Source organism: Streptomyces canus, assembly GCF_030816965.1.
GTDB classification, from domain to species: domain Bacteria; phylum Actinomycetota; class Actinomycetes; order Streptomycetales; family Streptomycetaceae; genus Streptomyces; species Streptomyces canus_E.
The window spans coordinates 6,621,083-6,734,052 of the sequence record NZ_JAUSYQ010000002.1 but is presented as its reverse complement, the minus strand read 5'-3'; the positions used below and the strand labels follow the sequence as shown (position 1 = coordinate 6,734,052).

Sequence of the window (112,970 nt, the reverse complement as noted above, 5' to 3'; positions counted from 1 at the left end):
GTACGCCGTGGTGTGGTTCCTGCTGCTCGGCGGGGTGCGTCCGGCCTTCGAGCTTCAGGCGAAGCGGGCGCGTGGCGGTGCCGGCGACTCGGACGCGGACCAGCTCTCCCGCCTCACGAACGTCCCGGCGGGGCTGTGGCTGTTCCTGTTCCACGCGGTGTCGCTGTGCTCGCTGATCGGCGGGGGCCGTTGGTTGCTGGAGGTGTGACCAGCCGGCTCAGGGGCGCGGGGCCGTGACACCGGCGGCTCCGCCGCGATGGGGGTCCCCCCGCTCGAGCGAAGCCGAGAGTGGGGGAGCGACCAGCCACGACGGCGCCGCCTCCCACGGACGACCCCCACTAAAGTGGACCCCATGGCCTCGAACCCCGCAGACACCGCCCTCTGGCCCGCCCCCCACGCAAGCGGAGCCGTCGACGCAACGGTCCATGTGCCCGGGTCCAAGTCGGTCACCAACCGCGCGCTGGTGCTGGCCGCCCTCGCCTCCGAGCCCGGCTGGCTGCGCCGCCCGCTGCGTTCCCGGGACACCCTGCTGATGGCGGGCGCCCTGCGGGCGATGGGCGTGGCGATCGAGGAGGGCGTGGGCCCGGACGGCTCGGGCGAGGCCTGGCGGGTGCTTCCGACGGGCCTCGCCGGCCCGGCCACGATCGATGTCGGCAACGCCGGCACGGTGATGCGCTTCCTGCCACCGGTCGCCGCGCTCGCCGACGGCCCGATCCACTTCGACGGCGACCCGAGGTCGTACGAACGCCCCCTGAACGGTGTGATCGACGCCCTGCGCGTCCTCGGTGCCCGGATCGACGACGACGGCCGCGGCGCGCTGCCGCTCACGGTGCACGGCGGGGGCGCCCTGGACGGCGGCCCGGTCGAGATCGACGCGTCCTCGTCGTCCCAGTTCGTGTCGGCGCTCCTGCTGTCCGGTCCGCGCTTCAACCAGGGCGTCGAGGTCCGCCACGTCGGCTCCGCCCTGCCGTCGATGCCGCACATCCGGATGACCGTGGACATGCTGCGCGCGGTGGGCGCCCAGGTGGACACCCCGGAGTCGGGCGGCGAGCCGAACGTCTGGCGGGTCACGCCGGGTGCCCTGCTGGGCCGGGACCTCACCGTCGAGCCCGACCTCTCCAACGCCCAGCCGTTCCTGGCGGCGGCGCTGGTGACCGGCGGCAAGGTCGTCGTACCGGACTGGCCGCGCCACACCACCCAGCCCGGTGACCGGCTGCGCGAGATCTTCACCGAGATGGGTGGTTCCTGCGAACTCACCGAGTACGGCCTGGTGTTCACCGGTTCGGGTGCGATCCACGGCATCGATGTCGACCTCGGCGAGGTCGGCGAGCTGACCCCCGGCATCGCGGCGCTGGCGGCCCTCGCGGACTCCCCCTCCAGCCTGCGCGGGGTGGCCCATCTGCGCCTGCACGAGACGGACCGGCTGGCCGCGCTCACCAAGGAGATCAACGAGCTCGGCGGTGACGTCACCGAGACGGCCGACGGTCTGCACATCCGCCCGCGCCGGCTGCACGGCGGGATCTTCCACACCTACGAGGACCACCGCATGGCCACGGCCGGCGCGATCATCGGCCTCGCGGTCGAGGGCGTACAGATCGAGAACGTCGCGACGACGGCCAAGACCCTGCCGGACTTCCCCGACATGTGGAGCGGGATGCTCGGGAGCGAGAAGGCGTAGGGGACTCACGCCATGCGCCGCTACGGCAAGCACACCGACGAGGACGACATCCGCAGCCGCCCGAACCGCAAGGGCAACCGTCCACGTACGAACATCCGCCCCAAGCACGAGGAAGCGGTCGAGGGCATGGTCCTCACCGTCGACCGGGGCCGTCTGACCTGTCTGGTCGACGACAGGGTCGTCATGGCGATGAAGGCCCGCGAACTGGGCCGCAAGGCCGCGGTCGTCGGGGACCGGGTGGACATCGTCGGCGACCTCTCCGGCGAGAAGGACACCCTGGCCCGCATCGTCCGCATCTCGCCGCGCACCTCGGTCCTGCGCCGCACAGCCGACGACGACGATCCCTACGAGCGCGTGGTCGTCGCCAACGCCGACCAGCTCGCCATCGTCACGGCCCTCGCCGATCCGGAACCCCGCCCCCGTCTGATCGACCGCTGCCTGGTGGCTGCCTTCGACGGCGGTCTGACCCCCCTGCTGGTCCTGACGAAGTCGGACCTGGCCCAGCCCGACAAGCTGCTGGAGCTGTACGGCCACCTGGACATCCCGTACGTCGTCACCAGCCGCGAGGAGTTGGAGAGCGGCAGCGCGGCGGACGTGGTGCGCGACCACCTCGACGGCAAGATCACGGCCTTCGTCGGTCACTCGGGCGTGGGCAAGACGACTCTGGTCAACACGCTGGTCCCGGTGGAGCAGCGCCGGGTGACGGGTCATGTGAACGCGGTGACCGGCCGCGGCCGCCACACCACGACCTCGGCGCTGGCGCTTCCCCTGGCGGGCGACGCCGGCTGGGTGATCGACACACCGGGCGTACGGTCGTTCGGCCTCCACCACGTGGACCCCTCCCGCGTGATCCTCGCGTTCCCCGACCTGGTGCCGGGAACCGAGGGCTGCCCGCGCGCGTGCAGTCATGATGAGCCGGACTGCGCGCTGGACGCGTGGGTGGCCGAGGGGCACGCCGATCCGGCCCGGCTGTACTCCCTGCGGCGGCTGCTCTCGACGCGGGAGCGGACGGAGGGGGACTGAGGGAGCGGGCCGGGGGACTGACCTCCGCATGGTTTGGCCATACGCGAGTTCGGTAAGTGCATAATCGCACCGAGCCGGACATACGGGAGGACAGCACATGGCGTGGCTGCTGGTGGTGGTGGCCGGGTTGCTCGAGACCGGTTTCGCCGTGTGTCTGAAGCTCTCTCACGGTTTCACCCGACTGTGGCCGACGATCGCGTTCTGCATCTTCGCCCTCGGCAGCTTCGGCCTGCTGACCCTGTCCCTGAAGAAGCTGGACGTCGGCCCCGCGTACGCGGTGTGGACCGGCATCGGCGCGGCGGGCACCGCGATCTACGGAATGATCTTCTTCGACGACCTCGTCTCGACACTGAAGATCGTCTCGATCAGCCTGGTGATCATCGGCGTGATCGGACTCCAGCTGTCGGGGTCCTCGCACTAGATCACACCGGCTGCCGGTGCAGAGCGCTCCGCACCAGGTCCCCGACCCCGCCCTCGCCCGGCGGGGCCGCGACACAGGACAGGGCGAGCCGGACGGCCAGTTCGCAGGAGCGGGTGAGGTCGGGGACGTCCGACTTGTGCACACCGGGTCCGGCGAGGACGGACACGGCACGGTCGCGCACCAGTGCCACGAAGTCGCCGGGCGACGGCAACGCTCCGTCGGCCCGGCGCTGCGCCGGCACCGCGGAGGAGGACGGCACCGCGGAGAGGGTCGGCGAGGGCAGCCGCTCACTCCAGCAGCCGGTGAGCATGGCCCGTACCAGCGCGTTCTCCCGGGCGGAGGCGGTGGTCCACTCGGCGGTCGCGGTCAGCCGCTCCCGGGCGTCGCCGTGCGCGGTGAGCGCCCGGTCGACGCCGACGAGATACCCGTCGGCCTCTCGTCTGACCAGCGCGCGGGCCAGCCCTTCCTTGCTCCCGAACTCGTTGTACAACGTCTGCCGGGACACTCCGGCCGTCGCCGCGACATCCACCATCCTCACGGCGGACCACGGCCGACGCGCCAATGCCGTATAAGCGGCATCCAGCAGCGATTCCCGCGCAGCAGGCATCATCGCCTCCCAGGGAGCAAGCAGCTCTGCGCCCAGATTTGACGCGCACGGGAGCACTGTCAAGGGTTCGCGGGGACATGAAGGGGCGTGCGCGGCGGCGCCTCACGAGCGTGGGCGAGTGAAACCGGGCCCTGTCTGCACGAACCCCCGCACCGTCCACACACCGGGCCCGCTGGCCTCGTACCGACACCGACAGATACCGTTCGCCACATGCCCGACTACCTCGACGACCTCAGTCTCGCCCATGTCCTCGCGGACGCGGCCGACGCGACCACCATGGCGCGCTTCAAGGCACTGGACCTCAAGGTCGAGACAAAGCCGGACATGACCCCGGTCAGCGAGGCGGACAAGGCGGCGGAAGAACTCATCCGCGGCCACCTCAAGCGCGCCCGTCCCCGCGACGCCATCCTCGGCGAGGAGTTCGGCATCGAGGGCACCGGCCCTCGCCGCTGGGTCATCGATCCCATCGACGGCACCAAGAACTACGTGCGGGGCGTTCCCGTCTGGGCCACGCTGATCTCCCTGATGGAGGCGGCGGAGGGCGGCTACCAGCCCGTCGTCGGTGTGGTCTCCGCCCCCGCCCTCGGCCGCCGCTGGTGGGCCGCGAAGGGCCACGGCGCCTACACCGGCCGCAGCCTCTCCGCGGCGTCCCGCCTGCGCGTCTCCAAGGTCGGCAAGCTCTCGGACGCCTCGTTCGCGTACTCCTCCCTCACCGGCTGGGAGGACCAGGGGCGCCTCGGCGGCTTCCTGGACCTGACCCGTGAGGTGTGGCGCACGCGCGCGTACGGCGACTTCTGGCCGTACATGATGGTCGCCGAGGGCTCGATCGACCTCTGCGCGGAGCCGGAGCTCTCCCTCTGGGACATGGCCGCGAACGCGATCGTCGTCACGGAGGCCGGCGGCACCTTCACCGGCCTCGACGGCCGCCCCGGCCCACACAGCGGCAACGCGGCCGCCTCCAACGGCCTGCTCCACGACGAGTTCCTGGGTTACCTCAACGAGCGCTACTAGAGACCCGCTGCCAGAGACGCCGCCGGCGATCCGCCGCCAGGGACCGAGGAGCGCTTCCGGGGAGCACATCTGAGCACGCACGCCCTCAATTGGCGGCGTGCGCCCTCTTGTTGACCCTCGCTTTACCTGCGACTCTGGGGGGACCCTCATTTGTGAACTTGTGAACCGGTGAACTGACACACCGGCTCCCAGGAGGTGACTGCGAACCCATGCTCGTCCGCGACGCCATGAGCACGGTGGTCCTCACCATCGGCCCCGCCCACACTCTCCGCCAGGCCGCCGCCCTGATGTCCACCCGTCGGGTGGGCGCGGCCGTGGTCCTCGATCCCGACGGCACCGGTATCGGCATACTGACCGAGCGCGACCTTCTCAACTCCGTGGGCCTCGGCCAGAGCCCGGACGCGGAGTACGCCCACGCCCACACCACCACCGACGTCGTCTTCGCCGCCCCGACCTGGACCCTGGAGGAGGCGGCGCACGCGATGACCCACGGCGGCTTCCGGCACCTCATCGTCCTGGACCGCGGCGAGCCCGCGGGCATCGTCTCGGTCCGCGACATCATCCGCTGCTGGGCACCCGTCCGACAGCGTGTACCGGCCCGCTCCTGATCTGGACTCGATCCAAATCCAGCAGGCATCCAAAATCACACCCATTCGGATTCTGGTCCCTTGCTGTTAGGCTGGGACGCATGAGCGACCTTTTGGAACGACTGCGCGGCCGCGGCTGGCGGATGACCGCGCAGCGGCGCGTCGTGGCCGAGGTCCTCGACGGCGAACACGTCCACCTGACGGCCGACGAGGTCCACGCGCGCGCCGTGGCCAAGCTGCCCGAGATCTCCCGGGCGACCGTCTACAACACGCTGGGCGAGCTGGTCAGCCTCGGCGAAGTGCTCGAGGTCGCCACCGACAAGCGCGCCAAGAGGTACGACCCGAACGCCCACCGACCGCACCACCACCTGGTCTGCGCCCAGTGCGGCGCCATCCGGGACGTCCACCCCACGGGTGACCCGCTGACCGAGCTTCCCGACTCGGAGCGCTTCGGCTTCACCGTCTCGGGCGTCGAGGTGACGTACCGGGGCGTCTGCCCGAACTGCGCGGCGGCGTAACAGCTTCACCCAAGCGCGAAGCGCCAAGCACAAAGCCCCGGCATCCCTCGCGGACGCCGGGGCTTTGTGCTGCCCACGGGGTTCCTGAATCTGACGGACCGTCATATCGTCGTGCGGCCACCCCCTCTCCGTACCGAACTCCGCAAGGAGCAACCGTGGGAGATCCGCACCCCGAACCCACCGTGGGAGAACCGCCACCGCAGTCCGCCCCGGACCATCCGCGCCCCAAACTCCACGCCACCGCCCTGACCCGCACCTTCGGCCGCCCGCCCCGTTCCGTCGAAGCCCTCGGCCCGCTCGACCTCACCGTCGACCCGGGCGAGTTCGTCTGTCTGGTCGGCCCCTCGGGCTGCGGCAAGTCGACGCTGCTGCGTATCGCCGCGGGCCTGCTCCGCCCGAGCACGGGCACCCTGGAGATCCGCACGACCGCATCGCGCCCGGCAGCCATGATCTTCCAGGACTACGGCATCTACGACTGGAAGTCCGTCCGGGCCAACGTCCGCTTCGGCCTGGACATCCAGCGCGTCCCACGCCGCGAGGCGAACACCCGTGCCGACGAGTGGCTGGCCCGCATGGGCCTGTCGGACTTCGCCGACGCGTACCCGGCGACCCTCTCGGGAGGCATGCGCCAGCGTGTCGCGATAGCGCGCGCCCTCGCCGTGGAACCCGAACTGCTCCTGATGGACGAGCCGTTCGCCGCCCTGGACGCCCAACTCCGCATGATCCTCCAGGACGAGTTGCTGGAGATCACGCAGACCCTGCGCACCACCACCCTCTTCATCACCCACAGCCTGGAGGAGGCGATCGTTCTCGGTGACCGCGTCCTGGTGATGTCCGCCCGCCCGGGCCGTCTGATCGCCGAACACCGCCCGCCCTTCCCCCGCCCGCGCACCGGCGACATTCGCTCGGCACCCGAATTCACGTCCCTGAAGAGCGAGTTGTGGGACCTGCTGCGCAAGGAGGCGATACCGGCATGACGACCGTGGCTCCCGAGAAGGTCTCCGTACTCGTACGCCGCCCGGGCCCGGAAGAGCTGCACCCGGTACGCACCCACCGCCGCAGACGAGCCCTGGAACTGACCCTGGCGACAGCGGTCCCCCTGCTCCTGGTCCTCCTGTGGCAGCTGGCCGCCACCCAGGCCTGGCTGGACGACCGCGTCTACCCCGCCCCCTCCACGATCCTCGCCGACGGCTGGGACCGCGCGGCGGCCGGCGACCTGTGGCCGGACGTGTGGGCGACCACGAAACGCGTCCTGGCGGGCTACGCGATCGGCACGGCCACGGGCTACGCGCTGGGCCTTGTGATGGGCTCGCTGCCCCTGGTGAGGGCAGCTCTGGAACCCCTGCTGGACGCCCTGTACGTCGTCCCGAAACTGGCCCTGCTGCCCGTCTTTCTGAACATGTTCGGCCTGGGCGAGGGCCCCCAGATAGCCCTGGTGGCGGCGACGGTCTTCTTCTTCGTATGGATCCAGACGATGTCGGCGGTGATCTCGATCCCCTCCGGCCACCGCGACGCGGGCCAGGTCTTCGGCGCCTCCCCGTGGCAGATGTTCCGCCACGTCCTGCTCCCCGCCTCCCTCCCGGCCGTCCTGGTCGGCGCCCGGATCGCGGCGGGCGTGGCGGTCCTGGTGATCGTCGCCTCGGAACAGATCGCCGCGACGAACGGCCTGGGCCACCTGATCTTCGACTCGCGCGCACTGTTCCAGAACGACGTGATGTTCGTCGGCATCGTCTGCGTGGCCGCCCTGGGAGTCCTCTTCTCCGAACTGGTCCGCATCGTGGGCCGCTTGCTCACCCCATGGGCACCCAGGGACCGCGGAAGGGGCCAGTCGTGAAACCACGGTTCTACGGCGCACTACTGACCGCAGCCCTCCTGCTGACGTCGACAGCATGCACGGCGTCACAAGATCCGACGAGCTCGGAGTCGAAGGCGGGCGGGGGTGGGACGCGGACCGTCCGCCCGGTGGCAGGCTGCGGCGCGGACTCCTGGACGGACCCCGCCGACCTCTCCCCGGCCCGCACCCCGGCCCGCTGCGCGCCCGGCTCCCCCGCCCCTGCCCCTCTCTCCGAGCCCCGCAAGCTCACGATCGCGACGGGCACACTGAACGCGGAGTACGTGGCACCACTCCAAGTGGCGCTCGACAAGGGCGAGTTCAAGAAGGAGGGTCTGGATGTCACCCTGAAGGTGCTGCCGACCCCCGACTCGCTGCCCCTCCTCGCCAAGGGCGACATCGACGCGCTGTGGGCGGCCCCCGAGGCGGCGGTCATGAACGGCGTCCGGGGCGGTTTCGACATCCGCTGGGTCGCCGCGAACTTCTCGCCCGACCCGAAGTCGAAGAGCGGCCTGTGGGTACGGCTGAAGGACGGCGAGACCGGCGACCAGGCGAAGATGGCCGGCCGCAGGATGGGCACGATGATCGGCAAGGGCTCGGTGATCGCGTACCCCATGGAGAAGGCCCTCGAGAGGCACGGCGGCGGCCTCGACGAGATCCAGTACCAGCAGCTCGGTTCGGCCGACGTCCTCACGGCCCTGCAGAACGGCGGTGTCGACTCGGCCTGGCTCCTGGACCCGGTCTGGCGCAGGGTCGACGGCGAGCCCGGCTACGCCTTCCTCGGCGGCCAGCCGGTCGGCGAGCCCCTGGGCGGCATGCTCTACGGCCCCGGGCTGCTGAACGACGACGTGGACGCCGGGGTCGCCCTGCTGCGGGCGTACATCCGCACGGTGAACACCTACTTCGCGGCCGACTACAAGTCGGATGCGACCTTCGTCACCTACCTGGCGAAACTCCTGAAGACCGACGAGGCGGTCCTCAGGTCCACCCCGTCCCTGCGCATGGACTGGGAGATCAGGTCCGGCACGACGGACCGGCTGCAGGCGGCGTACGCGTCCCAGGGCGTGGCGGAGGGCGAGCCGCTGCCGGAATCGAAGACGGTGAACAGAACCCTGTACGAGGAGGCGGTGGGCCACCGCCCCTGAGAAACACCGAGGGCCGGAACCCTTTCGGATTCCGGCCCTCGGCCTTCAGTAGCGGGGACAGGATTTGAACCTGCGACCTCTGGGTTATGAGCCCAGCGAGCTACCGAGCTGCTCCACCCCGCGGCGATGAATGCAACGTTACGTGAAGGAGGAGGCCAGAGGCAAATCGCTTCCAGCGCTCCGCCGCGCATCGCTACGCCGACAGCTCCTCACGCAACGCGTCCCGCAGCCGAGCAGCCCGCTCGGACACCTCGGCCGGCCCCAGAGCCACCGCCCGATCAGCCCACCGCTGCCCTTCGGCCAGCTCCCCCCGACGCGCGTAGACGAGGGCCAATCGCAACGCCGCCCGCCCGTGCCCCGCGTCGGCCGCCCGGGTCCACCACACGGCGGCCTCCGGGTCACTGCCCTCCCTGGCGAGCAGCAGCCCCAGATTGAAGGCTCCGTTCCGGGACCCCGCCTCCGCGGCCTCCCGGTACCACCGGGCCGCCTCCACGACATCACCCCGAGCGGCGGCGAGCATGCCCACCCGCACCTGAGCGCGCCGGTGCCCCTGGGAGGCCGCCCGCTCGTACCACTCCTCGCACTCGCTCTTCCCCGCGTGCACCGGCTCACCGAGCGAGTGCGCGGGCACCGGCGGCCGCCGGGCGTCCAGCACGGTCGCCAGCCGGTACGCGGCCTCCGCGCTGCCGCCCCCCGCCGCACACCGCAGGTGCCGCTCGGCCTCGGTCTCGTCCCCGTCCCGCAGCCGGGCGATGCCGACCTGCAGCGCGGCCTCGGTGTGTCCGGCGGCAGCCGCCCGCTCGTACCACCGCAGAGCGACAGCTTCCTCGCCCCGCCCGGCGAACAGGATCCCGAGGTTGAACGCGGCGTCGACGCTCCCGGCCTCCGCGGCCTTGGAGAACCAGGGCTCCGCCCCGGCTGTGTCCCCGCCCTGGAGCAGCAGAATGGCGAGCGCGTTGGCCGCCTCCCGGTGCCCCGCGTACGCGGCCCGCCGGTACCACTGTTCGGCCTGCGCGGTCCGCGCCTGTTCGGCGCAGAGCAGCCCCAGGTTGTACGCGCCGTTGTCGTCACCGGCGTCCATCGCCGCCCGGTACCAGCGCTCGGCGGTCTGCGACTCGCCGCGCTCGGCGTGCAGGGCGCCCAGCGCGTTGGCCGCGTTGCCGTCCCCGTCCTGGGCGGCGCGCAGCCACCACACGGCGGCGCTCTCGGTGTCACCGGCGTCCCTCAGCAGGAACCCGAGGGCGCAGGCGGCCCGCGCCTCCCCGTCCTTGGCGGACGTCAGATACCAGCGCCCGGCCTCCTTGAGTGCACCGCGCCGCTCCAGTATCGCCCCGAGATGCAGCGCCGCCCGGCGGTGCCCCCGCGCGGCGGCCTGCCGGTACCACTGCTCGGCCTCGGCCCCCGCACCGTGGTCGTCCCCGACGTCCCCCTCGGGACCCAGCCGGCGGTCGAGCGCGCGGGCCAGCCGGTAGGCAGCCTCCCGGTGCCCCCGCTCGGCGGCGATCCGCATCCACTGCTCGGCGCCCGTGTCCCCGCGGTGCTCCAGCAGGTCGGCGAGCGCGTAGGCACCCAGCGCGTGCCCCTGCTCGGCGGACTGGCGCAGCCAGTACTCGGCGGCGGGCTCGTCGCCCCGCTCACGGTGGTGGCGTCCCAGCGCGTGCGCGGCCGCGGCGGATCCGGCGACGGCGGCGATCCGCCACCAGCCGGCGGCGTCCTCGGCGTAACCGCGCTGGTGCAGCAGGACACCCAGGTTGTTGGCGGCGGCCCGGTCGCCCGCGGCGGTGGCGGCACGCAGATGGGGCTCGGCTCCGTCGAGGTCGCCGCGGCGCAGCAGGAGGGCGCCGAGGACGCTCATCGCCTCGACGTCACCGGTCTGCGCGGCAAGGCGCTGACGTGCCTCCTCGGCAGCCTCCCCGGTCTCGTCCCGGTCCATGGGCTGCGACAAGTCGCCCGTCGACTCCGAAAAATCGGCAGGCTGCACAAAACGCCCTGTCTCCAACAGAGTTGCCTTGTCCCCCATAACGTCCATCGTCGCACCACCTGCAACCTGGGTACACCTGGTATACCGCAGCCAGTGAGGTCACTTCAGCGTTTTGTCGACATGCCCACAGAACGACAAGTGAAACACAGTTCCCGCCAACTGCCCCCGGCGGCACGGCCGTCGATTCCTCGGCACATGCGTTCGCACATCACGAAGGCCCGGATCCTTTTCAGGATCCGGGCCTTCGTTTCCAGTAGCGGGGACAGGATTTGAACCTGCGACCTCTGGGTTATGAGCCCAGCGAGCTACCGAGCTGCTCCACCCCGCGCCGTTGTGTTGCAACCGTATCACGGCGCGGGGTGAGCATCTGACCAGCTGCTGATCAGCCGCTCGGACTGGCGCTCGGACTACTGCTGGGACTGCTCCTGGGGCTCGGACTGCCGCTGGGACTCGGGCTGCCACTGGGCTTCGCGCTGCTGCCGCCGCTCTTGTCCGCCGCGGCCTGCGCGTCCTCGGCCCGCTTGAGCGCGTCCTCCAGATCCTTCTGGGCCCGGCCGTACGCCTCCCAGTCGCCCTTCTTCAGGGCTTCCTGGCCGGCGTCGAAGGCCTTCTGGGCGTCGTCCAGCGCCTGTTGGACCGTCGGGTTGCCGGAGGCCGGCGGCGGCTTGGTGGTCCCGCCGTCGTCATCCGGTGGCTGGGTCGTCGAACCGTCCGCGCCGAAGACCTTGTTCAGGGCTTCGTCGAGGGTGTCCTCGAAGGCCGTGTTGCCGCCGTAGGTCACCAACACCTTCCGCAGCAGCGGGTACTTGAGTCCACCACCGCGTACGTAGACCGGCTCCACATAGAGCAGTCCTCCGTCGAGCGGCACCGTCAGGAGATTGCCGTACTCCACATTGGAGTCGCCTCTGTTGAGGAGGCTGATGGTCTCGGCGATGTCCTGTTCGGAGTTGAACTGGCTCTGCACCTGTTTGGGCCCGTTGACCGTGGTGTTGGTCGGCAGTTTCAGGATTCTGATCTTGCCGTAGTCGCTGGTGCCCGCCTCGGCGTCGACCGACATGAACGCGCTGAGGTTGTCCCGGCCGTTGGGCGTGAACGTCGTCGTGAGCGAGAACGCCTGTGCCGGCTGGTCGGGCATCTTCATGCTCAGGTAGTACGGCGGTACCGCGTCGCCCGACTTGTTGGTCGGGTCGTCCGGCACCTGCCACACCTCGCTGCCGCTGAGGAAGGTGTCCGCGTCCTCGACGTGATAGCGCGCCAGCAGCTCACGCTGGACCTTGAACAGGTCCTGTGGGTACCGCAGATGAGCCATCAGGTCGGTGGAGATGTCCTTCTTCGGCTCCACCGTGCCCGGGAACGCCTTCATCCAGGTCTTGAGGACCGGGTCCTTGGTGTCCCACTGGTAGAGCTTGACCTCGCCGGTGTACGCGTCGACGGTCGCCTTCACCGAGTTGCGGATGTAGTTGACCTGGTTCTGCTGGGCCACCACCGCGCGAGAGTTGTTGGTCGCGGTCAGCGAGTCGGCCGTCGTGTCACCGAGGGTCGTGCGGGAGGAGTACGGGTAGCCGTTCGTCGTCGTGTACGCGTCGACGATCCACTGGATCTTGCCGTTCACCACCGCCGGATAGGCGTCGCCGTCGATGGTCAGCCAGGGGGCGACCGCCTCGACGCGCTGCTTGGGCGTGCGGTTGTACAGGATCCTCGAGCCCTCGCCGATCGCTCCGGAGTAGAGGATCTGCGGCTCGCTGAACGCCACCGCGTACGCGGCCCGGTTGACCGGGTTGGAGAGGTTGACCCCGCTCTTGGCCTTGTAGCTGTAGGTCTTCTCACCGTCGTCGTCGGAGTAGTCGATCTCCTTCTGGGGGCCGCCGACGATCGAGTACTCGGTGGTCTTCTCGCCGTAGTAGACGCGCTGCTGGTACGTCCCGAGGTCGCCCTTGGACGGCAGGTTGGACTCGGTGAAGACCGGGCGGCCCTCGGCGTCGGCCTCGGTGCCCTTCGCGGCGACCACGCCGTAACCGTGGGTGTAGCGGAAGTGGTCGTTGATCCAGTTGTTCTTCGGGATGCCGGCGAGGTTCAGCTCGCGCAGACCGATGACCGTGTCCTGATCTCCGGCGTTCTTGCCGTCCTTGCTGTAGCGGTCGACGTCCAGGTTCGTCGGGAACGCGTAGTAGTTCCGCATCTGCTGGAGCTGCTGGAACGTCGGCGAGACCACGTTGGGGTCCACGACCCGGATGCTCGCCGTGGCGTCGATGTCGTCGCGCAGCTTGGTCTTGTCGGTGGTGGTGGGCTTGCCGTCGTACTCGGTGACCTGGGTGTCATCGATGCCGTACGCCTCACGCGTCGCCTTGAGGTTCTTCGTGACGTACGGCGCTTCCTTGGCCTGCTCGTTCGGCTGGACCTGGAACTTCTGGACGATCGCGGGATAGAGCCCGCCGATCAGGATCGCCGAGAGCACCATCAGACCGAAGCCGATCACGGGCAGCTGCCAGGTGCGCCGCCACAGGGTGGCGAAGAACAGCAGGGCGCAGATGACGGCGATGCAGAACAGGATCGTCTTGGCCGGCAGATAGGCGTTCGCGTCGACGTACCTGAGGCCCGTCCAGCTGTCGGTCGCCTTGAAGTCGCTGGACTTGACCGCGAGGCCGTACCGGTCGAGCCAGTACGCGACCGCCTTCAGGGCGACGAAGACGCCGAGCAGCACCGACAGGTGCCCGGTCGCGGCGGCCGTGGCCCGCGCGCCCGGGGAGGTGATCCTGAGACCGCCGTACAGGTAGTGAGTGAGCGCGGCGGCGATCACCGAGAGGATCGCTGCCGCGAAGCCGAAGCCGAGCAGGAACCGGTACCAGGGCAGGTCGAAGGTGTAGAAGGAGATGTCGAGGTGGAACTGCGGGTCCTTCTGGCCGAAGGAGACGCCGTTGACCCACATCAGCCAGGTCCGCCACTGACTGGAGGCGGAGGCGCCGGCGATCAGGCCCACCAGGGAGACGATCCCCAGCAGCAGCCACCTCTTGTAGGGCGCGATGCCCATCCGGTAGCGATCGAGGTTCTGCTGCTCCATGGACATGGCGCTCAGCGGCGGGCGCAGCCGGTGGGCCAGCCAGATGTTGAAGCCGACCGCGAGGGCCATCAGCACACCGAAGACGAAGAACAGCCCGATCTTGGTCCACAGCGTGGTGGTGAACACGGACGAGTAGTTCACCGACCGGTACCAGAGCCAGTCCGTCCAGAAACCCGCGAACATGGTGAACGCCATGCCGAGAACGGCAAGGACGCCCAGCGTCATGAGCAGGGTCCGGGCGCGCCGGGACGGGCGGCCCACTCTCATCCGCGGCCCCGTCGGGCCTCCGCCGCGGTCCGGCATCTGGAAAGCCAAGGTGCGCACCTCGAAGTTCGCTGTCGATCCGTCAGGCCCCCGTGTTCGCGAGCCCCTCCGTGGCCCCCGTGATCGCGGGCCCACACCTATGCAACTTACTCACCGTTTACTCGGTTCCCGATTCCGGTGACGAACGAGGCAGGATTGTGACCATGTCCAACACTCCCATGGCGGCGAGCCCGCTCACCCGGGCCGTACTCGAGATCGACGAGTACGCCTCCGGCCTCGGCTGGGACCAGCCCGCTCGCCTCTTCGCCCTCGTAGACACCGCACAGCTGCGCGCTCAGGAACCCGCTCTCGCGAGCCAGCTCGGTCTGGAGGACGCGCAGGAGTCCTCGGGTCTGACCCCCATCGAGCAGGACGAGATTCCCGCGGGCAAGCCGCTCGACGAGTTCCTCGGCACCATCGCGTGGCCCGACGCGGTCGTCGGCTGCGCGCTCACCGTGGAGCGCCTGATGCTGCCGCCGTCCGCCGAGGCGTCCGTCCCGCAGGGGCTGAGCGAGGACGGGTTGGCGAAGTGGGTCGCCGAGCACCCGGCGCGCCAGGAGGTCCGTATGACGGTCGCGGTCCTGCGCGACGGCACCCGCGACTCGGCCCTGCGCCTGCGCGAGAAGGACTCCCCGACGGAGGTCCTCACGGGCCGCGACCTGGTTCCCGGCCTGGCGGAGGCCCTGTCGGCGACGTTCGCGGACTGAGATCTTCCAGGTCTTCCAGCTTTTCCAGGTCTTCCAGCTTTTCCAGGTCTTCCAGGTCTTCCAGGTCTTCCGGTACGACGACGGGGGCGCCCTCGGTGTGAGGGGCGCCCCCGTCGTCGTACACGCGCGTGCCGGTCAGCTCTTGGTCGTGCACTTCGGCAGGTCGGACGTCCTGCCCTCGCGGATGTCCTTGAGCGCGCCGAGGGCGTCGTCGATGGTGTTCACCTTGACCAGGGTGAGCCCGCCGGGGGTGTCCTTGGCGGCGGCCGCGCAGTTGTCGGCGGGCGTCAGGAAGTACTGGGCGCCCTTGTCGCGCGCGCCGACCGTCTTCATCTCGATGCCGCCGATCGGGCCGACCTTGCCGTCGTCGTCGATCGTCCCGGTGCCGGCGACGAACGTGCCGCCGGTCAGGCTGCCCGGGGTGAGCTTGTCGTAGATGCCGAGCGCGAACATCAGACCGGCGCTCGGGCCGCCGACGTCGGCGAGCTTGATGTCGACGGTGAACGGGAAGGTGTGGTCGGTCCCGGCGGCGATCCCGACGATGGCGCGCTTCTCGCCCTCGTCGTCGGACGTCCTGGTCGTGATCGTGATCTTCTGGGTCTTCGACGCCGTCCGGTGCGCCTTCTCCGCGGCGGCCTGCTCCTTCGCGGGCACGATCGTGAACACGACGTCCTCGCCGGGCTTGTGCTTGGTGACCAGCTTGGCGACGTCGTCCGGCGCCTTCACCGTCGTACCGTCGACGGCCTTGATCACGTCACCTGCGTGCAGTCTGCCCTCTGCCGGGGAGTCCTTCACGACGGTGGAGACGATCACCCAGGCCTGCACCGGGACGTCCAGTTCCTTCAGGGCGGCGACCTTGGCGCTCTCCTGGGACTGGCTGAACTCCTCGGCGTTCTCCTGAGTGGACTGCTCCTCGGTCTTGCCGTCCGGATAGAGGGTGTCGTGCGGTACGACCTTGTTGTCGTGCGCGAGCCAGCCGTACACGGCCTCGACGAGGTTCATCTTGTAGTCGGCGCTGGTGACCCGGACCGTGGTCATGTTCAGGTGACCGCTCGTCGGATACGTCTTGCGCCCGGAGATCTGCAGCACCGGCTCGCCGCCGTGGTCCCCGAGGGTGTTCACCGTGGGGCCCGGTGACATCTCGGCATAGGGCACTTTGATGAAGACTCCCGCGCACAGGAGTGCGATCAGCATCAGGGTGGAGGCGAGCATCGTCGCGGTGCGGCGTGGCATGGCACGACAGTACGGGACGCTCCTGTCGGACCATTGTCAGGGCGCCGTCGTCACCCGGTCGTCAGGTACCGGAGTGCGACTTCTCCATCGCGGCGCGGAAACGGGCGTAACCGTCGAGCTCGGGGCCGTCACTGCGCATCCGCCGGGTCCGGTTGGCCCAGCTGCCCCACAACCCGGCGGCGACCGCGGCCACGAACGGAATCAACAACCAGATGAGCGCCCCCATGCCGACCTCCCGACCCCGCGCTGAACGACCGCCAAAACTGACTGATCAGCAGATTAACCATCCGCACTGACAACGCTCACGCCAGGGGGACAGTTACGCAACCGGAGGGGCGAAGGAAGGGCTCAGCAGGCGCCGACCCATTCCTCCGAACCGTCAGAAAACGTCTGGTGCTTCCAGATCGGCACTTCGTGCTTGAGATCGTCGATCAGCTTCCGGCAGGCCTCGAAGGCCTCTCCCCTGTGAGGGCAGGAAACGGCGACGACGACGGCGAGATCCCCGACCCCGAGATCCCCGACCCGATGCACGGCGGCGAGGGCCCGCACCGGAAACTCGGCGACGACCTTTTCGGCGACCCGCCGCATCTCGGCCTCGGCACTGGGGTGACACGAATACCCGAGCTTGTCGACGTCGGCTCCCCCGTCGTGATTCCTGACGGTCCCGACGAACAGGGCGGTCCCCCCGGCGGAGTCGTCCCCGACGGCCCGGAAGACCTCGTCGAGGGAGAGCGCGGTCTCACGGACGGCGATCAGCTTGATGGGGTCCTGCGCGGCCTGCTCGCCGGGATGGTCGTAAGTCGGTGCCATGCGTCCATCGTGCCGCACGCCGGAGACAACGGGGAACAGCGTGATCGTCCGGCACGCGTGCGTGGAGCTTTGGAGCGACCTACAGCCGCTCCGGCGTTCGAGGAGCGGGGATCCAGTGGGCGGAGCCCCCTGAGAACGGGACGGGTAGGGGCGGCGGGGGCGAGAGGAACCCGGCGCCGACCCCGGCACCCTCAGATCCGCCGCCGCGCCTTCCGGGCCCGCCGCACCACAGCCGCCGCACCGAGCAGCGCCACCGTCGCCCCCGCGGCCCCCGCTGCCGTCGCGTCCTTCCGCCCCAGCCGCCGCCCGGCGACCGTGTGCCGCCCGGCGACCTCCTCCAGCAGCTCCGCGAGCACCTCCTCGTTGGTCCACTGCGGCCGCCACCCGGCGTCATGCAGCCGGCTCCCGCTCACCACCCAGGGGTACATCGTGTACGCGAGATCCCCCGCGGGAGACGGCGTCAGCCCGATCCGGTGCAGCCGGGCCGCTGCCCCCAGCGCGACCGCCGACGGCAGCTCCATCCGGCGGATCCCGCTGAGCTCCTCGATCTCCTCCTGCTCCAGCCACCCGTCGCATCCGACGGCCAGCTCGCCGTCGACCTTCTCCAGGACGGCGTACTCCAGAGCGCTGCACAGATCCTCGACATGGCAGAACTGCCAGGCGGGCCGGGACCCGGCCACGACCAGCAGCCGCGGGGACTCGAAGTACCGGGTCAGAGCGGTGTCGGTCCCTCCGCCCACCAGCACGGCAGGCCGCACGACGGTGACATTGAGCCCGGGATGTGCCCGAGGGGCCCGCCGCGCGAGCCGCTCGATCTCCAGCAGATCCCCGACCCCGGTCGCCTCCGCTGTGGCCCGCAGCTCGGCGTCCTCCGAGAGGGGCAGTTCGTTGTCCGGAAGCGCCCCGTAGACCATGGCGGAGGTGCACAGCACGACCCGGTGGACACCGGCGGCCGCCGCGGCGGTCAGCACGGTCTGTGTCCCCCGGACGTTGTACGCCGTACGCGCGGCCGGGTCCGTCTCCAGATCGAGGTCGAGTGCCAGATGCACCACGACGTCGGCCCCGCGCAGTTTCTCCGCGATGGCCGGATCCCGCACATCCAGGATGTGCCACTGCGCCGCGGCGCACTCACCACGCCGCTCGTCCAGCGCGATGACCTGCTTGATCTCCTCCGAGGCGGCCAGCCGCTCGGTGAGCAGCGCTCCGATGCCGGACGCGGCACCGGTGACCGCGACGACTGGCCGGAGCGCGGCGGGGTTGGTTGACTGGTTTCGCGCTGCGCGAACCTGCGGATCAGGGGAACTCACCGGGCGTCTCCAGCGGTTGTCTTCAGTAGGAACGCGAGTGACGCGTACGTACCAGGTGGCATCCATCCTGCCGCAGGCGGAGAGTCGGCGGAGCACCGAGGCCCTAACGGCCGTCGGTGTCTACGCTGGGGGGTGTTATCGGGCAGCCGCGCCGCCGGAGGCAACCGGTGGCCTTACCAGCCGAGGAATCCCGTGAGTGACACCCCATTCGGATTCGGCCTTCCGCCGGAGGAGCCGGACGACGGCGACGAGGGCAAGAAGAAGGACCAGGAGAGCGGTGGTGGTCAGGGACCGGCCAACCCGTTCGGTTTCGGCGGTCTGCCCGGAGCCGGAGGCTTTGGCGGCCCCGGTGCGGACAATCCGCTCGCAGCCATGTTCGGTTCACTGAACCCCACCGACCTGGGCGCCGCCTTCCAGCAGCTGGGCCAGATGCTCTCGTACGAGGGCGGCCCCGTGAACTGGGACATGGCCAAGCAGATCGCCCGCCAGACGGTGTCCCAGGGCACCGCGGACGGCACCAAGGACGCGAGCATCGGCCCCGCCGAGCGCACCGCGGTCCAGGAGGCCGTGCGCCTTGCGGACCTGTGGCTCGACGACGCGACGTCGCTGCCGTCCGGGGCGGGCTCCGCCGTGGCATGGTCCCGCGCGGAGTGGGTCGAGGCGACCCTGCCCGCGTGGAAGGAGCTCGTCGACCCGGTCGCCGAGCGCGTGGGCAATGCCATGGGTGATGTCCTGCCGGAGGAGATGCAGGCCATGGCGGGCCCGCTGATCGGCATGATGCGCTCGATGGGCGGGGCCATGTTCGGCACCCAGATCGGGCAGGCCGTGGGTGTGCTCGCGGGCGAGGTCGTCGGCTCCACCGACATCGGCCTGCCGCTCGGCCCGGCCGGCAAGGCCGCGCTGCTGCCGGCGAACATCGAGGCCTTCGGCAAGGACCTCGGCGTGCCCAAGGACGAGGTGCGGCTGTATCTCGCCCTGCGCGAGGCCGCCCACCAGCGCCTCTTCGCGCACGTGCCGTGGCTGCGCTCGCACCTGTACGGCGCGGTCGACGGCTACGCGCGCGGGATCAAGGTCGACACCGCCAAGCTGGAGGACGTGGTCGGCCAGTTCGACCCGCAGAACCCCGAGCAGCTGCAGGACGCCCTTCAGCAGGGGATGTTCCAGCCGGAGGACACCCCGGAGCAGAAGGCGGCCCTGGCCCGTCTGGAGACCGCGCTGGCGCTCGTGGAGGGCTGGGTGGACGCGGTGGTCCACGCGGCCGCGAAGCCGCGTCTGTCGTCCGCCGACGCGCTGCGCGAGACCCTGCGCCGCCGCCGCGCCTCGGGCGGTCCGGCCGAGCAGACGTTCGCCACGCTGATCGGGCTCGAGCTGCGTCCGCGCCGCCTGCGGGACGCCTCCCGTCTGTGGGCCTCGCTCACCGACGCACGCGGTGTCGACGGCCGTGACGGCCTGTGGTCCCACCCGGACATGCTGCCGACCGCGTCCGACCTGGACGACCCGGACGGCTTCGTGCACCGTGAGCAGCTGGACTTCTCCGAGCTGGACAAGATGCTCGGCGAGGCCGCGGACAAGCCCGACCTCAAGAAGAAGGACGACTCCACCGAGGGCGGCAGCGCAGAGTGACCCTCCATGACGACGCCGCCCTGGTCCTCAAGGGATACGAGGACCAGGCGGATCTTCGCCAGGCCTACCTGGACCATCTGGCGGCACACCCGGACGGCATGTGGAAGGCCTGCGAGGAGGGCCACATCACGGCGAGTGCCCTGGTCGTCGACCCCGAGCGCGGCCGGGCTCTGCTGACCCTCCACAAGAAGCTGGGCATGTGGCTGCAGATGGGCGGCCACTGCGAACCGGGCGACACCTCCCTGGAGGCGGCGGCCCTGCGCGAGGCGACGGAGGAGTCCGGCATTCCTGGCCTGACACTGCTGCCGGGCGGCCCGGTGCGCCTGGACCGGCATCCGATTCCGCCGCCGTGCCACTGCCACTTCGACGTCCAGTACTCGGCGCTCGCTCCGTCCGGGGCCGTGGAGACGGTCAGCGACGAATCGCTCGACGTGCGGTGGTTCGCCTACGACGAGGTGGCGGCCGTGGCGGACGATTCGGTCGTACGACTGCTGGAAGCGACCCGCTCGAGGCTGTGAGCTTTTCTCGGCCCACGTGCTCGGCCCATGTGCTCGGCCCATGTGCTCGAGCCATGTTGTAGGGGGCGACCGCCCATGGTGGTCGCCCCCTACAGGTGCCGTCCGGGACGTCAGCTGTTGCTGCCGCCCAGGGAGTTGCCGCGCATGCCGAACTGGCCGAGCACGCCGCCGTTGCGCATGCCCTGCGGCGGCAGCAGTTCGCTGGGCTGGACCAGGACGTGGCCCGTGCCGCCGAAGTGCATCTCCCAGCCTTCGCCGGTGGTCCCCCGGCGGCGCCACACTCCGGAGGTGGAGGTGGGCGCCTGGAGCTGGGTGCGCAGGGACGTGGACCAGGCGATGACGGCGTCGGAGTCGACGCAGACGTTCTTGTCCGGTCCCACCTCCAGCACGAGCGGCTCGCCGGAGGTCATGAGGACGACCTGGCCGGAGCCGGACAGCTCCAGGTTGTAGGCGCCCGCGGCGGCCACCTCGACGGCGCTGTCCACCGCGACGATGCCGACACCGAGGGAGCCGTCGAAGGCCAGGACGTAGGAGCTGTCGACCGTGATGCCCCTGCCGACCTCCATGATGTGCAGGTGCTGGGCGAGGTTGGCCAGGTAGACGATGCCGTTGCCCTTGCAGCGCATGAGTTCGAGGCGCTCGCCGGTCATCCGCTCGACGTTGCGCCAACTGCGGTTGCGGTACTGGCTGTCGAACTCGACCTGACCCTCGAAGGCCACCATGGCGCCCTGCCGGGCGAGAACGGCGCTGCTGCCCTGGGTGACGTCGGTCTTCAGGAGCTGCGGGTTCTGCAGGGTGTAACGCCCGGTCGACTCGACCGGGACATGTGCGAACAGTGTGCTGTGCATGATGTGCCTGGTGCTCCCCTCAGCCCCGGATCTTGAATCGGTCGCCGGTGTCCTCGCTCGGCTGGACGACGACGAAGCCCTGTCCCTTGAAGCCGATCTGGAAGGCCTCGCCGCTGCCGCGGCCGATGAGGGCGCTCGCCTTGATGGTGCGGCGGGCCTTCATCTCCAGGCCGGTCGTCCAGGCGACGAGGGCGTCCGGGTCGACGTACGTCTCGCGTTCGGCGCAGTCCAGGGCCATCGGGATGCCCCGGCTGACCAGGGCGACCCAGCCGGTGCCCTTGATGACGAGATTGGTCAGGCCCGAGCCGGACAGCTTGGCGAGTCCCTTGACCGGCTCGATGGCCAGTTCCAGTGAGGCGTCGCAGGCCAGCAGGGTGGCGCCGTTGACCGAGAGTGCCTCGCCGTTGAGGTGCAGGACGAGGATGTCGCCGCCGTAGTCCGCGAGATACAGGTCGCCGTCGCCGCGGGCCAGCATCAACTTGCCGCCCTCGCCGCTGACCATCTCCTCCGCCGAACGGCGCAGGCTCGCGGGCGCCCCGTCGAACTGCACGTAACCGTCGTACGCGATCATCGAGCCGGCCTTGGCGATCAGGTCCTGCCCGGTGACCATGGTGACCTTGAGCGTCTTGGAGCTGTGCACACTCATACGGACGCCGGTCGGGGCGGCGCGGTGCGCACTCAGAGTCTGGGAGTCCATGGCCTCACACCTCGAAGGGCTGTACGACGACGAAGTTGCCCGGGGCACCGCGGAACTGGAGGTTCACGGCCTCGGTGGTCTGCCGGGCGTACCCGGAGCGGCGCAGCCTGAGCGAGGTCGTGGTGACCGCCTGCGCGCCGGCGGACCAGGCGATGACGGCGTTGCCGTCGACATAGGTGGCCGCGCCGACGGGGAGGACGACGGGCACGCCGCGTGTCTTGACGACGACCGCTCCCGTGCCGGAGAAGAGCATGCTGAAGAAGCCCCCGCCGGGCAGTCCCGCGCCCTCGATGCGGCGGACCTCGGTCTCCAGGGACTCGTCGAAGGCGAGCACGCCCTGGGCGCTGGTGTAGATCTGCTCACCCTGGAGGCGGATGACGAAGACACGGCTGGCCTCGTCGGCGAGGAACACCTCGCCGTTGCCCGTACAGCGCATCAGGGACATGCCCTGGCCGGTGAGCGCCCCGGTGAGCTTGCCGAGCAGGCCCGAGCCCTTGTGGGCGAAGTCGATGTCGCCCTGGTAGGCGACCATGCTGCCCTGCTTGGCGAGGATGGGAGCGTCCTTGGTGAGTGTGGCCCGCACCAGGTTCGTGTTCTGCTCGGTCCAGCGGTCGCCGACGGGGGCTTCCGCGTATTTCGTCAGGACGACCCGGACGTTGGCCTCGGGCGGCACAGGGGCGAGCTGGGTGCCGCCGCCGAAGGGCTGGGCCTGGCCGGGGAAGGCTCCGGGGGCACCGGGGGGCGCGAACTGGCCGGCGACTGCGCCCGGAGGCGTGAACTGGCCCGCGGGTGCGCCGGGGGGCGCGAACTGCCCCGCCGGAGGTGCGCCGGGCGGCGTGAAGGTCTGTCCCGGAGGTGTGAACGTCTGCGGGCTCGTCGGCGCGGTGGGCGCGGGCGGGGTGGTCCCGGCGGCCGGCGGAGCGGCGGGCGAGGGCGCCGCCTGAGCGGGGGCCGGGGGCGCGCCGAACGAAGGTGCCGGCGCGGTGGCCTGCGGGGGCGGGGCGAAGGCCGGCGCCTGGGACTGGGCCGGGACGGCGGGCTGCTGGGGCGCGGCCTCGGGCTCCTCCTCGGCGACCTCGCCGCCGAAGTTCTTCAGCAGCGCGTCGAGGCCGCCGTCGAAGCCCTGGCCGACTGCGGCGAACCGCCAGACGTCCTTCAGATACAGGTCGCCCAGCATCACGGCACGCTCGGTGGAGAACTCGCTGCCCTCGAAGGAGTACCGGGCCACTTCCTCGCCACCGGCGACGATCCGGAGGTAGCCGGGGGCGATCTGGGACATCTGGCCGGCACCGTCGATCGTCGCCGTGAACGACAGCTTCTGGATCTGCGACGGAATCTGATCGAGCGTGACCCGGAACGACTCCGTGTCGCCCGACTGCGCGCCCAGGAGCTGGATGGAGTCCTCGGGGGACTTCGGCTGGTTGAAGAAGATGAAGTACCGGTCGTCCGAGAGCCGTTCGTCGGCGTCGAGGCCGAAGCAGCTGATGTCGAAGGTCAGTCCGGGGCCGGAGATCTGCACGCCTACGTACAGATCCGTACCCGCGGTCAGGTCACTGATCTTGGCCTTGTGGCCGCGTTGGAATTCCCTGGCCATGCGTAACGACCGTCCCCATCCCGAATACGAGTGCGTCGCGACAGGCTAACGGCAAACTCGGACACCGGTGCAGGTCGGTACAGATCCGGTACAAAAACCCGTTCGAGTCGGCGGTCACTCCTCGCCGGCGACCGGAAGGCGCGGCAACCGGTCCGCGGCGACCACGCCTTCGAGATAGCCCTTGGCCCGCTCAGTGCGCGGATAGGCCTCCAGCAGCCGCCAGAAACGGGGCCCGTGTCCGGGCACCAGCAGATGCGCGAGCTCATGGAGCAGGACGTAGTCGACGACGTACTCCGGCATGCCCTGGAGCCGGTGCGAGAGCCGGATGCTGCCCTCGGACGGGGTGCACGAGCCCCAGCGGGTGTTCTGGTTGGTGACCCAGCGGACCGAGGCGGGCCGTGCCCGGCCGTCGAAGTACTGGGCCGAAAGCCGCTGGGCACGCTCGGAGAGCTCGGTGTCGCCGAGGACCCGTTTGCTCTCCTGGGCGGCCAGCTTGTCGAGCATGACGCTCACCCAGCGCTGCTCCTCGGCCTCGGACATCCGGGCAGGGATGAGCACGACGGTGCGATCGCCCTCGCGGTACGCGGAGACCGTCCGGCGGCGACGGCTGCTCCTGCGCACCTCGATCGCGCTCGCCCCCGAGCCGCTCGGCGGCTGGCTCGTCGTACTGCGCTGTGGCTTTCCGGCGCTGTGCAGTGGGTCGGCGGGCACGCCCTGACGTTACCCGCTGCACACGGGTGAAGTCCCGACTCCGGGACGGTTCGGTTCCGATCGCCCGCCATGCGTCTGATTTGTACGACGAATGGCCCTCACCTGTGGACAACTTTCGACACGTGCCGGCCGGGTCCGGGCATGCTGGCACCGCCGCCTGAGCCGCGACCGGCCGTCGTCCGGGCTCCGGCGACGCACGGGGACGTTCTACGAGGGCTACGGGGGCCTGTCATGCAAGCAGTGATTCCGCTCGAGCAAACAATGGTTCCGCAGATGAAACCCGCGCTCCGACGCGGCTGGCGCGATCTCAACACCGTGCAGTTCGGGATGACCCCGGCGCACGCGATGACGCTGGGTCCCATGGACACGGCGACGGGCAGCTTCCTCGACCTGCTCAACGGCACGCGTGGTCTCGCGCTGCTGCGGGAGGAGGGACACCGTATGGATCTGCCCGAGGGTCATGTCGACACGCTGGTGGGACGGCTCGCGCGCGCCGGGCTCATCGACGACGCGAGGGGCGGTGGGCCGGACGCGGACGCGCTGCGCGGGAAGAAGGAGGTCCTCGACCGGCTGGCACCCGACCTGGCGTCCCTGTCGCTGACCACCTCGGAGCCGGGTGACGCGATGAGGCTTCTGGCTGCCCGCCGTTCGCTGCGTGTGCAGATCAGGGGCGCCGGCCGGGTGGGTGTGGTGCTGGCCGCGCTGCTCTCGGGCGCCGGCATCGGGGAGGTCGACGTGCGGGACAGCGGGCGGGTCGAGCCCTGGGACGTGGCCCCGGGTGGGCTGCCCGCCGGCTCCGTCGGCGACCGCAGGGACACGGCCGCACGCCGGGCGGTTTCCGTGGCGGCTCCGGGGCGCCCGCCCCGCGGTGGCTCCCGGGCCTCGGCCGGGTCGGACGACCCCGGTTTCTCCCTGGTGGTCCTGGCCCCGCGGGACGACGTCGACGTGCACGCGCCCGCCCCGGCCACCGGCGAGCCCCTCGTCCGGTCCGGCACACCTCATCTGTACGCCGGTGTGGTCGAGGCGACAGGAGTGGTCGGCCCTCTCGTCCTGCCGGGCGAGACAGGCTGCGCGGGCTGTCTGCACGAGACGCGGACCGACCGCGACCAGGCCTGGCCCCGGCTGGTCGCCCAGTGGCGTTCAGGCAGCAGACGGCTTTCGGCGCGGCCCTGTGACCTGGCACTGGCCACTACAGTCGCCGGACTTGCGGCCGGGCACGCGCTCGCTTTCCTGGACGGCCGCCTCCCGTCGAGCGCGGGGGCCCGCTGGGAGGTCTCGCTGCCCGGTCTGAGCTGGCACGCGCGGCCGGTCTGGCCGCATCCCGCATGTCCGTGCGGGGCCGCCGAGAAAGGTAAGGGAGAACACACCTCCAAGGAGGAGGCTGCGCACGAGACAATGAGGAAGCAAGGGTCGTCGGAGGAGTCGTGCCGCAAGGCAACCGCGCCACGGCCTGCTGGGACCTGGAGGGCGCATGTCTGATCTTCCCCGGAAGGCGGTCACCCGGACCGCCAAGCTCGCCGCGCTCCCGCTCGGCTTCGCCGGGCGGGCCACCTGGGGACTCGGCAAGCGGATCGTGGGCGAGTCCGCGGAGATCGTCGGCCGCGAGCTGCAACAGCGCACCGCCGACCAGTTGTTCAAGGTGCTCGGGGAGCTCAAGGGCGGTGCCATGAAGTTCGGCCAGGCCCTGTCCGTCTTCGAGTCGGCGCTCCCCGAGGAGGTCGCCGGCCCCTATCGCGCGGCCCTGACGAAGCTGCAGGAGGCCGCGCCTCCTATGCCGACCCGCACCGTGCACACCGTGCTCGAGGAGCGGCTGGGCGAAGACTGGCGGGAGCTGTTCGCCGAGTTCGACGACAAGCCCTCCGCGGCGGCGTCCATCGGCCAGGTGCACCGGGCCGTGTGGCACGACGGGCGGGAGGTGGCGGTCAAGGTCCAGTACCCGGGAGCCGGCGAGGCCCTGCTGTCCGACCTGAACCAACTGGGCCGCTTCGCCCGTCTGCTGGGGCCCCTCGTCCCCGGGATCGACATCAAGCCGCTCATCGCCGAGTTGCGCGACCGGGTCTCGGAGGAACTCGACTACGGCCTGGAGGCACAGGCCCAGCAGGCCCACGCGGAGGAGTTCGCGGACGATCCGGACGTCGTGGTCCCGGCCGTGGTCCATCAGAGCGACCAGGTCCTGATCACGGAGTGGATCGAGGGTGTGCCGCTGTCGGAGGTGATCTCCGACGGCACCCAGGAGCAGCGCGACCGCGCCGGACAACTCCTGGCCCGTTTCCTCTTCTCCGGCCCCGCGCGCACCAGCCTGCTGCACGCCGACCCGCACCCGGGCAACTTCCGACTCCTGCCCGGCGGTCCTGGCGGCGAGGAGGACTGGCGCCTGGGCGTCCTGGACTTCGGCACGGTCGACCGGCTTCCCGGCGGTCTGCCGGACACCATCGGCACCTCCCTGCGCATGACGCTGGACGGCGAGGCGGAAGCGGTCTACGAACTCCTCCGCGTGGAGGGCTTCGTCAAGGAGTCGATAGAGCTGGACCCTGACGCGGTCCTCGACTACCTCCTCCCGATCATCGAACCGGCCGAGGTCGACGAGTTCACCTTCACCCGCGGCTGGATGCGCAGCCAGGCCGCCCGGATCGCAGACCCCCGCTCCCCCGCCCACCAACTGGGCAAACAGCTCAATCTCCCCCCGGCATACCTCCTGATACACCGGGTCACGCTGAGCACCATCGGCGTTCTGTGCCAGCTGGGCGCGACGGTCCGGCTGCGTGAGGAACTGGAGGAGTGGCTGCCGGGGTTCGTGCCGGAGGAGGAGCTGGACGAGGAGGGTTCCGCGGCGGAGGCGTGAACGGGTCTTCGTCACAACGCGCAACGCACCGCGGGGGCCGGTCCGTTCGGACGGACCGGCCCCCGCGGGGGAGAGCTTCCGCCTCCCGGTGAGCTCGGTTCTGCTCGGCTCGGGAGGCCACCGCTTCAGGTGTGGGTCGGACTACTGCATGACGGCGATGGCGAGCGCACGGCGAGCACGCAGGGAGGCGCGCTCAGCCCTGCGCTGCATCCGGCGGGCGGTCGCCAGGCGGATCGCCCGGCGTTCCTGCTCGGCCTCATGCAGCCGGTCGTGCATATGCGCACGAGCCAGGGCTTCTGGAATGAGTTGCATCTCTCGGGTCCTGTTCTGACGCGAGTCGGACGCGTCGGTGGTGGTGAAGTCTGGGATCGCGGAGCCTGTGGGCTCGCTGGTGGACGGCTTCATCGGGGCCTGCTTCGTGGGGTCGTTCGTGAGGGGACGGTCGATCGTTCCTGCGGTGTTCATGCCGTGACCGGGTTCTTGCGCGGGCGACCACGCGGCCGCTTCCGGGCGACGACGACACCCTGGACGAACAACTCGCCACCCCAGACGCCCCAGGGCTCACGCCGCTCCTTGGCGCCGGCGAGGCAGGCCTCCATCAGCGGGCAGGTGCGGCAGAGGGACTTGGCGTACTCGACATCGGCCGGCGACTCGGCGAAGAAGACCTCCGGGTCGTAGGAACGGCAGGGGACGGGTACGCCGAGGTTCTCGATGGCGTCGTCGAGCGCGGTGAGCGCGGTGAGCGGAGTCAAGGCGGAGTCCTCCGTGAGGCCGGGCGGGGGGATCGTTTCGGAAGGCGGTACGGACGGGGCGTGCGCTTCGAGTTGCACGGTTCGTCTTCCTCGTCTGTTCGGTCCGGCCCTGTTGGACCGGTAGTCGCTTGGTACCGGGTTCTTTTCTTGTCCCGAGGCCCCTTCGCTCCGCTCTCCCCGTTCGGGGAAAACAGAAGGGCCGCGGATCCCGGATGGGGTTCCGCGGCCCTGAAGGCGCCGGCCTGATCGACGATCAGGCTGGATCACTCCAGGGTTCTGGCCCACGGAAGGCCCACATCAGGTGGTGCTGCGTCGTCTGCTTCCGGAATCCGGCACCGGCCGCCGCAAAGGCATAGACATGCGCCTGTGCCACTACTGCTTCCAGTGCCTTGGTCGGTCGCTCATTGCGCTCACGGACGGGAAGGACCGCGAGAGACACGGAGGACGCCGGACGCGCGGCAGGAATGCCGGACAGACCGGTGCCCAGGTTCGAAACGCCGAGCATGCACGCGGAGACGACCGAGCGATCGGTCATTTTGGCCGTGGTGACGGCCGCGCTGCTGTTGATGCTGATCACTTCAATCGCCTCCTCTCGGCGTCTCTGGGGACGGCGGCGCGAGCCGCTGTCCGACGGAAATGCAAGTAGAACACGGAATCGGGGCCTCCGAGAAGGCCTCCGTCCCCGTGGCTAAGAACCTATGGGGATTGCTGGGGCATGCGCAAACTATTTTTCCGACGAGTTGGGATCAGGCCTCATCTTCTTCTTCCGAAACCTCCTGGCCTGCACAGATGGTCAGCACATCGGCTCCGTACCGGTTGAGCTTGCGCATACCGACGCCCGGGATCCGCGCGAGCTCGTGCTCGTCGTCGGGCACGGCCTCAGCGATCGCCATCAGGGTCTTGTCCGTGAAGACGCAGAAGGCCGGCTGTCCGCTGCGTTGCGCCTGCACCGCACGCCAGTCGCGCAAGCGCTCGTAGAGTCCCTCGTCCATGTCGGAGGGACAGTCCTCGCAACGCATGAGCTTCATCTCGCCTGCGTCGGTGAGCGTGCGCCCGCACACACCGCAGCGCGCCGGGGTGCGCTGGGTGCGTCTCGGAGCGGCGCCGGCGGGGCTTGTGAAGCCGCGTTCGACACCTCCGGAACCGCCACCCGCAGTCCGCCCCGCGGTGGCGGTGGAGCCGGGGCGCAGTCCGTCGAGGAAGCGGCTGGGGCGGCGGCTGGGGCGGCCGCCGGGCGAGCGGGAGAGCGACCAGGAGACGTGAAGGCGCTCGCGGGCGCGGGTGACACCGACGTAGAGGAGCCGGCGCTCCTCCTCGATCTGCTCGTCCGTCTTCGCGTAGGTGATCGGCATCATGCCCTCGGCGACACCGACCAGGAACACGGCGTCCCACTCCAGACCCTTGGCCGAGTGCAGGGAGGCGAGGGTGACGCCCTCGACGGTCGGGGCGTGCTGGGCGCCGGCCCGCTCGTCGAGTTCGGCCACGAGGTCGTTCAGAGTGGCGCCGGCTCCCGCGGCGGCGAAGTCCTGCGCGAGGTTCACCAGTGCGGCCAGCGATTCCCAGCGCTCCCTGACGGCCCCGGAGCCGGCCGGCGGCACGGTGGTCCAGCCCTCGCCCGACAGCACGGCGCGCACCTGCGAGGGCAGGTCGACGGCGTCGTCCAAGCGTGAGTCGTTGCCGCCGAAGCGGGCCGCGCCCCGGAGATTGACGATGGCCCTGCGTACCTCGGGTCGGTCGAAGAACCGCTCGGCGCCGCGCAGCTGGTAGGGCACTCCGGCGTCGGCCAGGGCCTGTTCATAGGTCTCGGACTGGGAGTTGGTGCGGAACAGGACGGCGATCTCGCTGGCCCGGACGCCCGCGTCCATGAGCTCCCGGATGCGGCGGGCGGCTCCCTCGGCCTCGGCGGGCTCGTCGGTGTACTCGGTGTAGACGGGCTCGGGGCCGGGCCGGCGCTGGGAGATCAGTTCCAGCCGGTGGTCGGCGGCGCGGCCGCGGGCCTGGGCGAGCAGGCCGTTGGCGAGATGGACGACCTGGGGCGTGGAGCGGTAGTCGCGGACCAGTTTGACGACGGTGGCGCCGGGGTGGCGGGTACGGAAGTCGAGGAGATGGTCGGGAGTTGCGCCAGTGAAGGAGTAGATCGTCTGGCTGGCGTCACCGACGACGCACAGGCTGTCGCGGCGCCCGAGCCACAGATCCAGCAGACGCTGCTGAAGGGGGCTGACGTCCTGGTACTCGTCGACGACGAAGTGCTGGTACTGGGAACGGACCTGTTCGGCGATGTCGTGCCGGTCCTGGAGGATGGCGACGGTCAGCAGCAGGACGTCCTCGAAGTCGATGACGGCGCGATCGCGTTTGAGGTCCTCGTAGGCGGAGTAGAGCTGTGCGATCTCGGCTGCGGCGCGAGGGGTCTCGCGGCCGGCCTTCGCTGCCGCGAGGGCGTAGTCGGAGGGGACGGTCTGGGTGACCTTGGACCATTCGATCTCGCCGGTGACATCCCTCAGCTCACCCCGGTCGAGGCGGATGCGGCAGGCAGCGGCCGCGTCGGCGACGAGCTGGATCTTGCGGTCGACGAGCCGGGGCATGGACCCACCGACGGCTTTCGGCCAGAAGTACTGGAGCTGGCGCAGGGCCGCCGAGTGGAACGTACGCGCCTGGACGCCCGCGGCGCCGAGCTGGCGCAGTCGCCCGCGCATCTCTCCGGCGGCGCGGTTGGTGAAGGTGACGGCGAGCACGCTGGAGGGCTGGAGGATTCCGGCCCGCACCCCGTAGGCGATGCGGTGGGTGATCGCCCGGGTCTTGCCGGTACCGGCGCCCGCCAGCACGCACACCGGCCCGTGCAGGGCGGTGGCCACCTCGCGCTGCTCGGGATCAAGCCCTTCGAGCACCGCGTCGGCCGAGTCCGGTGTGCGCGGGAAGAGCGTGGAGTGCGTTGCTGCTGTCACACGGCCATGCTGCCAGGTCGGCGGAGACGGGTGAGCCGGTTGTCCACAGGCAGGTAGCCCCAGTCGTACTAATGCGGCAGGCGTCACCTGGCCGGGCACCCCGAGTCGGGAATGGCGCCCAGGTCGCATGCGTTCCGTCAACGGACGATCTCTTCCCCCGAGCCACCGAAGGAGCGCGCGAGACATGCAGGGCACTGTGACGATGTACAGCACCACATGGTGCGGTTACTGCCAGCGGCTGAAGAAGCAGCTGGACCGCGAGGGCATCGCGTACACCGAGATCAACATCGAGCAGGACCCGGCGTCCGCGGCTTTCGTGGAGAAGGCGAACGGCGGGAATCAGACGGTCCCGACCGTGCTCTTCGCCGACGGCTCGACGCTGACGAACCCGTCGCTGGCGCAGGTGAAGCAGAAGATCAGCGCATAACACTGTGGGACATCGGCGGTTCCTGAGGCAGCTCAGGAACCGCCTTCTTGTGGTTTGTCCCACACCGCCGTGTAGCGCCACAGCAGTCGGCGCCGGTAGCGGCAGCCGGGCAGAAGGCGGCGGGCAGCCCTGCGGGCCTCGCCCCAGTGCACGGTCGAGTCCTCCATGGGCATGCCGACGGGCGCCCGCTTGCCGCCCCGTCGCCGTCTGAGGAGCAGCGACACGGGTAGGCCACAGCCGCTGATGATCCAGTCCAGCGTCGTCCTGTTGTACGCCATCCCGACGATCACCAGCCGTCCGCCGGGGGCCAGCAGCCGGACCAGGCCCTCGACCGCGTCCTCGACGGGCGCGTGGTGCACCACGGCGACCGCGCTGACGAAGTCGTACGTTCCCTCGGGCAGGGCGGTGCCGTCCAGGTAGTCCGCCTCCAGGAACGTGATGTTCCCGCAGGTGGTCGCACGCGCCTGCCGGATCATCTCCGGCGAGCGGTCCACGCCCGTGACGAACGCGGCCTTCTCGGCCAGTTTGCGGGCGAGCAGCCCGTCACCGCACCCCACGTCCAGGGCCTCGCGACAGCCGTCCGGTACCGCGTCGAGCACCAGGCGGTGGTAGTGGACGTTGTGGTTCCAGTACGGGTCGGGCATGCCCGTCCTCTCAGACGAAACTCCTCGTCGGCAGCGGCCTGCCGTACCAGAGCTCGATCAGACGGGCCGCGATCGAGATGCCGTACGGCGGGAGGACCTCTCCTGCCTCGAAGGCGGCGCCCAGTTCGTCGCGGGAGAACCAGCGGGCCTCATGGATCTCGTCTCCGTCGACATCGATCTCGGTGGAGGTGGCACGGGCCATGAAGCCGAGCATAAGACTGGAGGGGAACGGCCACGGCTGGCTGGCAACGTACTCGACCGGGCCGACGGTGATCCCGGCCTCCTCGAAGACCTCACGGCGCACCGACTGCTCGATGGACTCGCCCGGCTCGACGAATCCGGCGAGGGTCGAGAAGCGGCCCTCCGGCCAGTGCACCTGGCGGCCGAGCAGGATGCGGTCCTCGTCGTCCGTGACGGCCATGATCACGGCTGGGTCGGTGCGCGGGTAGTGCTCGGCGCCGCAGGCCTGGCAGCGGCGGATGTGGCCGGCCGCGGCGATGACGGTGCGCTCGCCGCAGCGGGAGCAGAAGCGGTGGGTCCGCTGCCAGTTCTCCAGGCCGACCGCGTGCACCATCAGGCCCGCCTCGCGCGCGGACAGCAGCAGACCGGCCTCGCGCAGACCGGCCGGACGCGCGGACTGGTCGATGCGGCCGGGCAAGGAGTCCTTCTGGAGGGCGAAGTAGCGGACGCCCTCCTCGTCGATGCCGAGGAAGTAGCGGTGCGCCTCGGTGAGCGGGGCCTCGAAGGACGGGGTCATGACGAGTTCGGTACGGCCGTCCGCCGTCTCGTCGATCAGGACCTGACCGCCGGAAACCACGAAGCAGCGGGTTGTGGGGTGGCTCCACGCTGCCGCGAGCCAGGCCTCGTCGAGCCGGTGGTGCGCGGCGCGGTCGATGCCGCTGGGGGCGGTGAGCGAGACGGGACGGTCGGCGGTGTGGTCGGTCCAGGTGGTCACGGGTGCTTCCAACTCCCCCGGTGCAGCGGATTGTTTCGGCGAACGGTTCGGCGGGACGTACGTCGGAGGGCGACCGGACCGGCGGGGCCTCGCGGTACGGGGCGGCCCTTTCCGGGTGCCCCGCGCGCTGCCGGGCCGGGCGGCGCGGGACGGTCAGGGCGCGTGACTCCAGTGCTCGGCGAGATCACCCCAAAGGTACGCGCTGGTCTCGACGCCCTTGAACAGCAGATCGAGCTCGACTTTCTCGTTCGGCGCGTGCCAGCCGTCGGAGGGGACGGAGATGCCGAGGAACAGCACGGGTGCGCCGAGGACGTCCTGGAGGTCGGCGGCGGGGCCGGAGCCACCTACACGCGTGAAGCGGACCGAGCTCTCGAAGGCGCGGCCCAGGGCGCGGACCACGGACTGCAGCGCAGGGTGGTCGAGCGGGGTCAGGCACGGGCGCGTGGCGGGCGCGAAGGTGATCTCGTGCCGGATCCCGGCGGGCACCTGCTCGCCGGCCCAAGCGCGGACGGCCTTCTCGATGTGGTCGGGATCCTGGCCCGCGACCAGACGGAACGACAGCTTCACCATGGCCGACGACGGGATGATCGTCTTGCTTCCGGGGCCCTGGTAGCCACCGCCGATGCCGTTGACCTCGGCGGTGGGGCGGGCCCAGACACGCTCCAGGGTGGTGTGCCCGGACTCGCCGTGGGTGGCGTGCGACTTGGCCGTGTGCAGCCACTCCTCCTCGTCGAAGGGCAGTTCGGCGAAGAGTTCACGCTCACGATCGGTCAGTTCGACGATGCCGTCGTAGAAGCCGGGGACGGCCACGCGTGCGTGCTCGTCGTGCAGGGCGGCGACCAGGCGGGCGACCGCCGTGGCCGGGTTGGGCACAGCGCCGCCGAAGGCGCCCGAGTGGATGTCCTGGTCGGGGCCGTACAGCCGGATCTCGCACTCGGCGAGGCCACGCATGCCGGTGCACACGGTGGGGGTGTTCTCATCCCACATGCTGGTGTCGGAGACGATCACGGCGTCGGCGGCGAGCCGGCGCTTGCGCTCCTCGACGAGGGCGCGGAAATGGGGTGAGCCGGACTCCTCCTCGCCCTCGATCAGCAGCTTGAGGTTCACCGCGGGGGCGGTACGGTCGGCGGCGACGAGGTGGGCGCGGACACCGAGTGCATGGAAGAGGACCTGGCCCTTGTCGTCGGCCGCCCCTCGCGCGTAGAGGCGGTTGTCGCGGACGACCGGCTCGAACGGGTCGCTGTCCCAGCCGTCCTCGCGGGCGGCGGGCTGTACGCTCGTGGTGGCCGTAGACGAGGACCGTGGGCGCCGTCGGGTCCTCGGCGGGCCACTCGGCGAAGACGGCGGGCGCGCCCGGGGTCTGCCAGACCTCGGCCGTGGGGAACCCGGTCTCCTTGAGCTTGGCAGCGAGCCAGTCGGCACTGCGGCGTACATCGGGGCCGTGGTCGGGTTGTGCCGAGACGGACGGGATGCGCAGCCATTCGGCGAGGTCGTCGAGGAAGGCGGCGCGGTGCTGCTCGATGTACGTACGGACGGCGCTGACGGCACTGTCAACGGGTTGGCTCATGGTCACGAGCCTATCGGCCCGCACCGACATCCTTGGTGGGCGGTTCCTCACAGTGTGCTTGCACGGAACCGTTTGACTGCCCTTCCGGCCCCTGGGTGAGCAGCCGTTCCAGTGCTGCCCTGCCGGGCAGGGCCTTGGGGCGTACGACGTCTCCGGTACGGACGTAGAGGAACGCGGCCGTGACCGATTCCACAGGCACGCCCTGCCGCTCGGCCCAGGCCAACCGGTACAGCGCGAGCTGGAGGGGGTCGGCGGTGTGGGTGCGGCTGGTCTTCCAGTCGACGATCTCGTACGTCGTCGTGTCCCCGTCGCTGTGTTGGTAGACGGCGTCGATACGGCCCCGGATCACGCGGCCTGCGATGGCGAGCTGGAAGGGCGTCTCGATCCGGTAGGGGGTGCGGTGGGCGTACTCGCTGCGCTCGAAGGCGTCCTTGAGGGCTTCCAGGTCGCGTTCGTCGGCGATCTCGGCGTCGCTGCCGGGCAGGTCGTCCGGCTCCAGCATGGGCAGGGTCAGGGCTTCGAAGCGGGCTTCGACCCAGGCGTGGAAGCGGGTGCCCTGGCGCGCGGCGGGTTGCGAGGGGCGCGGCATGGGGCGCGCGAGCTCCTGCGCGAGCCCGTCAGGGTCGTTCGCCAGACGCAGGACCTGGGACGCGGTGAGGGAAGCGGGCAGGGGCACGTCGGTGACGGCTTCCCGTGCGCGCAGGAGTTCCCCGGCCAGGGCGTCGAGGTCGCGGTCCCAGGAGGCGATGGTGCGGGCTTCCTCGGGGGTGAGCCGGGGGCGCGTGGGAGGCTGCTGCTGGGCGCGCGGATACTTGGGCGGGCGCTCCGGACTGTGGGCGTGCGCCTCCTGAGGCTCACGCCTCTCGGGGTGGCCGCGCGGGCCCTCGTCGGGGCCGGGCGGCTCGTCGCCGTCCGGGGCCGTGGCCTGGTGCGGGACGGCCGCGCGGACCGTCGTCCAGGTGTCCCAGTCGGCGGGGTCCTCCGGGAGGGGGTCGTCCTCGGCGTCCACGAAGTCTTCCAGGTCCGGTTCTGCGAAGTGCCGCTCTGCGAAGTCCCGGTCGTCGAAGTCCGGCTCCTCGTCATCGGGTGGTGGGGGCCAGTCCGGGTCGTCGTAGGTGTCCGGGTCGTGGGCGGCCGCGGGATGGCCGTCCGTGTGGGAGGCGAGGTTCTCCAGATGGGCCAGGACCGTCTCGGCGGCGGCGCGGCGGCGGGCTAGGGCGGTGTCGTCGAGGGGCAGGGGCCAGACCTGGTCGGCGCTCTGTGCGTGCAGGGCCGGGTTCTCCGCGTCCTCGGCGGGTTCGTCGGCCCAGGCCTCGATCTCGCCGTAGCCGGCCGTGCAGTGGTCGTACAGGGCCTTGAGGAAGTCGGACGGGCCTCGGGGCTTCTTCTGTGTCGGTCCCCACCAGTGGCCGGAGCCGAGGAGGAGCGAGCGGGGGCGGGTGAAGGTGACGTAGCCGAGGCGGAGTTCCTCGGTGTGCTGGTGGTCCTTCATGGCCTCGTGGAAGGCCTTCATGCCGCGTGAGTCCCAGGAGTCGATGTCGGGCAGGGTGTCGGCGTCGCCACGCAGCGCGTGCGGCAGCACCTTGCCCTGGGCGGTCCACTTCTCGCGGCCCTGGGTACTCGGGAAGGTCCCGGTGACCAGGCCGGGGACGGCGACGACATCCCACTCCAGGCCCTTGGACTTGTGCGCGGTGAGCACCTTGACGGTGTTCTCACCGCCGGGCAGTGCGTTGTCGAGGCCCTTCTCGTACTGGGCGGCGGTGCGCAGGAAGCCGAGGAAGGCGAGGAGGGTCGCCTCGTTGTCGCCCGCCGCGAACGAGGCGGCGATGTCGAGGAAGTTGGACAGGGTCTCGCGGCGGCGGGCGGCCAACGCGTGCGGGGACGCCGACAGTTCGACCTCCAGGCCGGTGACCGCGAGGACACGGTGCAGGACGTCCATCAGGGGGTCGGCGAGGGAGCGGCGCAGATCGCGCAGTTCGGCCGCCAGGCGCGCGAACCGCACGCGCGCGTCCGGTGAGAAGGGCAGCCCGTCGTCGTCCTCGTCCTCGCTGTAGAGGGGCGTCTCCAGGAAGGTCTCCAGGGCGTCGGCGAGTGATATCACCTCGGCCGGGTCGACCCCCTCGACGGCCTCGGCGAGCCGGCGGTCGGGGTCGTCGTCGCCGTCCACGCGCGTGTACGACACGAGTCGCCGGGCACGTCGGCCGAGCAGGGCGAGGTCGCGCGGGCCGATGCGCCAGCGCGGGCCGGTCAGCAGGCGGACCAGGGCGGCGTTGGCACCGGGGTCCTGGAGGACCTCGCAGACGGCGACCAGGTCGGCGACCTCGGGCAGGTGCAGCAGGCCCGAGAGCCCCACCACCTCGACCGGGACGTCCCGTTCGACGAGGGCGCCCTGGATCTCGGCGAAGTCGGTCGCCGTGCGGCACAGGACGGCGATCTCGCCGGGCTCCTTCCCGGTCCGTACGAGATGGGCAATCGAATCCGCCAGCCAGTCGATCTCCTCGGCGTGGGTGGGCAGGAGGGCACAGCGCACCAGGCCGTCGCGCTCGGCGCCGGGGGCCGGGCGGAGGGCTTCCACGCCCGCGTGCATGGCGCGCAGGGGCTCGGCGAGGCCGTTGGCGAGGTCGAGGAGACGGCCGCCGCTGCGGCGGTTCTCGCTGAGCGCCTGACGCGTGGCAGGCCGGCCGTCGGGGTGGGCGAAGTGTTCGGGGAAAGTCGTCGAGGTTGGCGACGGAGGCGCCGCGCCAGCCGTAGATGGCCTGGCAGGGGTCGCCGACGGCGGTGACCGGATGGCCGGTGCCGCCGCCGAACAGGCCTGCCAGCAGGACGCGCTGGGCGACCGAGGTGTCCTGGTACTCGTCGAGCAGCACCACCTTGAACTCGTCCCGCAGGATGCGGCCCACCTCCGGGGCCCCCGCGAGCCGTGCGGACAGGGCGATCTGGTCGCCGAAGTCGAGCAGGTCGCGTTCGCGTTTGGCGGCGCGGTAGCGGACGACCAGGTCGGCGAGTTCACGTCGGGCGGCGGCCGTCTCGGGGACCTTGCGCAGGGCGTCGTTGGTGAGTTTGGCGCCCTGCAGGGCGCGCAGCAGTTCGGCGTCGTACGCGCGCAGGCGCTCGGGGTGTACGAGGTGCTCGGCGAGTTCCGCGTCGAGGGTGAGGAGGTCGCTGACGAGGTCGGCGAAAGAGCGGGTCAGGGCCGGATAGGGGCCGGGGGCCTCGCGCAGCACGCGCGCGGCGAGCTGGTAGCGGGTGGCGTCGGCGAGCAGCCTGGAGGTGGGTTCGAGTCCGATGCGCAGGCCGTGGTCGGTCAGCAGGCGGCCCGCGAAGGCGTGGTAGGTGGAGATCACGGGTTCGCCCGGCGGGTTGTCCGGATCGATGACGTCGGGGTCGGTGACGCCGGCCTTGATGAGGGCCTTGCGGACGCGTTCGGCGAGTTCTCCGGCGGCCTTGTTGGTGAAGGTGAGGCCGAGGACCTGTTCGGGGGCGACCTGGCCGGTGCCGACCAGCCAGACCACGCGGGCCGCCATCACCGTCGTCTTGCCCGAGCCGGCACCGGCCACGATCACCTGCGGTGCGGGCGGCGCGGTGATGCAGGCCGTCTGCTCCGGGGTGAACGGGATGCCGAGGAGCTCTTTGAGCTGATCGGGTTCGGTGATACGGGCGGGCATGTCGCAGAGGCTAGCGGCGTGCACTGACAACGGAGGACGAATCACCCCGGCGGGCCGGAAGAAGCGCAGGTCAGCACGCGTGGTGCGACTGATCACACCGGCGTGCCGCCCTCACTCCACGATCTGCCGTCCTTCCGGTTGAGCGCTGCACGAGGCCCGGAAGGCGCAATGGGAGCAGTGCTGCCCCGCATTCGGTGTGAACCGTTCGTCGAGGACCTTCCCCGCCGCCGTGGCGAGCAGATCTCCGACCCACTCCCCTTCCAGCGGTTCCTGCGCCTGCACCTTGGGGAGGGTCTCGCCGCCGTCCCGCTTGGGGGCACCCTGGCGCAGCTGGACGAGTTCGGCGCCGCCCGGCTCTGGCCGTACCCCGTCGAAGGCCTCGTCGACGGCGCCCTCGCGGACGGCGAGCTGGTAGACGGCGAGCTGGGGGTGGCGTTCGACTTCGGCGGAACTCACCGGCTGCTTGCCCGTCTTGAAGTCGACGACATACGCGCGGCCCTCGCCGTCGGCCTCCACGCGGTCCATCTGGCCGCGGATGCGCACCTCGACCTCGCCCGCCTCCAGGGTGACGTCGAAGTCGTGCTCGCTGGCCACCGGTGTGCGGCCGGTGCGGTCCATGACGTGCCACTTCAGGAAGCGTTCGAGCGCCACGCGCGCGTTCTCCTTCTCCTGCGCCGACTTCCAGGGCGCGTCGAAGGCGAGCGCGTTCCACACGGAGTCGAGGCGCTCCATGAGGACGGCGAGGTCGGCGGGGGTGTGTCCGGAGGCGACCTCGTCGGCGAGGACGTGCACGACGTTGCCGAAGCCCTGGGCGACCGTCGCGGGCGCGTCGGCCTTCACCTCGCGGCCCAGGAACCACTGGAGGGCGCAGGTGTTGGCGAGCTGGTCGAGGGCGCTGCCGGAGAGGACGACGGGCTGGTCGCGGTCGCGCAGCGGCACCTTGGACTCGGTCGGCTCGAACATCCCCCACCAGCGGTAGGGGTGGGCGGAGGGGACGAGCGGGCGGCCGTCCTCGTCGGCGAGGGCGGCGAGCCGGGCCAGCCGGCGGGCGGCGGCCTCCCTCAGGGTGTCGGAGACGCGTGGGTCGACGGTGGTGGCGCGGAGTTCGGCGACCAGGGCGGCGACGGACAGCGGGCGGCGGGGGCGGCCCGTCACGTCCCTGGGTTCGACGCCGAGTTCGGTCAGGAAACGGGAGGGCTGGTCGCCGTCGTCTGCCGGTGCCTTCACCGCCGTGACCACGAGTCGCTCACGCGCACGCGTGGCGGCCACGTAGAAGAGGCGGCGCTCCTCGGCCAGCAGGGCGCCCGGGGTGAGCGGTTCGGCAAGTCCGTCGCGGCCGATGCGGTCGGCCTCCAGGAGGGAGCCGCGGCGGCGCAGGTCCGGCCACAGGCCCTCCTGGACGCCCGCGACGACGACCAGGCGCCACTCCAGTCCCTTGGAGCGGTGCGCGGTCATCAGGCGGACGGCGTCGGGGCGTACGGCACGCCGGGTCAGGGTGTCGGCGGCGATGTCCTCGGCGTCGATCTCCTCCAGGAAGTTCAGGGCGCCGCGGCCTCCGGTGCGCTCCTCCGCGCGCGCGGCGGTCGCGAACAGCGCGCACACGGCGTCGAGGTCACGGTCCGCGTTGCGCCCCGCGGCGCCGCCGCGCCGGGCGGCCCGCTCCAGGCGTCCGGGCCACGGTGTGCCCTCCCACAGGTCCCACAACGCCTCCTCGGCGCTTCCGCCGTTCGCGAGGCGCTCGCGGGCCTTGCCGAGCAGCGCGCCGAGCCGCTGGGCTCCGCGCGCGTACGCGGGGTCGTGCACGGCCAGGCGTTCGGGCTCGGCGAGCGCCCGCGCGAGGAGCACGTCGGAGGGCGGCGGCAGGGCGTTGCCCGCGGCCCGCTCCTCGTCCCGCAGGGCACGGCCGAGGCGGCGCAGGTCGGCGGCGTCCATACCGGCGAGGGGGGAGGCAAGGAGGGTGAGGGCGGTCTCGGTGTCGAGCCAAGAGGTGTCGGACGGCGGTTCTGCGGAGGGGGGCTGCGGTTCGTCGGCCGACGCCTGCCGTGCCTCCTCCTCGGACACCGTCCGCGGACCGTCGGCCGAGTCCCCCTGCGGCTCCTCGTCCGACACCGACCGCGGCTCATCGGCCAAGTCCCCCTGCGGCTCCTCGTCCGACACCGACCGCGGCTCATCGCCGGACACCGACTGCGGCTCGTCGGACGAGTCCCGCTGCGCCTTCTCGTCGGACACCGACCGCGGCTCATCGGCCGAGTCCCGCCGCCCCTCCTCCTCGGACACCAACCGCGCCTCGTCGGAAGCGTCGCCCTCCTCAAGCCGTACGGCTCCCTCCGCCGCCTCCGCCGTGGCCACTGCCCGCAGCGCCGTCAGCAGCGGCGCCACCGCCGGTTCGTGTCGCAGGGCCAGGTCGTCGCCGTCGATGTCGAGGGGGACCCCGGCCGCTGTGAGAGCGCGCCGGACCGTCGGGATGGTGCGGGATCCCGCGCGCACCAGGACCGCCATCTCGCCCCAGGGGACGCCGTCCTCCAGATGCGCCCGGCGCAGGATGTCCGCGATGTTGTCCAGTTCGGTGCCGGACGTCGGGTAGGTGTACACCTCGACACGTCCCCCCTCCCGGACCGGGGCGAGCTCGCGGTGGGCGCGGACCTTGTCCGCCGGCAGCCGGGTCAGCGGCATGCGCTGGGTCACCAGACGGGTCGCGGCCAGCAGGGCGGCTCCGGAGCGGCGGGAGGTGCGCAGGACCTCCACGGGGGCCGTCCGGCCGTCCGCGCGCGGGAAGGCGTACGGGAAGTCGAGGATGCCGTTGACGTCCGCGCCACGGAACGCGTAGATCGACTGGTCGGGATCGCCGAAGGCGACGAGGGTGCGGCCACCCCCGGCGAGCGCCCGCAGCAGCCGTACCTGGGCCGGGTCGGTGTCCTGGTACTCGTCGACGAACACGGCGTCGTACTGGGCGGCGAGTCGCTCGGCGACCTCGGGGCGGCGGGCGAGCAGCACCGCACGGTGGACAAGTTCGGCGTAGTCGAGCACGCCCTGGAGGTCGAGGACGTCGAGGTACTCGGCGAGGAAGGCGGCCGCGGCCCGCCAGTCGGGGCGGCCGCTGCGGCGGGCGAAGGCGTCCAGGGCGCCTGGCCCGAGGCCCAGTTCGCGGCTGCGGGCGAGGACCGCGCGGACTTCGTCGGCGAAACCGCGGGTGGTCAGACAGGCGCGCAGTTCGTCCGGCCAGCGCACGTGCGCGAGGCCGAGCCGCTCCAGGTCGGGCTGGCCGGCCAGCAGTTCGCGTACGGCCACGTCCTGCTCGGGCCCCGACAGCAGCCGCAGCGGCTCCACGAACAGGTCACTGTCCTGGTGGGCGCGGACCAGGGCGTAGCAGAACGAGTGGAAGGTGGTCGCCTGCGGCGCGCGCGCCGCTCCTATGCGCAGCGCCATGCGGTCGCGCAGCTCGACGGCCGCCTTGCGGCTGAACGTCAGCACGAGCACGCGCGCGGGGTCCCCTCCGCGGGCGATTCGTGAGGCCACCGACTCGACGAGCGTGGTGGTCTTCCCGGTGCCCGGACCTGCAAGAACGAGCAAAGGGCCGCTTCCGTGCTCAACCACGGCGCGCTGTGCGGCGTCCAGAAGAGGGGGATCCACCCGGGCCGGCGGGGTACGCACCAGTCGGTAAGCGCCACGGGTCCCCTGTCGCACCGGGGAGTGCGACAGACGCCTGGTGGAGGAAGAGGAGCTCACGTGGTTCGCCGGTCCTGGTGGGTGTGCTGTTGGGCGGCCCGCCCCGCGTGGAGGGCGGTGGACGGGGGGTGAGGGGGACGCGTGCAGGCGACGCTACGCCGACGCCGAGTGCGGAAGCAGGGCTTCCGCTTCTTCCCGCGCGACCCATGCGGCCCACGCGCCCCGTACGTCCCTCACCCCACGAACGTACGGCATGCCACGGACGTGCCCTGTTTCCCCCGTACGGGCCTCAGGGTGCCCCGGGGCGCGTGGGATGGCGGAAGCTGTCAGGTGTGACCCTCCGCACGATCGCCGCCGTCCCAGCGCGCCCGTCTCATGTCGAGGCGCGGCAGATGGTTCTCGGCGGCCCTGCTCGCCTCCTTCAGCGGCGTGCCCTCGGCGCGGTAGTGGCCGAGCGCCCGCAGTTCGTGCCCGGGAAGCAGGACGCCGTCCGAGCGGACGACCCGCCACCAGGGCACGGCTCCGCCGTACAGGGCCATGACCCGGCCGACCTGACGGGGGCCGCCCTCCTCCAGCCACTCGGCGACGTCGCCGTACGTCATGACGCGCCCGGACGGAATGCGTTCGGCGACGTCGAGGACCCGCTCGGCGTACTCCGGCAGCGTGTCCGCGTACTCCGGGTGGGCGTCCCGAGGAAGGCTCTGCTCGCTCATCCGCCCCATCCTGCCCCACCCCACCAACAATGTGACGGGCTCGCGACCGTGCGTATCCCTCGCCCAGGGACAGCGCTTCGGGCAGACTGTGCGCCCCCGCATGTGCACCCTGACGCCCCCGTGTGTCGGTGGGGCATGCCACCATCGTGCGGGCGGTGACTGGTGATACGAGATCAAGAAGAGACGATGAAGCCACAGGGTGTGCACCCGGAGGACGCCGAGAGCACCTCTGACGCTTCGTCGCGCCCCGAGACCGCCGACGCGGACGGCAAGGACACCGACGCCTGCGTCGAGGAGGTGCACGTCGACGAGGTCGAACGCGACGAACCGCTGCTCCCCGCGCGCGTGCACCGGCCCTCCGACCTCATGCGACTGCTGGTCGGCGTGCTGGCCGTCGTCGTCCTGCTCGCGATCGCCGCGTTCGCGCACGGCACCACCTCCGGCCTCGAACAGGACATCAACAAGGGCACTGGTCAGGCGCCCGACCTGCTCATCAAGATCGCCGGTCTCGCCTCCAGCATCGCGATCCTCCTCGTCCCGGTCGCGTTCGCGATCGAGCGGCTGATCAAGCGCGACGGACTGCGGATCGCCGACGGCGTGCTCGCCGCGGTCCTCGCCCACGGTGTGACGCTCGCCACCGACCTGTGGGTCGCCAAGGCCGCCCCGGGCTCGATCCAGGAGGCGCTCACCCAGCCCTCCCCCGGCGACATCCACGCCCTCACCGACCCGGTGCACGGCTATCTGGCGCCCGTCATCGCCTATATGACGGCCGTCGGCATGTCCCGCAGGCCGCGCTGGCGGGCAGTGCTGTGGATCGTGCTGATGCTCGACGCGTTCTCGATGCTCGTCACCGGCTACACCACACCGTTCTCGATCATCCTGACGGTACTGATCGGGTGGACGGTCGCCTACGGGACGCTGTACGCGGTCGGCTCGCCCAATGTCCGGCCCACCGGGCAGACGCTGATCGCGGGTCTCAGGACCGTCGGTTTCCACCCGGTCAGCGCGGCCCGCGAGGAGGCCTCCGAGACCGCGGAGAACAGCGACCGCGGCCGGCGCTATTTCGTCACCCTGGAGGACGGCCCCCCGCTGGATGTGACGGTGGTCGACCGGGAGCAGCAGGCGCAGGGCTTCTTCTACCGCGTGTGGCGCAATCTCACGCTGCGCGGCTTCGCCACCCGCAGCAGCCTCCAGTCGCTCAGGCAGGCACTGGAGCAGGAGGCGCTGCTCGCCTACGCGGCCATCGCGGCAGGCGCCAACGCGCCCAAGCTGATCGCCACCTCCGAGCTCGGCCCCGACGCCGTGATGCTGGTCTACGAGCACACCGGCGGGCGCACGCTCGAGTCACTGGCCGAAGAGGAGATCACCGACGAACTGCTGCGCAACACCTGGCGTCAGGTGCAGGCGCTGCAGTCGCGGCGTATCGCGCACCGCAGGCTCGCGGGTGACGCGATTCTGGTGGATCGTTCCGGTGCGGTGATCCTCACCGATCTTCGTGGCGGCGAGATCGCGGCCAGCACCCTGCTGCTGCGCATGGACGTCGCCCAGCTGGTGACGACCCTGGGGCTGCTGGCCGGCGCGGAGCGCGCGGTGGCCTCGGCGGTCAGCATCCTCGGCCCCGACGCCGTGGCCGACTGTCTGCCGATGCTGCAGCCCATCGCGCTGACACGCTCCACGCGCGCGACGCTGCGCAGACTGGCCCGGGAGCGGGCCCAGCGCGAGCGTGAGGCGGTCCTGGATGCGTCCCACCAGGCCAAGCAGGCCCGTCTGGAGGAGGCGCCGGAGAACGCCAGACCCGAACTCGAGAAGCCCGACAAGAAGGCCGTCAAGGCGGAGGCGCGGGCCGAGAAGCGGGCCATCGACGAGGCCATCGAAGAGGCGCGCGAGGAGGACCTGCTGACGCAGATCCGCCACCAGGTGCTGCTGATCAGGCCACAGGCACCGGTCGAACCGGCTCGCCTGGAGCGGGTGAAGCCGCGCACGCTGATCAGCTTCATCGCGGGTGCCATCGGCGCGTACTTCCTGCTGACGCAGCTCACCCACATCGAGTTCGGGCCGCTCGTCGCCAACGCCGAGTGGGGCTGGGTCGCGGCTGCCGTGCTGTTCTCGGCGTGCAGCTACTTCGCCGCGGCCATGGCGCTGCTGGGCTTCGTGCCCGAGCGGGTGGGATTCCTGCGCACGGTCGCGGCCCAGGTCGCCGGTTCGTTCGTGAAGATCGTCGCGCCGGCCGCGGTCGGCGGTGTGGCACTCAACACGCGCTTCCTGCAGCGTCAGGGAGTGCGGCCGGGGCTCGCGGTGGCGAGTGTCGGCGCCTCGCAGTTGTTCGGGCTCGGCTGCCACATCGTGATGCTGCTGTCCTTCGGCTATCTGACCGGTACCGAGAAGACGCCGTCGCTGTCGCCGTCCCGAACGGTCATCGCGGGGCTGCTGACCGTGGCGGTGCTCGTGCTCGTGGTCACCTCGGTGCCGTTCCTCAGGAAGTTCGTCGTCACTCGCGTGAGGTCGCTGTTCGCGGGAGTCGTGCCGCGCATGCTGGACGTGCTCCAGCGGCCGCAGAAGCTGGTCACCGGCATCGGCGGCATGCTGCTGCTGACGGCCTGCTTCGTGATGTGTCTGGACGCCTCGATCCGCGCCTTCGGCCAAGAGGGGACGTCGCTCAGCATCGCCAGCGTCGCCGTCGTCTTCCTCGCCGGCAACGCGCTCGGGTCGGCGGCCCCGACACCGGGCGGTGTGGGCGCCGTGGAGGCCACTTTGACGGTCGGTCTGATCGCCGTGGGGCTCCCCAAGGAGGTCGCCGCCCCGGCCGTCCTGCTGTTCCGTCTACTGACGCTGTGGCTGCCGGTGCTGCCGGGCTGGCTGGCCTTCAACCAGCTGTCCCGGAAGGGCGCGCTGTAATCCGTACCGCCGAGCCGGGACTGGTACCTCTCACGGCTCGCGCGCCGAGCGTCCCCGCGCGCGCGACCGCAGGATGGGATCATGCCCACCCCCCCTCGACTGCGCGCCGTCACCCTGACCACCACCGCCCTTCTGCTGACCTCCGTGCTGGCGGGCTGCGGCGACGACTCCCAGGACGAGGACCTGTCGGCCCAGAAGCTGAACTGGAAGGACTGCCCGGCCCCCTCCCGGGCCGAGGGCGGCGGTGACGCCCCTTCACCGCTACCGGGTGACGACGAGTGGCAGTGCACCACCCTCAAGGCCCCTCTCGACTGGACGAAGCCCAAGGGCGACACGATCGGACTCGCCCTGATCCGGGCGAAGGCCAGTGGCGCCAAGGACAAGCGCATCGGCTCGCTCGTCTTCAACTTCGGCGGGCCCGGCGGCTCGGGCGTCACCACACTCCCCGCCTTCGGCACGGACTACGCGAAACTGCGCACCCGCTATGACCTGGTGAGCTTCGACCCCCGCGGGGTCGGCCGCAGCTCCCCGGTGGAGTGCATGAACGACCCCCAGCTCGACGTGTACTTCGAGCAGGACTGGACCCCTGACGACTCGGCCGAGCGCGCCTCGTTGCTGGACAACACCAAGGAGTTCAACGCGGCCTGCGAGGAGAACTCCAGGAAGATGCTGCCGCATGTGCGCACGACCGACGCGGCCCGCGACATGGACCTGATGCGCCAGGTCCTCGGCGACGACAAGCTGTACTACTTCGGCATCTCGTACGGCACCGAACTCGGCGGTGTCTACGCCCACCTGTTCCCGAGGCACGTGGGGCGCGCGGTCTTCGACGCGGTCGTCGACCCGACGCAGAGCAGCGAGCAGGGTTCGCTCGGACAGGCCGAGGGATTCCAGCTCGCGCTCGACAACTTCGCCGAGGACTGCACCTCGCAGTCCACGGACTGCCCCGTCGGCGACACCGCGCAAGATGTCAGGAACCGCATCGCCGAACTGCTGGCCGACCTCGACAGCAAGCCGATCCCCGGCATCGGGCAGCGGGTGCTGACCCAGACCGCCGCGACCAACGGCATCGCACAGGCGCTGTACTCGAAGGACTTCTGGGAGTACCTCACCGAGGGCCTGGAGCAGGCGTACGACGGCGACGGCAGCATCCTGATGCTGCTGTCCGACACGCTGAACGGGCGCAGCGACAACGGTGAGTACAGCAACTTCGCGGCGGCCAACAACGCCATCAACTGCGCCGACGACAAGCCCCGGTACACCTCCGCCCAGGTCGAGCGCAAGCTGCCCGAGTTCCGCGCCGCGTCCCCTCTGTTCGGCGACTTCATGGCCTGGTCGATGGTGAACTGCACCGACTGGGGCGTGGGGGGCGCCGCCGACCATCCCGACGTGAGCGCCACCGGCTCGGCACCGATCCTGGTCGTGGGCAACACGGGGGACCCGGCGACCCCGTACGAGGGCGCGCGCAAGATGGTGGAGGCGCTCGGAGCCGGCGTCGGGGTCGAGCTGACGTACAAGGGGCAGGGGCACGGGGCGTACGACAGCAAGAACACGTGCGTCCAGGACGCCGTGAACGGCTATCTCCTGAGCGGAAAGGTGCCGGCGGCCGGGACCGTCTGCTCCTAGCACGACCGCAGCCACCCCGGGCCTTCGGTGAAATCGCTGGTCAGAAGGTTATCCACAGGCCCCGACGGGTGTCTGGTGATCGGCCTACCATGGCCAGACCGACGTTCGTGGCTTGGCACGGACGGTTGGGGAGGGGGACTGGAATGGGACGTTTCGTACGGTGGGCGGCTGTGACCGCCGCGGCCGCACTGCTGGCGGCGGGCTGCAGCGGCGGCTCGTCCGGCGGCGGTGAGGGAGACGAGCGGTCGGGCAGCGCGAGGCCCAGCACCACAGGCGCGAAAGCGCTGCCCGCCGCGCTGACCTCGCAGAAGCTCGACTGGGAGCGCTGCAAGGCCACCGCGGACTCCTCTCCTCCCGGCAGGGACTGGCAATGTGCGACGTTGAAGGTGCCGCTCGACTGGTCGAAGCCGGACGGCGAGACGATCGGCCTCGCGCTGATTCGCTCCAAGGCCCGCGGCGGCGACCGCATCGGCTCGCTCCTGTTCAACTTCGGCGGTCCCGGCGCGCCGGGCGTCGCCGGAATGCCCGGGTACGCCGCCACCGTCTCCCTGCTGCGCGAGCGGTACGACCTGGTGAGCTGGGACCCGCGCGGCGTCGGCGCCAGCAAAGGCGTCCGTTGTCGTGGCGACAAGGAGACCCAGGCCGCCGAGGCGGTGGACGCCACCCCGGACACCCCAGCCGAGGAACGGGCGTACCTCAGGGACGCCACCGACTTCGCCCAGAGCTGCGAGAAGGGCGTGGGCAGACTGCTGGCGCACGTCTCCACCACCGACACCGCGCGGGACATGGACCTGATGCGCCAGGTCCTCGGCGACACCGAACTGCACTACTTCGGCATCTCGTACGGCACCCAACTCGGCGGCGTCTACGCCCACCTGTTCCCCGAGAATGCAGGGCGGCTGGTGCTCGACGCGGTCGTCGATCCGACCGCCGACCTGGTGGACCACCGCAAGAACCAGGCCCGGGGCTTCCAGCGCGCCCTCGACAACTACCTCGAATCCACCGGCCAGGACCCCGAACAGGGCACCCGGAAGATCGCGGACCTGCTGGAGCGGATCGACGCGGATCCGCTGGACACGTATCCCGGGCGGAAGCTGACCCAGGTGCTGGCGTTCACCGGCATCGTCTGGCCGTTGTACCGCCAGGACAGCTGGCCCTCGCTGACCAGCGCTCTCGACACGGCCGAGCAGGGGGACGGCTCCGAACTGCTGGCGCTCGCCGACGGCTACAACGAACGGGATGCCTCGGGCCGTTACGGCATGGTGACGCAGTCACAACGGGTCATATCGTGCTTGGACGACAAGCAGCGGCCCACGCTCGCGCAGACGAAGAGGCTGCTGCCCGAGTTCGAGAGGATCTCGCCGGTGTTCGGCCCCTTCCTCGGCTGGGACGCGGCCGGCTGGTGCCACGACTGGCCGGTGCCCGGGCAGTACGAGACCCCGGAGGTGAGCGCGCCCGGTGCGGCACCGGTGCTGGTGATCGGCAACACGGGCGACCCGGCGACCCCGTACGAAGGGGCCCGCAGGATGGCGGACGAGTTGGGCAAGGGTGTCGGCGTGGAGCTCACCTGGAAAGGCGAGGGGCACGGGGCGTACGGGAACGGGAGCGGCTGTGTGAACTCCACGGTGAACGCGTATCTGCTGAAGGGCACGGTGCCGAAGGACGGCAAGGTCTGCGGCCGGCGCCAGTAGCGGAAAGGGGCCCGGCACACCTGGTGCCGAGCCCCTCCCGGGAAGACGTGGGCCTAGTAGACCGGCTTGTCCGGCTCGATCTGGTTGACCCAGCCGATCACACCGCCGCCCACGTGCACGGCGTCGGAGAAGCCCGCGGACTTCAGGACCGCGAGGACTTCCGCACTGCGGACACCCGTCTTGCAGTGCAGGACGATCTTCTTGTCCTGCGGGAGGCCCTCCAGGGCGGTGCCCATGAGGAACTCGTTCTTCGGAATCAGCTTCGCGCCCGGGATGGAGACGATCTCGTACTCGTTGATCTCACGGACGTCGATGATCTCGATGTTCTCGCCGTCGTCGATCCACTCCTTGAGCTGCTTCGGAGTGATCGTCGAGCCGGCGGCCGCCTCCTGGGCCTCCTCGGAGACGACGCCGCAGAAGGCCTCGTAGTCGATGAGCTCGGTGACGGTCGGGTTCTCGCCGCAGACCGCGCAGTTCGGGTCCTTGCGGACCTTGACCTGGCGGTACTGCATCTCGAGGGCGTCGTAGATCATCAGGCGGCCGACGAGCGGCTCGCCGATGCCCGTGAGGACCTTGATCGCCTCGGTGACCTGGATGGAACCGATGGACGCGCACAGCACGCCCAGGACGCCGCCCTCGGCGCAGGAGGGAACCATGCCGGGGGGCGGGGGCTCCGGGTAGAGGCAGCGGTAGCAGGGGCCGTGCTCGGACCAGAAGACGGAGGCCTGGCCGTCGAAGCGGTAGATCGAACCCCAGACGTACGGCTTGTTCAGCAGCACGCACGCGTCGTTGACCAGGTAGCGGGTCGCGAAGTTGTCGGTTCCGTCGACGATCAGGTCGTACTGGCTGAAGATGTCCATCACGTTGTCGGCCTCGAGCCGCTCCTCGTGAAGGATCACGTTCACGTACGGGTTGATGCCGAGGACCGAGTCGCGCGCGGACGCGGCCTTGGAACGGCCGATGTCGGCCTGGCTGTGGATGATCTGGCGCTGCAGGTTCGACTCGTCGACCTCGTCGAACTCCACGATGCCGAGCGTGCCCACGCCCGCCGCGGCCAGGTACATCAGCGCCGGCGAGCCCAGGCCGCCGGCGCCCACACAGAGCACCTTGGCGTTCTTCAGCCGCTTCTGCCCGTCCATCCCGACGTCGGGGATGATCAGGTGGCGGGAGTACCTGCGGACCTCGTCTACGGTGAGCTCGGAGGCGGGCTCGACCAGGGGTGGCAGCGACACGGGGACTCCGTTGGTCGGTCAATCACTACAGTTGTTCTTCCCGTAACACTGCCATGGGCTTCTTCATTCCGAGACACCCGTTCCGATCCGCGAGACGATTTCGTCCCAGTAGCCGGGCATGGTCTCCCAGGGGTCGACACGGCCGCCGCGGTCCGTGCGGTCGGTGAACCAGATCGTCGAGGCACCCTGCCAGCGCGCGATCCGCAGGGCCTCCTCGAGGTGCGGGCCTGGCACTCCGTGGACGAAGTGGCAGAAGCGGTCGGGCGGGTAGTCGGCGGTCCACTCGGCCACCTGCGACCAGCGGTAGTCGCTCCAGGGGCCGGAGAAGGTGACCAACTGGTCGGCGTTCTCGGCGTAGCCGGGGTGGGGGTGGGTGCCGTGGCCGAGGACGATGTGGGCATCGTCACGGATCGCGCGGAGCGCGGTGACGGTGCGGCGGACTTCGGGGAGCGCGGCGTGTTCGGCCGGGCAATGGTCCAGGAGGAAGCCGTCGACCTGGTACCAGTCGACGTAGCGGCGCGCCTCGGGGAGCAGCTCACCGTAGGTGCGGACCCCGGCGGTGTCGAGGTGACCGAGGACGCGGACGCCCGCGTTGCGCAGCCGGCCGGCCGCTTCGAGGCAGTGCGGGTCGGGGCGGGCACCGGGTCCGTCGGCGACGTTGAGGACGGCCCAGTGCAGTGGGGTGCCGGGACGGGTGAGTTCGGCCCATTCGGCGGGGGCGACCAAGGGGTGCGCGAAGCCGGGGGCACCGAAGCCGACGCGCAGGTCGGTGCTCGGTGTGTTTGTCTTCGTGCTGGTCAGATGCGGCATGCCGCCTCCATCCAGATGTCGGCGAGGGACTCTTCGAGGTTGATCCGGGGGCGCCAGCCGAGCCGGTCGCGTGCGGTGCGCACGTCGGCCTGCTGCCAACTGCCGCAGCCGTCGGGGTACGGGTACGCGACGGGTCCCGCGTGGTCCGATTCGGAGCGGGGGTGCCCGATCGTCGCCCTCAGCTGGCCGGGAGGACCGTCGAGTTCGTGGAGGGCGCCGCCGTATCCGGCGACCCGGGCCAGGACGGCGGCGGCGTCGCGTAGGCGGACGGCACGGCCCGAGCCGATGTTGATCACGCCCTGTGCGGCGGAGAGCGAGGCCGCATGGACGGCGCGGGCCACATCGCGGACGTCGACGAAGTCGCGCTGGGCGCCGAGGCCGGCGAGTTTCAGTTCGCCGTCGCCGGACTGCATGGCGCGGCGCATGGCCTCGGCGAGACGGCCGAGCGGGGAGCCCGCGGGAGTGCCGGGGCCCGCCGGTGAGAAGACCCGCAGGACGACCGCGTCCAGGCCGGATCCGAGGACCAGTTCGGTGGCGGCGAGTTTGCTGACGCCGTACGGACCGCCGGGGCGGGGGACCGCGTCCTCGGCCGTGGAGGAACCGGGCTGGCTGGGGCCGTACTCCGCGCCGCAGCCGATCTGCACCAGACGGGCACCGCAGCGGCTGCGCCGCAGGGCTTCGCAGACGGTCGCTACCGCGACCGTGTTGTGGCGGGTGAGTTCGCGGGCACCGCCGCGGGTGGCGCCGGCGCAGTTGACGACAACGCCCGGGTGGACCGCGTCGAGGAAGCGGGTGAGGGCGCCGGGGCTGCCGGACGCGAGGTCGAAGCGGACGTCGGCGTCGTCGCCGCGGCCGAGCGCGGTGAGCTGGACGGCGGGGTCGGCGAGCAGGCGGTCGGCGACGAAGCGGCCGAGGTAGCCGTTGGCTCCGATCAGCAGGACTCTCATCGGGCTGCTCCCGGGGCCTTGGGGGCAGGTCGGGAGGTGGTCATTGCGGGTTCTCCTTCGGGAGGGGCTTGCGAGTTGCCTCCGGCGGTGGGGCCGGGGTGCCTGCGGTGGCCTGTGCGGGTTCAGCGGGGCGGTTTCACCCACGGCGGGCGGGTCTCGCCTACGGCGGGTGTGTCGCTCGAGGCCGGGTCAGCACGGGTCCTCCGTCTGGGCGTGAGCTGATGCCCTCGTCAGCTTGCGGAGCCCGTGGATCAGCAGGGCCAGGGCTCCGATCCCGCAGGACAGGGTCTGGATGCCGCCCCCGCCCCAGAGGTCCACGAGGGCTTCCACCGGAGCGGTCAGGAAGCCGCAGCCCGGCAGGCGGGAGGCGAAGGCCGCGGCCAGGGCCGTCGCCTGGGCTGCGGCGGCGGCGGTGAGCACCAACGCGGGGGCGTGGGTGAAGCCGTGGACGGTGAGGAGGCGGGCAAGAAAGAGAAGGGCACCCAGGGCGATGACTTGAGAGTGGGCGGAGGGTTCGTCCAGGGCGGCGCCGGACAGGGCCGAGAGCGCCGTCAGGGCGCACAGATACAGGGCGAACGTGCCGAGCAGCAGGGGGCGTACGGAGGCAGCGAAGTCCTCCAGGCCTCGGCTGACGGTCAGTTTGCGACGGGCGCGCGCCGCGAAGAGGTGGGCGGACCAGGCTGCCGGAGCGCAGGACAGGGCCAGGGCGAGGACGGGAGCCGTGGCCATGGGCCAGGGGGCGTCGGCGGCGCCGGTGGGCAGGGCGCGGGGACCGCCGGTCACGGCCGCCGTCAGGAGGCCGTCGCCGAGGGCTGCGTAGGTGAGGAGCCAGTACGTCCAGGTGGAGGTGCTGGTAGTGGGTGCGCGGTCGGGGGTGCCGAGGGGGCCGCGGGACAGGGCCGCGCGCATGGCCAGGGACACGGCCAGGAAGCCCACCAGGGCGACGACCAGGCGGGACTGGCCGTCGGTGAGGCGGATGCCGGCCACCGTGGCCGCGCAGAGGGCGCCGGGCAGAAGGGTGAGCAGGGCCCAGTCGGCACGGGCCCGGGGCGCCTGTTCCACTGTGGGGGGCGGGGGCGTCTCGCCGTTCCTCGGGATGCGGGCGTACATCTCCTCGGCCAGGGAGAAGACGTCCCGGTGCCGGAAGCGGACGGCGGTGCGGTCGGTGACGCCGTGGGCCTCAAGACCCGCGGCGATCTCCAGGGGGTCTACGGCCCGTTCGCACAGCTCGCGGTGCTGGTGCATCAGGGCTTTCACCGGGTCGGCTGGGGAACGGCGGGCGTGGCCGGGGCTGGTGGGCCTGCGGCTGGTGGAGACCTCGGGGGCGCGGGGGGCGGGTGCCGATGGGGTGTGCGGGTCCGCGCCCTCGGAAGCCCCGGGAACGGGCACGCTGGGGTCTCCCGAGGACACCGGGGTCTGCGCGCCGGCATCTCCGGAAGGCCCGGGAATGTGCGCGCCCGGGGCTCCCGAGGACACCGGGGCGTGTGTGCCGACATCTCCGGAGGACACGGGGGTGTGCGCCTCGGCATCTCCGGCGGACTCAGGGGCGCGCGCGGCGACACTCCCGGAAGCCGCACCGGTGAGCGGCTCCGCCTCACCGGTGAGTGTGTCGGCGACGCCCGGCTCAGCCCTTTCGGAGCCTCCGGATGCCTTGGACGCTCCGGACGCCTCGGGCCCTCCGAACTCCTCGGATTCCTCGAACTCCTCTGACTTCTCTGGTGACTTCTCTGGGCTCTTCGCGGCTCGCAGCCCAGAAGTTCCCGACGATCCCGGCATTCCCGATGCCCCGACGCGCCCCGTGCCGCCATCCACCCCGCGCTCGCCCGCCCCCCGCCCGTCCCTCACGGACGTCTCCCGCGTCAGCCGCTCCTCCGACTCCATGCCCCACGCCCCCGAGCTGCCCGGGGTGCCGGGGCGGTCGAGTCCCACGTCGCTCATCCCGACGCTCCTTCCGTGGCGGCAAAGGGAGGCGTCGCATGGACCGGGGGTCCCGCGGCCCAGCCGGGCCCACCTCGGGCCACGACGCGGGTGCTGAGCTCGGTCCAGTGGCCGGGGACATGGGCCTCGGCGGGGGCGGCGAACGGGAGGGGCTCGCCGGTGTCGTCCAGCACGACCCGGCGGACCGGCGTGTGCGAGACGATCTCCAGGTAAATGCCGTGAAATGCCGTGATGTTCTGCTCCACGGTGAACAGTTCGAGGGCACGGGCGCGCGCGGCGGCGCCGAGGCGCTCACGGCGCTCGGGGTCGCGCAGCAGCGTCACACACGCCTCCGCGAGCGCCTTCGGGTTGCGCGGCGGGACGACGAGCCCCGTGCCGCCGATGACCTCCACGACCGCGCCGACATCGGTGGACACGGTGGCCCGGCCACAGAACATGGCCTCGACGAGGCTGATCGGGAAGCCCTCGACGACGCTGGACAGGACGGTGACCGCGCCCGAGGCGTATGCGTCGGCGAGAGTCGGCACCTCGGGACCGCCGATCTCCTCGAAGGAGACGGGATTGTCGCCGACGGCGTGCAGCCCCTCCGCCTCGTCCGGGAAGAGCTGCGCGGCCAGCGCCTTGCAGTGCCCCAGGTAGGCCGCGCCCTCGGGGCCGGTGGGCGCGCCGACAATCCTCAACCGCGTCTTGGGCTCCTCCTTGCGGATCTCCGCGAAGGCATGGAGGAGGGAGATCAGGTCCTTGGCGGGTTCGACGCGGCCCACCCAGACCAGCCTGTCCGGGTCCCCGCACTCCGCGGACTCCCCCACCTCCGTGAAGCGGGCGGCATCCATGCCGGGGTAGACCGTGCGCAGCTTCTCGCGGTCGGCGCCGCACCGCTCCTGCCAGCGGCGGGCGTGGGTGTTGCCGGGTGTGACGACCGCGGCCCGCCGGTAGGTCTCGGTGGCCAGCCGGCCGTGGAAGGCAGCGAGCAGGGCCCGTACGGCGGGCGCGGAGTCGGTGTCGGCCAGGTAGTGCGTGCGCAACCGCACGCCGTACTCGGTCACCAGCAGCGGGACGCCGCAGAAGTGGTGCGCGAGGAGACCGGGCAGGGCGGCCGGGCCGCCGGAGGCCGCGTGGCACAGGTCGACCGCGCCGAGGCCGTCGTCCTCGTACCAGTCGAGCGAGAGGGGGCGCAGGGCGCGCTCCAGGTGCGCGGCGACAGCCAGCAGATCCGGTACGCGCGCCTCCCGCGCCGTCTGCCGGGCGCCGGGTGCGCGGCAGGCGCGCTCCAGGGCGCGTACGGCGGTCTCGGAGCGGAGCGCCCCCACCAGTCCGCCTTCGTCGCGGGCGAGTTCGGCGAGCCCGTACAGGGCGCTGGCGAAACGGTCCGCCTCGGCGGCCGACAACTCCCCCGAGGCGTCGCCGACCCCCCCTTCACACAGCGCAGCCGCCAACTCGCCGTAGGACTCGGCGAACCGACGGCGCGCCCGCCTGCCGTACACCACCCCGTCGTCCGGCGCGGTCCACAGCGGGGCCGTGATGACCCGGCCGACCTGCGGCGGCAGCTGGACCCAGCCCTCGTCCTCCTGGCGCTCGCTGCGACTGAGCGCGTAGATGTCGAACTCGTGCTGCTCGAGGCCGCGCACGAGCCGGTCGCACCAGAGCCTGGCGTCACCGCTCACATACGGATAGCCACCCTCCGTAAGCAGTCCTATGCGCACGAGTGCGCCCCCGATCTCCCGTGTCGAGAGCCGCCGTTGGTCCGGCGGCTCGCAGCGGGACGAACGTATGCGGACAAGGCGGTGGCGCGATGGACGGTTGTCCATCGCGCCACCAAAAGGGGTGAACGGTCGTAACTTTCCCGTGCGGATCGCGTTCAGTCGCGCTAAGAGATCATGCGAACACGGAACGTCAGGTCACGGCCACTTCCCGGCGCTCCGCCCTGCGCCGGGCCGCGATCCGCGGATCGAGCGCCGGTACGGCGGCCAGGAGCTGCTTGGTGTACGGGTCCCGGGGGTTCTCGTACACCTCGTCGGCGGGCCCGGTCTCGACGATCCGGCCGCGCCGCATCACGGCGACCCGGTCACTGACCTGGCGTACGACGGCGAGGTCGTGCGCGACGAAGACCAGCGCCAGTCCGAGCTCCCGCTGCAACTCGCCGAGCAGGGCGACCACCTGGGCCTGGGTGGTGACGTCGAGCGCGGAGACCGGCTCGTCGCAGACGATGACGCGCGGGTCGGCCGCGAGCGCCCGCGCGATGCCCACGCGCTGGCGCTGACCGCCGCTGAACTCGTGCGGGTAGCGGTCGTAGTGCGCCCCTTCGAGCCCCACGCGCTCCAGGAGTTCCGTCACGCGCCCCCGGATCCGCTTCTCGTCCCGTTCACCACGCGCGCGGAGCGGGTCGGCGATCGACTCGCCCACGCTGCGCCGTGGGTTCAAGGACGAGACGGGGTCCTGGAAGACCATCTGCACGGCCGGGTTCACGCCCACACGCGCGAGACCGTCGTGACGGACATCGCCCGCCGTCGGCTCCAGCAGCCCGACCAGCATCCGCCCCAGCGTCGTCTTGCCGCTGCCGCTCTCGCCGACGACGCCGAGGGTCTCGCCCCGGTGGATCGTCAGCGAGACGTCGTCGACGGCCACGAAGGCCTTCTTGCCGCGGCCGAACTCGCGCCGCAGGCTCTTCGCTTCGAGGACCACCTCGCCGGATGCCCGGGAAGGCGCCCGCGGCGCGTCCACGCGCGGTACCGCGGCGAGCAGTTCGCGTGTGTACGCCTCCCGCGGGGCCCCGAGCACCGCGGCGACCGGCCCCTGCTCGACCGCGCGACCGTGCCGCATGACGAGCACGTCGTCGACGCTCTCGGCGGCGACGCCCACGTCGTGCGTGACGAGCAGCAGGCCCATGCCGGTCTCCTGGCGCAGGGTGTGCAGCAGGTCGAGGATCTGGGCCTGGACGGTCACGTCGAGCGCGGTCGTCGGCTCGTCGGCGATCAGCAGCTCGGGCTCGCAGGCCAGCGCCATCGCGATGAGGGCGCGCTGACGCATGCCGCCGCTGAACTCGTGCGGACGGGCCCGGGATCGCCGTACGGCGTCCGGAATGCCGACCCGGTCCAGCACCTCCACCGCACGCGCGCGTGCCGCTCGTCGCGACACACGCGTGTGCACGCGGTACACCTCGGCGATCTGGTCGCCGATCGCGTAGTACGGGTCCAGGGACGACAGCGGGTCCTGGAAGACCATCGCGGCCTTCGCTCCCCGCAGCCGCCGCAGGTCGTCGTCCGACGCCTGCTGTACGTCCGCTCCGGCGACCTGGACCGAGCCGCCCACGCGGGCGCCCGTGCCGCGGTGCAGCCCGAGCAGGGCCGAGGCGACGGTGGACTTGCCGGAGCCGGACTCGCCGACCAGAGCGAGGGCGGCGCCCTGCTCCAGGCGGAAGGAGAGGCCGTCGACGGCCCGCAGCTCGCCGAACTCGACAGTCAGGTCCGTGACATGGACGAGGCTCATGCGAGCACCACCCGTCGGTCGGCCACCGCGTACAGCACGTCCGCGACGGCGTTGGCGAGCACCACGAAGAAGCCGATGACCAGGACCATCCCGACGACGACCGGGAGGTCGACGACATTGACCGCGTGGACCAGTTCCTGGCCGATGCCGGGGAGGCCGAAGAGCGTCTCGGTGAGGACCGCGCCGCCGATCGCCGAGCCGACGTTGTTGGCGTTCAGGGCGATGACCGGCGCGAACGCCCCGCGCAGGGCATGGCGGCCGACGATCTTCCGCTCGCTGACGCCGTATGCGCGGAAGGTGCGGATGTGGTCCTCGGCCAGCGTCTCCAGCATCGACGCCCTGGTCAGCCGGGCGAACGCGGCAGCCTCGATGAGGGCGAGCGAGAGCCATGGCAGCAGCAGGTTCCACGCCCACTGCTCGGGGTCGTCGGTGAGCTTCACGTACTGCGGGAAGGGCAGCAGTTGCAGTTCACCGCAGACGACGATCATCAGGACCAGGCCGATGACGAAGACCGGGGTGGCCCAGCCCGCCAGCGTGAGGGCGGTCAGCACCCGCTCGGTGAACCGGCCGCGCCGCCACGCGGAGAGCACGCCGGTGCCGACGCCGAGGAGCAGCCAGATGATCATCGCGCCGAACACCAGCGACAGGCTCACCGGGAGCTTCGTCAGGATGATGCCCAGGACCTGCTGGTCGCCCTGGTACGAGAGCCCGAGGCACGGTGCCGAGCAGTGCTCCACCGAGGTGCCCGTGGAGTAGTCCTGGCCGGCGATCAGGCCCTCCAGGAAGTGCCAGTAGCGCACCCACAGCGGGTCGTCGAGTCTCAGTTGCTGGGCCACCTGGTGCACCTGCTCCGGAGAACAGCGCGGGCCGCAGGTGATCTGGGCGACGTTGCCCGGGGTGGCGTAGAAGACGACGTAGACGATCACCGAGATGGCCAGCAGGGTCACCACGGTGCCGACGGCACGGCGGAACAGGAAGCCTCCGAAGCCGCTCATGCGGTGTCCTCCTTGCCTGCCCTGGCCTCGCGCCTGCGGCCCGTGCCGACGCTCAGCCGCGAGGCAGCGCGCGGGTCGAGGGCGGTGCGGACACCGTCGCCGAGGACGGTGAGGGCCAGGACGGTCACGAACAGTGCGCCCGCAGGCAGCAGCAGGTATTGCGGAGCCGCCTGGTACCAGACGTCCGCGGCGGTGAGCATCTGGCCCCAGGACGGCGTCGGCGGCTTCACGCCGACGCCCAGGAACGACAGGGCGGCCTCGATGCTGATGTTGACCGGCATGAGGATCGCGGCGTACGTGATGACCGGCGCGGCGAGTCCGGGCAGGAGTTCTCTGCGGGCGATGCGCCAGGTGCCCCAGCCGCTGAGCCGGGCGGCCGAGACGTAGTCGAGCCCCTTCAGCGTGAGCGTCTGGGCCCGCACGATCTTCGCGATGTTGCCCCACGCGATGAACCCGATGACGAGCGTGACCAGGACGGGCCGGGGGAAGCTGGACGGGACGATCGCCAGCAGCGCCAGGGACATGATCATCAATGGCAGGGCGACGAAGACATCGGTGATCCGGCTCAACACTTGATCAACCCATCCGCTGGCGAGCGCGGAGGCGATTCCCATCACCACGCCCACGAAGACCTGGATGACGGTCGCGGCCAGCGCGACTCCCAGGGAGACCCGGGCCCCGTACACCAGCCGGGCGAACAGGTCGCGGCCGGTCTGGGGCTCGACGCCGAGCCAGTGGTCCCCGCTGATGCCCCCGAAGGAGCCGATGGGTACGCCTCCGCGCGCGGAGTCGATCAGGGAGGGATGGTAGGTGGTCGGGTCCTGGCCCTCCAGCGCGGTGAGCAGGGGCGCCGCGAGGGCGACCAGGACGAGCAGTGCGACGAGGGCCGCCGCGACCATGGCGGCGCGCTGCGTCCGCAGCCGCCGCCAGAACTGACGGGCCCCCGAGGCCCCCGGGACGGATGCCACGGGGACCTCGGTGGCGACAAGTGCCTCGCTCATCGGGTTACTTGACCGCGACCTGCGAGATGTCCAGAACGCCGGTCCAGTCGCTGATGACGACGTTCTTGATGTCCTTGCCGTACAGGCGCTTGTAGACCGGGTGGAACAGCGGCACGGTCAGTGCCTGCTCGCCGATCTTCTTGTCCAGTGCGCCCCATCGCTTGGCGGCCGCGTCAAGATCGGTCAACTTGTTGATCGCGTCAATCTCGTCATTGACCGACTTGTTGTTGAGCAGGCCCGTGTTGAAGTTCGCGCCGTCCTTGACGATCTGCCGGCCGTCGAAGATGGGGGCGAGGAAGGGACCGCCGGAGGGCCAGTCGGCACCCCAGTGGGCGAGGAAGAAGCCGGGCTCGGTCTTCACGTTGTGGATCGTGTCCGAGTAGTCGTTCTCCTCCAGGCCCTGGAGCTTGACCGTGATGCCGGCCTTCTTGAGCGCGTCCTGGACCGCGGTCGCGATCTCGGGGCTGGTCTCGAAGTCCTTGGCGTTGGAGTGCGTCAGCGTGACCGTGAGCCCGTTCGGGTAACCGGCTTCCTTCAGCAGCTCCTTGGCCTTCGCCGCGTTGCCCGTCGCGCCCGCCGGGAAGAGGTCGTACGGCTCGTAGCCGAAGGACTTCTGGTTCGGCAGGTAGGTGGTGGCGGGCTCGGCGAGCGCGCTGCCGCCGGCCGCGTTGACCACGGAGGAGCGGTCGATGGCGTACGAGACGGCCTGCCGCACCTTGACGTTGTCGAACGGCTTGACCGTCGGGTTGAACGCTATGTAGTTGGTGTAGCCGAAGTGCCCGGTGCCGACGCGGGAGGCGAGCTCCTTGTCGCCCGTCACCTTGGCGAGCTCGGCCGGGCCGAGGTTGGTGTCCGCGGTGACCGCGGCCGCGTCCGCACCCTGGGACGACGACAGCCGCTGGTTGATCACCGACGAGTCGAGCCTGGACTTGACGTCGATCCTGTCCGGGTACGCCTTGCGCTCGGCGTCCGTGGAAGCGGACCAGTACGTGTTGCGTTCCAGGACGAGGTGCTCGCCGTCGTTCTCGTTGGTGACGACCTTGTACGGGCCGGACGAGACCGGGTGCTCCTCGTACTTCGTACCCGTGTCCTTGGCCTTCGGGACGGGCGTGAACTGCGTCTGCGTGGCCAGGTACGGGAACTCGCCCTCAGGCTTGTTCAGGTGGAAGACGATGGTCCGCTCGTCCGGCGTCTCGATCGCCGCGAGGCCCTTCTTGTCCTTGTACGGCCCCTGGTAGTCCGCCGCGCCGACCAGCCAGTCCCGCAGGTAGGGGGCGCCGCCGGAGAGTTCGGGCGCGAAGGAGCGCTCGATGCCGTACTTGATGTCGGCCGAGGTGATCGCGGTGCCGTCCTCGTACTTGAGGCCCTTCTTCAAGGTGTACGTCCACACAGTCGCGTCCTTGTTGGGGCGCCCGGTGTCGGTGGCGAGGTCGGGGACGACCTTGGCACCGGCGGCGCCGTTCTCGCGGTTGCGGGTGGTGAGGGTGCGGAAGACGAGGGAGGGCACGTTGCCGCCGCCGGAGGTGTAGAGGCGGGCCGGGTCGAAGTCTTCCTGCGGGTTGGAGTTCAGGACCGTCAGGGTGCCGCCCTTGTGGGGCGTGGAGTCGCCGCCGGAGCTCTTGGCATCGTTGTCCTCAGGACCGCAGGCGGCGGCGCCCGCTGCCAGAACCAGGCTTACGGATACCGCGGCCACACGGCGCGCTGTGAGGGACGGGTGACGCATCGGAGACGACCTCTCGAATGACATGTCTCGAATGGCGAGACGAATTGACGAAGGGTGAGACGAAAGTGGATGGACGTCTGCCCCGGCGTCGGGTCGTCGAAAGAGCCATGACTGAGGTCACGGAGAAAAGCGGGATTCGCGACGCGCGCCTGAGGGCGGGCGTCAGCGACAGAGAATGTCGGCCACGCAGAGCGGGGTCACACCGATGAGCGCCAGCTGAATGGCGGCGCTGCTCTCGACGGCATGACTAGACCACATGCGCAGCAATATGTACGACCGAATCAACCCATGTCAATGTGACGTGGACGCCATCCGTCAACTCCCGGGGTACGGCCAGGGGTTGGCCCGGCAGTGGATCCCGTCGTGGTCGAGGAACTTGGTCTGCTGCTGCATCACCGGCGCGAGTTCGCCGTTCTTGTCACAGGTGACATGGGAGTAGCCGAGGCGGTGACCGACCTCGTGGTTGATCAACATTTCACGGTAGGCATGGATCCGATCACCGTATGTGCTTGATCCCTGCGCCCAGCGATACGCGTTGATCATCACGCGTTCGGTGGCGGCCGAGTCGCACGAGACGTTGTCCTCGGTGGTGTCGAGGCCGGACTTGGCGCACCAGTCCGCCGTGGTGCCGGGGCTGGCGAGAGTGATCACGAAGTCGGGCTTGCCCGAGTAGACGCGCTCGAAGGTCCGGGCGCCGCTGTGGGCCCAACTGCGGTCGTCGTTGAGCGTCTTCTGCACGGCCTCGGCGAAGAGTTCGCCGTCGAGTCCTAGACCCTGCTCCACGTCCACGCGGTAGGTGTACTTCTGTCCCTTGCCGGGCGCCTTGTCGACCCCCGGGATCGCGTCGAACTTCCCCGAGCCGTCGAGCTTGGCGCTGAGCGGGTACTTGGTGCCCATCGCCTGTTCGTACGTCAGCGTCGCCGCACTGGCCGAGGAGGACGGCGTGGGCTGCCCGTCCGCGCCCGTGGCGGAGTCGCGGGCGTCCCGGGCCTGGTCGGTCGCGGACTGCGTGCCCACGGCGGTGTCGCGCCCGTCGGTGACCTGTCCTGCCACGACGACGGCGAGCACGGTGACGACGGCGGCGGCCGCGATGCCGGTGAGCGCCCGGCCCTTGCCACCCTTGACCACCGGCGGGTCGGTCGGCGGCGCGTCGCCGGAGTCGGGGCGGTCGTTCTCGTCGGTGTCTGTGTCGGTGTCGGTGTCGGTGTCGGTGTCGTCGGGCCAGTCGGTGACCGAGCCGTACGGGTCGGAGGGGTGCGCGGCGACGGGTGCGCGGGCCCCTGTGACGGGACCGTTCACGGGAACAGGGCCGCGGGGCCCACCAGGGCCACGAGGGCCGTCGGGCGCGAAGACGTCGACCTCGTCGGTGAACGCGTCGAGGTAATCCTGTCGTGGCCCCGATCTCGATCCCGACGAGCCCTGCCGCTGCTGCGGAGGAGCGGCTCCCGGTCCGGCGGCGTACCCGTCCGGTCCGTGACCGCTCAACTCCCCCCAGCCGCCACCGGATTCACGCTGCTCGGGATGGCCACCACGGGCCCGGGGGACGCCATGGGCCGGGGTGCCGTCGGGCAGCCGAGGGAAACCGTGCAGGGGCGTCCCGTCCGGGAACCGCCGCACACCTTGGCCGGTCGGACCGTCGGACACACGAGGGACTCCGCGCGCCGGCGTGCCGTCGGGCAGCCGAGGAAACCCGTGTGCCGGCGTGCCGTCGGGCAGCCGAGGAAACCCGTGTGCCGGCGTGCCGTCCGCAAGCCGAGGAAAACCTTGTGCGGGCGTCCCGTCCAGAACCCGGGGAAACCCTTGCGCGGGCGTCCCCTCCACAAGCCGAGGAATGCCATGTGCAGGCGTGCCGTCCGCAAGCCGGGGGAAACCATGTGCGGGCGCCCCATCCGGAACCCCAGGAAACCCACGCGCAGGCATGCCTTCCACAGGCCGAGGAAATCCATGTGCAGGCGTGCCATCGGGAAGCCGCGGGCCGCCCTGCGCAGGCACCCGGTACCCGGCAGCGTCGGCCCCGGGTCCAGCCCCGGGGGCCCCGCGGTCCGGCGTCCCGCCTCTCGGTGCCCTCTGCCGAGCAGCCTGCGGCGCCGGAGCGGGGGAAGTCGGCATCCGTCCCCGGCCGGTCGCCTCCGTGCCCAGACCTGCGACGCCCCGCACTCCCTCGAAGCCCGCCCGGCCCGTCGCCTCCCTGCCCAGACCTGCGACGCCCCGCACTCCCTCGGCACCCGCCCGGTCCGTCGCCTCCCTGCCCAGACCCTCGGCGCCCGCCCGGCCCGAATCAACCCGGTCGGAACTGCCCTTGTCGGGCCCCTTCTTGGGAGCGGGCCCGCGTCGACTGTGGCGTCCCACGCCCTGCCTCAGCTCCCCACAGTCGTGGCGTCGGCCCCGTCACCGGAAGCCGTCGCGGCATCGCGCCCGTCACCCGAGTCCCCCTCACCGGAGGCACCCACGGAGCCGTCACGCCTGTCAGAGCCTCCCACGGAACCGCCGGAAGTCGCACTGTCCACCGCGAACTCCCGGAACGCCGCCGCCACCGTCTCCGGGTACTCCATCATCGCCACGTGCCCCGCCTCCGGCAGGGTCAGCAGTCGGGACTCGCGGAAGGCTCGGGCCGCCTTCTGAGCCATGCGGAAGCCGACGAGCTGGTCACGGCCGCCGTAGACGAGGAGCGTGGGCGCGAGAACACGCTCGGCCTGGCGCCACAGCGCGTGCTGGCCGCCCAGTGTGTACGCGTTCACCAGCCCGCGCGCGGAACGCGTCATCGCGTCCCAGAAGTACGGCAGTTGCAGCCGCCGCTCCATCTCCTCCACCGCGTACCGGAAGCCCTCCGGAGTGACCCGCCCAGGGTCGCCGTAGCACAGGGCCGTGACCCCGCGGACGCGCTGCTCGGCCGTCCAGTCCTTGCTGTACCGGGTGAACAGACCGGCCACCCCGGGCACCGCCAGCAGCCCCGTGGGCACGGCGGTGCGCTGGACACGGATCTCCGGGAGGGCCGGCGAAACAAGGGTGAGAGTGCGCACCAGGTCGGGCCGCACCGCTGCCACACGTGTGGACACCGCACCGCCGAGGGAGTTCCCGAAGAGGTGGACGGGACCGCGGCCGGACGCGTCGAGAAAACGGATCACCGCGCGCGCGTGCGCGGTGATCGAGTAGTTGCCGTCGTCCGGCGGCGGGGAGTCACCGAAGCCCGGCAGATCGACGGCCTCGCCGTCGACGTCGCCCTCCAGCTGCTCCATCAGCGCCGACCAGTTCTGCGAGGAACCGCCCAGGCCATGGACGTACAACGCGGGCGGCAGCCCCTCGCGCGCGGGTGGTCTCGAACGCACCGTCAGAGTGATCCCCGGCAGCCCCACCGACCTGATCCGCTCGCCCTCACCGACCCTGACGGGCGCCACCTTCGGAAGCACGGTGGCGGGCGGCACGAAGGGCAGCTCGGGCGAAGACATGCGGCAATGTTACGAGACGATCACGCAGTGGTTCATGTGTTCGCCATCACAGAGCACGTGTACGAGGTGCGCATACGGCGACACGTACATCGCATGGCGTCCAGATCGTGTGTCTCCTAGGCTCGTACACAGGGCACCCGAATGTGGCCCCCTGTGTACAGCAGGGACGTTCTAGGAAGGGAGCCCACCATGACCTACGACCCCACCGACCCCGAGGCCTTCACCGACTCCGAGGAGGACGACGTCGTCGAGCTCGACGTCGAGGCCCCCGAGGTCGACGCGGCCGAGCAGCACACCGACATCGCGCCCGACCGCGACGACCCCCTGACCGGCGTGGACCCCGAGCGGGCCAACGAGGCCGACCTCGTCGAACAGACCAGGGTCGTCTCGCTCGACGAGGACGACTATCGGTGATGTCGGCCGACGCCGAGCGGCCGACGAGGCACTCATCAGGGCATTCCCGAGCAGGAACAGGGCGGCCGATGCCCACTAGATGCATGTTTGAAACCTTTGGGCGGTTTTCGTCACCGTCCGGTCCGTGAAATTCTGCGTTCGTACCGCGCACAGCACGGTTACCGAAAAGTACGATGGCGGCGCGGCGCACACCGCATGTGGACGACATTGGGAGGCGGCGTGACAGCCATCGAGCAGACAGAGGCGGCACGCCCGCGCGGGACGCGCCTGCCGCGCCGTGCCCGACGGAACCAGCTGCTGGGCGCCGCGCAGGAAGTCTTCGTCGCGCAGGGCTACCACGCGGCCGCGATGGACGACATCGCCGAGCGCGCCGGCGTCAGCAAGCCGGTGCTCTACCAGCACTTCCCGGGCAAGCTCGACCTCTATCTCGCGCTGCTGGACCAGCACTGCGAGTCCCTGATCCAGGCGGTACGCACCGCGCTCGCGTCGACGACCGACAACAAGCAGCGCGTACGGGCGACCATGGACGCCTATTTCGCGTACGTCGAGGACGACGGCGGTGCCTTCCGCCTGGTCTTCGAGTCGGACCTGACGAACGAGCCCGCGGTGCGCGAGCGCGTCGACAAGGTCACCGTCGAGTGCGCCGATGCGATCTCCGAGGTCATCGCGGAGGACACCGGCCTCTCACGCGCGGAGTCGATGCTGCTCGCCTCGGGCCTCGGTGGCCTCGCCCAGGTGGTGGCCCGATCCTGGTTGCACAGCGACCGCAGCGTCCCGCGCGACCAGGCGGTCCAGCTGCTGACGTCACTGGCGTGGCGGGGCATCGCCGGATTCCCGCTGCACGGCACGGAGAACCACTGAGAGCAGCTCTGGGACCACCATCGACCCGCACGCGCGCGTGCGCGTCGTTTGTTCCCGTCCGTTGTTCGCTGTTGGCGTTCTCGCGCGGAACGTGTACGTCCCCTCACCGGGTTAATGTGTGCTGGGTATACGGCGCGGAAGGTCGCGCACTTCACTGACCGTCGGAGGGACATAGCCGTGGAGGTCAAGATCGGCGTGCAGCACGCGCCCCGCGAGATCGTTCTGGAGAGCGGTCAGAGCGCCGAGGAGGTCGAGCGGGCGGTGGCGGAGGCCCTGGCCGGCAAGTCTCAGCTGCTGAGCCTGGTGGACGAGCACGGCCGCAAGGTCCTCGTCCCGGCCGACCGTCTGGCGTACGTCGAGCTCGGTGAGCCGGCTCCGCGCAAGGTGGGCTTCGGCGCGCTGTAGGCGGACAGACGAAGAGGGGCCCGGCGACCGGAAGTCGCCGGGCCCCTCTTCGTGCCGCGGGCAAGATTCTTTTTCTCCACGTATGGAGCACGGGGACCACACGGAGGAGGATTGCATTCCGCAGGTCACGGGTATGACGGGCTACGACCGTGATGCGCAGTGTGGCCGTGTGGGAGGGACCCCATGATGTTGATCGAAACGCTCGGCTCCGCACTTCTCGGTCTTGTACTGGCAGGGGTGGCGGTACACCGCCTCGCCCACCGCCTGCCGACCCGCTCCCTGGTCCTCGCCACGGGTACCGCCGGAGCCCTCTTCGGCGCCTTCGTGACCCACACCGCGCTGGACCCGGGCAACATCCTGCTGATCCTCCTGGGCGCGGCAGTGGTCTCGGTGGCGTCGCTGTCCCTGCTCCTGCGGCCGAACGGCAGGCTGCGGCGATCAGCGCCGGCGTAAGCACCGACTCCTTCAGGGGCGCGGGGCGGTATCGATCCGCGGCTCCGCCGCGTGGGCGCGACCAGCCCCCACGCGGCCGCGAGACGACCTGAGCCCCCTCCCAGAGCGCTAAGCCGCCAGGCCCAGCGCGGCCATCCGCTTCGTGTGCGCCTCGGTGATCCGCGAGAACATCCGCCCCACCTCGGCGAGATCGAACCCGTCGGCGACGCCACCCACGAGCATCGTCGACAACGCGTCCCGGTCGGCGACGACCCGCTGCGACTGCGACAGTGCCTCCCCCATCAACCGCCGCGCCCACAGGGCCAGTCGGCCGCCCACCCGCGGGTCCGCGTCGATCGCCGCGCGCACCTTCTCGACGGCGAACCCGGCGTGCCCGGTGTCGTCGAGGACGGCCAGCACCAGCTCGCGCGAGTCCGCGTCGAGCCGCGCCGCGACCTCACGGTAGAAGTCACTGGCGATCGAGTCGCCGACGTACGCCTTGACGAGCCCCTCCAGCCAGTCCGACGGAGCCGTCTGCCGGTGGAAGCCGTCGAGAGCCGCGACGAACGGCTCCATCGCGAGCGTCGGCTCCTCACCGATCTCGGCCAGCCGGTCGCGCAGCTTCTCGTAGTGGTGGAACTCGGCCGACGCCATCTTCGCCAGCTCCGCCTTGTCCGCCAGCGTCGGCGCCAGCTTCGCGTCCTCCGCGAGCCGCTCGAAGGCCGCCAGTTCGCCGTACGCGAGCGCGCCGAGCAGGTCGACGACCGCGGCTCGGTACTGCGGGTCGGCGGAGGCCTTCGTCCAGTCCTGGGCGGCGACTCCGGTGGGTTCGGCAGGGGGCTCGGAGGCGTTGTCGGGCTTGTCAGAGGTCGTCATGAAGCGCACAATAGCCCGCTCTCCGGACGGCGGAAGGCCCTGGTCAATCAGTGTGACGACGACTACGTGACCAAATCGGCCATCGCATGTGCACGATTCCGGGGTATGGTGGTAATGCGCCTGCTGGTACGACGGCACTTCATGAGTGCACCGAACCTCGACAGGCCGCACGTATGAGGATGCCCGGTCGGTGGCCCGATCGGCTCCGACCCGACAGCCCTCCTCGCCCGTACGGCACAGTGCGTACGGAGTTCGGAGGGGGACCCTCAGCGGTACGAGCGCTAGAGCGTCGGCAGTGGTCCCGTGCCATTACGGCTTAGCCCGTAAGGCAGCCGACGTCCCCAGCACGGTAGACGACCCCCCGCGCTCGCCTCGCACCGCGCACACAGAAGAGGCAGCACCCTGACTACGACCTTCCGCGATCTCGGGATTCTCACCGAGACGGCCGAGGCCCTCGAAGCCGTCGGCATCATCAACCCGTTCCCCATCCAGCAGATGACGCTCCCGGTCGCCCTCTCCGGCTCCGACGTCATCGGCCAGGCCAAGACCGGCACCGGCAAGACGCTGGGCTTCGGCCTTCCGCTCCTCGAGCGCGTCACCGTCCCCGCCGACGTCGAAGCCGGCCGCGCCAAGCCCGAGGACCTCACCGACGCCCCTCAGGCGCTCGTCGTCGTCCCCACGCGCGAGCTGTGCACCCAGGTCACCAACGACCTGCAGACCGCGGGCAAGGTGCGCAACGTCCGCGTTCTCGCCATCTACGGCGGCCGCGCCTACGAGCCCCAGGTCGAGGCCCTCAAGAAGGGCGTCGACGTCGTGGTCGGCACCCCGGGCCGGCTGCTGGACCTCGCGGGCCAGAAGAAGCTCAACCTCGGCCACATCAAGGCGCTCGTCCTCGACGAGGCCGACGAGATGCTCGACCTGGGCTTCCTGCCCGACGTCGAGAAGATCATCAACATGTTGCCGGCCCGCCGCCAGACGATGCTGTTCTCGGCGACCATGCCGGGCGCGGTCATCGGTCTCGCCCGCCGCTACATGTCGCAGCCCACGCACATCAACGCCACCTCGCCCGACGACGCGGGCAGGACGGTCGCGAACACCAAGCAGCACGTGTACCGCGCGCACAACATGGACAAGCCCGAGATGGTCGCGCGCATACTGCAGGCCGACGGCCGGGGGCTGGTCATGGTCTTCTGCCGCACCAAGCGCACCGCGGCCGACCTGGCCGACCAGCTCCAGCAGCGCGGCTTCGCCGCCGGCGCGGTCCACGGCGACCTGGGCCAGGGCGCCCGTGAGCAGGCGCTGCGCGCCTTCCGCAACGGCAAGGTGGACGTGCTCGTCTGCACCGACGTCGCGGCCCGTGGTATCGACGTCGAGGGCGTCACGCACGTCATCAACTACCAGTCTCCCGAAGAGGAGAAGACGTACCTGCACCGCATCGGCCGTACCGGTCGCGCGGGTGCCAAGGGCATCGCGATCACCCTCGTCGACTGGGACGACATCCCGCGCTGGCAGCTGATCAACAAGGCGCTCGAGCTCAACTTCAACGATCCGCCGGAGACGTACTCCACCTCCCCGCACTTCTACGAGGAGTTGAGCATCCCCGCGGGCACCAAGGGTGTCCTGCCGCGGGCCGAGCGCACGCGCGCGGGGCTCGCCGCGGAGGAGCTGGAGGACCTGGGCGAGCCGGGCGGACGCGGGGCACGCGGCCGCGGTGACCGTGACCGGGGTCGCGGGCGTGGTGGCCGGGACGAGTCCCGCTCCGCCGACCACGAGCGTTCGGAGCGCACACCGCGCCGTCGCCGTCGTACCCGTGGTGGTACCTCGGACGCGGCGGCCCCCACCGAGGCGGTCGCCCCGTCGGAGACCACCGCGGTCGAGGACACCACCGCGACCCGCACCCCGCGCCGTCGTCGCCGCACCCGCGGCGGGGCGTCCGACTCGGCTCCGGCCACGGTGACCACGGCAGCGGCGGCGGTCGAGCCGGTCGTGTCCGAGGCCGCGGAGTCCGCCGTCACGGCGGCGGAGGGCCCGTCGCTCGACACCGAGACCCCGGCCAAGCCGCGCCGCCGCCGGACCCGCAGGTCCGCGGAGACGCCGACCGCGGTGGAGACGGTCGTCGAGACCACGCCGGTCACCGAGGCCGCTCCGGCCACGAAGCCGCGCCGTACGCGCAAGACGGCTGCTGCGGCCCCGGCCGCAGAGGCCGCCCTGGACACGGCCGAAGCCACGGAGACCAAGCCGCGGCGGACGCGGAAGTCCGCGGCTGCGGCTCCCGCCGCCGAGACGGCGGTGGACACCGCGGAAGGCACGGCCACCAAGCCGCGCCGCACCCGCAAGACCGCGACCGCGACGCCGGAGGCCACCGCCGACACGGCGGAGACCGCGGAGGTCAAGCCGCGCCGTACCCGCAAGGCCGCCGCCACGGCTACGACCGCCGCCGAAACCGCGGTGGACACGGCCGAAGCCACCGAGGCCAAGCCCCGCCGCACCCGCAAGACGGCGACTGCGGCTCCGGCCGCAGAAGCCGCCCTGGACACGGCCGAAGCCACCGAGGCCAAGCCCCGCCGCACCCGCAAGGCAGCTACCGCCACTCCGGCGGCAGAAGCCGCCCTGGACACGGCCGAAGCCACCGAGGCCAAGCCCCGCCGCACCCGCAAGACGGCGACTGCGGCTCCGGCCGCAGAAGCCGCCGTGGACGCGGCCGAGGCTACGGATGCCAAGCCGCGCCGCCGTACCCGCAAGGCCGCCGAGCCCGCCGTGACCGCCGACATCCCGGCCCAGGCGGTCCGGGAGCCGGAGGCGGTCGAAGTGGCCAACCCACGGCGTACGCGAAAGACGGCGAGCTCGGCGAAGGCGGCCGAGACGGCAGTGGACACCGCGGAAGGCACGGCCGGCAAGCCGCGCCGCACTCGCAAGACCACGACCGCGACGCCGGAGGCCACCGACACGGCGGAGACCGCGGAGGTCAAGCCGCGCCGCACCCGCAAGACCGCGGCCACCGCCGAGGTCGTCGCGGACACGGTCGAGGCCAAGCCCCGTCGGCGTACCACCCGCAAGGCCGCCGAGCCGGCGGTGACCGCCGACATCCCGGCCCAGGCGGACCAGGAGCCGAAGGTTGCCGCGCCGCGCCGCCGGACCCGCAAGACGGCCGCCGCGGAGCCCGCGGACAGCTGATCCCATACCGACGGCCCGGCCCCTTCACCTGGGGCCGGGCCGTCGGCGTCCCCGCCCCGCACCGGTCCGTGGCAGCCGACGCCGACCACACCCTCCAAGGGGCGCGGGGCTGTATCCATATGCGCCTCCCCCGCGTGGGCGCGTCTGCGGCGCCCCGCCCCGCGCCACCGTCTGCGGCACCCCGCGGCGCCCCCCCCTACGGCGTCGGCCCCTCACCCCCGCCCGATACCCTCACCCCGTGAGCACCCGAGCCGTCTTCACCCCGCCCCCCGGCGCCCGTGCCTACCGCCTGCGCACCGCCCGCGGTGAGTTCGCGGTCATGGACTCGGCCGTGCCCCCCGGTGTCGCCGAGAAGGGCACCGCGCTGCTGCTGCCCGGTTTCACGGGGAGCAAGGAGGACTTCACGCTGCTCCACGAGCCGCTCACGGCGCGCGGATACCGGGTCGTGGCCGTGGACGGCCGAGGACAGTTCGAGTCGGACGGGCCGGATACCGACGAATCCGCCTACGCGCGAGGCGAGTTGGCGCGGGACGTGCTCGCCCAGGCCGACGCAATCGACACACCCGTGCACCTGGTCGGGCATTCCCTGGGCGGTCAGATCGCGCGCGCTGCCGTACTGCTCGACCACTCGCCCTTCCTGTCCTTCACCCTCGTCTCCTCGGGCCCCGCGCAGATCTCCGACTCCCAGCAACAGCGCGTGAAGCTGCTGCGGGACGCGCTCGGTGTGATGACGATGACCGAGGTGTGGGACGCCATCCTGGCCATGGGACCGCCGGAGGAGGTCGGCGGTCCCGCCCAGGGCATCGGGGACGTCGAACAGCTCCGCCGCCGCTGGCTGGGCAACAAGCCCGCCCAACTCCTCGCGACGGGACGCCAGTTGTGCACCGAGCCGGACCGGGTCGGCAAACTCGCCACCGTCCCGCTGCCGTTCCACGTCCTGTCAGGATCGCAGGACGACACCTGGCCGGTGCCTCTGCTCGACGACATGGCCGTACGACTGGGCGCCCGCCGCACGGTGATCCCCGGAGCCGAACACTCCCCCAACGCCGACCAGCCCCTCCCCACGGCCCGCGCCCTGGCCGACTTCTGGGACAGCGTCGGCCGTTGAGCGGTCAGTACGGCCGGCAAGCGCTCGGCACTGCCGACGAGCGATCAGTACTGCCCCTGCAAATGTTCCCAGAACCCGTCCCGCAGCGCCCGTCGCAGATCCGCCTGCCCCCGCAGTGAGTACTGGAGAAGCCCCTCCGCCTCCACCAGCAGGTCCTGGTCCACCGAGCCCGGCAGATACGGATGGCCGGGCAGCAGCTCCTGCAGCGCCGCCCTCCCCCGCTCCGCAAGCCACTTCGCGGCGATCTGCGCACCCACGAAACGGACGTCCTCGCGGGCGGGCCGGGTGGTCGTCGCCTCGTAGGGCACAGCCGCCCGCCGGGAGACGTACGGCTTGAAGAAGTCGAGGTCGAGGGTGCGCTGGCTGTCGACCTCCCAGAGGAGCGGTTCCGCCTGGTTGCGGCCCTCCGGTGCCTCGATGCCCCACAGGTGCACGCGGGCGCCGTAGCCCTGGGCCGCCTCGACCGCCGAGACGAGGTCCTCGTCTCCGCCCAGCAGTGCCGCGTCGCTGATCGCGCGGTGCCGGGCCAGGGACTCCAGGTCGGAGCGGATCAGCGAGTCGACGCCCTTCTGCTGGTTGTTGGCGTTGAGGTTGCCCAACCGGACCTTCACGTCCGGGAGTTCGGCGATGGACTGCTGTTCCGACGTGTGGATACGGCGTCTCGCGCCGTCGTACCAGTAGACCCTCAGCAGCCTGCTGTCCGCGAAGATGGTGCGGGCCCGGTCGATGAGGGCCTCGATCAGGCCCTCGGCGTCGAGGTCGAAGGCGCGACGGTCCTCGGTGCCGGCGACGAGTCGTCCCGCGGCCGCGTAGAGGTATCCCGCGTCGACGAAGATCGCATGCGTCGAGGGCGTCTTCGCGACCTCGGCGAGCATGCGCGTGAGCAGCTCGTTGGTGCGGTCGATGCGGGCGCTCAGTGGCGCCAGGTCGTCGTTCATCGCCACCATTGTCCCGGCGGTCACGCTGCGAACACAACCGGTCCCAAGGAGTCTCCGAAGACTCACTTACCGGTCAGTAGTTAGCTGTTCGAAAAATTTCTTTAGCGTAGGGAATGTTTGTAACACGCACCCCGTTGACTACTCACGTACGCAGTAATTCTCCGCAGGAGGATGACCAGACGAAGGGAGAAGCCATGCGCTTCGAAATCATGCGACTCGACGACGTCGACGGCACGCCCGTGGACAGCACTGTCGTGGACGCCGCCTCCGTCAACCGGATCGTTCAGCAGGCCGCCGCCATAGGACAGCGGCTCTGGATCCGTCCGGCCGACACCTCGGCCTCGTAACAGACGCGGATCACCGCCGAAGCTTCAGAGCCCCCGCCAGGCATCGACGCCGGGCGGGGGCTCTGCGCATACCCAGGGCCGCTCAGCCCGCCCGGACCACCTGGGTGATCCCGTTGATGATCTGCTGCACGGCGATCGCGGAGAGCATCATGCCCGCGAGCCGTGTCACCAGCACGACCCCGCCGTCCTTGATGACCCGGATGATCAGCAGCGAGTAGCGCATCACCAGCCACAGCACGACATGGATGGCGAGGATCGCCGTCCACACCGAGACCTGTGTGGCGACGCTGTGGGCCTTCTGCACGGCGAGGATGACGGAGACGATCGCACCCGGACCCGCAAGCAGCGGCATGCCCAGGGGGACGAGCGCCACGTTCACGTCCTTGGTCTGCTTCGGTTCGTCGGTCTTGCCGGTGAGCAGGTCGAGCGCGATCAGCAGGAGCAGCAGCCCGCCCGCGATCATCAGCGCGGGCACGGAGACATGCAGGTAGTTCAGGATCTGGTGGCCCAGGAGCCCGAAGACGGCGATGACACCACCCGCGACACAGACGGCCTGGAAGGCCATCCGCTTCTGCACCTTGCCGGGCCGGCCGGCGGTCAGCGCGAGGAAGATCGGGGTGATCCCGGGGGGATCCATGATGACGAACAGGGTGAGGAAGAGCGAGCCGAAGACGGCGACGTCGAACATGACGGAACTGGCCTTACCGAAGGGGGTGGAAGACGGAGCCGGGCACGGCCCGGCGCCGGGTGACGGGAAGCGGGATCGAGCCTCAGATTCCGCCGGTCCCCGGGACGGGAAACGCGCCCGTCGCCCGCCGCGTGATCTCCCCGTACACCTCGGGGTCCGTCGTGTACTCGCCGAGGGCGACCGTCTTGCGGCTGCCGTGGTAGTCGCTGGAGCCGGTGGTCAGCAGCCCCAGTTCCCTGGCGAGCCCGCGCAGTCGTACGCGCGTGTCCTCGTCGTGGTCCATGTGGTCGACCTCGATGCCGTCGAGCCCGGCGGCGGCCATCTCGGCGATCGCGGGCTCCGGGACGGTGTGACCGCGCTTGCTCGCGCCCGGGTGGGCGAACACGGTGACCCCGCCGGCCCCCTTGACCAGCCGGATCGCCTCGAAGGGGTCGGTCTCGTGCTTCTCCACGTAGGCCCGCCCGCCGTCGGCCAGCCAGTCGTCGGTGAAGGCGTCGTCCACGCTCTGGACGACCCCGAGCTCGACGAGCGCGGTGGCGACATGCGGCCGCCCGACGGACCCGTCACCGGCGATCCGCGCCACCTGCTCCCAGGTGACCGGCACGCCCAGCTCCTGAAGCCTGGCCACCATCCCGCGCGCCCGGGGCACCCGGTCGTCCCGCACCAGCTCCCGCTCGGCGAGCAGCGCCGGCTCCTCGGGATCGAAGAGGTAGGCCAGCATGTGCATGGACACCCCGCCGATCCGGCAGGACAGCTCGGCCCCGGTGACGAGGGTCAGTCCCACAGGCAGCGCGGCGATGGCCGCGCCGTACCCACGGGTGGTGTCGTGATCGGTGAGGGCGATGACGTCCAGCCCCGCAGCGGCGGCATTCCGCACCAGCTCGGCGGGCGTGTCGGTCCCGTCGGAGGCCGTGGAGTGGCAGTGCAGATCGATGCGCACGTCGCGAACTCCAGACACTGACTGACGGAACAGATGAGGACGCTCAAGGATAACCAGATCATCCAGCGCCTCTGTCACACCCGCCGCTGGGGTGCGCCCCCTACAGTCAGGGTTTCAGCAGGCGGGGCGACAGCGCCCCGCAGGGCACCAGTTCCACTTCCGCCCCCGCATCGCGCAGATCAGTGAGCACCAGCTCGTCGTACATCAGCAACCCGGACTGCTCGGGCCAGACGACCGCCCACAGCCACAACCCCAGCGCCTCTCCCGCAAACACCGCCCGGTCGTCCGGCGCCCCGGCAACATGCCACAGCGGAGTCGGCCGACCGGCAGCGAGCACCTTCGCCTGCGCCGGCTTCTCCACGCTCATGTACGGCCCCGGATCCGGCCCGTCGATGCCCGCGTAGCGCGCCCCGAGCCCGACCCCGAGCTCCTCGGCCACGAGAATCAGCTCGCCGACACCCCCGAGCGGCCCGGGTCCCGTGCAGGCCACGGCCGTGGCGCGACCGCCGCTGCGGTCGTCACCGGCGCAGGCCACGCCCGTGAACAGCCAGCCGACCGGCAGCGGCCACGGCATCCACACCGGCACCTGCGTGCGATGCACCACGACATCGAGCGCCTCGACGCTGGGCGGGATCACGGGCTGCAGCGGATGCACGGTCCCGTGCACATCGCACTGCCAGGAATCGGCGAAGAGTCCGGGAGCCCTGACCCGGCCACCACACTTCGGGCAACTGGGTTCGCCCCTCATAGGGCCCCACGGTCCTACCCTCGCCCCCTCACGTCAAGGACGATCACCCGTCCGGACGGAAGCATTCACCAGGACAAATAGATGTAGCTTGCATTAGTTAGCTCTTCTAACTTACTATGTGCATATACCAACTATCTACCTGGGGATGGGAGCACATGATGGGAGCAAGTCAGGACCCCTTCGACGCGGGAGCCACCAGCCTGCTACGCCAGCCCAAGGCGGTCTGGGCGACCGCCGGCGCGTCCGTCGTCGCCTTCATGGGCATCGGACTCGTGGACCCGATCCTGCCGTCGATCGCCCAGGGCCTGGACGCCACGGCGAGCCAGGTCTCCCTCCTGTTCACCTCGTACTTCCTGATCACCGCGATCGCGATGCTGGTCACCGGCTTCGTCTCCAGCCGCATCGGCGGCAGGAAGACCCTGCTGCTCGGCCTCGCCCTCGTCGTGGTCTTCGCGGGGCTCGCGGGCACCTCGGGCTCGGTCCAGGAACTGGTCGGCTTCCGGGCCGGCTGGGGCCTGGGCAACGCCCTGTTCGTCTCCACGGCCCTCGCCGTCATCGTCGGCGCGGCGGCGGGCGGCAGCGCGGCGGCGATCCTGCTGTACGAGTCCGCCCTCGGCCTCGGCATGGCCTGCGGCCCGCTCCTGGGCGCGCTGCTCGGTGACGCCAGCTGGCGCTACCCGTTCTTCGGTACGGCCTTCCTGATGGCGATCGGCTTCCTGTGCATCACGGTGTTCCTGAAGGAACAGCCCAAGCCGGCCCGCAAGACGTCCCTGCTGGACCCGGTCAAGGCACTCGGCCACGGCGGGCTCGCCTCGGCCGCGGTGTCGTCCTTCTTCTACAACTACACGTTCTTCACCGTGCTGGCCTTCACGCCCTTCGTGCTCGACATGACCCCGTACAAGTCGGGTGCCGTGTTCTTCGCCTGGGGTGTACTGCTCGCCGTCTTCTCGGTGTTCGCCGCGCCGCGCCTCCAGGAGAGGTTCGGTTCGCTCAAGGTGCTCGGCGGCTCACTCGTCCTGCTCGCGCTCGACGTGCTCGTCCTCGGCTACGGCAACCACACGGCGGCCATCGTCTGCACGATCCTGTCCGGCGCCTTCATCGGCGTGAACAACACCGTCTACACGGAGCTGGCGCTCGGCGTCTCGGACGCCCCGCGGCCCGTGGCGAGCGCGGGCTACAACTTCGTGCGCTGGTTCGCGGCGGCCGCGGCGCCCTACTTCGCGCCGAAGATCGAGGAGTGGACCGACATCCACATCCCGTTCGTGGTGGCCGCGGTGACCGCGGTGCTGGGCGCGCTCGTGGTCGTCGTACGGCGCAAGGCGCTCACCCGCGAGGCGGAGGAGCTGGAGCCGAGGCACGCGACCGAGGACAGTGTCGCCGTCTTCGCCAACTGACGTCTTCCGGCCAGCACTTGGTGACCTTGCTCACGCGAGGGTCACTCCAGCGGGACGGACTTCCGGGACGGATCCCTGAGGTCCGTCCCGTTCGTCAGCCAGCGCTCCTGGAGGGCCTGGGCACCGTGGACACGCTTCCAGGCGGCCTCGTTCGGCGTCATGGGGAGCAACGGCAGGAAGTGGACCGGATCGAGGGGCTCGTCGAGTTCCAGGTCCTCGACCAGTCCGCCCGGCTCGGCGACCAGGACCGAGGTGAACGGAGCGCCGGGCCACAGGGGTTCACCTACGTCGAGTGAGGCGCCCGGCGCCACGACCACGCCCTCGACCTGCGGGGACGCGGCGAGGACGGCGAGCGGGCGGAGCACCTTGTCGGTGTCGGCGAGCCCTGACCGTACGGACATCAGCAGTTCGGCGCGCGGACCCTTGACCGGGTCGGCGAGCATCGCGGTGGGGTCGCCCATCGGCTGCGCGGACATGCCGAGGGTGGCGTAGCGGACGACGTCCCCGTCGGTGAAGCGGAGCACCTCGATGCGGTCCGTGCCCAGGAAGGTGACCGCCGCGCGCGCGTCCGGCTCGCCCAGCGCGCTGCGCAACCGGGCCTCGACCAGAGGAAGAACATCTGCCATGCGGCGAGCATAGAACTCGTCAGTACCGGGCAAAGCAGCGCCTTGACACTTCGGCCTGCTGATACTCTGGCCCGGTCGCCGGGGCAGCACGCTGAAGCGTCGCGCATCGAGTCCCGACGCCTGTGAGACTCCCTTACGGGAATGGATCGTCCCTTACGAGGGACCGGCCGGAGGAGGTGGGGCTGTCATGGATCGAAGTCGACCTGGTAGTACCACTCGTTCTTCCGGCCGCTGATGCAGCTCTGTGACTTTCGGCAACCGCCGCCTCTCACGTTCGCGTCTTCGTGCGGAAGAGCACTTCGTTCGTTTTGCCTGATCTGTCTGATCACCAGCAGTAGCTGAATCAGTAGCGAAGCTCGCCACCGCGATGGTGCGGTGCTCCCCGCTTTGTGGACGTGCCAAACACCCACAGCAGGACGTCCCCATTCCGGGTAGTTCCATCCCTCGCCGGCGCCCTTTGTTGCCCGTCACGAAGGAGCCTGCCATGTCGATGATCCGTGACCTGCGTGCCGCCGTACGCCCGTCGCGTCCCTCGCTGCGCAAGGACACCGGCGCGTACGACGCGACACGCGACCCCTCGACGCCCTCCGCCGTCGTCGACTGCGCCGTCTACCGCGACGGGCGGCGCGTGGCGACCGACCAGCAGCTGAGCCCGCACGAGGCGATGCGCCAGGTGCGCCGCGACGGCGGGTTCGTGTGGATCGGTCTGCACGAGCCGAGCGAGGCCGAATTCTCCGGTATCGCCGGTGAGTTCGGGCTGCACCCGCTCGCCGTCGAGGACGCCGTGCAGGCCCACCAGCGGCCCAAGCTGGAGCGCTACGACGACTCCCTGTTCACCGTCTTCAAGACCATCCACTACGTCGAGCACGACGAGCTCACCGCCAACAGCGAGATCGTCGAGACCGGCGAGGTCATGTGCTTCACCGGCCGGGACTTCTTCATCACCGTCCGGCACGGTGGCCAGGGCTCGCTCAGGGCGCTGCGGCACCGGCTCCAGGACGACCCCGAGCTGCTCGCCAAGGGCCCCTCGGCGGTGCTGCACGCGATCGCCGACCATGTCGTCGACGGCTATGTCGCGGTCGCCGACGCGGTGCAGGACGACATCGACGAGGTGGAGACCGAGGTGTTCACCCCGGGGCGCGGCGGCAAGGTCTCGCGCGGTGTCGACTCGGCGCGGATCTACCAGCTCAAGCGTGAGGTGCTGGAGTTCAAGCGGGCCGTCGCCCCGCTGCTGCGGCCCATGCAGCTGCTCAGCGAGCGGCCGATGCGGCTCGTCGACCCCGACATCCAGAAGTACTTCCGGGACGTCGCCGACCACCTCGCCCGCGTCCAGGAGCAGGTCCTCGGCTTCGACGAGCTCCTCAACTCCATCCTCCAGGCCAACCTCGCGCAGGCGTCCGTCGCCCAGAACGAGGACATGCGGAAGATCACGTCCTGGGCCGCGATCATCGCCGTACCGACGATGGTGTGCGGTGTCTACGGCATGAACTTCGACTACATGCCGGAGACCCACTGGAAGCTCGGCTATCCGGTGATCATGGCGATCACCGGTGTCATCTGCCTGGGCATCCACCGCACCCTCAAGCGCAACGGCTGGCTGTGATCGTGGGTGCCGCCGATGGATACGCTGGGCCCATGACCAGCGAGCTGCTCGACCGCGCCCTTGTGGAAGAGGCCACCAAGAAGTCCGGCCTCATCTGGGTCAAGGGGTCCGAAGGCCCGGCGCGCGCCCTGTGGCACGTGTGGCACGAGGGTGCGGCATGCCTGGTCGGCGACGGCACCGGGGAGCAGCCGTTGCCCGGACTGACCGACGGGGGCCCGGCCGAGGTGACCGTCCGGAGCAAGGACAAGGGCGGTCGGCTGGTCTCCTGGGCGGCGAAGGTCGTGGAACTGGCGCCCGGCTCCGAGGCGTGGGAGGCGGCGGTCGCCGAGCTCAAGGGGAAACGCCTGAACGCCCCGGACGGCGAGGCGATGACGGACCGTTGGTCCCGCGAGTGCCGGGTACTCAGGCTCGAGCCGACGGGCATCACGGAACCGCTCCCCGACGGGGACCTGGCCGAACCGCCGCTGCCGACACCGGCGACCACGCGTGAGCCGATCCCCGCGGGGCTTCCGCGGCTGCTGATGAAACGGCGCAAACGCTAGGACGTCGGCAGCTGCTTGCCGTAGTCCACCGTCTCGTCCTTGCCCGGTTCGGTCAGGGAGAAGTTCTTGCCCCAGGCCGAGAAGGTCAGCGTGCCCGCGCCGCCCGCCCGGGCCAGGCGCAGGGGGTACGGCCGGCCCTCCAGGGAGACGTCCAGCGTGCCGCCGTCGCCTTTGTCACCCGTGATGCGGATCGTGCGGGTACCCGCCTGCTCATGGTGGCCATCGGTGTCCAGGCTGCCGTGCAGCGTCAGAAGTCCGTCGAGGAGAACGTCCTTGTCCGTGAAACCGCTGAACTTCTTGTACGCCGGGTCGCCCGACGGCACCTTCACGTACTTGCCGTCGAGCTTGTCGGCGGCCGCGTCCGAGTCCGAACCGTCGCCCTTGCCGTCCTCGTGGGTCCAGAAGTCCGCGTCGGCCTTCAGGTACAGCTCCTCGCCGATCCGCAGCAGCTGGAAGGTGGCCCCCTGCGCGGTGACCGATCCGGAGCCGCCGTCGGAGTTCAGGCGCATGTCGAGTGTGTATGTACGCCCGCTGGTGACGACGTTCCCCGACAGGCGCAGCGCGTCGGCGGACTGGGCGGCCGCCCGGGTCCTGGACTGGATCTGGTCGGCGGGCAGTTTGCCGACCCCGTTGGTGCCCTCGTCGGGATCCTCGCTGCATCCTGTCAGCCCCGTTCCCGTCACGACCAGGGCGCAGATCGCGCTCACCAGTACGGCCCTGCGGGCACGGCCCTGGGGAATCGCAGTCACAGGTGGGGCTGCCTTTCTGACGAGGGTCCTTCAGCGGCGTACGGCAGCGTACCGGGGCTCCGCGTCCCGGGCGGAGCCAGACCGTCCGGACCGCTCACCAGGGCGTATCCGATCGGTACGGGCTAGCCTTAAGCCCTCCCGAGCGGGCAATCCGGACAACGAACGACGAACGAAACACCCCGTACGCAAAGGAAGCACAGCCATGGCAGCGGGCGCCCCCCGGATCTTCGTCTCGCACCTCGCCGGCGTCGCCGTCTTCGATCCCAACGGCGACCAGGTCGGCCGCGTACGCGACCTCGTCGTCGTGCTGCGCGTCGGGCGCCGGCCGCCTCGCGTGCTCGGGCTGGTCGTCGAACTCTCCACCCGGCGCCGCATCTTCCTGCCCATGACCCGGGTCACCAGCATCGAGTCCGGCCAGGTCATCACCACCGGAGTGCTCAACGTCCGCCGCTTCGAGCAACGGCCCACCGAGCGCCTGGTCTTCGGCGAACTCCTCGACCGGCGCGTCACGCTCGTGGAGACGAACGAACAGGTCACCGTCCTCGACGCGTCGGTCCACCACCTGCCGGCCCGCCGGGACTGGGAGATCGACCGTGTCTTCGTGCGCAAGGGCGGCAAGGGCGGGGCGTTCCGGCGCAAGGGCGAGGCGCTGACCGTCGAGTGGTCCGCGGTCACCGGCTTCACGCTGGAGGAGCACGGACAGGGCGCCGAGAGCCTCCTCGCCACCTTCGAGCAGCTGCGCGCGGCCGACCTCGCCAACGTCCTGCACCACCTCTCCCCCAAGCGGCGCGCCGAGGTGGCCGCCGCTCTCGACGACGACCGCCTGGCCGACGTGCTGGAAGAGCTCCCCGAGGACGACCAGATCGAGATCCTCGGCAAGCTGAAGGAGGAGCGGGCCGCCGACGTCCTGGAGGCCATGGACCCCGACGACGCGGCCGACCTGCTCTCCGAGCTCCCCACGGAGGAGCAGGAGCGGCTGCTGAGCCTGATGCAGCCGGGGGACGCGGCCGACATGCGGCGCCTGATGGCGTACGAGGAGCACACGGCCGGCGGTCTGATGACGACGGAACCGATCGTCCTACGGCCGGACGCGACCGTCGCCGACGCGCTCGCCCGCGTCCGCAACGCCGACCTGTCCCCGGCCCTGGCCGCCCAGGTCTACGTGTGCCGGGCGCCCGACGAGACGCCGACCGGCAAGTACCTCGGCACGGTCCACTTCCAGCGGCTGCTGCGCGACCCGCCGTACACCCTCGTCAGCTCCATGCTCGACGACGACCTGCAGGCCCTCGATCCGGACGCGACCCTGCCGGTCGTCGCCGGGTTCTTCGCGACGTACGACATGGTCGCGGCGCCGGTGGTCGACGATTCGGGCTCGCTGCTCGGCGCGGTGACCGTGGACGACGTACTGGACCACATGCTGCCGGAGGACTGGCGGGAGACGGAGTTCGACTCCGAGGAGGAGACCCGTCATGACGCCTGAGCGCGAGACCTCGGCCCGTGAGCGCGGCCCGGCCGGGGCCACGGCGGCCACCCGCCCCCGCACCCGGCTCGACCAGCCGCGGGCGCCGCGCCGCCGGCTGCTGCCGGAGTGGGACCCGGAGGCGTTCGGGCGGCTGTCGGAGCGGATCGCGCGGTTCCTGGGCACCGGGCGGTTCATCGTCTGGATGACGGTCGTCATCATCGCGTGGGTGCTGTGGAACATCTTCGCGCCCCGCGATCTGCGCTTCGACAACTACCCGTTCATCTTCCTCACCCTGATGCTGTCTCTCCAGGCCTCCTACGCGGCCCCGCTGATCCTGCTCGCACAGAACCGGCAGGACGACCGGGACCGGGTCAATCTCGAACAGGACCGCAAGCAGAACGAGCGGTCGATCGCGGACACCGAGTACCTGACCCGCGAGATCGCCGCGCTCAGGATCGGCCTCGGGGAGGTGGCGACCCGCGACTGGATCCGCTCGGAGCTCCAGGACCTGATGAAGGAGCTGGAGGCACGGCAGCACGACGGGCACGTCGTATTCCCGGCAGAACGGTCGGAACGGCCGCCGGGACGTGACGTAGACGACCGTTGAGAGCCGTACAGGGGTGCTTGTACGGCGCCGTACCATCGTCTGTATGGCTAGCGAAGACGCGGTGCGCGAGGCACTGGCGACGGTGAACGACCCCGAGATCAACCGGCCCATCACCGAGCTCGGGATGGTGAAGTCGGTGGAGATCGGGGCCGACGGGGCGGTCGCGGTGACCGTGTACCTGACGGTCTCCGGCTGCCCGATGCGCGAGACGATCACGCAACGCGTCACCGACGCGGTCGCGGCCGTCGAGGGCGTCACCCGCGTCGACGTCACGCTCGACGTGATGAGCGACGAACAGCGCAAGGAACTGGCGACCGCGCTGCGCGGCGGCCAGACCGAGCGCGAGGTCCCCTTCGCCAAGCCGGGCTCGCTCACGCGCGTGTACGCGGTCGCGTCCGGCAAGGGCGGCGTCGGCAAGTCCTCCGTGACGGTGAACCTGGCGGCGGCGATGGCGGCCGACGGCCTCAAGGTGGGCGTGGTCGACGCCGACATCTACGGCCACTCGGTCCCGCGCATGCTGGGCGCCGACGGCCGCCCCACCCAGGTCGAGAACATGATCATGCCGCCGTCTGCGCACGGCGTGAAGGTCATCTCGATCGGCATGTTCACGCCGGGCAACGCACCGGTGGTGTGGCGTGGGCCCATGCTCCACCGTGCCCTCCAGCAGTTCCTGGCGGACGTGTACTGGGGCGACCTGGACGTTCTGCTCCTGGACCTCCCCCCGGGCACGGGCGACATCGCGATCTCGGTGGCCCAGCTGGTCCCGAACGCGGAGATCCTGGTGGTGACGACCCCGCAGCAGGCGGCGGCGGAGGTCGCCGAGCGCGCCGGTTCCATCGCCGTCCAGACCCACCAGAAGATCGTCGGCGTGGTCGAGAACATGTCCGGCCTGCCGTGCCCGCACTGCGGCGAGATGGTGGACGTCTTCGGCACGGGTGGCGGTCAGACGGTGGCGGACGGCCTGACCCGCACGACGGGTGCGACGGTCCCGGTCCTCGGCTCCATCCCGATCGACGTCCGCCTCCGCGAGGGCGGCGACGAGGGCAAGCCGGTGGTCCTGACGGACCCGGACTCTCCGGCGGGGGCGGCTCTGCGGGGGATCGCGGGGAAGCTCGGGGGGCGGCAGCGGGGGCTTTCGGGGTTGTCGCTGGGGATCACGCCGAAGAACAAGTTCTGAGACGCATGTGACGGAAGGCATTCCAGGGGCCCGGTAGGGTCCGTGGAATGCCGGGAGTCAAAGTCAGCGTCATCGTTCCCGTCCACAACACCGGGAAGTACGTCGACGAGTGTGCCCCGTCGCTGCTCGGGCAGAGCCTGCCCGCCGACGAGTACGAGGTCATCTACGTCGACGACGGATCGACGGACGACACGCTGGTCCGGGTGGAGAAGCTCGCGGCCGTACACCCCAACGTTCAGGTGCACACCAGGCCGAACTCAGGCTGGCCGGGCGCCCCCCGCAACCTCGGCATGCGGCATGCCGAGGGCGAGTACATCCAGTTCGTCGACCACGACGACCTGCTCGGGCCCGAGGCCCTGGAGCGGCTGTACCAGCACGCCAAGCGCAATGACGCCGATGTGGTCCTCGGCAAGATGTCCAGCACGATAGTGCGTCCCCGACGGCTGTTCCGGCACACGGTGGACGCCTGCACCATCGAGAACGACGAGCTCATGCAGAGCATGTCGCCGCACAAGATGTTCCGGCGCGCCTTCGTCGAGAAGCACGGTCTGCTGTTCCCCGAGGGGCCCTGGATCCTGGAGGACCTGGCCTTCGTCAGCGCCGCCTATCTGAAGGCCGAGCGGATCTCGGTCCTGGCCGACTACCCCTGCTACTACTGGATGAAGCGGGACGACGGCGGCAACAACACCCGGCATCGCTTCAACCCGCGTCACGGCTTCTGGTCCAACTGCCGCACCGTCGTGCGTCAGATCAAGGACGGCACACCCGCGTCCGAGGACGTCGACGCGCTGCAGAACCGCCTCCTGCACCGCCTCTACCACGTCGAGATCCTCTCCCGTACCCGCGAGCCCGAGATCCTCCGCGAAGAACCGGCTGAACAGCGGGAGCGCTTCGCGGCGGCCCGGAAACTGGCGATCGAGGAGTTCCCAGCGGCCGTACGAGAAGGGCTCCCCACCGTGTCCCGCCTCCGCGCCGAGCTCCTCGAACGCGGTGACTTCGACGGCGCCGTGACCCTCGCCGAGCGCATCCGTGAGGTCAGGGCCCGCAGCACGGTCGGCGGACTGCGGTGGGACGGCGGCCGGCTGGTCGCCGACGTCACCCTTGACCTGCTGCGCGGGGACGGCGAGCCGCTGGTGCTGGTCGAGCGGGACGGGAAGCGGTGGCTCGACCCGGAGCTGCTCGCCGGAGTCCCGGGGACCGGGGACGGCTGGGAGGTCCGCGATCCGTTCCGGCTGGCGTACGCCGAACTCGTCGTCAAGGACCGCGACCGCGAGGACTGGTGGTACCCCGAGGGCGACCTGGAAGTGCGGCTCGACGCCTTCGGCAAGGGGCGGTCGCGGCTCGTCGCGACCGGGCGGCTGCGGCTCGATCCGGAACGGCTCGCGGGCGGGCGGCCGTTGGAGCGCGGGGTGCACGACGTGTGGGCGTACGTCCAGCTGCTGGGCGTCGACCGCATGGTCCGCGTGACCGGCGACGGCACCCCGGGTGCCCCGGCCGCGGGCCCGGCGCTGACCGGCGGGCGGCTCGCGCTGCCGTACTGGACGAGCAGCGGCCAGCTCGCCCTCGACGTGGACCAGCGCCGGCGAAGGCTCGGTTCCGACACGGCCGGTGCCGCCGCTGCGAACACCGCGCGCGGCGAGCGGTCGCTCCCGCTGCCGTACCTCGCGGCGACCGCGGCCAGTGGCACGGTTCGCCTCGAGGTCACCGTGTCCGCCCTGACCGTGGACGCCGAGATGATCGCCGGTGACGACGGGACGACGGCACGGCTCCGGCTCCCCGCCCGCCTCCCGCTCCCGGACGGACGCCACCCGGTCGCCCTCCCGAAGTCCGACGCCCCCGTCGCATACGCCGTCGTCCGCGACGGCGCCCTGCTGCGGCTCGAGGGCCCGGCCCACGAGGCCGGTACCGGACGCCGGTTCCTCGACGCGGTCGCCGACCACCGCCAGGTCCGGTGGGTAAGGCGACTACTGGACCGATAGGACAGTTGTGGGGCACCGCACGGGCCTGCGGTGCCCCCCGTACGCGCTAGGCGTACGCCGAGATGTCCTTGATCATCGCGAACCCGAGCCCGTACGCACTCATGCCTCTCCCGTACGCCCCCACGTGCACCCCCTCCGGCGTGGAGCCCGCGAGCACCCAGCCGAACTCCGACTCCCGGTAGTGGAAGGGCGCGGGCACCCCGTCCACCGGCAGGGACAGCGTGGACCAGTCGGCTCCTTCGAGGTCGTCCGCCAGGACCCAGGCCGTCTCGGTCTGCTGGTCCAGCCAGTCGTCCCGCAGGGAGTGGTCCATCTGGCCGGGCCAGGTGAACGACAGCAACCCCACCCCGGCCAACCAGGCGGCGGAGGAGACGGACGTGGCCTCCAGCAGCCCCGTGCCGTCCGCGCTCCTGCGGGAGGGGTTCGCGGCGACGGTCACGACCACCGCGAACTTCTCCTTCGGCTCCGCCGTGGAGCCCACCTCGTTCTTCACCGAGGGCTCGTCACCGTGCCCGATCGACCCGTGCTCGACGGCTCCGTCGGCCGACGTGCCGACCTGCATCAGCCAGCGCGGTCCCGTGAAGGCCTCGTCGAGGCCGTACCAGGGGAAGGGCGCCTGAAGGTAGCCGTCGACCGTGCGCCGGGCGGAGGAAACCTGCTGGCCACCCTCCGCGGCCGGCGCCTGCGCGACCGTCCCACTCGTCGTCTCCATGTGCCGGACGCCTCCTACTAGCTCTCGTCGGACCGGACCGGCCCGCCCCCCTTCGGGCGGCGTCGCTGGTTCGCGTACGGCCCGCACAACAACTCGGCAGCATAGCCACACCGCTCCGAGCTGCCGGGAAACCGCCCGGCGCGCGGGGCACACGGGGGGTGCGTTCAGGCCGTACGAGGTGAGAGCAGGGTATGAAACACATCACGTACGACGGGAAAAGGCGCCCGCGAGCCGAACTGCTCGTCAGGCGCCTTCCGGTGGGGCGTACGGCTCAGGTGGCGTCCGCGTCGAAGGGCGGGCGGTTGTCCTCGCCGGGCTCCTCGGGCTTCTTGGTCATGTCGATCCGGCCACCGGAGGAAGACTGCGCGGGGGTGTCCGTGCTGTGCACCGCGTCGGTGACCTCGGCCATCTCCTTCTTGAGGTCGAAGCCGTTACGGATTTCCTTGAGCCCCAGCTCGTCGTTGTCCAGCTGCTTGCGGATGAACGTCTTGGGGTTGAGGTCCTCGAACTCGAAGTCCTTGAACTCCGGGCCGAGCTCCGAGCGGATGTCCTGCTTGGCGCTCTCCGAGAACTCGCGGATCTTGCGCACGGTCCGCATGACGTCCTGGATGACCTTCGGAAGCTTGTCCGGACCGAAGACGAGCACGGCGAGGACAACGAGCGTGATCAGCTCGAGCGGTCCTATGTCATTGAACACCTGAAGCTCCTTGCGATGTCCTCGGTCCTCGGCCCTCGGTGGTCTGTGCGGGTCTTCCGTGGTCCGGGCCGGGTCCACGGTACCTGCCGTTCCCGTACGACCGGTACTGTCCCGAGGGCTCCGAGTGCGGGCGGGTGGGCGGTTTTCCGGGTTGTTTGCCTTGTGGAGCGAGCTTTGGGGGCGTGACTGTGAGGTTTCTGTCGATCGGCCCTCTGCCGGTTCTCTGTCGATTCTCTTAGGCACCGTCCGAGGATCCGAGGACCAACGAGACGTACTTTTCCCTGCCGTCGCGCTTCAGGGTGAGCTCCAGGCGGTCTCCGGGGCGGTGCGCGCGGGCCTTCACGATGAGTTCGTCGCCGGAGTGGATACGGCGGCCGTCCACCTCGGTGATGACATCGCCCGCCTCGAGCCCGGCCCTGTCGCCCGGGCCGCCCTCGGTCACGGCGGGGCCGCCGTCACTGCTCTTCGTCCCGACGCGGGCCCCGTCGCCGGTGTAGTCCATGTCGAGGGTGACGCCGATGACGGGGTGGGTCGCCTTGCCCCTGTTGATCAGTTCTTCGGCGACCCGCTTGGCCTGGTTGACGGGGATCGCGAAGCCAAGACCTATCGAGCCGGCCTGTCCGGTCCCAAAACCGGATCCGTCGTCGGCGGAACGGATGGCGGAGTTGATGCCGACGACCCGGGCCCGGGAGTCGAGGAGCGGGCCGCCGGAGTTGCCGGGGTTGATGGGGGCGTCGGTCTGCAAGGCGTCGACGTACGAGACATCAGTGCCGCCCCCGCTCTCGCCTCCGGCCGTGATGGGCCGTTCCTTCGCGCTGATGATGCCGGAGGTGACGGTGCCCTCCAGGTCGAAGGGGGCGCCGATGGCGACGACAGGGTCGCCTACCTGGACGTTGTCGGAGTTGCCGAGGGTCATGGGCTTCAGCCCTCTGACATCGCTCACCTCGACGACGGCGAGGTCGTACCCGCTGTCCCGCCCCACGACGGCGGCCTTGGCGGTGTCCCCGCTGTGAAAGGTCACCGATATCTCGCCGTCGGTCCCGGCCGGCTCCACGACGTGGTTGTTGGTCAGGATGTGTCCGCGCTCGTCCAGCACGAAGCCGGTACCGGTACCGGACTCCTCGGCCCCGCTCACATGCAGGGTCACGACGCCGGGCAGGGCCCGGGCGGCGATCCCGGCGACGCTGTCGGGAGCCCGCCCTCTGGGCTCCGCCGCGGCCTGCGGCAACTCCACGACGTCGCCTCCCCCACCATGGCGCTCGAGATACGCCCCTACGACCCCACCGACGCCGCCTGCGACGAGCGCGAGCAGGAGAGCGCCGGCGAGGAGCGCTCGCCGGGTTCGGCGACGCCGGGTGTCCTTGGTGTCCACGGCGGCGCCGGTTTGCTGGAGGGGGGCGGGGACGGGGGCCCAGGGGTCGTAGTTCTGCCAGGGGGTGCGGGTGGAGGTGTCGGGGGTGGGGGGTGGGAAGGGGAGGCCGGAGGGCTGGAGCGGGAGGGGGTTCTCGGGGGCCGGGGCCGATGAGGGCGCCGGTGAGCTGTGGGAAGGCGTTCGGGGTGCTTCCGGCGGGGTGGGCGAGGGCGAGCCGTGCGGCGCGGGCGCGTCATGGTCCTTGGGCGGCCCGGAAGTGCCCGTGCCCCGGGTCACGGGCGTGCCACGGGCGGGCGGTGGAGGCGGTGTGGGTATCGCTGTGCCGTGCGCGGGTGCGGTCGCCGGGTGCTGGACCGGCGGGGCGGGGGCCCAGGGGCCCGGTACGCCGTACGGCGGGGTGCTGGTGGGGTCGGAGACGTGCGCGGGCTCGGGGCGGTCCGTGGGGGGCTCGGCAGGAGCCTGACCGATGGCGTCGACGGGCTCGGTGGACCGGTCGTCGACGGGAGTGTCCGTCGCAGGGACCTCCGTCGGCAGGGCAGCCGCCGGCATCGGCTGCGCCGGCGCGAAGTCCCCCTCCGCGGCGGAGGCGTCCCGCGGGGCCGTGAGTTCGTAGTCACCCTCCGAGTTCGCCCCGGCGAGCGGAGGCCCCCACTCGAAATTGCCCTCGGCCCCCGGCACACCAGCCACCGCATCGGCCACCGCCCCCGCAGAAGCCCCCAGCCCAGAGACGTCCCGGATCGTTGACACGTCTGTCCCCGGACCAGCAATCCGATCCCCCGAAGCCCCGAGCTCAGAGTCCCCCTCAGCCCTCGGCACACCAGCCCCGGCTCCAACGGCCGCATCCCCGCGAGCCGCAAGCTCGAAGTCGCCCTCGGCCCCCGGCACAACAGACCCAGGCACCCCATCCTCCGGAGCCCTCAGCACGAAGTCGTCGTCGGATCGTGTCCTTGCAGGTGTCGGAGTGTCGCTCTCGCCCGGCCCGGAAACCCCCCGTGGCCTGGGTCGGCTCCACCATTTCGCCTTCGTGGACTTCCCCTGGTCCATGCTCTCCCCACAGCTGACCGGCCGCCGTGCGCGGCACGTCGACCTACCTTTGACATCCTCCCCCTCCTGAAAGAGGGGGATTCCAACCTAGGTGGGTTGAGGTTCACGGGCGCTCGAACGGCGGGTGGCCGTTGTCACCCCTCCGGCACCGGCTGATCGCCGGGGGCGGGGGATCCCGCCCTGTCCTGCCGCGACGTTGATGCTTGCGTTCTCGTCGGCGTTGCAGGTGAACCCGCAGGATACGCAGACGAAGTCGGCTTGGCTCTTGCGCGACTTCTTCTCGATCCATCCGCAGGCGCTGCACCGCAGACTCGTATAGGGGGCGGGAACGTCCTCGACCCGGCCGGGGGCCTTGTGCTCGGTCCGCCGGCGCAGCAGGCCCCAGCCCTGGGCGAGGATGCCCCGGTTCAGCCCGGCCTTCTGTCGAACGTGGGTGCCGGGTTGCTCGAGGGTTCCCTTCGCGGAGCGGGTCATGTTCTTGATGTTCAGCTTCTCGAACCGGATCAGGTCGAAGCTGCCGGCGAACATGGCGCTGGTCTTCTCGCACCAGTCCTTGCGCCGGTTCGCCTCACGGGCCTTGAGCTTGGCGACCTTCGCATACTCGGCGGTCTTCTGTTCACTGCTCTTCGGGGCTCGGGCTGCCCGCCGCTCGTGCTTGCGGATCTGCGCTCGCTCCTTCACCGTGAGCTGCGGGCAGTTCAGCTTCCGCCCGTCCGACAGCGCCGCCGTGATGGTCACGCCCCGGTCGATTCCGATGACCTCGCCGGTGCCTGGCGCGGGAGTCGACTCGGGGATGACCGCGAATGCCGCGTGCCACTGACCGTTGCGGTAGGTGACACGGAACGTCTTCGCGGCGGGTAGCTGCGCGCCCTTGCCCTTGGCGCTGAGGCGGAAGCGGACCCAGCCACAGCCGGGCACCTTGACCTGCGCCCAGCGCCGGTTGAGCTGGTGCACGACCACCGACCGGCCCATGACCTGCCGGCCGGTCTTCTGGTTCAGCTTCGCTCTGCCGTCCGGTTCGTACTCGGGTACGCGGTCGGTGCCGATGACGCGGAAGCCCTCGTGCTGGTACTTCTTGCGCCAGGTCGGCTCACCTATGCCGGAAGTGAAGCGGGAGTTCTTGGCCTTGGCGAAGTCGTTGAGGGCCTGCTGCTGCACGTCCGCGTTCCCGGCGGCCAGCCACTCGTTTTCCCTTCGGGCTTCGGTGAGCTGGCGGCATTGCTCCGCGAAACCGGGTGCGGACTTCCGGCCCGGCTTCCAGTGCGCGTGCTGCTCGACAGCGAGGTTCCAGACGTATCGGGCGTGCGCACAGTGCATCAGCATCTGCTCCGCCTGCGCGGGCGTCGGGTACATCCGGAAACGTGACATGCCGCCACGGTAGCGGCACAATGACGGCATGATCAAGTTTACGCTGCGCATCCCGGAAGACCTCCATGAGCGGCTGACCGCTCAGGCCACTGCCGACCGACGGTCCCTCAACTCTGAGCTGCTGCACCTGCTTGAGGTCGGCCTCAACACCGTGTCTCCCGAGACGCCGAATCGCCCTGCAGGCAATTCGGCTTCCCCTGCCCCGCTACGCGGGAGCGGGCATGCACCCCGGCCCTGAAGGACTGGGGTGCATGCCCGGAAAGAGAGGCGGATTCAACCAGGGTTCACGCGCCGCGGAGCAGGGCGCCGGTCAGCGGGAGGTGCTGGGAGGCGTGGGCGCGGACATCGTGTGGGGGACGGGCGCGGCGGGGAGGCCGGCGGCGGAGAGGTCCGGGGTCGCGGACCAGGACGTCAGGGTGAGCGGCGGGGTGGTACTGAGCGGACGTATGAGAGGGGACATGGCGGCGGCACCGGCGAGCACGGGCGCCGTGAGGGTGTGCAGGGCCGCCTCCTTGACCTGGGCGGGGACGCCCGGCAGCAGCGGCGCGGACGCCTCGGTCGGGGAGACCGGGGTGTCGCCGAGCATCCGCTGTCCCTGTTCCTGTGCGAGCAACGGACCCACGCCACGCCGCCGTTGGTTCTCCGGCACCGCCGCTCCCGTGCCCGGCGTGCGCGCCGGAGTCACATTGCTGCCGGCCCCGCGGGCGTCGGTGTCGCCCGGCGCCCCCGTGGTGACGCCGCCCAGCGCGATCGCGGCCAGCGACACCGCCCCGGCGGCGACGAACGCGAACCTCATGCCGCGGGAGGCCGAGCGCTCGGCCTCGTGACGGCTGACGTCATGGACGCGGAAGCCCCGGCCCGCGCTGGGCGGGAGCATCGCGGCGGGCGGGCGGGCGTGGACGTAGCCGAACTCGAAGCGCTCCCCACGTCTCACGCCGAAGGCTCCGGCGGCGCCGGGTCGTCCCGACAGTCCTCCGACTCCTCCCCCGCCGAACGGCGAGCTGTCGCCGTCCTCCGGATCACCTCCCGGCAGTCCCTGGAGACGGGCCAGGAAGCTCTCCGAGGGCGGGGGCGGGGCGGCCTCCGCGAAGACGTTCTTCAGGCGGCGCTGGGCGTCCGCCTCCGCCTTGCACTTCGGACAGGTGGCGAGATGCGCGAGAACACGCTCCCGCGTGGCATGACCGAGCTCGCCGTCCACCAGAGCGGCGAGTCGGTCTCCCAGATGCTGTTCCGCGAGGCTCCCCTCGCCGGGTTTGGGCAGTGATCCACTCACGCGGACGCGCCCCCTCCCCCCAAGGCGGGGACCCTGGCCATGAAGGAGCGGCGCTCGGCGCGGGCCTCGGGCGAACGGTGCGCGAGGGCCTTGCGCAGCTGGGAACGGCCGCGGTGGATCCGTGAGCGGACGGTGCCGAGCTTGACGCCCAGGGTCGCGGCGATCTCCTCGTACGACAGTCCTTCGATGTCGCACAGGACGACCGCGGCGCGGAACTCCGGCGCGAGGGTGTCGAGGGCCTGCTGGACGTCCGCGTCGAAGTGGGCGTCGTTGAAGACCTGCTGGGGTGAGGGCTCGCGGCTGGGCAGTCGCTCTGCCGCGTCCTCGCCGAGGGCGTCGAAGCGGATGCGCTGCTTGCGGCGGACCATGTCCAGGAAGAGGTTGGTGGTGATGCGGTGCAGCCAGCCCTCGAAGGTGCCCGGTGTGTACGTGGACAGCGAGCGGAAGACGCGGACAAAGACCTCCTGCGTGAGGTCCTCGGCGTCGTGCTGGTTGCCGGTGAGGCGGTACGCCAGGCGGTAGACGCGGCCGCTGTGCGTGCTGACGATCTCCTCCCAGGTGGGCGGAGTCCACGCCTGCCCGTCCGCGTCGGTGGCGAAGGTCGCGGTCTGGGCGTAGTCGCCGGCGTGGCTGTGGTCAGCAGTGTTGTTCACGGATTTCGGCCTGCCCGCCGATCCGAGGAAGCGCCGCAGCACTCCCCCACGATCTCCAGGCGCGGCCGCACCTCCCCTGTCGGCTCTGGTTGTCTCCAGTGGAGCCCCTACCATAGCCACCTCGCCCGTTAGCTCCGGATAAGCGGTTTTACGAGAATTTGATCTGGGCTGATACCACTCGGTCCCCTGCGTCAGCAGTTGCTCGAGGGCCTGCTCGGCATCGTGATCCAACTGTGTCCCCCCGGGTGCGTCTCCACCCCTCTAAACGCCCGGTCCCATCTGCGGGTTCCCGACGGCAACGGATACAGTCACGCCCAGGCAACCACGGGGCAAGGAGAGGCTCATTACCGGCAACCGGCAGACGAGCTGGGCGTTCGCCGACGCCTATGTCGCCGAGGACGAAACCCTGCGCTGGGCCCGCGACCGGGCCCGTGACGCGGGGCTGCGCTCGGTGTCGCCCGGCACGGGCGCGGCGCTGCGGTTGCTGGCCGCCTCCGTGGACGCCAAGGCCGTCGCCGAGATCGGCACCGGCACCGGTGTCTCCGGCATCCATCTGCTGCACGGCATGCGCCCGGACGGGGTGCTGACCACCGTCGACCCCGAGCCGGAGCACCAGCAGTTCGCCCGCCAGGCCTTCCGCGCCTGTGGCTTCGCCAGCAACCGGGCCCGCTTCATCCCGGGCCGCGCGCTGGACGTCCTGCCCCGCCTCGCCGACGCCGGCTACGACCTCGTCTTCTGCGACGGAGACCGGCAGGAGGTCATGGACTATCTCGCTGAATCGTTGCGCCTGCTGCGTCCGGGGGGACTGGTCGTCTTCGAGGGCGTCTTCGCCAACGGCCGCACGATGGATTCGGGACCGCAGCCCACGGAGGTGCTGCGCCTCAGGGAGCTGCTGCGGACCGTACGCGAGAGCCAGGACCTGATGCCGTCACTGCTGCCGGTGGGTGACGGACTGCTGTGCGCGGTCAAGCGCTGAGCCGGTGAGGGCCGTACGGCCATTCGTGTAAAAGCCCGGGCAAAGCGCTGCCCCGGCACCTCATGAGATGCCGGGGCAGCCGAAAGGGTATGGTCGCTTCCGCTCAGCCGACGACCTTCTTGAGGGCGTCGCCCAGGGCGTCGGCCTCGTCAGGGGTCAGCTCGACGACGAGCCGACCGCCGCCTTCGAGCGGAACGCGCATGACGATGCCCCGCCCCTCCTTGGTCACCTCGAGCGGGCCATCGCCCGTCCGCGGCTTCATGGCCGCCATGCTCGTTCCCCTTCCTGAAACCAGCTCATCGTCAAAGCCGACAGCCCTGGGAGGGCACGCGCGTCAAAATGGGACACGCGCCACCGGCATCGAACACATTGCTTCCAGGCCATTATCCCGCATCTCAGGACCCGATGACCAACATCAGTCGGCATCGCTTGGGCAACGCGCGCGAGCAAAACCACTCAATTCGGCGATGTGGCTGCGATACTCCGCCGCCGCGCCGATGCCGACCGGCCGTGAGCGCTCCGGAATTCTTTGACGCAGGTCACACGTCCGGTCCGGCCCTCGGACGGCGATCTCCGCCATGCTGTCCCTCGGACATCGGATGCAGCGGACACACCGGAGGGGATACGCCATGGCCGACACCGTGCTCTACGAGGTGCACGACGGGCTCGCGACGATCACGCTGAACCGGCCGGAGGCGATGAACGCGCTGAACGTCGCCACGAAGGTCGCCCTGCGGGAGGCCGTGGAGTCGGCGGCCTCGGACGATGCCGTACGGGCCGTGCTGCTCACCGCCGCCGGGGAGCGGGCGTTCTGCGTGGGGCAGGACCTCAAGGAGCACATCGGGCTGCTGATGCAGGGGTCCGACGTCGTGATGAGTACGGTCAAGGAGCACTACAACCCCGTGGTGCGGGCACTGACGGAGATGCGCAAGCCCGTGGTCGCCGGGGTGAACGGGGTCGCGGCCGGGGCCGGCTTCGGGCTCGCGCTGGCCGCGGACTACCGGGTGGTGGCGGACACCGCCGCCTTCAACACGTCCTTCGCGGGAGTCGCGCTGACCGCGGACTCCGGCATCTCGTGGACGCTGCCGCGGGTGGTCGGGCCGGGCAGGGCCGCGGACCTGCTGCTCTTTCCCCGGACCGTCTCGGCGCAGGACGCGTACGAGCTGGGCATCGTGAACCGTCTCGTGCCGTCGACCGAGCTGCCCGCGGAGGCGGAGAAGGTGGCGCGGGCGTTGGCCTCCGGGCCGACGGTGGCGTACGGGGCGATCAAGGAGTCGCTCGCGTACGCGCTGTCGCACTCTCTGGCGGAGACGCTGGAGAAGGAGGACGAGCTACAGGGGCGGGCCGGGGCGTCCGAGGACCACGCGATCGCCGTGCGGGCGTTCGTGAACAAGGAGACGCCGGAGTATCTGGGGCGGTGACCCGCCGTCGCCGGGAGGGCCCCTAAAGGCGTCTCGCCACGCAGGACTCCAGGTGATCGTCGACCAGGCCGCAGGCCTGCATCAGTGCGTACGCCGTCGTCGGCCCCACGAAGCGCAGGCCGCGCTTCTTCAACGCCTTCGACAGGGCTGTCGACTCGGGAGTGACCGCCGGGACGTCTCCCAGGGTCTTGGGGACCGCATGAGAAGCCGGCACGTGGGACCAGATCAGCTCGTCCAGCTCGCCCGGGGCCCATTCGGCCAGCACGCGCGCGTTGGCCATCGTCGCGTCGATCTTGGCGCGGTTGCGGATGATTCCCGGGTCGAGCAGCAGGCGGTCGCGGTCGGCCTCGCCGAACGCGGCCACCTTGGCGATCTCGAAGCCCGCGAAGGCGGCGCGGAAGCCCTCGCGGCGGCGCAGGATCGTGATCCAGGACAGGCCGGACTGGAAGGCCTCCAGGCTGAGGCGTTCGTACAGGGCGTCGTCGCCGTGGACCGGACGCCCCCACTCGTCGTCGTGGTAGGTCACGTAGTCCGGCGTGGACAGGGCCCAGGGGCAGCGCGGCGCGCCGTCCGGTCCGGCCAGGGCAGCGCCGTCGCTCACCGCTGCTCCCCGTGGCCGTGCTCCGGCTTCTCCATGGAGACGTGGGCCGCGGCCCGGGCGCCGGCCAGCGCGGATTCCAGGTCGGCGATCCGCGCGTCCCGCTCGGCGAGCTCCGCGCCGAGGCGGCTGAGCGCGTCGTCGACGTCCGCCATGCGGTAGCCGCGGGCGGTCAGTGGGAAGCGCAGGCTGTCGATGTCCGCGCGGTTCACCGGTCGGTCCGGCGGCAGCGGGTCCTGGAGCCGCTCGGGGGTGACGTCCGGCAGCGGGCCGTCGCTCTCGCCGCCGCCCACCACGGCGAGCGTCACCGCGGCGACCACGACCGCGAGCGCGATGACCAGGAACAAGAACATAACCATCGCTGAGGTCCCCATGGTCCCTGCCGGCGGCCGGCCGCCGGCGTCGAATGTGTCAGGGTCCGATCGTGCCATGCGAGTCTGATAGTTAGGGTCGCAGGCGGCCGCAGACTCCGAACACACAGACGCACGAAGTGAGGTCACAGGCGATGCTCAGGCTGGGCAGGCGTGAATTCGACGCGCACGAGCCGGTGATCATGGCGATCGTGAACCGGACCCCCGACTCCTTCTACGACCAGGGAGCCACGTTCCTCGACGAGCCCGCCCTCGCGCGCGTGGAGCAGGCGGTGGCCGAAGGGGCCGCCATCATCGACGTCGGCGGGGTCAAGGCCGGGCCCGGGGAAGAGGTGTCCGCGACGGAGGAGGCGCGGCGGACCGTCGGCTTCGTGGCGGAGGTGCGGCGGCGGTTCCCCGACGTGATCATCAGCGTCGACACCTGGCGGGCGTCCGTCGGTGAGGCCGTGTGCGAGGCGGGGGCGGATCTGCTCAACGACGCGTGGGGCGGGGTCGATCCGGGGCTCGCCGAGGTCGCGGCGCGGTACCGGGTGGGGCTGGTGTGCACGCACGCGGGGGGCGCCGAGCCGCGTACGCGGCCGCACCGGGTGACGTACGACGACGTCATGGCCGACATTCTGCGGGTGACCGTGGGGCTCGCCGAGCGGGCGGTGGATCTGGGAGTGCCCCGGGAGTCCGTGCTGATCGATCCCGGGCACGATTTCGGGAAGAACACGCGGCACAGTCTCGAGGCGACCCGTCGCCTCGGGGAGATGGTCGGGACGGGGTGGCCCGTGCTGGTGTCCCTGTCCAACAAGGACTTCGTGGGCGAGACCCTGGACAAGCCGGTGAAGGAGCGGGTGGTGGGCACGCTGGCGACCACCGCGGTGTCGGCGTGGCTCGGGGCGCAGGTGTACCGGGTGCACGAGGTCGCCGAGACCCGGCAGGTGCTGGACATGGTGGCGTCGATCGCGGGGCATCGGCCTCCGGCGGTCGCGCGTCGAGGGCTGGCGTAGGGGTTCTTCCTCACCCGCCGCCTCTCGGCCTCTGCTCCTCACATGCCGGAGGGGCTGATTTTCCAGCCCCTCCCGTGTTCCGGGCCCACAGGGGCTACCGGCCCGCCTCCTTGGACACCAATGCCACCGCCTCGTCCACGTCGTCCGTCACGTGGAACAGCAGCAGGTCCTTCTCCGACGCCTTGCCCTGGGCGATCAGGGTGTTCTTGAGCCAGTCGACCAGTCCGCCCCAGTACTCGCTGCCGAAGAGCACGATCGGGAAGCGGGTGACCTTCTGGGTCTGGACCAGCGTCAACGCCTCGAACAGCTCGTCCAGGGTGCCGAGTCCGCCCGGCAGGACCACGAAACCCTGCGCGTACTTCACGAACATCATCTTGCGGACGAAGAAGTAGCGGAAGTTGAGGCCGATGTCGACGTAGGGGTTGAGCCCCTGCTCGAACGGGAGCTCGATGCCGAGGCCGACGGAGGTGCCGTCCGCCTCGCAGGCACCCTTGTTGGCCGCCTCCATGGCGCCGGGGCCGCCGCCGGTGATGACGGCGAAGCCGGCCTCCACCAGGCCCCGGCCGAGCCGCACGCCCGCCTCGTACTCCGGAGAGTCCGCAGGCGTGCGCGCGGAGCCGAACACGCTGATGGCGGGCGGGAGTTCGGCGAGCGTGCCGAAGCCCTCGATGAACTCCGACTGGATGCGCAGAACGCGCCAGGGGTCGGTGTGGACCCAGTCCGAGGGACCGCCGGCGTCCAGCAGGCGCTGGTCGGTCGTGCTCGCCGTGACCTGTCCCCGCCTGCGGAGGACAGGTCCCAGGCGCTGCTCCTCCGGCGGCTGCTTCTTGCCCTCGGGGTTCCCGGTAGCCATGTGCGCTCCCTCCGCTTGCCTGGTCTTTCCATCTCAGCGTAGATCTACGCGGGTTACGGAGGGGGGACGTACGCGTGTCCGCCATGAAGCGCCACCGGGCGGAACCCGGCGAGACGCGTCTCCTACGACGTCAGCCATCCCCTCAGCTTCTCCTCCGCCTCCGGGATCAGCGACACCTTCACCCGCTCGTCCACCTTGTGCGCGAGCAGCGGCTGACCGGGGCTGTAGTTCACCGCGGGCACGCCGAGCGCGCTGAAGCGGGACACGTCCGTCCAGCCGAACTTGGGGCGGGCGACGCCCCCGACCGCCGCCATGAACGCCTGGGCGACGGGGTGGGTGAGACCCGGACGGGCGCCGCCGGTGTGGTCGTCGACGGTGAACTCGTCGACCCCGCAGTCCGCGAAGAAGTCCCGCACGAAGGCCTCCGCCTCGGCCTCGCTGCGGTCCGGGGCGTAACGGAAGTTGACCGTCAGCGTGCAGGAGTCGGGGATGACGTTCGTGGCCACACCGCCCTCCACCCGCACCGCGTTGAGACCCTCGTGGAACTCGAGCCCGTCCACCACCGGCTTGCGCGGCTCGTAGGCCGCCAGCTTCGCGAGGGCGGGCGCGGCCTTGTGGATCGCGTTGGAGCCCATCCACGCGCGCGCTGAGTGCGCACGCTCTCCCTTGAACGTCAGCAGCACCCGCAGAGTTCCCTGGCAGCCGCCCTCGACCTGGTTGTCCGTCGGCTCCAGGAGAACCGCGAAGTCGCCCTCCAGCCACTCCGGGTGGGCCTCAGCCACATGTCCCAGGCCGTTGAGGTGTGCCGCGACCTCTTCGTTGTCGTAGAAGATGAAGGTGAGGTCGCGGTTGGGCTCGGTGACCGTCGCCGCGATCCGCAGCTGGACCGCGACCCCGGACTTCATGTCGCAGGTGCCGCAACCCCACAGGTAGCCCTCGTCGTCGAGCCGGGAGGGGACGTTGCCCGCGATGGGGACCGTGTCGATGTGGCCGGCGAGGATGACGCGTTCCGGACGGCCGAGGTTCGTGCGGGCGACGACGTTGTTGCCGTGGCGGTCGACCGTCAGGTGCGGCAGGGCGCGCAGGGCGGTCTCGATCGCGTCCGCCAGAGGCTTCTCGGTGCCGCTCTCGGAGGGGAAGTCGACGAGCTGCGCCGTGAGCTGAGCTGCGTCCAGCGAAAGGTCAAGAGGGGTGTCGGCCATGCTCCCGACCCTAACGCCCCGCTGTCCGCGCCCACTGTCCACATCCGGCCCGGACGTCTCGGTACTCTCCAGCTATCTTGTCCGGATGCCAGAGCCGTTGCCCCCTACCCGCAAGCGCCGTGGCCGCCTCCTCCGCTTCATGGCGGCCCTCGTGGTCCTGTGCGCGGTCGCCGGTTACCTCGTGGTGCAGTACCTCACCGGAGGCACCGACGGGCCGACCTGCAGAGTGGCCTCGGGCAGGGCGGGCGGAGCGTCGTACGAGTTCACGCCCGAGCAGGCGGTGAACGCGGCGACGATCACCGCCGTCGGCACCGGGCGCGGGCTGCCGGAGCGGGCCGTGGCGATCGCACTCGCCACCGCGCTCCAGGAGTCGGGGCTGCGCAACATCCAGCACGGCGACCGCGACTCGCTCGGGCTGTTCCAGCAGCGGCCCTCACAGGGCTGGGGCACCCCGCGGGAGATCCTGGACCCGACGTACGCGGCGGGCGAGTTCTACAAGCACCTGGTCAAGGTGCGGGGCTACCAGGACCTCCCGCTGACCGTCGCCGCCCAGCGCGTGCAGCGCAGCGGCTATCCGGAGGCGTACGCCAAGCACGAGCCGGACGCCACAGTGCTCGCCGCCGCCCTGACCGGCACGTCCGCGGCCACCCTGACCTGTGACGGGCGCCAGGACTTCACACAGGCCGCCCAGGCCACCGCCACGGGCCCGGACGCGGTGCGGTCTGCTCTTGTGCGGGACTTCGGGCGGGACGCGCTGGAGACGACCGCCGCGGAGGTGGGCGGCAAGGCCTCGCCGAGCCCGGCCCCCACCCCGGGCGACGGGCGCACCGTGACCCTGCCCGTACGGGGGGACACCGGCCCGGGTTCCGACCGCAGCCTCAGGGAACGCGGCTGGCAGCTCGCCCACTGGGCCGTCGCCAACTCCTCCGCGCTGCGCATCGAGCGCGTCTCGTACGCGGGGCGCCAGTGGACGGCCGGGAACACGGACAGCAAGTGGCGTACGACGGCCGGCGAAGGCGGCTCGGGCTCGGTGCGGATAGTGACGGCACGGTAGTTCGGAAGATCACCTGGAAGGGTCGCATCCACCCGCCGTCGGAGCGGGTGTGAGCAGGTTTTCGTCACGTCACCCCCGTATCCGCAAGAACCCTTGAGCTCAAAGGGCTGCAACGATTCGGCAGACTTTCAGACCGGAAGCCTTTTGCCCGTTTTTATCCGTAGGTGATAATGCGACGCATTGCCAACTCTTTACGTTGGCCCTCCGCAACCTTCGTCGGCTTCGAGCGGTAATCACGGCGTCCAAGCAACATTTCCTCCGTCGAAGGAGCAACATGTCCCTCCCCCTGACCCGCAGGATCGCCCGTGCCGCGCTGCTCGTCGCTGCGGGAGCGGCAGCCGGGGTCGGTGCGGCCGGCGCCGCCAGTGCGGCCCCCGCGCAGCCGCTGGCCGCCCCGAACGTCGGTGGGCTGACCGCTCTGGACGGGGCGAACGTCGGCAACACGGTGGACGGCGCGGCGCAGAACCTGGCCGGGACCGCGGCCAAGACCGGTGGCAAGGCGGTCGAGAAGGCGGTGCCGGCCACCGGCAAGGCCGTGAAGAAGGTGGCACCGGTCGCGCAGAAGTCGGCGGGCGAGGCCGCCGGTTCCGCCGAGGACCTCGTCGGGCAGACCACGTCCACCGCGACGAAGGGCGGCCTGCCGGCCGGCTCCCTCACCAAGGGCGGCGTGCCGACGGCCGGCACCCTGCCGGTGAAGGACCTTCCGCTCGGCTAGTACCTCGCGCAGACGGCGAAGGGGCTCGGGAACACCATCCCGGGCCCCTTCGCCGTCTGCCTGCACCTACGCCAGGCGCTCGACCGCCGCCCGCACCCGCTCGTCCGTCGCCGTCAGAGCGACGCGTACGAACTTCTCGCCCGCCTCGCCGTAGAAGTCACCCGGGGCCACGAGGATGCCCCGGTCGGCCAGGTGGGCGACCGTCGACCAGCAGGACTCGTCCCGCGTGGCCCAGAGGTAGAGGCTGGCCTCACTGTGCTCGATGCGGAAGCCGTGGGACTGAAGTGCCTCGCGCAGCAGGGTGCGGCGGGCCAGGTAGCGCTCGCGCTGTTCGTGGACGTGGGTGTCGTCGCCCAGGGCCGCCACGACCGCGGCCTGGGTCGGCGCGGGGGTCATCATGCCGCCGTGCTTGCGGATCTCCAGGAGGGGCGCCAGGACGGCCGGGTCGCCCGCCAGGAAGGCCGCGCGGTAGCCCGCGAGGTTGGAACGCTTCGACAGCGAGTGCACGGCCACGAGGCCGTCGTAGGAGCCGCCGTTGACATCCGGGTGCAGGACCGAGACCGGGTCGGCCTCCCAGCCGAGCTCCAGGTAGCACTCGTCGGAGAAGATCAGGACGCCGTGGGACCGGGCCCAGGCGACGATCCTCGTCAGCTCCTCCTTCGACAGCACCTTGCCGGTCGGGTTCGACGGGGAGTTGAGCCACAGGAGCTTCAGGCCCGCCGGGTCCAGCTCGGTGGGGTCGTCGTAGACCTCGTGATCGGCGCGGGCGAGGCGCGCGCCGACCTCGTACGTCGGGTAGGCCAGGCGCGGGTACGCGACCCGGTCGCCGGGGCCGAGGCCCAGCTGGGTGGGGAGCCAGGCGACGAGTTCCTTGGAGCCGACGATCGGCAGGACGTGGCGGTGGGTGACCTCGCGGGCGCCCAGGCGCCGCTCGACCCAGCCGGTGAGCGCGTCACGCAGCGCCGGGGTGCCCCAGACCGTCGGGTAGCCCGGGGAGTCCGCCGCGTCGATCAGGGCCTTCTGGACGAGATCGGGGACCGGGTCGACGGGGGTGCCGACCGACAGGTCGACGATGCCTCCGGGGTGCGCGGCCGCCGTCTTCTTGTACGGCTCCAGCTTGTCCCAGGGGAAGGTGGGAAGACGGTCGGAGACTGCGGACACGGCTTTCGGGCTCACTTTCGGGTCGTACGGCAAACGCCTCGGCCCCGCACGGCCGCGATCAGGCCGTACGGGACCGAGGCGGCACGAAGTGCGGACCGCCGGTGCGGATGACTAGGCCTGCGGCGGCAGCGCGGCGATGAACGGGTGGTCCCGCTCGATCAGACCCAGCTTGCTGGCGCCGCCGGGCGAGCCGAGCTCGTCGAAGAACTCGACGTTCGCCTTGTAGTAGTCCTTCCACTCGTCCGGAGTGTCGTCCTCGTAGAAGATCGCCTCGACCGGGCAGACCGGCTCACAGGCACCACAGTCGACGCATTCGTCCGGGTGGATGTACAAGGACCGGGAGCCCTCGTAGATGCAGTCGACCGGGCACTCCTCGATGCAGGCCTTGTCCTTCACGTCGACACAAGGCTGCGCGATGACGTAGGTCACGCTGTCGTTCCTCCTCCATAGGGCGCTGGCGGGCCTCCTCAGGCTCCGCCGCCTCGCGCGCGGGAGCGCGGCGTCGTCGATGCCCGCCCCTAGTATCTCCGTTCTTGGGCATGATCCGAACAGGAGGGGTGAACTGACCTGTGGAAATCTCCGCCGCGGGGCGTCTCGTCGTCCGTATCTCCGCAGCTGACGTGGGCAAACGGGTATCCGTGCGGCGCCTGGACGAAACCGGCGGCGCGCGGCAGAACTTCACCGACACGGTGGGTGTTCTCACATCATGGGACGACGGTGTGCTGATGATCACGCGCCGGGACGGCGAGCGCGTCCGCATTCCGGAATCCGCGCTGGTGGCGGGCAAGGTCGTGCCCGCCGAGCCGGCCCGCCGCCGGGGCCCGGCCGCCTCGTACGAGGAACTGGCCCGGATCGCGGCGCGCGGCTGGCGGCCGGTGGAGAGCGAGCGGCTGGGCGAGTGGGAGTTGCGTGCCGCCTCCGGGTTCACCCGCCGCGCCAACTCCGTCCTCCCGCTCGGCGACCCCGGCCTGCCGCTCGACGAGGCCCTGACCGCCGTACGACGGTGGTACGGCGGCCGTGGTCTGCCGGCGTACATACAGACCGCGACCGGCGCCGCGGGCACCCAGGAGGCGCTGTGCGCGGAGCTGGAGGCACGGGGGTGGACGCGGGAGGTGACGGCGGAGTTGTGGACCGGGGCGCTGGCGCCGGTCGCCGACCGGGAGACCTCGGGTGTCGTGCTGTCCCGGGAGGCCGACGCGGACTGGCTGGCCCGCTATCAGCGCAAGGGGGTGAGCGAGGTGGCGCTGCGGGTACTGAAGAGCGGGCCGTCGGTGTGGTTCGCCACCGTCCCCGGTGAGGACGCGCCGGCCGCGATCGGGCGGTGTGTCGTCGACGGACGGTGGGCCGGGTTCGCCGCGGTCGAGGTGGATCCTTCGCTACGGCGACGGGGGCTGGCCTCCACCGTGATGGCGGCGCTGGCCCGGCGGGCGCTCGACGAGGGGGCGTCGGCCGCGTGGCTCCAGGTCGAGTCGGACAACGCCGGTGCGCGGGCCCTCTACGACGGCATGGGGTTCGCCGCGCACCACGCCTACCACCACTACCGCGAGCCGGACGTCTCCGGCGAGGCGCGGTAGTAGCGATCGCCGTGAAAGGGCACGAGCCAGCTATGCGTCCCCCGTTTCCGCCCCCGCCCGAACGTTCCGCCGAGCTCCGGAGGCGGTTCGCCGAAGAGGCGCGGTCCGAGCGGCCGGATCTGTCCACGCTGTGTCTGCTCGTCGGGGCGCAGGCGGACAGGGCACTCGACGAGACCGGCGTCGACGCGGCCCAGATCGAACTCGACCGGCTGGCCGGACAGTTGCCGTTCCGGCCCGGGGGCCCGCGGTCGTGGGCGGTGTCGTTGCGGGAGGTGCTGGGCGACCGATGCGGGTTCCGGGGAACGCCGGTCGACTACCAGCGGCTGGAGTCCTCGCTGCTGCACGAGGTGCTACGGCGGCGCAGGGGCCTGCCGATCCTGCTGTCCGTGGTGTGGATGGAGGTGGCCCGGCGGGCGGGGGCTCCGGTGTACGGGGTGGCGCTGCCGGGGCATTTCGTGGTCGGGTTCGGGCCGCCGGAGGAGCAGGTGCTGGCCGATCCGTTCGACGGGGGGCGGGTGCTGAGCGGCGGCGACGCCGAGTTGCTGGTCGCCGGGGCGACGGGGACTCCGCTGGATCCGTCGATGCTGAGTCCGGCGGATCCGCTGAACGTCGTACAGCGGATCCTGAACAACGTCCGGGCCTGGGCCGCGGCCAGGCCCGAACGGTCGGACGTGGCCCTGTGGGCCGTGGAGCTGTCGCTGCTGTTGCCGTCCCACCCGGCCCGACTGCGGTACGAGCGGGCCCAGTTGCTCGTCCAGCGGGGGGACTTCGTACAGGGAGCCATCGAGTTGGACGCGTACGCCGAGGTGGTGGCGGCCGTCGACGAGCCGGCGGCGGCGCGCGTGCGGCAGCAGGCTCACGCCGCACGCGCGATGTTGAACTGAGGGCGTTACAGCCAGCCCTTCTCCCTCGCGATCCGGACTGCCTCCGCCCTGTTCCGTACCGCCAGCTTCTGGATGGCCGTGGAGAGGTAGTTGCGGACCGTGCCCTGGGACAGGTGCAGGGTCTGCGCCAACTCCGCGTTCGTGGAGCCGTCGGCCGCCGCTCTGAGCACCTCTCGTTCTCTGTCCGTCAGCGGGTTCGCGCCCTCTGCCAGCGCCGCTGCCGCCAGGGTGGGGTCGATGACCCGCTCCCCCGCCAGTACCTTGCGCACCGCCTGAGCCAGTTGGGAGGCGGGGGCGTCCTTGACGAGGAAGGCGTCGGCGCCGGATTCCATCGCGCTGCGGAGATAGCCGGGGCGGCCGAAGGTCGTGAGGATCACGAGCTTCACCGACGGGAGTTCTTTGTGGAGTTGAGCCGCCGCCTCTATGCCCGTCGCGCCCGGCATCTCGATGTCCATGAGGGCCACGTCGATGTCGTGGGCGCGGGCCGCCGCCAGGACCTCGTCGCCGCGGGCCACTTGGGCCACGACCTCGATGTCGTCCTCCAGGCCGAGCAGGGCGGCCAGGGCCTCGCGGACCATCGACTGGTCCTCGGCGAGCAGGACTTTGATCGTGCGGCTCGTCATGAGGCGGATCCTACGTCGGCCGCGGAACCGGCGGGCACCCGGGCGACCAGGCGGAAGCCGTGCCGGGTGCCGGTGGCCTCCAGGGTGCCGCCGGCCTTCTCCAGTCGCTCGGTGAGACCGGTCAGGCCGTTGCCCGGACCGTTGCCCGCGCCGCCCGCGCCGTCGTCCTCCACGGTGAGTTCGATCTTCGGCCCGTCGAGGGTCTGGCGGTGCCGCAGCTCCACGGTGCAGCCGCGGGCGCCGCTGTGCCGTACGACGTTGGTGACCGCCTCGCGCAGCGCCCAGGCCAGGGCCGACTCGCTCTCCTCGGGGACGCCGGTGAGGTCGGGTTCGGCGGGCAGCGCGGCGGTGACTCCGGCGGCCGTCAACGCGACCTGGGCGCCCGCGAGTTCCGCGGCCAGGCGAGCGCGCCGGTAGCCGGTGACCGCCTCGCGGACGTCCACCAGGGCCTGGCGGCTGACCTGTTCGATGTCGGCGACCTGCTGGGCCGCCTTGTCGGGGTGGGCGGGGAGCATCCGGCCCGCGAGCTCGCTCTTCAGGGTGATGAGGGACAGGGAGTGGCCGAGCAGGTCGTGCAGGTCCCGGGCGAGGCGCAGACGCTCCTCGTTGGCGGCGAGTTGGGCGACCGTGGCGCGGGCCTGACGCAACTGGACGGTGGTCCGCACGAGTTGGCGTACGCCGGTCATCGCGAACCCGATGAGCAGGACCAGGAGGAGCAGGTCGAACGCCTCGTCCTCGCCGACGTGCAGGCCGACGAGCATCATCGCGCCGGCGGTCAGCGGGATCGTCCAGTACGCCGCCCGCAGCGGGAGCGTGGCGCCGCAGGCGACCGAGACGTAGACGAAGAGGCCGAGCCAGTGCCGGCCGAGGGTGAGGCTCAGCAGGACCGCGAGGACGCCGAGGGCGCCGATCAGGGCACCGACCCATCGGGGAGGCAGCGCCGACCTGATCATGTTCCGGAACACCAGGGTCAGGTAGATCCCGACGAAGGCGGCCAGGCCCAGCCAGCCGGCCACCGTGCCACCGGTGGTGTGGCCGCCGGAGGCGAGGTCGGTGACCGGCGAGCTGAGGAAAACGAGCCACACGCCGATCCACAGCACCTTGGGGAGCAGGTCACGCCGGCGGCTGGGTGACTCCCCCAGCCGCATCAACGGGAGCTCCTCGATCGCGCGGCCTTCCTTCATGGCGCTCACGCCTTCAGGGTGTCCTTCCGGTACAGCCAGGCCGCGCCGCCCGCGAACAGGGCGAAGGACACGGCGAGGACGGCGATGTCCTGTACGTGCGGGGCGCGGCTCTGTTCGATGGCCTGCCCGAGGGCAGCGTACGCGTGGGTGGGCAGCCACTCGGCGATGTCCTGGAGCCACTGCGGGAAGGTCGTCGTCGGCATCCACAGACCGCCCAGCATCGACAGCCCGAAGTAGGTGATCATCGTGATCGGGCGGACCGCGTCGCCGGTGGCGAGGTATCCGATGGCCACGCCGAGCGCGGCGAAGACGAGGCTTCCGGCCCAGATCGCACCGGTGAGTGCGAGCCACTGCCAGGCGTCCAGGCGTACGTCCTTCACGGTCGCGGCGACGACGAACACGACCACGATCGAGGGCAGGCTCACCACGGCCGCACTCGCCGTCTTCGCGAACACGTAGCCGCGTCCCGGCAGCGGGGTCAGCCTCAACTGCCGTACCCAGCCGCCCTCGCGCTCCTTGGCGATGCGCTCGCTGTTGCCCATCAGGACGGCGGTCAGGGCACCGAAGGAGGCCATCGAGACCATCATGTAGGTCGGCAGGGTCAGGCCCGTGCCGTCGACCTTCGACGTGCTGTCGGCGTTGCCCGCGATGATCAGGAACAGCAACGACGGGTACATCACCGAGAAGAACAGGAACTTGCGGTTGCGCAGGGCGCGGGTGAGTTCCAGCTTGATGAGGCTGTTCACTTCGACTTCGCCTCCTCGGCGGCGGTGATCGCGACGAAGGCCTGCTCCAGGCCGAGCCCGGCGACTTCGAGATTGCGGGGGTAGACGCCGAGGCCGTAGAGGGCGTGGACGGTCGCGTCGGCGTCGGTGGACTGGATGCGGATCGTCTGGCCGCTGCCCGCGGCGGAGCCGCTTTTCGACACAGTGACGGAGGTGAGGAACGGCAGACCGCGCAGGGGCGCCTCGTCGATCCTGCCCTCCAGGTCGAAGGCGATCCTGCGGGCGCCCGCCTTCGCCTTTATCTCGGCGGCCGTGCCGTCGGCGAGGAGCCGGCCGCGGTGCAGGACGAGAACGCGGTCGGCGATGGCGTCGGCCTCTTCGAGGTAGTGGGTGGCGAAGAGGACCGTACGGCCCTGGTCGGCCTGTTCGCGCATGGTGGCCCAGAAGGCCTGGCGGGTGGTGACGTCCATGCCGGTCGTGGGTTCGTCGAGGACGATCAGGTCGCTGTCGCCCGCGGTCGCGAGGGCGAAGCGGACGCGCTGGGCCTGGCCGCCGGAGAGCTTGTTGACCTTGCGGTCGGCGATCCGGGCGATGCCGGCGCGGGCGAGGACGTCGTTCGCCTGGTACGGCTTGGGATGCAGGTCGCAGGCGAGCCGTACCAGCTCGGCGACCGTGACCTCGTCCATCAGCCCGCCGCTCTGCAGCATCGCGCCCACGCGTCCGGCGACGATCGCCTCACGCGGGGTGGTGCCGAAGAGCCGGACGCTGCCGCTGTCGGGCTGCTTGAGGCCGAGCAGCAGGTCGAGGGAGGTCGACTTGCCGGCGCCGTTGGGGCCGAGCAGCGCCACGGTCTCCCCCGGCCGCAGGGTCAGGGTCAGTCCGTCCACGGCGCGTACCTCGCCGTACGCCTTGCTCACCTGGTCGAAGGCGACCACCGGGGCTGTCGTTGTCATACGGCCATGGTGGCTTCGCGGGTGCGGCCGCGGGCAGTGTCGGCCGTCCGGAGTGCCGCATGACAGATGTCATGTCGGGCGGCACCACTCCGCGCGGGTCAGCATGGTGGTCCGGAGAAAAATGGTGGCATGAGCGCGCCAAAGTGGTTACGTTGATCGCCGCTCGGTCCGACCCGCCGGGTACCACCACCACAGGGGGAACTGTGATGCGCAAATTCCTTGCCGGCGCCGCCACGACCATCGTCGCCGTCGCCGGCCTCGCCTTCGCCGCCCCGGCGCAGGCGGCATCCTCGGACGCCGAATCGGTCCAGGCGATCAACTGCCATGCGAAGGAGAGCGTACGGATCCGGCAGTCGAAGTCGACCGGCTCGACCGCCCTCGGGCTCTTCCCCAAGGGTGCGGGAGCGGAGTGCGGCGGAGCCTCGGAGGGCGGAACCTTCACCGCCTGCGGCTACACCGACGGATTCTTCTGGATCGCGATCAACTACCAGGGCATCAAGGGCTACGTGGCCCTGTACTGCATCACGCGTCCGTGACCGCGTGAGCCCGTGAAGGCCCGTCCTCCGGGACGGGCCTTCACGCGTTGTCAGCTCGGGTTGGTGTCGATGACCGCGGTGCGCTCCGCCGTCGTCTTGCCGCGCAGGGCCTTGCCCAGCGCGGAGGCCACGTCCTGCGGCAAGACGTCACGCTTCCCGCTCGCGCCATTGATCTGCACGCCGTCGAAGGTGTTGCCGTACGCCGCCTTGAGCGCCTCGAGGTTGTACGTCTCCACGAGCTTGCCGTCGACGGCCTTGAAGCCGAGGATCTTCGGCAGGGACAGGGCGCCGAAGGGGATGCTGTGCACCGCGTCGGTCTCCACGATGACGTTCTCGGACATCGCCGGCTCGGCGAACTCCTTCATCACCCGGTCGACCTCGGCGTTCGAGATCGTCGGCTGCTTGGTGGTCGTCGGGAGCGACACCGCGGGAGCCGTGCCGGTCTCCACCTGGGTGCGGTACGCGTCCTCGACCGCGGTGGTCGACCTGGCCACGTCGATGCCCTTGCCAACCTTGCCGTAGACGGCGACGGCCTTGCCGTTCTGGAACTTGATCGTGCCGTCGGTCGCCGAGCCTGCGCCGCCCGAGGCGTCCTCCAGGGCGGCCTGGAGCTTCTCCTCGTCGACCGGCATGACCGGGTCGACGACCCGGTGCTTGCCGAAGAGGGAGCCGATGACGGACACCGGGTTGTAGTCGCTCTTCGCGGCCGCGGCGACCGTGGCCTGATCGTCGAGCTGGAGCCCCGCCTGGTCCGGCTTGAGTGAGACGGTGTCGCCGCCGACCGACAGCTTCAGGGCCTTGTTCACCCGGTCGCCGAGGGCGTCGTCGAGCTTCTTGACGGCATCGTCGCGGGTGCCGCCGCCGATGTCCACACCGAGCACGGTGGTGCCCTTGGGCACGTCGGAGCGGTTCATCAGGAGGCCGGCGCCGTAGGCACCGACGCCGAGGAGGACCACGGTGCCGCCGAGCAGCGCCACCTTGCTACGGCCCTTCTTTTTCTTCTTCTTCGGCGCGGCGGCCGGAGCTTCCTGCGACGCGGTGTCGGGCCGCTTCGGGGGCGTACGGCCGTCGGCGCCCGGTCCGAAGGGGGCGTTCTGGGCGCCGGGCGGCACGACCGGGATGCCGCTGGTGACGGTGTGCCCGGAGACGTTGTCGGGGTTGCCGAAGCCGGGCGCGCCCGGTCCGGGGGCCGGCTTCTGCGGGGTGAGGATCGCGGTGTCGTCGCTCAGACCGCCACCGGGGCCGAGGCCCGCGCCGGGGACACCACCGGGAGCAGGGGCACCAGGGCCGCCCGGGCGACCGAGGGTGCCTGGGGCGCCCTGGCCGGCCTGGCCGCCGGAGATGCCTGGGGCACCGGGGCCGGCGAGCCCGCCGGGGATTCCCGGGCCGCCGGGAGCGCCTGGGGCACCGGGACCGCGTGTGCCGCCCGGACCGCGGGAAGCGCCAGGGCCGCCGGGACCGCGCGCGCCACCCGGACCGCCCGGGCCACCGGGAGCGCCCTGGCCGCCGGGTCCGCGCTGGCCGCCGGGTCCGCCCTGGCCGCCGAAGCCGTCGGAACCGTTGAAGGACTCGCCGCCGAAGGGCTCGGCCCCGGCGAAGGGGTCCGGTCCTGCGGGCGGCACGACCGGGCCGTCGCCGGTGACCGGGCCGCCGGTCGGGCCCGCGGGGCCCTGGGGTCCGCCCGGGCCGCCGGGACGCTTCGGCCCGCCGAAGCCGCCGCCGTAGTCGATCTGGCCGCCCTGGCCGCCGTAGTCGATCTGGCCGTTCTGCCCGCCGGGGCCGCCGCCGGGGCCACCCCGAGGACCGAAGCCGCTCTGCCCGTTCGGGCCGTCGTGATCGCCGGGGCCACCGAATCCGCCATGGTCGCTCGGAGCGTCCTGGCCGTTCTGGCCGCCGTACCCGCCCTGACCGTTCGGGCCGTCGTGACCGCCGGGGCCGCTCAGGGCGTCCTGGCCGCTCCGGCCGTTCTGACCGCCGAACCCAGCCGGGCCGTTCAGGTCGTCACGGCCGCCCTGGCCGCCGTACCCGCCCTGGCCGCTCTCCCCGTTCGGGCCGCCGGAGCCGTTGCCGTTCTCCGCGAAGTACGGGAGGTCGTCGCGGCGGGGTTCGGTGCCGCGCGGGCCTGCGTTCAGGGCCTCGGTGACGTCGAAGGAGCCTGTGCCGCCGCCGTGGCCGGGGGCCACCGGACCGCCGGTGGCGCCCGTGAGCCCGGCGCCGTTCGTCCCGCCGGAGCGGGAACCGCCGGGCACGCTCATGGAACCGACCACACCACCGGGCCGACCGGCCCCGTGACGCGCACCGCCGGACCCTGCCGCGCCCGGGCCACCGTGACGGGGGCCGGACGCACCGGCACCCGGGCCCGCGCCACCCGGCGCACCGGCACCAGGCACACCCGCACCCGAACCGTCCGGCAGACCCGCCCCGTTGGTGGCACCCTCGTCCGGACCGCCCTTGGCGGGGCCGGACTTGCGGGGCGCGAACCAGTCGCTCGCCTTCTCCTCGGCGGCGGGCGGCGCCGGGTCGGCGGGCAGTTCGACGGTGCCCGTGGTCGAGGAGGGACTCGGCGCCGACGCCTGGGTGTCCTGGCCTCTGTCGCCGGAGTTCTCCGTCTCACCGACGGGCTGACGCACGACGACCGGCGGAATGGGCCGCGATCCGGGGATGTTGATCCGGATCCGGGTCGTCAGCGTGGTCTCGGTCTTGCGTTCCTCCGGCTGCGCGGCCGAACGGCCCGCGTCCGGACCGCCGTCGGACACCTGGGGCGTCCCGTACGGCGGCGTGCCCGAGGGGTAGGCGGCTCCGCCGCGCCCGTTGGGCCCGGAGGACGGACTGTCAGTTTCACGACTCAAGGCAGGTTCTCCTGGTTGGCTCCACCGCCCGTTTCGACCTCAGTGCTTCGGGCGGCTCGGCGGCGCGCACCACCATACTGGCCACTTCTGGCCTGTATCCCACGACCGCTGAGGAAACCCACACGGGACTCGCACGCGCGCGATGCGAAGAAGTGGTACGTCACTTGCCAAGTCGGACGGGATCGCCGCCCGGTTGCCGCCCTGACCCAAGGGTGGCGCAGATCACAGCCACAGCCATGCCGCCGAGCAGGAAGAGATAGGAGCCGCTTCCTGCGGCGAAGACGAAGTCGCCTTCCGGACGGCTGGCGGTGAGAAAGATGACAGCGATCATCCAGCCGCCCGCGGGCGCGACGGCTCCGGCGCGGCTGTCGGCGGCGCGCGCTCCGCCGAGCAGCAGTCCGGCCTCGCCGAGCAGCGCGAGCAGCAGTCCGCCCGGGAACCAGCCGCCCTGCACCAGCGCTCCGGCGAGCCCCACGACCGCGCCGAGCGCGAAAAGGCCGAGATAGGCGGCGGCCCGTCCGGCGGAGGGGCGCTGCAGGGGCTGGGCCAGCATCGACGTACGGTCGCTCATGACGCGCCCTCTATCCCGGAGAACAGGTCGGTCTCCTTCGTCTCCCCGTGTTCCCCCCTCACCAATTGGTAGTACTCGGTGGTGAAGAGAGGTTGCGCGAGTTCGTTCGAGAGCGCGAAGTACGCCCCGCAGACGTCGATCTGGGTGGCGTGCGCGGCCATCGCGGCGCTCTTGGCGGCGGCGTACGCCGTGCCGTCGATCTCCGTGGTGATGCGCTCGTCGTCCACCACACCCGGTACGTCGTCGAGGACGGCGGCCTTGGTGAAGGGGAGGTCGGGCAGGTCGTCGTGGAGCCGGGCGAACGCCTGCTCGCCGACCGTGCGCGGTACGCGGTTCCAGTAGACCTTCCCGATCGTCCAGCCCGTCCCGGCGGCGAGCTCCACCGCGCGCATGGCGACCCGGTGGGCCTGGATGTGGTCGGGGTGGCCGTATCCGCCGTGGTCGTCGTAGGTGACGAGGACCTGGGGGCGCACCTCCAGGATCACCTCGACGAGCTGGCGGGCCGCCTCGTCGACGTCGGCCCGCCAGAAGCAGTGCGGGTTGTCGTTGTCGGCGGTGCCCATCATCCCGGAGTCCTGGTACCGGCCGCGGCCGCCGAGGAACCCGAAGTCCTCGACGCCCAGTCGCTCCATGGCCGCGGCCAGCTCGCGCTCACGCTCCTGAGCGAGGCCGGCGCCGGTCAGATGCCGCAGCTCCGGCGGGATGACCTCGCCACGCTCGCCGAGGGTGCAGGTGACCAGGGTCACCCGAGCACCCTCGGCCGCGTACCTGGCCATGGTCGCGCCGTTGTTGATCGACTCGTCGTCCGGGTGCGCGTGCACCAGGAGAAGACGCCGAGCGGGCTGTTCCGTCATGGCCCCACCCTACGAGGAGCCACCGGCGGTCCCGCTCAGCCGGTCTCAGAACTTGATACTGCCGATCATGCCCGCGATGTTCGTCGTCAGCTCACTGATCGTCGGGGCGACCGAGGAAGCGGCGAGATAGAAGCCGAGCAGGATGCACACGATCGCGTGTCCGCCCTTCAGGCCCGACTTCTTGATCAGCAGGAAGACGATGATCGCCAGCAGCACCACCGCCGAAATCGAGAGTGCCACGGCGGCTCACCTCCAAAGAACCCAGGGACGTGGGGGGTCGGACGGGAACGGAACTATGGGGGCAGATAAATCCATACAGCAGCCAGCGGATTCATACCCACTATGCGGTAGTGATCATAACTATCCGGGCCTGCGCATCCGTCGGCGCACGGCCGCACAAGGGGGCGCATGGCCAATATGGTCGGGGCATGACGACCGAGCCTGACTCCTTTCCCCGCCGGCACGCCCGTACCCAGCGCTTCACGCTCGGCGCGCCGCGCGCGTTCAC

General features: G+C 70.9%; 103 protein-coding genes, 2 tRNA genes and 2 pseudogenes (2 of these 107 running past the window's edge). 43 read left to right on the top strand and 64 right to left on the bottom strand.

The window, feature by feature from the left end:
• The 4 genes from QF027_RS32055 to QF027_RS32040 form a co-directional block, all read left to right on the top strand.
• Positions 1 to 208, top strand: partial view of a M50 family metallopeptidase gene (locus QF027_RS32055; protein ID WP_266522155.1) — the final stretch only. The gene continues 515 nt to the left of window position 1, outside the view; the window shows 208 of its 723 coding nt (coding positions 516-723); its start codon lies off the left edge, out of view; its stop codon occupies positions 206 to 208.
• A gap of 144 nt (positions 209 to 352) precedes the next feature.
• Positions 353 to 1,678, top strand: coding sequence for a 3-phosphoshikimate 1-carboxyvinyltransferase (gene aroA, locus QF027_RS32050; RefSeq protein WP_306976553.1), 1,326 nt, complete (start codon positions 353 to 355; stop codon positions 1,676 to 1,678).
• 12 nt (positions 1,679 to 1,690) lie between these two features.
• Positions 1,691 to 2,701 carry a ribosome small subunit-dependent GTPase A gene (gene rsgA / locus QF027_RS32045; protein WP_307078580.1) on the top strand — a complete coding sequence of 337 codons (1,011 nt, stop codon included), beginning with the start codon at positions 1,691 to 1,693 and terminating at the stop codon, positions 2,699 to 2,701.
• Positions 2,702 to 2,798: 97 nt separating this feature from the next.
• Positions 2,799 to 3,122 (top strand): DMT family transporter, encoded by a 324-nt coding sequence (locus QF027_RS32040; protein WP_266522149.1) that lies wholly within the window; start codon positions 2,799 to 2,801, stop codon positions 3,120 to 3,122.
• Between the two features lies 1 nt (position 3,123).
• Here the strand turns inward: QF027_RS32040 and QF027_RS32035 are convergent, their stop codons facing one another.
• The gene (locus QF027_RS32035; RefSeq protein WP_307078578.1) at positions 3,124 to 3,732 is read right to left on the bottom strand and encodes a TetR/AcrR family transcriptional regulator; all 609 of its coding nucleotides are present in this window, start codon (positions 3,730 to 3,732) and stop codon (positions 3,124 to 3,126) included.
• A gap of 207 nt (positions 3,733 to 3,939) precedes the next feature.
• Here QF027_RS32035 and hisN point away from each other — a divergent pair, with 207 nt between their 5' ends.
• The 6 genes from hisN (at position 3,940) to QF027_RS32005 (ending at position 8,821) form a co-directional block, all read left to right on the top strand.
• A complete protein-coding gene (hisN, locus tag QF027_RS32030; RefSeq protein ID WP_306976560.1) occupies positions 3,940 to 4,740 on the top strand; it encodes a histidinol-phosphatase in 801 nt (266 codons plus the stop codon).
• A 209-nt stretch (positions 4,741 to 4,949) separates the two neighbouring features.
• Positions 4,950 to 5,348: a CBS domain-containing protein gene (locus tag QF027_RS32025; RefSeq protein ID WP_307078576.1), complete on the top strand. Its 399-nt coding sequence runs from the start codon at positions 4,950 to 4,952 to the stop codon at positions 5,346 to 5,348.
• An 80-nt stretch (positions 5,349 to 5,428) separates the two neighbouring features.
• A complete protein-coding gene (locus tag QF027_RS32020) occupies positions 5,429 to 5,845 on the top strand; it encodes a Fur family transcriptional regulator (protein ID WP_007384586.1) in 417 nt (138 codons plus the stop codon).
• Between the two features lie 182 nt (positions 5,846 to 6,027).
• Complete coding sequence (locus QF027_RS32015; RefSeq protein ID WP_373431058.1) at positions 6,028 to 6,822, top strand: ABC transporter ATP-binding protein; 795 nt, start codon at positions 6,028 to 6,030, stop codon at positions 6,820 to 6,822.
• Positions 6,819 to 7,679, top strand: a complete 861-nt coding sequence (locus QF027_RS32010) for an ABC transporter permease (protein WP_306976565.1) — start codon at positions 6,819 to 6,821, stop codon at positions 7,677 to 7,679. The genes QF027_RS32015 and QF027_RS32010 overlap by 4 nt, the downstream gene beginning before the upstream one ends.
• Positions 7,676 to 8,821: an ABC transporter substrate-binding protein gene (locus QF027_RS32005; protein ID WP_307078574.1), complete on the top strand. Its 1,146-nt coding sequence runs from the start codon at positions 7,676 to 7,678 to the stop codon at positions 8,819 to 8,821. Before QF027_RS32010 ends, QF027_RS32005 begins: the two co-directional genes overlap by 4 nt.
• A gap of 49 nt (positions 8,822 to 8,870) precedes the next feature.
• On the opposite strand, the gene QF027_RS32000 is transcribed toward QF027_RS32005, so the two are convergent.
• The 4 genes from QF027_RS32000 to QF027_RS31985 form a co-directional block, all read right to left on the bottom strand.
• Positions 8,871 to 8,944: transfer RNA gene (locus QF027_RS32000), tRNA-Met, on the bottom strand.
• A 70-nt stretch (positions 8,945 to 9,014) separates the two neighbouring features.
• Positions 9,015 to 10,850 carry a tetratricopeptide repeat protein gene (locus QF027_RS31995; RefSeq protein WP_307078573.1) on the bottom strand — a complete coding sequence of 612 codons (1,836 nt, stop codon included), beginning with the start codon at positions 10,848 to 10,850 and terminating at the stop codon, positions 9,015 to 9,017.
• A gap of 206 nt (positions 10,851 to 11,056) precedes the next feature.
• Positions 11,057 to 11,130: transfer RNA gene (locus tag QF027_RS31990), tRNA-Met, on the bottom strand.
• A 54-nt stretch (positions 11,131 to 11,184) separates the two neighbouring features.
• Positions 11,185 to 14,127: a UPF0182 family membrane protein gene (locus QF027_RS31985; protein ID WP_306976571.1), complete on the bottom strand. Its 2,943-nt coding sequence runs from the start codon at positions 14,125 to 14,127 to the stop codon at positions 11,185 to 11,187.
• Positions 14,128 to 14,327: 200 nt separating this feature from the next.
• Between QF027_RS31985 and QF027_RS31980 the strand changes: the two genes are divergently transcribed.
• Positions 14,328 to 14,870 carry a PPA1309 family protein gene (locus tag QF027_RS31980; RefSeq protein WP_306976573.1) on the top strand — a complete coding sequence of 181 codons (543 nt, stop codon included), beginning with the start codon at positions 14,328 to 14,330 and terminating at the stop codon, positions 14,868 to 14,870.
• 135 nt (positions 14,871 to 15,005) lie between these two features.
• Here the strand turns inward: QF027_RS31980 and QF027_RS31975 are convergent, their stop codons facing one another.
• The 4 genes from QF027_RS31975 to QF027_RS31960 form a co-directional block, all read right to left on the bottom strand.
• Positions 15,006 to 16,103 (bottom strand): YlbL family protein, encoded by a 1,098-nt coding sequence (locus QF027_RS31975; RefSeq protein WP_306976575.1) that lies wholly within the window; start codon positions 16,101 to 16,103, stop codon positions 15,006 to 15,008.
• A gap of 61 nt (positions 16,104 to 16,164) precedes the next feature.
• Positions 16,165 to 16,329, bottom strand: coding sequence for a hypothetical protein (locus QF027_RS31970; RefSeq protein ID WP_266522128.1), 165 nt, complete (start codon positions 16,327 to 16,329; stop codon positions 16,165 to 16,167).
• A gap of 122 nt (positions 16,330 to 16,451) precedes the next feature.
• Positions 16,452 to 16,913 (bottom strand): molybdenum cofactor biosynthesis protein MoaE, encoded by a 462-nt coding sequence (locus tag QF027_RS31965; protein ID WP_306976578.1) that lies wholly within the window; start codon positions 16,911 to 16,913, stop codon positions 16,452 to 16,454.
• 191 nt (positions 16,914 to 17,104) lie between these two features.
• Entirely contained in the window at positions 17,105 to 18,220 is a 1,116-nt protein-coding gene (locus tag QF027_RS31960) for an SDR family oxidoreductase (protein ID WP_059204532.1), read from the bottom strand.
• Between the two features lie 192 nt (positions 18,221 to 18,412).
• Here QF027_RS31960 and QF027_RS31955 point away from each other — a divergent pair, with 192 nt between their 5' ends.
• Both QF027_RS31955 and QF027_RS31950 read left to right on the top strand, forming a co-directional pair.
• Complete coding sequence (locus QF027_RS31955) at positions 18,413 to 19,843, top strand: zinc-dependent metalloprotease (protein WP_306976582.1); 1,431 nt, start codon at positions 18,413 to 18,415, stop codon at positions 19,841 to 19,843.
• Positions 19,840 to 20,361, top strand: coding sequence for an NUDIX hydrolase (locus QF027_RS31950; RefSeq protein WP_307078569.1), 522 nt, complete (start codon positions 19,840 to 19,842; stop codon positions 20,359 to 20,361). The genes QF027_RS31955 and QF027_RS31950 overlap by 4 nt, the downstream gene beginning before the upstream one ends.
• Positions 20,362 to 20,471: 110 nt before the next feature.
• Here QF027_RS31950 and QF027_RS31945 read toward each other — a convergent pair whose 3' ends face one another.
• From QF027_RS31945 to QF027_RS31930, 4 genes are all read right to left on the bottom strand, one after another.
• A complete protein-coding gene (locus QF027_RS31945) occupies positions 20,472 to 21,209 on the bottom strand; it encodes an AIM24 family protein (RefSeq protein WP_266559751.1) in 738 nt (245 codons plus the stop codon).
• 19 nt (positions 21,210 to 21,228) lie between these two features.
• A complete protein-coding gene (locus QF027_RS31940; RefSeq protein WP_306976587.1) occupies positions 21,229 to 21,906 on the bottom strand; it encodes an AIM24 family protein in 678 nt (225 codons plus the stop codon).
• Positions 21,907 to 21,910: 4 nt separating this feature from the next.
• On the bottom strand, positions 21,911 to 23,500 hold the full coding sequence (locus QF027_RS31935) for a TerD family protein (RefSeq protein ID WP_307078567.1): 1,590 nt from the start codon (positions 23,498 to 23,500) through the stop codon (positions 21,911 to 21,913).
• A gap of 114 nt (positions 23,501 to 23,614) precedes the next feature.
• Positions 23,615 to 24,211 carry a M48 metallopeptidase family protein gene (locus QF027_RS31930; protein ID WP_306976590.1) on the bottom strand — a complete coding sequence of 199 codons (597 nt, stop codon included), beginning with the start codon at positions 24,209 to 24,211 and terminating at the stop codon, positions 23,615 to 23,617.
• Between the two features lie 261 nt (positions 24,212 to 24,472).
• On the opposite strand from QF027_RS31930, the gene QF027_RS31925 reads away from it, so the two are divergent.
• Entirely contained in the window at positions 24,473 to 25,690 is a 1,218-nt protein-coding gene (locus tag QF027_RS31925) for a TOMM precursor leader peptide-binding protein (protein ID WP_307082569.1), read from the top strand.
• Entirely contained in the window at positions 25,683 to 27,053 is a 1,371-nt protein-coding gene (locus QF027_RS31920) for an ABC1 kinase family protein (RefSeq protein WP_307078566.1), read from the top strand. Before QF027_RS31925 ends, QF027_RS31920 begins: the two co-directional genes overlap by 8 nt.
• Positions 27,054 to 27,194: 141 nt before the next feature.
• Here the strand turns inward: QF027_RS31920 and QF027_RS31915 are convergent, their stop codons facing one another.
• From QF027_RS31915 to QF027_RS31900, 4 genes are all read right to left on the bottom strand, one after another.
• On the bottom strand, positions 27,195 to 27,518 hold the full coding sequence (locus QF027_RS31915; RefSeq protein WP_306976596.1) for a hypothetical protein: 324 nt from the start codon (positions 27,516 to 27,518) through the stop codon (positions 27,195 to 27,197).
• Positions 27,515 to 27,883, bottom strand: a complete 369-nt coding sequence (locus QF027_RS31910; RefSeq protein ID WP_030784068.1) for a WhiB family transcriptional regulator — start codon at positions 27,881 to 27,883, stop codon at positions 27,515 to 27,517. The genes QF027_RS31915 and QF027_RS31910 overlap by 4 nt, the downstream gene beginning before the upstream one ends.
• A gap of 175 nt (positions 27,884 to 28,058) precedes the next feature.
• A complete protein-coding gene (locus QF027_RS31905; protein ID WP_306976599.1) occupies positions 28,059 to 28,382 on the bottom strand; it encodes a hypothetical protein in 324 nt (107 codons plus the stop codon).
• Positions 28,383 to 28,551: 169 nt separating this feature from the next.
• Positions 28,552 to 30,876, bottom strand: a complete 2,325-nt coding sequence (locus tag QF027_RS31900; RefSeq protein ID WP_307082567.1) for an ATP-dependent DNA helicase UvrD2 — start codon at positions 30,874 to 30,876, stop codon at positions 28,552 to 28,554.
• A 55-nt stretch (positions 30,877 to 30,931) separates the two neighbouring features.
• Here QF027_RS31900 and QF027_RS31895 point away from each other — a divergent pair, with 55 nt between their 5' ends.
• Entirely contained in the window at positions 30,932 to 31,174 is a 243-nt protein-coding gene (locus QF027_RS31895; RefSeq protein ID WP_037719776.1) for a mycoredoxin, read from the top strand.
• Between the two features lie 32 nt (positions 31,175 to 31,206).
• Here the strand turns inward: QF027_RS31895 and QF027_RS31890 are convergent, their stop codons facing one another.
• From QF027_RS31890 to QF027_RS31865, 7 genes and pseudogenes are all read right to left on the bottom strand, one after another.
• Positions 31,207 to 31,818 carry a class I SAM-dependent methyltransferase gene (locus QF027_RS31890; protein WP_307078564.1) on the bottom strand — a complete coding sequence of 204 codons (612 nt, stop codon included), beginning with the start codon at positions 31,816 to 31,818 and terminating at the stop codon, positions 31,207 to 31,209.
• A gap of 10 nt (positions 31,819 to 31,828) precedes the next feature.
• Complete coding sequence (gene nudC, locus QF027_RS31885) at positions 31,829 to 32,773, bottom strand: NAD(+) diphosphatase (protein WP_307078562.1); 945 nt, start codon at positions 32,771 to 32,773, stop codon at positions 31,829 to 31,831.
• Between the two features lie 153 nt (positions 32,774 to 32,926).
• Positions 32,927 to 34,340 (bottom strand): annotated as a pseudogene (locus QF027_RS31880) (dipeptidase).
• A gap of 10 nt (positions 34,341 to 34,350) precedes the next feature.
• Positions 34,351 to 37,128 (bottom strand): 3'-5' exonuclease, encoded by a 2,778-nt coding sequence (locus QF027_RS31875; protein ID WP_373432515.1) that lies wholly within the window; start codon positions 37,126 to 37,128, stop codon positions 34,351 to 34,353.
• A pseudogene (locus QF027_RS49700) lies at positions 37,103 to 38,005 on the bottom strand (UvrD-helicase domain-containing protein); the annotation flags it as partial. The gene QF027_RS31875 and the pseudogene QF027_RS49700, both read right to left, overlap by 26 nt.
• A 111-nt stretch (positions 38,006 to 38,116) precedes the next feature.
• A complete protein-coding gene (locus QF027_RS31870; protein WP_307078560.1) occupies positions 38,117 to 41,731 on the bottom strand; it encodes a UvrD-helicase domain-containing protein in 3,615 nt (1,204 codons plus the stop codon).
• Positions 41,732 to 41,997: 266 nt separating this feature from the next.
• The gene (locus tag QF027_RS31865; protein WP_306976659.1) at positions 41,998 to 42,384 is read right to left on the bottom strand and encodes an MGMT family protein; all 387 of its coding nucleotides are present in this window, start codon (positions 42,382 to 42,384) and stop codon (positions 41,998 to 42,000) included.
• Positions 42,385 to 42,570: 186 nt separating this feature from the next.
• Here QF027_RS31865 and QF027_RS31860 point away from each other — a divergent pair, with 186 nt between their 5' ends.
• The 3 genes from QF027_RS31860 to QF027_RS31850 all read left to right on the top strand — a co-directional run bounded on the left by QF027_RS31860 (position 42,571) and on the right by QF027_RS31850 (position 48,596).
• Entirely contained in the window at positions 42,571 to 45,279 is a 2,709-nt protein-coding gene (locus QF027_RS31860) for a lysylphosphatidylglycerol synthase domain-containing protein (protein ID WP_307078558.1), read from the top strand.
• 81 nt (positions 45,280 to 45,360) lie between these two features.
• Positions 45,361 to 46,905 (top strand): alpha/beta hydrolase, encoded by a 1,545-nt coding sequence (locus tag QF027_RS31855; protein WP_307078556.1) that lies wholly within the window; start codon positions 45,361 to 45,363, stop codon positions 46,903 to 46,905.
• 143 nt (positions 46,906 to 47,048) lie between these two features.
• A complete protein-coding gene (locus QF027_RS31850; RefSeq protein ID WP_307078554.1) occupies positions 47,049 to 48,596 on the top strand; it encodes an alpha/beta hydrolase in 1,548 nt (515 codons plus the stop codon).
• Between the two features lie 53 nt (positions 48,597 to 48,649).
• Here QF027_RS31850 and moeZ read toward each other — a convergent pair whose 3' ends face one another.
• The 12 genes from moeZ to QF027_RS31795 form a co-directional block, all read right to left on the bottom strand.
• Positions 48,650 to 49,828, bottom strand: a complete 1,179-nt coding sequence (gene moeZ / locus QF027_RS31845; RefSeq protein WP_306976667.1) for an adenylyltransferase/sulfurtransferase MoeZ — start codon at positions 49,826 to 49,828, stop codon at positions 48,650 to 48,652.
• Between the two features lie 63 nt (positions 49,829 to 49,891).
• On the bottom strand, positions 49,892 to 50,638 hold the full coding sequence (locus QF027_RS31840) for a spherulation-specific family 4 protein (protein WP_307078552.1): 747 nt from the start codon (positions 50,636 to 50,638) through the stop codon (positions 49,892 to 49,894).
• Positions 50,626 to 51,585 carry an NAD-dependent epimerase/dehydratase family protein gene (locus QF027_RS31835; protein WP_266522081.1) on the bottom strand — a complete coding sequence of 320 codons (960 nt, stop codon included), beginning with the start codon at positions 51,583 to 51,585 and terminating at the stop codon, positions 50,626 to 50,628. The genes QF027_RS31840 and QF027_RS31835 overlap by 13 nt, the downstream gene beginning before the upstream one ends.
• A 189-nt stretch (positions 51,586 to 51,774) precedes the next feature.
• Positions 51,775 to 52,995: a hypothetical protein gene (locus QF027_RS31830; protein WP_373431059.1), complete on the bottom strand. Its 1,221-nt coding sequence runs from the start codon at positions 52,993 to 52,995 to the stop codon at positions 51,775 to 51,777.
• Positions 52,996 to 53,519: 524 nt separating this feature from the next.
• A complete protein-coding gene (locus QF027_RS31825) occupies positions 53,520 to 55,226 on the bottom strand; it encodes a DUF3492 domain-containing protein (protein WP_307078550.1) in 1,707 nt (568 codons plus the stop codon).
• A gap of 190 nt (positions 55,227 to 55,416) precedes the next feature.
• On the bottom strand, positions 55,417 to 57,009 hold the full coding sequence (locus QF027_RS31820) for a dipeptide ABC transporter ATP-binding protein (protein WP_307078548.1): 1,593 nt from the start codon (positions 57,007 to 57,009) through the stop codon (positions 55,417 to 55,419).
• Positions 57,006 to 58,004 (bottom strand): ABC transporter permease, encoded by a 999-nt coding sequence (locus QF027_RS31815; RefSeq protein WP_306976677.1) that lies wholly within the window; start codon positions 58,002 to 58,004, stop codon positions 57,006 to 57,008. Before QF027_RS31815 ends, QF027_RS31820 begins: the two co-directional genes overlap by 4 nt.
• Positions 58,001 to 59,005, bottom strand: coding sequence for an ABC transporter permease (locus QF027_RS31810; protein WP_306976679.1), 1,005 nt, complete (start codon positions 59,003 to 59,005; stop codon positions 58,001 to 58,003). Before QF027_RS31810 ends, QF027_RS31815 begins: the two co-directional genes overlap by 4 nt.
• Before the next feature lie 4 nt (positions 59,006 to 59,009).
• Positions 59,010 to 60,728 carry an ABC transporter substrate-binding protein gene (locus QF027_RS31805; protein WP_306976681.1) on the bottom strand — a complete coding sequence of 573 codons (1,719 nt, stop codon included), beginning with the start codon at positions 60,726 to 60,728 and terminating at the stop codon, positions 59,010 to 59,012.
• Positions 60,729 to 60,890: 162 nt separating this feature from the next.
• Positions 60,891 to 60,986, bottom strand: a complete 96-nt coding sequence (locus tag QF027_RS49695; protein WP_311714713.1) for an Ms4533A family Cys-rich leader peptide — start codon at positions 60,984 to 60,986, stop codon at positions 60,891 to 60,893.
• Positions 60,987 to 61,043: 57 nt separating this feature from the next.
• Positions 61,044 to 62,648 (bottom strand): DUF3152 domain-containing protein, encoded by a 1,605-nt coding sequence (locus QF027_RS31800; RefSeq protein ID WP_373432514.1) that lies wholly within the window; start codon positions 62,646 to 62,648, stop codon positions 61,044 to 61,046.
• A gap of 437 nt (positions 62,649 to 63,085) precedes the next feature.
• Entirely contained in the window at positions 63,086 to 64,174 is a 1,089-nt protein-coding gene (locus QF027_RS31795; RefSeq protein ID WP_306976683.1) for an alpha/beta hydrolase, read from the bottom strand.
• Between the two features lie 189 nt (positions 64,175 to 64,363).
• Here QF027_RS31795 and QF027_RS31790 point away from each other — a divergent pair, with 189 nt between their 5' ends.
• The 4 genes from QF027_RS31790 to QF027_RS31775 all read left to right on the top strand — a co-directional run bounded on the left by QF027_RS31790 (position 64,364) and on the right by QF027_RS31775 (position 66,307).
• Entirely contained in the window at positions 64,364 to 64,588 is a 225-nt protein-coding gene (locus QF027_RS31790; protein ID WP_307078546.1) for a hypothetical protein, read from the top strand.
• Positions 64,589 to 64,807: 219 nt separating this feature from the next.
• On the top strand, positions 64,808 to 65,449 hold the full coding sequence (locus tag QF027_RS31785; RefSeq protein ID WP_306976687.1) for a TetR/AcrR family transcriptional regulator: 642 nt from the start codon (positions 64,808 to 64,810) through the stop codon (positions 65,447 to 65,449).
• Positions 65,450 to 65,626: 177 nt separating this feature from the next.
• On the top strand, positions 65,627 to 65,854 hold the full coding sequence (locus QF027_RS31780; protein ID WP_020119766.1) for a DUF3107 domain-containing protein: 228 nt from the start codon (positions 65,627 to 65,629) through the stop codon (positions 65,852 to 65,854).
• 183 nt (positions 65,855 to 66,037) lie between these two features.
• Positions 66,038 to 66,307: a hypothetical protein gene (locus tag QF027_RS31775; protein ID WP_306976690.1), complete on the top strand. Its 270-nt coding sequence runs from the start codon at positions 66,038 to 66,040 to the stop codon at positions 66,305 to 66,307.
• Between the two features lie 108 nt (positions 66,308 to 66,415).
• Here the strand turns inward: QF027_RS31775 and QF027_RS31770 are convergent, their stop codons facing one another.
• Entirely contained in the window at positions 66,416 to 67,162 is a 747-nt protein-coding gene (locus tag QF027_RS31770; protein WP_306976691.1) for a ferritin-like fold-containing protein, read from the bottom strand.
• Positions 67,163 to 67,657: 495 nt separating this feature from the next.
• Between QF027_RS31770 and QF027_RS31765 the strand changes: the two genes are divergently transcribed.
• On the top strand, positions 67,658 to 70,336 hold the full coding sequence (locus tag QF027_RS31765) for a DEAD/DEAH box helicase (RefSeq protein ID WP_307078544.1): 2,679 nt from the start codon (positions 67,658 to 67,660) through the stop codon (positions 70,334 to 70,336).
• 238 nt (positions 70,337 to 70,574) lie between these two features.
• The gene (locus QF027_RS31760; protein WP_306976695.1) at positions 70,575 to 71,444 is read left to right on the top strand and encodes an alpha/beta fold hydrolase; all 870 of its coding nucleotides are present in this window, start codon (positions 70,575 to 70,577) and stop codon (positions 71,442 to 71,444) included.
• A 44-nt stretch (positions 71,445 to 71,488) separates the two neighbouring features.
• Here the strand turns inward: QF027_RS31760 and QF027_RS31755 are convergent, their stop codons facing one another.
• Positions 71,489 to 72,382, bottom strand: coding sequence for an NYN domain-containing protein (locus QF027_RS31755; protein ID WP_306976697.1), 894 nt, complete (start codon positions 72,380 to 72,382; stop codon positions 71,489 to 71,491).
• 194 nt (positions 72,383 to 72,576) lie between these two features.
• On the opposite strand from QF027_RS31755, the gene QF027_RS31750 reads away from it, so the two are divergent.
• The gene (locus tag QF027_RS31750) at positions 72,577 to 72,729 is read left to right on the top strand and encodes a hypothetical protein (protein ID WP_007384531.1); all 153 of its coding nucleotides are present in this window, start codon (positions 72,577 to 72,579) and stop codon (positions 72,727 to 72,729) included.
• Between the two features lie 82 nt (positions 72,730 to 72,811).
• Here the strand turns inward: QF027_RS31750 and QF027_RS31745 are convergent, their stop codons facing one another.
• From QF027_RS31745 to QF027_RS31735, 3 genes are all read right to left on the bottom strand, one after another.
• Complete coding sequence (locus QF027_RS31745) at positions 72,812 to 73,417, bottom strand: MarC family protein (protein WP_307078542.1); 606 nt, start codon at positions 73,415 to 73,417, stop codon at positions 72,812 to 72,814.
• Positions 73,418 to 73,499: 82 nt separating this feature from the next.
• Complete coding sequence (locus QF027_RS31740) at positions 73,500 to 74,357, bottom strand: PHP domain-containing protein (RefSeq protein WP_306976703.1); 858 nt, start codon at positions 74,355 to 74,357, stop codon at positions 73,500 to 73,502.
• A 106-nt stretch (positions 74,358 to 74,463) separates the two neighbouring features.
• Positions 74,464 to 75,105 carry a DUF6758 family protein gene (locus QF027_RS31735; RefSeq protein WP_306976705.1) on the bottom strand — a complete coding sequence of 214 codons (642 nt, stop codon included), beginning with the start codon at positions 75,103 to 75,105 and terminating at the stop codon, positions 74,464 to 74,466.
• Positions 75,106 to 75,263: 158 nt separating this feature from the next.
• Between QF027_RS31735 and QF027_RS31730 the strand changes: the two genes are divergently transcribed.
• The gene (locus QF027_RS31730) at positions 75,264 to 76,499 is read left to right on the top strand and encodes an MFS transporter (RefSeq protein ID WP_306986542.1); all 1,236 of its coding nucleotides are present in this window, start codon (positions 75,264 to 75,266) and stop codon (positions 76,497 to 76,499) included.
• 41 nt (positions 76,500 to 76,540) lie between these two features.
• Here QF027_RS31730 and QF027_RS31725 read toward each other — a convergent pair whose 3' ends face one another.
• Positions 76,541 to 77,125, bottom strand: coding sequence for a suppressor of fused domain protein (locus QF027_RS31725; protein ID WP_057610064.1), 585 nt, complete (start codon positions 77,123 to 77,125; stop codon positions 76,541 to 76,543).
• A 484-nt stretch (positions 77,126 to 77,609) separates the two neighbouring features.
• Here QF027_RS31725 and QF027_RS31720 point away from each other — a divergent pair, with 484 nt between their 5' ends.
• Both QF027_RS31720 and QF027_RS31715 read left to right on the top strand, forming a co-directional pair.
• Positions 77,610 to 78,728, top strand: a complete 1,119-nt coding sequence (locus QF027_RS31720) for a magnesium and cobalt transport protein CorA (RefSeq protein ID WP_306976709.1) — start codon at positions 77,610 to 77,612, stop codon at positions 78,726 to 78,728.
• A gap of 32 nt (positions 78,729 to 78,760) precedes the next feature.
• Positions 78,761 to 79,270: a hypothetical protein gene (locus QF027_RS31715; RefSeq protein ID WP_307078539.1), complete on the top strand. Its 510-nt coding sequence runs from the start codon at positions 78,761 to 78,763 to the stop codon at positions 79,268 to 79,270.
• On the opposite strand, the gene QF027_RS31710 is transcribed toward QF027_RS31715, so the two are convergent.
• Positions 79,267 to 80,019, bottom strand: coding sequence for a hypothetical protein (locus QF027_RS31710; protein ID WP_307078537.1), 753 nt, complete (start codon positions 80,017 to 80,019; stop codon positions 79,267 to 79,269). The two genes, QF027_RS31715 and QF027_RS31710, sit on opposite strands and share 4 nt — an antisense overlap.
• 202 nt (positions 80,020 to 80,221) lie before the next feature.
• Between QF027_RS31710 and QF027_RS31705 the strand changes: the two genes are divergently transcribed.
• The 4 genes from QF027_RS31705 to QF027_RS31690 are packed head-to-tail and all read left to right on the top strand — an operon-like array spanning position 80,222 to position 85,244.
• Positions 80,222 to 81,499 (top strand): magnesium transporter MgtE N-terminal domain-containing protein, encoded by a 1,278-nt coding sequence (locus QF027_RS31705; protein WP_306976715.1) that lies wholly within the window; start codon positions 80,222 to 80,224, stop codon positions 81,497 to 81,499.
• Positions 81,489 to 82,088, top strand: a complete 600-nt coding sequence (locus QF027_RS31700; RefSeq protein WP_307078535.1) for a DUF1003 domain-containing protein — start codon at positions 81,489 to 81,491, stop codon at positions 82,086 to 82,088. Before QF027_RS31705 ends, QF027_RS31700 begins: the two co-directional genes overlap by 11 nt.
• Before the next feature lie 43 nt (positions 82,089 to 82,131).
• Positions 82,132 to 83,265, top strand: coding sequence for an Mrp/NBP35 family ATP-binding protein (locus tag QF027_RS31695; RefSeq protein WP_266522038.1), 1,134 nt, complete (start codon positions 82,132 to 82,134; stop codon positions 83,263 to 83,265).
• A gap of 47 nt (positions 83,266 to 83,312) precedes the next feature.
• Positions 83,313 to 85,244, top strand: a complete 1,932-nt coding sequence (locus QF027_RS31690; RefSeq protein ID WP_307078533.1) for a glycosyltransferase family 2 protein — start codon at positions 83,313 to 83,315, stop codon at positions 85,242 to 85,244.
• A 46-nt stretch (positions 85,245 to 85,290) separates the two neighbouring features.
• On the opposite strand, the gene QF027_RS31685 is transcribed toward QF027_RS31690, so the two are convergent.
• The 4 genes from QF027_RS31685 to QF027_RS31670 form a co-directional block, all read right to left on the bottom strand.
• Complete coding sequence (locus tag QF027_RS31685) at positions 85,291 to 85,956, bottom strand: hypothetical protein (RefSeq protein ID WP_306976722.1); 666 nt, start codon at positions 85,954 to 85,956, stop codon at positions 85,291 to 85,293.
• Between the two features lie 271 nt (positions 85,957 to 86,227).
• Positions 86,228 to 86,653, bottom strand: coding sequence for a sec-independent translocase (locus tag QF027_RS31680; protein ID WP_306976724.1), 426 nt, complete (start codon positions 86,651 to 86,653; stop codon positions 86,228 to 86,230).
• 235 nt (positions 86,654 to 86,888) lie between these two features.
• A complete protein-coding gene (locus QF027_RS31675; RefSeq protein WP_373432442.1) occupies positions 86,889 to 88,712 on the bottom strand; it encodes a trypsin-like peptidase domain-containing protein in 1,824 nt (607 codons plus the stop codon).
• A gap of 444 nt (positions 88,713 to 89,156) precedes the next feature.
• Positions 89,157 to 90,437 (bottom strand): RNA-guided endonuclease InsQ/TnpB family protein, encoded by a 1,281-nt coding sequence (locus QF027_RS31670; protein WP_307078531.1) that lies wholly within the window; start codon positions 90,435 to 90,437, stop codon positions 89,157 to 89,159.
• Between the two features lie 28 nt (positions 90,438 to 90,465).
• On the opposite strand from QF027_RS31670, the gene QF027_RS31665 reads away from it, so the two are divergent.
• The gene (locus QF027_RS31665; protein ID WP_306976726.1) at positions 90,466 to 90,675 is read left to right on the top strand and encodes an Arc family DNA-binding protein; all 210 of its coding nucleotides are present in this window, start codon (positions 90,466 to 90,468) and stop codon (positions 90,673 to 90,675) included.
• A gap of 72 nt (positions 90,676 to 90,747) precedes the next feature.
• Here the strand turns inward: QF027_RS31665 and QF027_RS31660 are convergent, their stop codons facing one another.
• Together QF027_RS31660 and sigE are read right to left on the bottom strand one after the other, a co-directional pair.
• Positions 90,748 to 91,710, bottom strand: coding sequence for an anti-sigma factor family protein (locus QF027_RS31660; protein WP_306976729.1), 963 nt, complete (start codon positions 91,708 to 91,710; stop codon positions 90,748 to 90,750).
• A complete protein-coding gene (gene sigE / locus QF027_RS31655) occupies positions 91,707 to 92,405 on the bottom strand; it encodes an RNA polymerase sigma factor SigE (RefSeq protein ID WP_057610053.1) in 699 nt (232 codons plus the stop codon). Before sigE ends, QF027_RS31660 begins: the two co-directional genes overlap by 4 nt.
• Positions 92,406 to 92,640: 235 nt before the next feature.
• On the opposite strand from sigE, the gene QF027_RS31650 reads away from it, so the two are divergent.
• On the top strand, positions 92,641 to 93,339 hold the full coding sequence (locus QF027_RS31650; protein WP_306986544.1) for an O-methyltransferase: 699 nt from the start codon (positions 92,641 to 92,643) through the stop codon (positions 93,337 to 93,339).
• Positions 93,340 to 93,442: 103 nt separating this feature from the next.
• Here QF027_RS31650 and QF027_RS31645 read toward each other — a convergent pair whose 3' ends face one another.
• Positions 93,443 to 93,610, bottom strand: a complete 168-nt coding sequence (locus tag QF027_RS31645; protein WP_003966491.1) for a DUF3117 domain-containing protein — start codon at positions 93,608 to 93,610, stop codon at positions 93,443 to 93,445.
• 358 nt (positions 93,611 to 93,968) lie between these two features.
• Here QF027_RS31645 and QF027_RS31640 point away from each other — a divergent pair, with 358 nt between their 5' ends.
• On the top strand, positions 93,969 to 94,760 hold the full coding sequence (locus tag QF027_RS31640; RefSeq protein ID WP_266559842.1) for an enoyl-CoA hydratase/isomerase family protein: 792 nt from the start codon (positions 93,969 to 93,971) through the stop codon (positions 94,758 to 94,760).
• 22 nt (positions 94,761 to 94,782) lie between these two features.
• Here the strand turns inward: QF027_RS31640 and QF027_RS31635 are convergent, their stop codons facing one another.
• Entirely contained in the window at positions 94,783 to 95,361 is a 579-nt protein-coding gene (locus tag QF027_RS31635) for a DNA-3-methyladenine glycosylase I (protein ID WP_306976733.1), read from the bottom strand.
• Positions 95,358 to 95,717 (bottom strand): DivIVA domain-containing protein, encoded by a 360-nt coding sequence (locus QF027_RS31630; protein ID WP_079077092.1) that lies wholly within the window; start codon positions 95,715 to 95,717, stop codon positions 95,358 to 95,360. Before QF027_RS31630 ends, QF027_RS31635 begins: the two co-directional genes overlap by 4 nt.
• A gap of 146 nt (positions 95,718 to 95,863) precedes the next feature.
• Between QF027_RS31630 and folP the strand changes: the two genes are divergently transcribed.
• The gene (gene folP, locus QF027_RS31625) at positions 95,864 to 96,724 is read left to right on the top strand and encodes a dihydropteroate synthase (RefSeq protein WP_307078529.1); all 861 of its coding nucleotides are present in this window, start codon (positions 95,864 to 95,866) and stop codon (positions 96,722 to 96,724) included.
• Positions 96,725 to 96,818: 94 nt separating this feature from the next.
• Here folP and QF027_RS31620 read toward each other — a convergent pair whose 3' ends face one another.
• Entirely contained in the window at positions 96,819 to 97,577 is a 759-nt protein-coding gene (locus QF027_RS31620) for an LOG family protein (RefSeq protein ID WP_306976737.1), read from the bottom strand.
• A 122-nt stretch (positions 97,578 to 97,699) separates the two neighbouring features.
• The gene (dapE, locus tag QF027_RS31615) at positions 97,700 to 98,779 is read right to left on the bottom strand and encodes a succinyl-diaminopimelate desuccinylase (RefSeq protein ID WP_307078527.1); all 1,080 of its coding nucleotides are present in this window, start codon (positions 98,777 to 98,779) and stop codon (positions 97,700 to 97,702) included.
• 85 nt (positions 98,780 to 98,864) lie between these two features.
• Here dapE and QF027_RS31610 point away from each other — a divergent pair, with 85 nt between their 5' ends.
• Positions 98,865 to 99,833: a heavy metal transporter gene (locus tag QF027_RS31610; RefSeq protein ID WP_307078525.1), complete on the top strand. Its 969-nt coding sequence runs from the start codon at positions 98,865 to 98,867 to the stop codon at positions 99,831 to 99,833.
• Between the two features lie 274 nt (positions 99,834 to 100,107).
• Positions 100,108 to 100,548, top strand: a complete 441-nt coding sequence (locus QF027_RS31605) for an ATP-binding protein (RefSeq protein ID WP_307078523.1) — start codon at positions 100,108 to 100,110, stop codon at positions 100,546 to 100,548.
• 66 nt (positions 100,549 to 100,614) lie between these two features.
• Here the strand turns inward: QF027_RS31605 and QF027_RS31600 are convergent, their stop codons facing one another.
• Together QF027_RS31600 and fdxA are read right to left on the bottom strand one after the other, a co-directional pair.
• Positions 100,615 to 101,709, bottom strand: a complete 1,095-nt coding sequence (locus QF027_RS31600) for a bifunctional succinyldiaminopimelate transaminase/glutamate-prephenate aminotransferase (RefSeq protein WP_306976746.1) — start codon at positions 101,707 to 101,709, stop codon at positions 100,615 to 100,617.
• Positions 101,710 to 101,820: 111 nt separating this feature from the next.
• Positions 101,821 to 102,138, bottom strand: a complete 318-nt coding sequence (fdxA, locus tag QF027_RS31595; protein ID WP_007384503.1) for a ferredoxin — start codon at positions 102,136 to 102,138, stop codon at positions 101,821 to 101,823.
• Positions 102,139 to 102,278: 140 nt separating this feature from the next.
• On the opposite strand from fdxA, the gene QF027_RS31590 reads away from it, so the two are divergent.
• Positions 102,279 to 103,283 (top strand): GNAT family N-acetyltransferase, encoded by a 1,005-nt coding sequence (locus QF027_RS31590; RefSeq protein WP_307078521.1) that lies wholly within the window; start codon positions 102,279 to 102,281, stop codon positions 103,281 to 103,283.
• Between the two features lie 32 nt (positions 103,284 to 103,315).
• Positions 103,316 to 104,167 (top strand): transglutaminase-like domain-containing protein, encoded by an 852-nt coding sequence (locus tag QF027_RS31585; RefSeq protein ID WP_307078519.1) that lies wholly within the window; start codon positions 103,316 to 103,318, stop codon positions 104,165 to 104,167.
• Between the two features lie 5 nt (positions 104,168 to 104,172).
• Here the strand turns inward: QF027_RS31585 and QF027_RS31580 are convergent, their stop codons facing one another.
• Genes QF027_RS31580 through QF027_RS31565 form a run of 4 tightly spaced genes read right to left on the bottom strand, consistent with a single transcriptional unit; the run spans position 104,173 to position 107,652 of the window.
• Positions 104,173 to 104,790, bottom strand: a complete 618-nt coding sequence (locus tag QF027_RS31580) for a response regulator transcription factor (RefSeq protein WP_306976755.1) — start codon at positions 104,788 to 104,790, stop codon at positions 104,173 to 104,175.
• Positions 104,787 to 105,938, bottom strand: coding sequence for a sensor histidine kinase (locus QF027_RS31575; protein WP_373432513.1), 1,152 nt, complete (start codon positions 105,936 to 105,938; stop codon positions 104,787 to 104,789). The genes QF027_RS31580 and QF027_RS31575 overlap by 4 nt, the downstream gene beginning before the upstream one ends.
• Before the next feature lie 41 nt (positions 105,939 to 105,979).
• Positions 105,980 to 106,720: an ABC transporter permease gene (locus QF027_RS31570; protein WP_307078517.1), complete on the bottom strand. Its 741-nt coding sequence runs from the start codon at positions 106,718 to 106,720 to the stop codon at positions 105,980 to 105,982.
• Positions 106,717 to 107,652, bottom strand: coding sequence for an ABC transporter ATP-binding protein (locus QF027_RS31565; RefSeq protein ID WP_307078515.1), 936 nt, complete (start codon positions 107,650 to 107,652; stop codon positions 106,717 to 106,719). The genes QF027_RS31570 and QF027_RS31565 overlap by 4 nt, the downstream gene beginning before the upstream one ends.
• A 206-nt stretch (positions 107,653 to 107,858) precedes the next feature.
• Here QF027_RS31565 and QF027_RS31560 point away from each other — a divergent pair, with 206 nt between their 5' ends.
• A complete protein-coding gene (locus tag QF027_RS31560) occupies positions 107,859 to 108,188 on the top strand; it encodes a hypothetical protein (RefSeq protein ID WP_306976760.1) in 330 nt (109 codons plus the stop codon).
• A gap of 50 nt (positions 108,189 to 108,238) precedes the next feature.
• On the opposite strand, the gene QF027_RS31555 is transcribed toward QF027_RS31560, so the two are convergent.
• The 4 genes from QF027_RS31555 to QF027_RS31540 all read right to left on the bottom strand — a co-directional run bounded on the left by QF027_RS31555 (position 108,239) and on the right by QF027_RS31540 (position 112,702).
• Positions 108,239 to 111,037 (bottom strand): hypothetical protein, encoded by a 2,799-nt coding sequence (locus QF027_RS31555; RefSeq protein ID WP_373432441.1) that lies wholly within the window; start codon positions 111,035 to 111,037, stop codon positions 108,239 to 108,241.
• Positions 111,038 to 111,197: 160 nt separating this feature from the next.
• The gene (locus tag QF027_RS31550; RefSeq protein WP_306976762.1) at positions 111,198 to 111,608 is read right to left on the bottom strand and encodes a DUF6113 family protein; all 411 of its coding nucleotides are present in this window, start codon (positions 111,606 to 111,608) and stop codon (positions 111,198 to 111,200) included.
• The gene (gene mshB, locus QF027_RS31545; RefSeq protein ID WP_307078513.1) at positions 111,605 to 112,462 is read right to left on the bottom strand and encodes an N-acetyl-1-D-myo-inositol-2-amino-2-deoxy-alpha-D-glucopyranoside deacetylase; all 858 of its coding nucleotides are present in this window, start codon (positions 112,460 to 112,462) and stop codon (positions 111,605 to 111,607) included. The genes QF027_RS31550 and mshB overlap by 4 nt, the downstream gene beginning before the upstream one ends.
• Before the next feature lie 45 nt (positions 112,463 to 112,507).
• Positions 112,508 to 112,702, bottom strand: a complete 195-nt coding sequence (locus tag QF027_RS31540; protein ID WP_306976766.1) for a hypothetical protein — start codon at positions 112,700 to 112,702, stop codon at positions 112,508 to 112,510.
• A gap of 188 nt (positions 112,703 to 112,890) precedes the next feature.
• Here QF027_RS31540 and QF027_RS31535 point away from each other — a divergent pair, with 188 nt between their 5' ends.
• Positions 112,891 to 112,970: the beginning of a S9 family peptidase gene (locus QF027_RS31535; protein ID WP_307078511.1), read on the top strand. The gene runs 2,044 nt beyond the window's last position; 80 of the gene's 2,124 nt are visible here — the first part of the coding sequence; the start codon lies at positions 112,891 to 112,893; its stop codon lies beyond the right edge, outside the window.

Bases quoted from the DNA above. Each gene is read 5' to 3' on its own strand.
- aroA (WP_306976553.1), top strand. From the start codon at position 353: ATGGCCTCGAACCCCGCAGACACCGCCCTCTGGCCCGCCCCCCACGCA.
- rsgA (WP_307078580.1), top strand. From the start codon at position 1,691: ATGCGCCGCTACGGCAAGCACACCGACGAGGACGACATCCGCAGCCGC.
- QF027_RS32040 (WP_266522149.1), top strand. From the start codon at position 2,799: ATGGCGTGGCTGCTGGTGGTGGTGGCCGGGTTGCTCGAGACCGGTTTC.
- QF027_RS32035 (WP_307078578.1), bottom strand. From the start codon at position 3,732: ATGATGCCTGCTGCGCGGGAATCGCTGCTGGATGCCGCTTATACGGCA.
- hisN (WP_306976560.1), top strand. From the start codon at position 3,940: ATGCCCGACTACCTCGACGACCTCAGTCTCGCCCATGTCCTCGCGGAC.
- QF027_RS32025 (WP_307078576.1), top strand. From the start codon at position 4,950: ATGCTCGTCCGCGACGCCATGAGCACGGTGGTCCTCACCATCGGCCCC.
- QF027_RS32020 (WP_007384586.1), top strand. From the start codon at position 5,429: ATGAGCGACCTTTTGGAACGACTGCGCGGCCGCGGCTGGCGGATGACC.
- QF027_RS32010 (WP_306976565.1), top strand. From the start codon at position 6,819: ATGACGACCGTGGCTCCCGAGAAGGTCTCCGTACTCGTACGCCGCCCG.
- QF027_RS31995 (WP_307078573.1), bottom strand. From the start codon at position 10,850: ATGGACGTTATGGGGGACAAGGCAACTCTGTTGGAGACAGGGCGTTTT.
- QF027_RS31985 (WP_306976571.1), bottom strand. From the start codon at position 14,127: ATGAGAGTGGGCCGCCCGTCCCGGCGCGCCCGGACCCTGCTCATGACG.
- QF027_RS31980 (WP_306976573.1), top strand. From the start codon at position 14,328: ATGTCCAACACTCCCATGGCGGCGAGCCCGCTCACCCGGGCCGTACTC.
- QF027_RS31975 (WP_306976575.1), bottom strand. From the start codon at position 16,103: ATGCCACGCCGCACCGCGACGATGCTCGCCTCCACCCTGATGCTGATC.
- QF027_RS31970 (WP_266522128.1), bottom strand. From the start codon at position 16,329: ATGGGGGCGCTCATCTGGTTGTTGATTCCGTTCGTGGCCGCGGTCGCC.
- QF027_RS31965 (WP_306976578.1), bottom strand. From the start codon at position 16,913: ATGGCACCGACTTACGACCATCCCGGCGAGCAGGCCGCGCAGGACCCC.
- QF027_RS31945 (WP_266559751.1), bottom strand. From the start codon at position 21,209: ATGCACAGCACACTGTTCGCACATGTCCCGGTCGAGTCGACCGGGCGT.
- QF027_RS31940 (WP_306976587.1), bottom strand. From the start codon at position 21,906: ATGGACTCCCAGACTCTGAGTGCGCACCGCGCCGCCCCGACCGGCGTC.
- QF027_RS31935 (WP_307078567.1), bottom strand. From the start codon at position 23,500: ATGGCCAGGGAATTCCAACGCGGCCACAAGGCCAAGATCAGTGACCTG.
- QF027_RS31925 (WP_307082569.1), top strand. From the start codon at position 24,473: ATGGTTCCGCAGATGAAACCCGCGCTCCGACGCGGCTGGCGCGATCTC.
- QF027_RS31920 (WP_307078566.1), top strand. From the start codon at position 25,683: ATGTCTGATCTTCCCCGGAAGGCGGTCACCCGGACCGCCAAGCTCGCC.
- QF027_RS31915 (WP_306976596.1), bottom strand. From the start codon at position 27,518: ATGAACACCGCAGGAACGATCGACCGTCCCCTCACGAACGACCCCACG.
- QF027_RS31900 (WP_307082567.1), bottom strand. From the start codon at position 30,876: ATGCGACCTGGGCGCCATTCCCGACTCGGGGTGCCCGGCCAGGTGACG.
- QF027_RS31895 (WP_037719776.1), top strand. From the start codon at position 30,932: ATGCAGGGCACTGTGACGATGTACAGCACCACATGGTGCGGTTACTGC.
- QF027_RS31890 (WP_307078564.1), bottom strand. From the start codon at position 31,818: ATGCCCGACCCGTACTGGAACCACAACGTCCACTACCACCGCCTGGTG.
- QF027_RS31865 (WP_306976659.1), bottom strand. From the start codon at position 42,384: ATGAGCGAGCAGAGCCTTCCTCGGGACGCCCACCCGGAGTACGCGGAC.
- QF027_RS31860 (WP_307078558.1), top strand. From the start codon at position 42,571: ATGAAGCCACAGGGTGTGCACCCGGAGGACGCCGAGAGCACCTCTGAC.
- QF027_RS31855 (WP_307078556.1), top strand. From the start codon at position 45,361: ATGCCCACCCCCCCTCGACTGCGCGCCGTCACCCTGACCACCACCGCC.
- QF027_RS31850 (WP_307078554.1), top strand. From the start codon at position 47,049: ATGGGACGTTTCGTACGGTGGGCGGCTGTGACCGCCGCGGCCGCACTG.
- QF027_RS31840 (WP_307078552.1), bottom strand. From the start codon at position 50,638: ATGCCGCATCTGACCAGCACGAAGACAAACACACCGAGCACCGACCTG.
- QF027_RS31835 (WP_266522081.1), bottom strand. From the start codon at position 51,585: ATGAGAGTCCTGCTGATCGGAGCCAACGGCTACCTCGGCCGCTTCGTC.
- QF027_RS31820 (WP_307078548.1), bottom strand. From the start codon at position 57,009: ATGAGCCTCGTCCATGTCACGGACCTGACTGTCGAGTTCGGCGAGCTG.
- QF027_RS31815 (WP_306976677.1), bottom strand. From the start codon at position 58,004: ATGAGCGGCTTCGGAGGCTTCCTGTTCCGCCGTGCCGTCGGCACCGTG.
- QF027_RS31810 (WP_306976679.1), bottom strand. From the start codon at position 59,005: ATGAGCGAGGCACTTGTCGCCACCGAGGTCCCCGTGGCATCCGTCCCG.
- QF027_RS31805 (WP_306976681.1), bottom strand. From the start codon at position 60,728: ATGCGTCACCCGTCCCTCACAGCGCGCCGTGTGGCCGCGGTATCCGTA.
- QF027_RS49695 (WP_311714713.1), bottom strand. From the start codon at position 60,986: ATGTGGTCTAGTCATGCCGTCGAGAGCAGCGCCGCCATTCAGCTGGCG.
- QF027_RS31800 (WP_373432514.1), bottom strand. From the start codon at position 62,648: ATGCCTGCGCGTGGGTTTCCTGGGGTTCCGGATGGGGCGCCCGCACAT.
- QF027_RS31795 (WP_306976683.1), bottom strand. From the start codon at position 64,174: ATGTCTTCGCCCGAGCTGCCCTTCGTGCCGCCCGCCACCGTGCTTCCG.
- QF027_RS31790 (WP_307078546.1), top strand. From the start codon at position 64,364: ATGACCTACGACCCCACCGACCCCGAGGCCTTCACCGACTCCGAGGAG.
- QF027_RS31775 (WP_306976690.1), top strand. From the start codon at position 66,038: ATGATGTTGATCGAAACGCTCGGCTCCGCACTTCTCGGTCTTGTACTG.
- QF027_RS31770 (WP_306976691.1), bottom strand. From the start codon at position 67,162: ATGACGACCTCTGACAAGCCCGACAACGCCTCCGAGCCCCCTGCCGAA.
- QF027_RS31765 (WP_307078544.1), top strand. From the start codon at position 67,658: ATGACGCTCCCGGTCGCCCTCTCCGGCTCCGACGTCATCGGCCAGGCC.
- QF027_RS31755 (WP_306976697.1), bottom strand. From the start codon at position 72,382: ATGAACGACGACCTGGCGCCACTGAGCGCCCGCATCGACCGCACCAAC.
- QF027_RS31750 (WP_007384531.1), top strand. From the start codon at position 72,577: ATGCGCTTCGAAATCATGCGACTCGACGACGTCGACGGCACGCCCGTG.
- QF027_RS31745 (WP_307078542.1), bottom strand. From the start codon at position 73,417: ATGTTCGACGTCGCCGTCTTCGGCTCGCTCTTCCTCACCCTGTTCGTC.
- QF027_RS31735 (WP_306976705.1), bottom strand. From the start codon at position 75,105: ATGAGGGGCGAACCCAGTTGCCCGAAGTGTGGTGGCCGGGTCAGGGCT.
- QF027_RS31730 (WP_306986542.1), top strand. From the start codon at position 75,264: ATGGGAGCAAGTCAGGACCCCTTCGACGCGGGAGCCACCAGCCTGCTA.
- QF027_RS31725 (WP_057610064.1), bottom strand. From the start codon at position 77,125: ATGGCAGATGTTCTTCCTCTGGTCGAGGCCCGGTTGCGCAGCGCGCTG.
- QF027_RS31720 (WP_306976709.1), top strand. From the start codon at position 77,610: ATGTCGATGATCCGTGACCTGCGTGCCGCCGTACGCCCGTCGCGTCCC.
- QF027_RS31715 (WP_307078539.1), top strand. From the start codon at position 78,761: ATGACCAGCGAGCTGCTCGACCGCGCCCTTGTGGAAGAGGCCACCAAG.
- QF027_RS31705 (WP_306976715.1), top strand. From the start codon at position 80,222: ATGGCAGCGGGCGCCCCCCGGATCTTCGTCTCGCACCTCGCCGGCGTC.
- QF027_RS31700 (WP_307078535.1), top strand. From the start codon at position 81,489: ATGACGCCTGAGCGCGAGACCTCGGCCCGTGAGCGCGGCCCGGCCGGG.
- QF027_RS31695 (WP_266522038.1), top strand. From the start codon at position 82,132: ATGGCTAGCGAAGACGCGGTGCGCGAGGCACTGGCGACGGTGAACGAC.
- QF027_RS31690 (WP_307078533.1), top strand. From the start codon at position 83,313: ATGCCGGGAGTCAAAGTCAGCGTCATCGTTCCCGTCCACAACACCGGG.
- QF027_RS31685 (WP_306976722.1), bottom strand. From the start codon at position 85,956: ATGGAGACGACGAGTGGGACGGTCGCGCAGGCGCCGGCCGCGGAGGGT.
- QF027_RS31670 (WP_307078531.1), bottom strand. From the start codon at position 90,437: ATGTCACGTTTCCGGATGTACCCGACGCCCGCGCAGGCGGAGCAGATG.
- QF027_RS31665 (WP_306976726.1), top strand. From the start codon at position 90,466: ATGATCAAGTTTACGCTGCGCATCCCGGAAGACCTCCATGAGCGGCTG.
- QF027_RS31645 (WP_003966491.1), bottom strand. From the start codon at position 93,610: ATGGCGGCCATGAAGCCGCGGACGGGCGATGGCCCGCTCGAGGTGACC.
- QF027_RS31640 (WP_266559842.1), top strand. From the start codon at position 93,969: ATGGCCGACACCGTGCTCTACGAGGTGCACGACGGGCTCGCGACGATC.
- QF027_RS31630 (WP_079077092.1), bottom strand. From the start codon at position 95,717: ATGGTTATGTTCTTGTTCCTGGTCATCGCGCTCGCGGTCGTGGTCGCC.
- folP (WP_307078529.1), top strand. From the start codon at position 95,864: ATGCTCAGGCTGGGCAGGCGTGAATTCGACGCGCACGAGCCGGTGATC.
- QF027_RS31620 (WP_306976737.1), bottom strand. From the start codon at position 97,577: ATGGCTACCGGGAACCCCGAGGGCAAGAAGCAGCCGCCGGAGGAGCAG.
- dapE (WP_307078527.1), bottom strand. From the start codon at position 98,779: ATGGCCGACACCCCTCTTGACCTTTCGCTGGACGCAGCTCAGCTCACG.
- QF027_RS31610 (WP_307078525.1), top strand. From the start codon at position 98,865: ATGCCAGAGCCGTTGCCCCCTACCCGCAAGCGCCGTGGCCGCCTCCTC.
- QF027_RS31605 (WP_307078523.1), top strand. From the start codon at position 100,108: ATGTCCCTCCCCCTGACCCGCAGGATCGCCCGTGCCGCGCTGCTCGTC.
- QF027_RS31585 (WP_307078519.1), top strand. From the start codon at position 103,316: ATGCGTCCCCCGTTTCCGCCCCCGCCCGAACGTTCCGCCGAGCTCCGG.
- QF027_RS31580 (WP_306976755.1), bottom strand. From the start codon at position 104,790: ATGACGAGCCGCACGATCAAAGTCCTGCTCGCCGAGGACCAGTCGATG.
- QF027_RS31575 (WP_373432513.1), bottom strand. From the start codon at position 105,938: ATGCGGCTGGGGGAGTCACCCAGCCGCCGGCGTGACCTGCTCCCCAAG.
- QF027_RS31565 (WP_307078515.1), bottom strand. From the start codon at position 107,652: ATGACAACGACAGCCCCGGTGGTCGCCTTCGACCAGGTGAGCAAGGCG.
- QF027_RS31560 (WP_306976760.1), top strand. From the start codon at position 107,859: ATGCGCAAATTCCTTGCCGGCGCCGCCACGACCATCGTCGCCGTCGCC.
- QF027_RS31550 (WP_306976762.1), bottom strand. From the start codon at position 111,608: ATGAGCGACCGTACGTCGATGCTGGCCCAGCCCCTGCAGCGCCCCTCC.
- mshB (WP_307078513.1), bottom strand. From the start codon at position 112,462: ATGACGGAACAGCCCGCTCGGCGTCTTCTCCTGGTGCACGCGCACCCG.